Origin of the sequence: Bartonella sp. LB28NMGDW, assembly GCF_042194435.1 — a bacterium.
Taxonomy (GTDB): domain Bacteria; phylum Pseudomonadota; class Alphaproteobacteria; order Rhizobiales; family Rhizobiaceae; genus Bartonella; species Bartonella grahamii.
The window spans coordinates 4,755-120,097 of record NZ_JBHIMX010000003.1 but is presented as its reverse complement, the minus strand read 5'-3'; the positions used below and the strand labels follow the sequence as shown (position 1 = coordinate 120,097).

Sequence of the window (115,343 nt, the reverse complement as noted above, 5' to 3'; positions counted from 1 at the left end):
TGGAGGAACTGAGAGAGTTTCCAAATGCTCTTTGACCAAAAGCATCAAAGCCAAAGAATCACTCCCCCCTGAGACGGCAAGAATCAACTTCTGACATTGAATAAAATCCGATGTTTTAAAGAGATTTCTTGCCAGTCTAACGCACACCGAAAACGACCTCGCTATTTATTCTGCAGGTTTACAAAAAATAGACTCTAGTGTGTTTTGACGTTTTGATTTTTTCACAAAATGAGCACAATCGTCTTTATTTGGCTCAAGAGCGACCATACTTCTTGCTAATTTCAGCAAAATCTCAGAGGTATAGAGCTTCTTTTTATCTGCATACCATGCGGTAAGATAAACTTGCGCTGCTTCATGATAGCGTTTTTGTCCCAACAAAGATTCAGCCAACCAAAATAAAGCATCATCACTCAAAGAATCTTTTTTGTAACGATTTTGAAAAGCGCAAAAGCTTTTTTCAGCATCAACATAGTTGGCAGAACGAATAAAATCATACCCTTCCTTATACAAAGCTTTAGAAGAAGAAAGATTGTCACTCTGATATGCTTCAATTGGAGCACTTACTTCATGCGCTTTTTTAAAATGTTTAGTGTTTTCATGATCATGGCTCTCCACCTTAGCTTCCACAGCAGCAACCTGTGTCTGATCACCTGCACTATGGTCCTGCTCCATCTCTTCTTTTACAGTCTGAGATTTTTCATCCACAGCGGACTTTTCAAAAGAACAAGAATAAACAGAAGAGGCTTTTTGATCAAAAAGTCCATGAAACTGCTTGTTAACATTTTTTAGATTGTTATGCTCAAGCACCATTCGTATTTTATGCAAAAGCTTATCTAAATCATAATCTTTAAATAAAGCCTGTTGATTCTCTAAAATAATCCCTTGGTGCTCCACAACACTAGCGGCTTTTTCCACCGCGCTAGATGCTGCTTTATCAGCTGCTTCAGGCGCTTTCTTCACTGCATCAATAGCCTTATCAACAGCGTCAGTGGCTTTTTCCACCGCGCTAGATGCTGCTTTATCAGCTGCTTCAGGCGCTTTCTTCACAGCATCAATAGCCTTATCAACAGCGTCAGTGGCTTTTTCCACTACACTAGACGCCGCTTTATCAGCTGCATCAGGTGCTTTCTTCACAGCATCGATAGCCTTATCAACAGCGTCAGTAGCTTTTTCCTCCACGCTAGATGCTGCTTTATCAGCTGCTTCAGGTGCTTTCTTCACTGCATCGACAGCCTTATCAACAGCGTCAGTAGCTTTTTCCACCGCACTAGACGCTGCTTTATCAGCTGCTTCAGGTGCTTTCTTCACTGCATCAATAGCCTTATTAACAGTGTCAGTGGCTTTTTCCACCACGCTAGATGCTGCTTTATCAGCTGCTTCAGGTGCTTTCTTCACTGCATCGACAGCCTTATCAACAGCGTCAGTAGCTTTTTCCTCCACGCTAGATGCTGCTTTATCAGCTGCTTCAGGTGCTTTCTTCACTGCATCGATAGCCTTATTAACAGTGTCAGTGGCTTTTTCCACCGCACTAGACGCTGCTTTATCAGCTGCTTCAGGTGCTTTCTTCACAGCATCAACAGCCTTATCAACAGCGTCAGTAGCTTTTTCCTCCGCACTAGATGCTGCTTTATCTGCTGCTTCAGGTGCTGTCTTCACAGCATCAATAGCCTTATCAACAGCGTCAGTAGCTTTTTCCTCCACGCTAGATGCCGCTTTATCTGCTGCTTCAGGTGCTTTCTTCACAGCATCAATAGCCTTATCAACAGCGTCAGTGGCTTTTTCCTCCACGCTAGATGCCGCTTTATCTGCTGCTTCAGGTGCTTTCTTCACAGCATCAATAGCCTTATCAACAGCGTCAGTGGCTTTTTCCTCCGCGCTAGATGCTGCTTTATCAGCTGCTTCAGGTGCTGTCTTCACAGCATCAATAGCCTTATCAACAGTGTCAGTGGCTTTTTCCTCCGCATCAGATGCCTTATCAACTGCATCAACTTTATCTGTATCATGTGCAGGATATTCGGAAGCCTTTCGTGCCGCACTTTGAACAAGTGAAGTAGAACAAGCTATGAAAACCGCCATATAAAAGAGTGTTTTCCAATTGATTTTACGATACATTCCTTTTTCCCCTTAAGAGCTCATTGAATAGTTGAAACAAACAATCTTCTTTTTAATGACTATTCATGTCACTCAACGTTGTTACTGCACGTCGATTTTGATTCCAACAGGAAATATCATCACATACTGCTACAGGTCTTTCTTTTCCGTAAGAAATTGTTTGAATCCGTTGTTCAGACACACCTAGAGATACCAAATAGTTTCGCACAGCAACAGCGCGGCGCTGTCCAAGTGCCAAGTTATATTCACGTGTTCCCCTCTCATCAGCATGACCTTCGATCATAATAGAATAATAAGGATAATGAAGCAACCATTCTGCTTGGCGCGTTAAAATACGTTCAGCATCAGCATCAAGTGAAGAAGAATCGAGACCAAAAAACACGCGATCACCCACATTAACCGTAAATTCTTGTCCTGAGCCTGGTGACACCTGGTTCAAACCAGCATCATTCATATAAGCGCCATTCATACCGTTAAGTGCACCGACATTTTTTTTGCCACACCCACCCAGGCATAGTGAGAAAAGAAAGAGGATAGCTAAAGAATGAGAGAGTTTTTTTTTGGTAGAGCGCATAGTCCGTTTCTCCTTGAGTGTCATAAAGAAAGGTAAATTCTTAAAAAGATTTCCAAGAATAACCGTTAATTCCTAATGAAGACGAAATTTTTCTATTTTTTTGGTCATCATTTTTATTTTTGAGTCTCTGCCAAATTTTCTCTCTCCAGCCATTCCTCTAACATTTCCATAAGAAATGTTTTCCTTATACGTCATGGCTTTTTATGCATCATCTTGATCTTGACGATTTTTTTGCAGCGCGTTCAGCTTTGCAAAAACTTTATCAGCATCAAAAGTCTTATGCAGATTGTCTTCACTCTCATTTTCCTCTAGGTCAGCGTTTTCCGTCACAGAAGCGGGAAGCAACGACCTATCTTCTTCTGCAGCAACAGGACGATTTTTCGCTGCACGCTGGAGCTCAAAATCTAAATCGATTTGCGAACACAAACCAAGTCCTACAGGATCAAGAGGAACCAAATTTGCACTATTCCAGTGGGTTCTAAGGCGGATTTGTTCAATTGTCGCTTTTGTTGTCCCAATCAACCGTGCAATTTGTGCATCTTTCAACTCCGGATGGTTCGTGACCAACCATAGGATACCATTGGGACGATCTTGGCGTCGAGAAAGAGGGATATAGCGCGCCCCTTTTCGTTTTTTTTCAGGAATATGCACCCTAGATTGAGAAATTTTCAAGCGTGCGTTTTGATCAGCCTCCACCCGTGCAATTTCACTGCGCGTCAATTGTCCAGAACTAATCGGATCTAAACCTTTAATACCATAAGCCGCATCACCATCAGCAATAGCTTTTACTTCCAAGACATGCAATTTACAAAATTCTGCAATCTGATCAAAAGAAAGAGCTGTATTATCAACCAACCAAACAGCTGTTGCTTTGGGCATCAAAAGTTGCGTTGCCATTTTTATAAATCCTCTTCTGCGCCTCTTCCTATGAGGCCGGTTACCGCCCACTCAAGAGCACTAGAACTTTTTATACGTTAGGTCTCTCCAACCACTCCTAAAACAAAGCGAGGCATGGAATAAACCATTTTGCCATGAGATTACATTCTGTTATAGCGTTATTTTTTCCCAACGACAAGAGATCTCTCTTGTAATGATCCTCAACTAAGGTGTCTTTACCTTTAAGATGAATTTTCTTATAAAGGGTTTATTCGATTATTTCACCTCATGCTGTGGCACATTTATTCTGGTGGGATGCGTATTTTATTGTCTTAAATTCTAAAGAGTATCCAACTAGAAAGAAAGCCCTCAAATAGGAAGGAAAACTATGGCAGGCCATTCACAATTTAAAAATATTATGCACCGTAAAGGGCGTCAAGATGCAATGCGCTCGAAAATATTTTCTAAGCTTGCGCGCGAAATTACCGTAGCAGCAAAACAAGGTGCTCCTGATCCAGCCATGAATCCACGTTTAAGGCTGGCTGTTCAAAATGCCAAAGCACAATCGATGCCGAAAGATAATATTGAACGCGCGATTAAAAAAGCTTCAGGCACCGATGTCGAAAATTATGATGAAGTACGCTATGAAGGCTATGGACCAGGCGGCGTTGCCGTCATTGTTGAAGCTTTAACTGATAACCGCAACCGCACCGCTTCAAATGTGCGCGCCGCCTTCACAAAATCAGGAGGAGCCCTAGGAGAAACAGGATCGGTCAGTTTCATGTTTAATCGGATTGGTGAAATAATCTATAAGCCAGAAGCAGGAACAGCCGATAACATCATGGATGCAGCAATTGAAGCCGGTGCCGAAGATGTGCAATCAGAAGAAACCGGACATCATATTACCTGCGCATTTGAAGATATTGGTGAAGTTTCCAAAACTCTTGAGGCAAAACTTGGTGAAGCAGAATCGATTAAAACGATTTGGAAAGCCACCACCCTTGCACCAATAGATGAAGAAAAAGCTTTGTCCGTTTTACGGCTGATTTCAACATTAGAAGAAGATGATGATGTACAAAATGTTTATGCCAATTTTGATGTCAGCGATGAGATTTTGGCAAAATTATCTGTATAATTCCCACCATTTGCATAAGCCCTCTCTTCATTCATGAGGGCTTCAAAAGCATCTGTCAGCTCTCCTCTTTATCCGCACATATAAAAACCCCGCGTCAATAGCGGGGACTAACCATTGGTGCAACAAGAAAACCGCCATTAATTCCAGAAAACATAACCCAAAAAAGAAAGCATAAAAAACTCTTTAGTCTCACGCCTTTCTTACATACCCCAAAGATTATCCCTATAGCCCCTCTCTATTTGATCTTTTTGTTCTTTAAGATTAACCTCCCCACCCTCAAGTAATGAAGATGATCCGGTCTATAAACAATTCGGATTTTCTTGACGTATTCCTATGACGAATCACCCATGGAATTCACTTGAAACTTACGGCTCAAAAAATACACACTCCCCTAAATATTCGCCACGCACTTAAAAAAATACTTAAATATCTCAAGGAGGTTTATATGCCTTATATCCCCGCACCTCAAATGACAGTGTTTTGACAAAAACACAGAATAAAATAAGCAAATGGAAAGCCAGAGCTGATTGTTTAGCAAAGTATTGTATAAAAAGCTGGTACATCTCTCTAATCCGTTGCGGATAAATTTTTGACTTTATAGTATTAACTTTATGGCGTCGTATGTTTCATAAAATAACGTCATTTATCTTAAAAATCTGTCCTTTTGCTATTACCGATCAGTCAATATTCAGACCTAAAACAACAGCGTACTTAAATAAAACACTTCAGAGAGCAGCAGAAAAACACCCTTGACAAGAGTCCAGACTCTTCGCAAACTAGATCGAAGAGGAAGTCAAAAATATATAGCGACACTTTGAATAAAAAGTTGAAATCTAGAGACCTCAGAATTTTCGACTCTATTTTTTCAAGGTATTGTTTTGAATTTTTTTAAGCATTTTCCCCCAAGGAAATTCCATTGTCGATAAACAACCGTAGATGATAGATGAAATCTACATAACTCCCCATGCCCACTATAATCAATTTCTTCTTTTAAATCATTAAAGACAATTGAGATTGTGTAAACTGATATTGTGTAACCTTGAGACTGTATAGACCATATTCCTTCTATGTTCTGTTTTTAAGCATTTTGTTTTACTGTATATTGAGCAAAGGCGACCATGCTGGATCCGAAGCATCATTGGGTGTAGGGAGTTGTCGTTCATTGCGACCCGTAATATCAATCGTATAAATTTTTGGTCCCATACCGGGATTTTTGCGAAAGAACATCAGCACACGACCATTAGGGGCCCAAGTTGGTCCTTCATTGTGAAACCCTGTGGTTAAAATTCGTTCTCCTTGTCCATCAGGGCGCATAACACCAATAGAAAATTGTCCGCTTAATTGTTTTGTAAAGGCGATATAGTCACCCCGTGGTGACCAAATAGGTGTCGAATAACTCCCATCGTTTGAAGAAATACGCTGAATATCACTCCCATCCGCATTCATTTTATAGATTTGCGGCTTTCCACTACGATCTGAGGAAAAGACGATTTGTTTTCCATCCGGTGAATAAGAAGCAGAAGTATCGATAGCAGAAGTTGTAGTAAGTCGCGTCATTGTACGGGTTCGTAAATCCATGGTGTAAAGATTTGCACTGCCATCATTTTGTAACAAACTCATGATGACCTTTTGTCCATCAGAAGAAAAACGCGGAGCAATTGTCATGTTATTAAACGTTCCGATCAACTCTCTTTGTCCCATTTCAATTTGTTGAAGATAAACATGAGGTACTTGATTGTCCTCATAAGCCATATAGGTCATTTCTTGTCTTTTTGGGGAAAACCGCGGTGTAAGCACCAATTCACTTCCATCAGACATATAAATCAAATTTGCGCCATCTTGATCCATCATTGCTAAGCGTTTAATGCGTGCATTTTGGGGTCCTGTTTCATCGATAAAAACAATTCGTGTATCAAAATAACCACTTTCTCCTGTCATCTCGCTATAGATCTCATCTGCGATCATATGTGCCACACGCCGCCAACGTTCTGTCGCGGTATAAAAACGACGTCCTTTCAATTGTCTTTGTCCAAAAACATCCCATAAACGAAAGTCGACCCTCAAACGTCCATCGATTTCTCTCATGACTTGCCCCGTAACTAAACCTTGCGCTTTTATTTTCTGCCAAGACGCAAAATGCGGTTGTTTATTAGGATTAGAAATATTTTCAAGAAAATTTTCTTTATTAAGCGGTAAAAAAAGCCCCGACCGCTCAAGATCAGCGGTCACCACAGCAGATATTTTCAACCCAATCGAATCATTGGAAATAAAGTCTGTAATTGCAATGGGAATGGGATTAAAATCAGCGCTCGAAATAGTCCCTTTCAATTGCGCATAGCCCGATGAAATACTTGAAAGCCACAACCCACAAGTGACAATAAACCAAGCTAAAACTTTATGTCTCGTTATAGTCATCATGGAATGTGTCCTTTCGTTAAGCCAATTTATTTTTTCTCATTCATCATCTTATTTCTTGGAGGGGATCAACATTAAAGTCAAAACCTTGCCCCCATAGATCATATTGATCACGTGGGAGATCTGCATAAGGTTGGCATGAAAAGACAGCGGCATACACCTGCCTCATCATAATAGCTTGTTGACTCTCAAGACCACTTACGGGATCAATGATAGGATCGCCCATAACCATCCCTTCACGATCTAAATAAAATCGCAACCGCACAACCGGACGGTTTTTTAAATCGCCACCAAGCGCCACAAGTTTAAGCTTCTGTTGAATACATCCCCCCGCAATATTGACCAATGTTTGTGCCATTTTTGTGGTATCATCAATGTTTTTTCTTGCACCCAAAGCTTCTGGTGTATGAGAACGTTTTGCTCCCCCTCCTTGTGACCGCGCACGATTGAGCAAATTATTTTCCTCCAGTGCTAAAATATCTTCAATGGTCTTTTTCTCTTGGTTTTTCTTGTTAAGCTTTGGCGTCTTTTGATTCAATGCAGCCCCTTTCTTCCTTGGAACTTCTTCGTCAAATTTTGGTTTAAACTGTGGAAGAAAAATTTTTTCTGGAAGTGTAATTTTGGGTGCTTGATGAACAATCTGCTCTGCTGGTACCTTCTGTACCATTGGAGCCAATTCTTTTGGCGATATCATCTCTTCATTTTTGTGCGCAGGCTTGAGCGCATCTTCCGGAGCCTTCAAAGGCATCTCAGGTGCAACCTTGGGAGTATCCTCCGGTGGTGTGCTCAAAGGCATCTCAGGTGCAACCTTGGGAGTATCTTCCGGTGTGCTCAAAGGCATCTCAGGTGCAACCTTAGGAGTATCCTCCGGCGTGCTCAAAGGCATCTCAGGTGCAACCTTGGGAGTATCCTCCGGTGGTGTGCTCAAAGGCATCTCAGGTGCAACCTTGGGAGTATCTTCCGGTGTGCTCAAAGGCATCTCAGGCGCAACCTTAGGAGTATCCTCCGGCGTGCTCAAAGGCATCTCAGACGCAACCTTAGGAGTATCCTCCGGCGTGCTCAAAGGCATCTCAGGTGCAACCTTAGGAGTATCCTCCGGCGTGCTCAAAGGCATCTCAGACGCAACCTTAGGAGTATCCTCCGGCGTGCTCAAAGGCATCTCAGGCGCAACCTTAGGGGTATCCTCTGTTTTTGCTTCTAATAATTCTGGTTTTGTAAGTTCGGGTGCAAATGTTTCTGACGTGTTCTTGCTTGGTGGTAGCGATGCTGTTTCAACAGAACGCAGTTTTTCCTTTGGTTGAAAAGGTGCTAGACTATCTATTTGTCCCTCTCCAATATGGCGTGCATCTTCTTTCTCTTGTGGTTGCATAGTTGGTTTAACGGCAGGAATTGCACGGATGGGAGCCTTCACGGAACCTTGTTGAGAGGACAACTCGTCCACTAAAGGAGCAAGAGTGATAGGAATTGCTTCCAATGGTTGTGGTAAAGAGACAGAGCTTGTAAACTGAACGGCTCCCCAACTGAGAAAAATGACATGGACCACAAGGGATAAAGCCAAGCCTCGTTTCATGCTATGATAGGAGTCTTTGTTCATTCTTTATGCCTTATTTATGACTTATATTTTTTCATTTTTAATCACTCTATGCTCTCTTAAAAACATTTTAAAAACAACAGGGTATGCGAAATTTTATCACTTATTATTTATTGTGCTAGACTTGCTAACGCAACTTGAGAAAACCCCGCTTTTTGAATATCTGCCAGCAGTTTTAATACTTGTTGATATTCAACAGTTTTAGCAACCCGCACAAAAACCCGTTGATCTTTTTGTGTAGCATCTTCTTCCAGAAGAGTTTTAAGGTGTGCAATCAGTGCTTGTGACGTTTCATAATAATCTTGATTAATGGCAAAACGCCCTTGCGCGTCAAGTGAAACCGTAAGAGGCGTTTTTTGAGCTCGTACGGGACCTGCTTGACTACGAGGCAAATCTAGAGGAACACCGTTCACTAAAAGGGGAGCAGAGACCATAAAGATAATCAACAAGACCAGCATGACATCCACAAAAGGAGTAACATTGATCTCACTCATCAGTTGGCTTCGTGAATGATGGCGCCTACGTTTATTTTTCCGAGAAGAAGAAGCAACAGAAATTCCCATGGGATAAGCTCCTTTTTATAAAGAGGAAGGTGCTGTGCGTGTTTCATCAATACGCCGCGATACAATTGTTGAAAATTCATCGGCAAAATTTTCTATTTGTGCAATGATGCGCGCACTTTCATGAGTCAACTTGTTATAAGCAATAACGGCTGGAATTGCTGCAAACAAACCAATAGCGGTTGCCAAAAGCGCTTCTGCAATCCCTGGCGCGACAATGGCAAGTGATGTATTTTGAGAAGCTGAAATAGAAAGAAAAGACTCCATAATACCAATAACTGTTCCAAAAAGTCCGATAAAGGGTCCCGCAGATCCCAATGTCGCAAGAAAACTTAATTTTGATTCTATTTTTTCACTTTCACGCCCCAGCGTCAAATCCATAGCCTTATCAATTCTGCTCTGCAAACTTTTCGATGTATGGGTCCCTTTTTCAAGAGATTTTTTCCATTCAACCATTGCCGCCATAAAAACTGCGGATATACTATTGGTGCGTTGACTTTTACATGATGCATAAAGATCTTCTAGCGCTTTGCCTGACCAAAATGTACGTTCAAACTGCTTTATTTCACGCCGTATTCTCCGATACGTAAAAATTTTATCAAAAATAATTGCCCAACTCCAAATGGAAGCGAGCAGCAACCCGATCATAACACCTTTCACGATCCAACTCGCTTGCATAAACAAATGCAACATTCCAATTGTTTCCGGATTCGTTAGTTCACCATGCGGCATAATTTTTGTCCCTCTAAATAAAAGGTGTATTTTTTAAAATTCTATAAAACAGATTATTTTATAGTTTCTAAATTTAAGTAAAAAACTTCAGTCTCACATAAATCCATGCGCTAAAACAAGACTTGTTTTTTAAATTTCCTTAAAAAGTGATGACGAGAGACATCCCTCAACACACACACCCCTCATTTCACAACAGCATTTATGAAAAATATAACGATAAAGCCTTCCCCATAAATGCTATAAAAATAAAAGATATAAAAATGCGTGATATCAAATCTATTATGCACCACCATCTTTACGCTCATGAAAAGAAAGCTAAACCCTCATACACGTTTTAAGCTTAAAATGCAGTGATAAGTCTTAGCACTTGAAAACATTCATAAGAGGCATTTTTATTCCTTATCTTAAGTGTTTTTGTCCCCACTCACCAAGCCCGCTTGTGACATGTAAGAAAATGTTTTTTATTAATTCACAGCAATAGAGCTTGAAAAGAAAAAATCTTACAAGTTTCAGAGTTATCTGAAAATGACAACGCAATAAATTATCATTATAAATAAATATGTTATAATCATGAAAGATTACGCTTTACCTCAGACTATTTTTTCTCTCATTTTGCATCAAATTTAATACGGGGACACCCTCGAACACAAAAAAACGACAATAAACCACCATAAAATGCCTCACAACAATGTGCCTCACCCATGCACCCTAATGTAAGTCCCATAAATCTAGTGTAAGTCTCATATAGTCTCATTGTGTTGTGAATTAATCCCTTTCAATGCCCATCATCTCTCTGACACCATGGCATGGTATAACGTAAAAGCTTCTGTAACATGAAAAAAGCCTTTTCACATCTTTACTTCATGAAAACAGGCTTCTTCGTTCTCTTTTCTCACTTGCGATATTTGATCGTTATTGCATTGAGAATGATCTATAAAAAATATTTTTACAATTTTTCAATGATTTATATTGCTCATCTTATGATATGTAAGCAAATGATTTCAATTGTTTCAACATGTACAGATTTGAAATGAAAGTATTTTACTCTCATTACTCTATTGGAATTTGTGCCCGTGAGAAGTGATAATTTACCTTTCTGAGTCGATCTATCATATAAAATAATATGCTTTTAAAACTTTAAATCAAAAATGCATTTCTGCTTTGTATACATTGACCTCTCACTCATTCACTGCGTTTAGAAGCACAGATAAAGCCATGTATTATGGATGAAAATGGATAGGACATGCGCTCTTGTGATGCCAAATGACAATCCAGTAAAAAACAAATCAAATTGCTTAAAATACTCTTTGGGTGTTTTGAGAGAATTTTTGACCTAATAGCTTATTATCACTTTATTGCAATATTTTGCTGGGTATGTGCATTTTTATAAAAATAAATCTTAATCCATTTTTTATTTCTTTTTTTGTTTTGTCCTTTTCTGCTGTTTTCCTATGCCAACGAACCTTTCTTCAAAAGAAAGAAAATATCTTGAGTTTATAGCAGAAAATGGATAATAAGACATTGATTTTGAATCATAACATAGATGAGGCGTGTTTAATTTTGTGGGATATCATCTTCAATTTATTGTAGCTACTGTAGTAGAGGCGCTTTCTTTTGATGTATCGCGTGACCTTGTTGGAAAACATTTAGGCTATGATAAATGTATGATCTTAGATTGTAGATTACTTTATATCCCCTGATCTCTCCTAAAGCTGCTCGTTCAATGAATAACACTTTTAACCAAGCATTTTTGCAAAAAGTTCTTTGGGTAAACGTCGCGGTTTTGCCTCCTCATTAATCAGAGCAATTTCAACTTTGGCTGTTACCAACGTGGTCGCCTCATGCAAAATAGATTGCTCCATAAAAAAGCGTGCCCCTTGGATATGAGTAACACGTGTTTTAACAACTAAAAGATTATCAATTTTAGCTGGTCTTGAAAAATTAATTTCCATATGACGCACAACAAAAAACAGTTTTTCCCCCTCAACCCCTGCTGCTAACATCTTATTATTAAAACCGGTATCCCGTAAAAACTCTGAACGTCCTCGTTCAAAAAACTCAAGATAACGCGCATGATAAACCACACCGGAAAAATCTGTATCCGCAACATAAACGCGGACCTGAAAATTATGAAAAGCATTTGTATGATTGCTCTTAAAAGGAGTTATTTCTGTCATTGGCTTCATGTCCCATAAAATCATCTAATATAGCAAATTGTTTATCAATCAAAAGATTGAACACATTTTTGTGTTGAAGTTGTGAAAAGCAAAAGCCCCCTTAATCGTGCAAGACCTTTTTGGTCAGAATATGCTAAAAGAAGCACGTCTCTTGTATTTTATGACCTTACTATAAAATATTCACATAGTTTCTTTTAATTAAAGAGAATGTCTTAGTCATCTTCCCCATCCCATAAAGACGTCTGAAGTGATGAATTGTCTTGAGCATCAGAAAGTTGAGAACGCCTTTGTATAGACGTTGTAGAGGCAGGAGCAGAAAGCCCTAAATGGCTCCAAGCCTTTTCAGTTAGAATGCGTCCACGAGCGGTTCTTTGAATAAAACCTTGTTGGAGCAAATACGGTTCAACAATATCTTCAATGGCATCGCGTGGTTCTGATAAAGCAGCAGCAATTGTTTCAATCCCCACCGGTCCCCCTAAAAAAGTTTCCGCAATCAGGAGCAAGTAGCGGCGATCAAGCGGATCAAGCCCAAGATGATCGACCTCAAGGCGGGAAAGCGCTTCATCAGCGATTTTTTGGTCAATTTGTTTTGCCTGTTTAACCAAAGCAAAATCACAAACACGCCGTAAAAGCCGCCCAGCAATACGAGGAGTCCCCCGTGCTCGGCGTGCAATTTCATGAGCACCATCATCACTGATCTTGACGGCAAAAAGCCGTGCATTACGCTGCACAATATATTCCAATTCTTCTATCGTATAAAAATTGAGACGAATTGGGATGCCAAAACGGTCTCTCAGCGGTGTGGTCAAAAGCCCCAAACGTGTAGTTGCCGCTACCAAAGTAAATTTAGCCAGATCAATTTTCACCGAGCGTGCGGCCGGCCCCTCCCCAATGATCAAATCAAGTTGATAATCTTCCATGGCTGGATAAAGAATTTCCTCAATCGCCGGATTTAAGCGATGAATTTCATCAATAAACAAGACATCACGTTCTTCGAGATTGGTCAAGAGAGCGGCTAAATCTCCTGCTTTAGCGATGACCGGTCCTGAAGTAGAGCGAAAATTAACGCCTAATTCTTTTGCCATAATCTGTGAAAGCGTTGTTTTTCCCAGTCCCGGTGGTCCTACAAACAAAACATGATCCAGCGCTTCTTGCCGCGTTTTTGCTGCTTCAATAAATATTTTTAAATTAGCCCGTGCCGCTTCTTGACCAATAAAATCATCGAGAACTTGTGGTCTTAAGGAACGATCTGGATCGTTAGGAAGGGGTGCGGAACCCAGAAGGCGTTTATCTTCATCTTTATGCATTGTTACCTTGATTTTAAGTAGGAGAAGAAAGCAATTTGAGACTATGGCGGATCAGCAGAGCAGAAGAAACAGTTTCCCCCTCAAGAGCGTTCATCGCAAGAGCAAGAGCACGGGATGCATGCTCCCGCTCAAACCCTAGCTTCATCAACGCAGAAAGCGCATCATGCGCAGGTTGATTGGTCATCTCACGCTGAGGAACCGAAACAGTCTTGAGCGCTTGTTCAAAGGGGAGTGTTTTACTTTTCAACTCACCCACAATTCTTTCACTGACTTTTTTACCAACGCCCGGCGCTCGACTAATCATCGCAACATCGTTTAAGGCAATAGCCTGTGCGAGTTCATCTGGTGATAAAGTACCCAAGATTGCCAAAGCAACCTTCGCCCCTACTCCAGGAACATTTTGTAGAAGACAAAACCACTCCTGTTCAGCTCTTGTAGCAAAGCCAAAAAGGCGGATTGCGTCTTCCCGAACATGCGTTTCAATAAAAAGGCTTAACGCCTCCCCAACAGAGGGTAAAGAAGGACGGAGCCGATTTGAAACAAAAACAACATAACCCACACCGTGAACATCAAGAAGGATATGATCATCAAAGATATGTTCAAGAGTGCCCTTTAATTTGCCAATCATGCTTCCACCCCAATCATACCGCCATCCTTGCCTGATAAGATCGGTCAATACTCTTACGGTGCATACTATGACAAAGAGCAAGAGCAAGAGCATCAGCCGCATCACTGCTATCAAATTCAGCCCGTGGGAGGAGAACTTTGACCATCATATGAATTTGTTCTTTAGCACCGTGTCCAACACCAATAACCGATTTTTTCACTTTGTTGGGCGCATATTCAAAAACAGGAAGATTGGCTTGCGCAGGAACCAGCAATGCAATTGCACGCGCTTGCCCAAGTTTTAAAGTTGCTGTAGCATCTTTGTTGACAAACACATGTTCTACAGCGGCTTCATGGGGCATAAATTGATGCACAACCTCTGAAAGACCTTTGTGGATCTGACATAGTCTGGAAGCCAGCTCACACTTTACATCAGAAGAAACGGTCCCTGCTGCAATAAACTGAAGACGATTACCCGCAACATCGATAACGCCCCACCCTGTACGCCGCAATCCGGGATCAATGCCTATAATACGAATCGTCTCTGCCATAAACTACAGTCTATACACTTTTCCCCCCTGTGAATAAAGATGTGAATAAAGACAAGACCACAAAGAAAACAACAGCACAAGACAAAACCACTAAAAAGATGATCATGCCCCCCAATTATAACACGCAACGAACAGCATCTTTATGAAGCATAACTGAAATCAATCAAAACCATTCACACATCACAAGCAAGCACCCTATCAAACACCTTATAAAACATAAAAATTCTCTTTCTTTATCATGTCCAATGCCATAACAGTTAAACATCGCAAGCGAGCAAATAGAGAGTGCTGGATTGTACATTCATTAAGTGTAAAGAGACTATGCAATAGATAGTATACACTTTACGGAAACTTTTTACATTATAACATGTTGCTACCACAGTAATTCAACAAATTGATTTATAAAGATAATTCATTATTTTGTATGTTGAATAAGAATCCCGAATATCCTAAGATTTTCTCATTACAAACCTCTTTATATTGAAGCAATCAAAACCATTCGCTCACATATGAAACGTGGGATTTCCCTATGGAGTAAACCTGTACAAGAAAGGACTAAAAATGCCTCTCATGAACCATCTCTAATGCCAAGGGCTTATCACAACATTGGGAACTGGCAAATATGATGATCGTGCCGGCTTGCTCCGTTGCAAGCGTAAAGATGAGGAGGCTCAATGGATGTAAGCAAGAACTGAGAGGTGTTTTTGAATATGCCCATTACACCACAATGACATTGCATGGAGAGGGACATTATGCATGGGACACAGAGAACCCCCGAGGCATTCATTATAGAGCACTTTATTTTGGATGTTTTATTTTACGCGAGGAAAAATAACTTCCATTCAAAACAAAAGAAGCCCAAAAACTGACACAATGTGTATCATCCTCATTAACACACGCTTTACAGCAACTTTATAGGCATAAATTATAGAGCATAAATAAATTGATGTACAAGCCCCAGCTCTATCTAGCGCCTGATTATTATCATAGCCAAAACAAAATCACACGATATATCAACAGAAAGTGTTCCAGCTGCAATCAACCGAAGCCGATTTTACAAGACCAACCATACCCCACATTCCATGCCATATTCGAAATCAATACCTATACACCCCCTCCCTCTACCCCCCTCTCAGCTATAAGCTCAAGACATTTCCTACGCTCAAATAGAAATTAGGCAGAAAAAAGCACTCTAGATTAGTTTTAGTTGTGCAATTTTGGTTGTAAAAAATGGGTAGATTGCTCTAAATATCGCAAGAAAGAAGCAAGGAGCTATTCTTCTCATAACACCCAAAAGCTGTTTTCAGTCATTCGATTTGTTTTCCCACTAAATTATCATTTCTTAAACTACAACCGCCCTTATTGACCAGAACGCTTAAACTACAGCCGCATATCTACGAAAAAATGCACGCTCCTAAACGCAATGAAATGAGAAACAAATTGGCGAAAAATTTCTGGCAATTCATGCCAATGCGGGGTCTCAAGTTCCAATGTCGGTGTATGAAGTGACACTTTTACAATTTCTTTTTTTATTTGTTCTGATGACATTTCCCCTTCACGCAGAGCAAGGAAATACCTCTAAGAACGCCCAAAGGCTGTTTTGAGCAATTCGATTTGTTTTCCTACTGGATTATCATCTTCTAAGGCACAGGAGGCTGCAGTTTCCCAACCAGCACGCATATACTGTATGCGCGCTTCTAAACGCAATGAATGAGAAACAAATTGGCGAAAAATTTCTGGCAATTCATGCCAATGAGGGGTTTCAAGTTCCAATGTCGGTGTATGAAGTGATACTTTTACAATTTCTTTTTTTATTTGTTCTGATGACATTTCCCCTTCACGCTCTGCGCGAAGAAGAAGGAGTTGAGAAGCGATTTGCATCAGTCGTGTACTTAAATACATAGCTTCTTTCGCATAGATTGCAGAAACTTCTGCCGAAAGGGAACGTGCTACTAATTTCCCTTCTGAATCAATATACGCTGCGGTTTTTTCAATCAGCGCCATTGTTTCTTCATAGAGACGATTAAAAGCATTTTCAAAAGCATTATGCTCAATCATGATAATAGGTTCATCATATGGACGTTTATGTACACTCACGCTTTTATACTCCAAGTATCAGCACAAAATTATACCACTCAACGAACAGAGTATTAAAAAGTTTCTTTTGTTGCTGTATAGAACGCTTTTTTTAAAACTGCTACCTCTTTTAATTTTTTTGCGCAACGCGCTTTTTATACTAAGGTTAACGCACCCAACAAACACTATAGGAGCGTTTTTCTTATAAACGGATCAGTTTCCTTGAAAAGGACCACTGCCAAGATCGCCGTCTTTCACAATAATAGGCGACTCCAAATTGCAGAGCAATACCCGTTATTATTAAGAGGGTATCGGAAAAAAACGTTCCTGTCATCACTGTTTTTATAATTTGTCCAAACATCGCAAAAATGGTTCCCGTTACAAAGACCGGTAAACTATGTTTTCCTAAGATTGCTAAAGGATGTTTCTGAGAGACATAAAACCATTTATTGATGCTTGGCAAAGAAAGAATGAAAAAGGCTAATGCAAGAACATGGAGTAAACGTGGCAAGCTTAAAAAGGTTTTATTAAAGTTCAACAATGGGGAAGACCAGCCAAGCCACCCCAAAATGCCCCACCAGTTTAAGCGAACCCATAACAGTGCCAACAAGAGATAAGCTGCCGCACAAACAATCCAAAAAGACTGAAAAGCGATTTTTTTTCCTTGTTTAAGCGCTAAAGTACTGGTCAATCCTATGACAAATAAGAATTGCCAAGACAAAGGGTTTAAAAACCACTTTCCTTCTAAAGGATAAGAAGGAGGAGCAATTTTATAAAATCCGCAGATAAGATACAGCGTAAACGAGCCCAAAAGCAGCCATTTTGTCTGTTTACAACTCAAATAAAGGATAAAAGGCGCAAAAAACATCAAAACGATATAAAGTGGAAGAATATTATTATATCCCAATTGATGCCCAAAACTTAAGGTACTCAAAAATGCGATACCAGGCTCTTTAAAAAAGAGTCTCATATTGTTCATTGATAAAAGTTTTTCTGTTTTCCATAATAAAAAGGCAGCAAAAAAAAGACTTAACGTGACAAAGGTAGTAAAAAGATATGCGCCATAGAGCTGCAAAGCTCTGTACCACAGTTTTCGGATGATAAAAGCAAAGGATTTTTGCTGTAACCGTCCATGAAAGCTTAACCCAAGAGCAATCCCTGAAAGCAAAACAAACACTTCTGCACAATCAGAAAAACCGAAATTTCTATGGGTAAAAGACTCATAGATCGTTCTGGGAATATGGTTGATGAAAATCGTCAATAAAGCTAAAGAACGAAAAACATCAATACGTGTATCACGACGAAAAGGTTGAGTATTATGCTCAAGAATACCTTGGTATTTCATCAGTGGACTCCCACACGCCACAAACCCCTTGAAGTCCCATAAAAATGGTGGTTACCCTTATTGCCAACAAGCATAAACAGGATGAAATTTTAATTTTTAAGTGTCAAGTTTCATTTTAAGCGTTTATTTTTTAAAAGGCAAAATTTTTTTAAAGGTAAAAGAACGAAAAGAATCCATACATGTATCACAGCAAAAAGGCGACATAATTATGCTTAAAAACACTCTCATTTCTCATAAGCAGGCACCCACACACCCACAAATCCTTTAAATTACGTGAAAATGGTGGTCACTTTCATCGCAAATAAGCATAATAGAATGAAACTTTAATTTTAAGCATTATTTTTCTCTAAGAAACAGGGATTTGACATGACAGAACAAAAAAATAAACCAATTGATTCACCTCTTTTCCCTCAGTTGATTTTAACACTTGATGTTCGGCGCAACACCCCACACACATTTTTGCAGCAAATTTTTCAAACAAAGTCTTTTGCATGCGTCATCCTCTATGATTCTGAAAAGCAGAAAGATGATAGCTCTTTTTTACAACAACAAGCACAAACTTACGCAGAAGATATCCAAAATCACGACGCAGCCCTTCTCATCGCTGATGACAGCCGCATTGCTGGGCGCATAAAGGCTGATGGATTGCACATAGAAGATGATCTTAACGCTCTTGAAAGCTTCAAAAATCAGCAAAAGGAACAAAAAATCATAGGCTTTGGCAATCTACGCAATCGCCATAGTGCTATGCTTGCAGCGGAAACAGGTGTTGATTACCTGTTCTTTGGAAAACTCGGTGCTGATAAAAAAACCCAAGCGCACCCCCGCAATCTCCAGTTAGCAACATGGTGGGCAGAAATTATGCAAACCCCCGCCATTATCCAAGCAGGAAGCGATTTTTCAACCTTTGATGAAGTCTTAAAGACTGGATGTGAATTCATTGCTGTAGAAGAAGTGATTTTTGGGAACGACAACCCCTTAATACTGCTTAAAACAATACAAGAAAAATGTGAGAAAACCCCCTTGTAATATAGGAGACATACATAAGCCGCTGATAAAACCCCATACACTCACTCATGCAATACCCAGTGAACATAGCGATAAGCAAAAGCTACGAAAATCCCTGCCATAGTTCAAGCAGGAAGCAATTTTGCACTCTTTGATAAAATCTTAAACACCACATATGAATTCATTGCTGTAGAAGAAGTGATTTTGGGGAACGACAACCCCCTGATGATACTTAAAATGATAAAAATAAGGGAAAAACCAAAGCACTTTCAAAAAAACAGTACACTGTCTCAAATTAAATTAGAGATTTTAGTTACTAACAATAACAATAATTAATAATAATAATAGTAGTTATAGATTACTTAATATAAAAATAAATAATTTTTAATTAAGGGATATTGTAAATGTAATTAACAGTAATTACATGAGTTATTGTTTCATAAATTATTATTCAACAAATTTTATCAATAAAAAAATGTATTATACAGTTTTTAAATTAAAAAGGGGAGAAAATGAAAAATACAAAAAATATTGATTTTGACTATATTTATAGTTCATTTGTTTCAAGATTTTATTGGAAATGTAACTATTTTAAAAACGTATTTTCACCTTTCTATATAGAGAAAAGTCTTTTTAAACATGGCATGTTAGGTCTTTTTGAGGATGAAACACAGGGGTTTTTACTGTTACCATGTGAAGCTCACTTACAAGAAGGAGAACCAACAGAATACAAATGCAGCGGGAATGGCTATTCAAAAATAATTAATAAAGAGAATATTGTCATTCTTAGAAATGGTATATCTAGTGATATTCCATCTTTAATAGCTAAAAAATATGCAGAGAGGACATATAATATATTTCAAAATCATGGTATTGTAGCGCGAACATTAGAAAATGCGGTTTCATTCCCCATAAGTCCTGAAAGCCCTATACAAAATTTAGAAAACTTGCGAAAGCACCTAGAAACTTCAATCTCTGTAGCTGATCCTGGAAGCCTTATACAAAATTTAGAAGATTTGTGGCAACAACGAGACGACTTGCTTAATGAAGCTTTCTCAATATTAGGATTAAAAAAAGGAGATAATTTTATACGCTGTGTACATGCAAGAGAGACTTTTGTGAAAAATTGTAAAGATCGTTTTAATTTTGATATTAGTTTTAAAAGCCAATATGAATATCAGGAAGAATTATCCTCTCGCTTACGGTAAAATCAAGCACCATTAATTGTCATTAGGATGTGAAAATCATAGTAGTAAAATAACTAAGCTTTGCTTTAATGAGGGGCTCTCCGCCTCTCATTAAAAAGCTGTAAGTTACAAAAACTTTTTTCATTTTTACTGCAATCTCCTAAAATCACTTTATTCCCCCTATAATCACTTTATCATTGAGCAAATGTTTTTTATCGCATACACAACACCTAGGAAGGGTTTGAAACAACTTCTTGCATATTAAAATGGGAGAGATTTTTCAATTTTAAAAGAAGCTTGTATACTACCATTGTCCGAGCATCTGTACCTATATTGTCAAAGTGAGAGAGTGCTAAGATTGCGGGAAATCATAGCGCATCCAAATTATCTTATATTGTATCGAGTAGCTGCAAAATAAACTGAGATTTTAACCGTAGTACACGCCCGCCGTAAATTTCCTAACTCCATTTGATTTGATGAAAAACGCAATACCTCTCACGAGAAAAACACTATTTTAATTTTTATTGTAAATTTCTTAAAATTACTTTATGAATTAAAAGATGTTTTGGTCGCATACGCAACGACCAATAGGGCTCTAAAACCCGAAAATCTAAACATGAATTTACCCCACTTTGTGGGTATCCCGGAATTCCGGGAGTTTTTGCTATGTCCAGGTGCTCTCAGCACTAAAAGCAAAAAAAGCTGATTAGATTTCAGTACTTTCAAGCTCCCGGAATACTCATGCGAGGGCGCTCGCAACCGGCGGGGAAAAATGCAATCTCAAAATCTTAATATTGATCTTTTTATTGGCAAAAAAATTCGCTTAAAACGAAAAATGTTGAAGATGTCTCAAAAAACATTAGGTCAACATTTAGGCGTCACTTTCCAACAAATCCAGAAATATGAAAAAGGCTTAAATCGTGTCAGCGCAGGGCGTTTAAAGAAAATTTCTGATATCTTGAATGTTCCACTTTCCTTTTTTTACGCGGATATCTTAACAAAACAACAGCCCCCATATCATCATGATGAAATCGCATCGAGCACAGAGGAATATCTGCTGCTCAAAAGATTTAGAACTCTCACAACGGTAAAAAAGAAAGCCTTTTTACAACTGATCTCTGATGAGAATGCAAACTAACATCACACAGATAGCACGCGCTATTCAAAGTCCCACTTTGTGAACACTTTATTGCTTGAATGCAAAACATACCACCCCTCCATTTTAAAAAACGACACGTTAAGAGACACTATTTTAATTTTTATTGTAAATTTCCTGAAATTACTTTATGAATTAAAAGATGTTTTGGTCGCATACGCAACGACCAAAAGGGGCCTTGAAAACCCTAGATCCGAGCGTAAAGATGAACCCACTTTGTGGGTATCCCGGAATTCCGGGAGTTTTTGCTATGTCCAGGTGCTTTAAGCACTAAAAGCAAAAAGGCTGACTCGGATTCAGTGTTTTCAAGCTCCCGGAATACTCATGCGAGGGCGCTCGCAACCGGCGGGGAAAAATGCAATCTCAAAATCTTAATATTGATCTTTTTATTGGCAAAAAAATTCGCTTAAAACGAAAAATGCTAAAAATGTCTCAAACAACTTTAGGACACGCTTTAGGTGTCACTTTCCAACAAATTCAAAAATATGAAAAAGGCTTAAATCGTGTCAGCGCAGGGCGATTAATGGAAATTTCTGATATTTTGAATGTTCCACTTTCCTTTTTTTACGCGGATATCTTAACAAAACAACAGTCCCCATATCATCATGATGAAATCGCATCAAGCACAGAGGAATACCTGCTGCTCAAAAGATTTAGAACTCTCACAACGGTAAAAAAGAAAGCCTTTTTACAGCTGATCTCTGATGAGAGTGCAAACAATATCACACGGATAGCGCGCTATTCATAAGCATTCATACGTATTTTAAAAAGCAGCCCCCATTGTAAGCATTTTTTCATTTTAGGAGGAGAAGCCCTTAATATAATAGAAGATAAGCATCTTTACACACAATAACCCTTTATCATTATTATTTTTAACAGGACTATTTTCAACAGTCTGGCTCTCGTCAACATTTATGCTATTTTTTTAAACTTACCCAACCCTACCTTAACTAAGACGAAAAACTGAGAGATAAAAAGTAATATAGAAATGAAATTCTTATACGGCTTGTAATGATGAAAAAAAAATGTGAAAGTTCTGATCGGTAATGAGGAGAAAACACCATGATCAAGAGAAGCGTGAAGCTGCTTATCTTAGGCGTGCTTGGCCTTGCAAGTTCTGCTGTCAATTCAGCTGGAAACACTGAAGAATTCTCAAGTTCTGAAGACTCTTTCAATACGATTCAAGAAGCTTCAAACACTCAAGAACCTTTTCAGCCCTTAAAAGCTGGAGACTATGATCAAGCCTATGACTATTACATCCAAGGTTATTATTTAAAAGCTTTTCGTGAAGCACTCCGACGTGCTGAAAAAAATGATCCTTTTGCACAAACTCTTCTTGCCAGAATTTATATGGAGGGATGTGCTGTCCCTATTGACGGTGCGCGTGCTGCTTTATGGTTTGAACGCGCCGCAAAACAGGGGGAACCCCAAGCACAACTACGCTATGGGCTTATGTTGTTTGATGGTAACTTTATAAAACAAAATCAAGAACTTGGTGAACAGTTCATTCAAAAATCTGTCAATGCAGGCGTCAAGGAAGCCTATTTTTATTACGGACAACTGCTTCTTTATAAAGCCGCACAGGAAAAACAAGCTCTCCCTGGTGTTTCTTCTCAAAGCCGTGAAAATGAAGCAATCGAGCAAGCCTTAAAATTGTACTTAAAAGGTGCTGCTCTTGGAGATGCTGAAGCTGCTTTTTCTGCTGCAAAAATTCTTTCCTTAGGCACGTTAAAACGACCAAAGGATGATCGCAATGCTCGCAAACTCATGGAGGTAGCGGCTCAAAACAACCACTTAAAAGCTCAACTTCATTTAGCACAATGGCTTATACAGGGGCGTGGAGGAGAAACAGATTTTCCCCGTGCTTTTCATTTACTTCAAAGAAATGCTATCAACATGATAGCACCAGCACAGATTTCCCTTGCAAGGCTTTATCGAGATGGCACAGGAACAAAAGGCGATATAATAATGGCAGCGGCATGGTATATGCTCGCAAAAGAGGCAAAAATGCAAGCTCCTGATCTTGAAATGATGCTCCAAGGCATGGACAAAACACAACTAGAAAAAGCGCACAAAGAAGCAATAAAGCTCCTTCCTGTTTTTTAAAATACTCCTCTCTGCTTCAAAGAGATAAAATTTATAGAAATTCTGGGAGTTTTTGCACTGTCCAGGGGCGATAAGCACTAAAAGCAAAAAGGCTGTTTAGAACTCAGTACTTTACTACTCTCAGAATACCAACGTGAGGGCGCTCGCACCCCGTCGGAGGGAAATGCAAACCAAAGATCTTTATAACGACATTTTCATTGGTAAAGAAAACGCACTGGTATCATTTACTTAACAAACAATATCCAATAAGCAAAAGAACTAGGCTATCGCGAAAATTCCGAAAGCTCTATTTTTTCATTCTTTTTTCTTGGACGAAAAACACGCCGACTCTCAGTAAAAAGCTATTTTTTATTGTAAATTTCCTAAAATTACTTTATGAATTAAAAGATGTTTTGGTCGCATACGCAACGACCAATAGGGCTCTAAAAACCCGAAACCTCGTACATAAATTTACCCCGCTTTGCGGGTGTCCCGGAATTCCGGGAGATTTTGCTATGTCCAGGTGCTTTAAGCACTAAAAGCAAAATGCTGATTCGAGGTCAGTGTTTTTAGACTCCCGGAATACCAACGCGAGGGCGCTCGCACCCGGCGGGGGGCTTTAAAATGCAAACCAAAAATCTTGATAACGACATTTTCATTGGCAAAAAAATTCGTTTGAGACGAAAAATGCTAAAAATGTCTCAAAAAACATTAGGTCAACATTTAGGTGTTACTTTCCAACAAATCCAGAAATATGAAAACGGCTTAAATCGTGTCAGCGCAGGGCGTTTAAAAGAAATTGCCGATATCTTAAATGTTCCACTTGTCTTTTTCTATGCGGACACCTCAGCAAAACAACAGCCTCCATACCACCATGATGAAATCGCATCAAGCACAGAGGAATACCTGCTTTTAAAAAGATTTAGAGTTCTAACCTCGATAAAACAAAGAGCCATTTTACAGCTCATCGCTGATCAGAATGAAAGCTTTTAACATTATGATATAGGGCGCTACACTCTTTGTTCTTAACTTGCCTCCCACCCCTCAAAGGACAGAAGCCCCTTCCCTATCCGGTTGGGAAACAATCCGTCTTCTCAGAACAGAACTCTTTTAGCTTCCCATTTCATGTGGTTCATTTCACAAAATTATCCGGACAAGCCCCCCTCATATATTCACCACATATTCTCATAAAAATATCACATGTGCAAAGTTTGATGTCTTATAGCACCACACCTCAAACGATAGTATTTTACAGCAAACAGAATAAGCATTCATACGTATTTAAAAAAGATAGCCTTCAAAAAGCAATGCTTGAAAATTTTTTTGGTCGATCTGGAACAGCACCTAACGCCTCATTTTATAATGGTGATAGAGGATATGATCTTAACATGCAAACGCAAAAAATTGCTTTTTTATCACAATTACCAAAAACAGCAGTTTATTAAAATATACGCCGCAAGAAGCACTTCAAGCAGCCTTTACAGCTGAAACCATTATTCATTGATTAATTAACCGATTGATTAGATGCCGATATGTTGTTAATGTAACGATGAGTAAAGTTGCTCTTATTTCTGGAATAGGAGCTTCGCAAAAAAGAGCAACAATAAGTAAGGGGAATTAACGATGTTAAAATATTTATTGCTGTCACCGGTTGTGTTGGTGGCAGGTTGCGCATCTGTAGGCAATTATTCATCAAATTATGTTGATCAAAGTCTTACAAAGCATCAGGCACAATTAGTCGCTAACAAATTTATTAGCGGTAACAAAGGGTTTTTACCACCCGCTACAACCACACTTCTTATAAAGAAAAATAATACAGCAGACAACTTTACTCCTGTATTTATCAATCTGTTGCGACAGAATGGATATAATGTGATTTATACAGATCAACCCCAAAAACAACAAAACATGGGTGTGAATTTGAGTTATAGAATAAGATTAAATAGTAGCACTATAGTGTCTCTTTTTCAGTATAACGTGAATGGAGAGCCGCGTTCTTATATAAATACTCAGCCCAAATGAACCCGCTATTTAATGTGAATTTTCTCTATATTTTACACATAAAGACTTAAAAGCTCTTGCGAAAGGCAAAGAGATTTGCACCTCAATAAAAAACCTCATTTTTAGCCAGAGTGGATAAATTTTATTATAGATTGTGACAATACAAAATAGTGTAAATTATAGCTTTGAGATTTAAGAAAAGAAGAATACTAAAAATAATGAAAATGCCCCACACCCTAGTGAATTGTTACGCGAAGATGTAAATGCAAAACTTGGACTATCTGTGATTGAAGCAGCTGAAGAGTTTTCTATATCCCGTGTAGCATTTTCTAGGGTATCGGTAAAATCCTTATAACGACATTTTCAGTGACAAATTCATTGGCAAAAAAATTCGTTTTAGACGAAAAATGTTGAAGATGTCTCAAAAAACATTAGGTCAACATTTGGGTGTTACTTTCCAACAAATCCAGAAATATGAAAACGGCTTAAATCGTGTCAGCGCAGGGCGTTTAAAAGAAATTTCCGATATATTGAATGTTCCGGTTTCCTTTTTTTATGCCGCTTAACAAAACAACAGCCTCCATACCACCATGATGAAATCGCATCGAGCACAGAAGAATACCTGCTTTTAAAAAGATTTAGAACTCTTACCACTGTAAAAAAGAGAGCCATTTTACAGCGCATCTCTGATGAGAATGAAAACTTTTAACATTATGATATAGGGCGCTACACTCTCTGTTCTTAACTTGCCTCCCACCCCTCAAAGGACAGAAGTCCCTTCCCTATCCAGTTGGTAAACAATCCGTCTTCTCAGAACAGAACTCTTTTAGCTTCCCATTTCATGTGGTTCATTTCACAAGATTATCCGGACAAGCCCCCTTCATATATTCACCACACATTCTCAATCAAAAACACCTCATGGCTTTACGGAACTTATATCATTGCCATCAATTATATCATTGCCATTAATGATGATATTTTACGACACAAAGGGATAAAATCCCCAAAAATTCTAAAAATTTTTTGTGCAAATTTTTAAAAAGCTTGCGTCTGAGCGCTTTTTATGGTCTTGCAAAGAACTGAAAAGCAAAAATACATCAAGGTCCTTTTTTACTTAAGCTTTTCTCTTTGCAAAAAACAGGAGAAAACCTATGGAGCGCACAGGACCATGAGAGAGCCGCAAGGCTAATCAAAAATTTGAGCCAAAAAATAACAAAAGAGCTCACCGTTAAAGGCAGCAAAGAAAAGCGCCATAACGACAACAAAAGAGTTCTTTTTGCAAGAATAGAATTGGATAGAAACGATGAAAATTAATGGCAATGAAATTCGCCCTGGCAATGTGATCGAACATCAAGGAAGCTTATGGGTTGCTGTTAAATGCAACGCTGTAAAACCAGGAAAAGGTGGTGCATTTAACCAAGTTGAAATGAAAAATTTAATTGATGGTACAAAACTTAATGAACGGTTTCGTGCTGCTGAGACGGTTGAACGCGTGCGCCTTGAACAAAAAGATTTCACATTTCTTTATCAGCAAGGGGATGCTTTGGTCTTTATGGATTCAGAATCTTATGAACAACTTGAACTTCAAAAGGATTTTGTTGGTGAACGTGCTGCTTTTCTCCAAGATGGGATGACTGTCACAGTTGAACTTTATCAAGAAAAACCTATTGGCATCTCACTTCCTGATCAAGTTGCTGTCACGATTGTGGAAGCCGATCCTGCCATCAAAGGACAAACGGTTACCTCCTCTTATAAACCCGCCATTCTTGAAAACGGGATTCGTATTCTTGTTCCCCCCTTTATGAATGCTGGTGAACGTATCATTGTAGACACCAATGAGTTGATTTATTTGCGTCGCGCAAATGAAAAAGATAAATAAAGGAATAAAAAATGGCCCATTCTGCAGTCATGAATGTCATGGTGCAAGCTGCAATGAAAGCAGGACGCTCTTTGGTGCGTGATTACGGTGAAGTGCAAAATTTGCAAGTATCTTTGAAAGGACCAGCGGATTATGTCAGCCAAGCAGATCGCAAAGCGGAAAAAATTATTTTCAATGAATTAAGCAAAGCGCGCCCCAAATTTGGTTTTCTGATGGAAGAGTCTGAAGAAATCATTGGCGAAGATTCTCAACATCGTTTCATTATTGACCCATTAGATGGCACCACAAATTTTCTCCATGGCATTCCTTTTTTTGCTGTTTCCATTGCCTTAGAAAGTCAAGGGAAAATCGTTGCTGGTGTCATTTACAATCCCGTAAGTGATGAACTCTTTACCGCAGAACGCGGGTGTGGTGCTTTTTTCAATGACCGACGCTGTCGCGTTTCTGCAAGGCGCAGACTAGAAGATTGTGTCATTGCCACAGGTATGCCGCATTTTGGTCGCCCAAATCATGGAACCTATCTTATTGAATTACGCAATGTGATGGCGGAAGTTGCCGGACTTCGCCGTTTTGGCGCTGCTGCTCTTGATTTAGCTTATGTTGCTTCTGGCCGAACCGATGGCTTTTGGGAAGATAACCTGCAAATTTGGGATATGGCTGCTGGAATATTGATGGTTCGCGAAGCCGGTGGTTTTGTCACCGATAAAGAAGGCGGCAGCGATATATTTCGCAAAAAAAATATCATTGCTGGCAATGAACACATTCGCATAAAACTAGAAAAAACCCTCAAAAAAGGCATTTAGACCTCAGAAGTAGTGTCTTTTTAAAAGGCAATGCTAAAAGTTTAACTTTGCAACATCCCCATAGAGATATCTCTCATTACGCAACCTTATCTCTTATTGAATTACGCAAGTAATGATGAAAGTTTCTGGACTTCGCCTTCTTAGCGCTGCTGCTCTTGATTTAGCTTATGTCGCCGCAGGAAAAACCGATGGCTTTTGAGAAGACAATCTACAAATTTGGGATATGGCTAGCGGCATACTGATGGTTCGCAAAACCGGTGGTTTTATCACCGATAAAGAAGGCAACAATATATCCCGCAAAAAAATATCATTGCCGACAATGAACACATTCGCACCAAACTAGAAAAAAACTCAAAAAAAGTATTTAACTCTTACAGTTTTTTACAAAAACCTTAGAACCTTAAAAAACCACATGAAGAGAGAGTTTTAAATTTTCTTTACAGAAAACGATAGGAAATAACTGATCAGATAGTGACAAAAACATCATCACAAAATGCCCCAAGAAGCAATTATCGCACCCAAAGCAAAAACACAGTCCATTCCCTCTCTCAATATATGCTCTTTATAGTGCGCTATCCATTGATCGAAAAAACTCTCCTCTCTCATAAAAGCTGCCGCATATGTTTAAGAGTTTTCACGTCTTTTCCACCACTGCATAATAGCAGAGATTTCAGAAAAACCACTGATTCATAGGGCTGTTCTCTACCCCTTTATTCAACCGTTTTACAAATAGTTTATCAAATGCCGACGACATTTATAATAATGAAAATCTTTGTTTTCCAAAATTGCTTTCTGCACTTCACTTGCAAGCTGTTCTTTATCTTTTTCAACAGCCTCTTTCAGCGCCTTTACCTTCTTATCCCCAAAGATAACTTTTAATTTTTCTTTTAACTTTTTTTCCTCAACAAGCTTCTCCCAAAAGATCAATCGGTTATCACATGTCTCATTTGCTGCTTTTATCCATTCTCTGGCTCCTAATTTATAAATTTCTTCAAATGTTGGATTCCCTTCAACAATGGAAAGATTTTTTGCTCTATTTGTGTCATTATCTTTACAAGTATTGATTACATCTCTAACTGTGACAGAATGGCAACCCTTATCAAAAGCAACATAGCCCTTTTTCACTGTTTTAATAAGCTTCTTATAGTAAATGAAAGTTTCTCTTGCCGCCTTATAATCACTGGAAATATCACACAACAACAACAACAACACATTCTTTTTACAATATAATAATAAAGTACACTCACCAGACCAAGATTCCGAAAGCTTTAGCATTTTCTCTATCTCTTTGTGTTCTATACTTATAGATATGTTGTCCCACAAAGTATCTGTAAATTTTTTCTTTTCATCCTCCCCTGTAAAGTTTTCCTTTTGGTGCTGTTTGCATTCAGCTGTAATCATATCATCAAGAACATATAACCACCAATGAAGTAATAACATCGTAGGTTGACTCCGTTTTTTGTTCGTAAGAGGATCTACAAACTTTTGCAGAGTTATTCCATTCATTCTCATTAATCGCACTGCTTTTACAAAAAATTTCCTAAAATACGAGGTATCCAAGAGACTACATATTTTTTTGTAATGTTCATAAGTAAGTTTTTTTTCAAGTGCTTGTCTGTACAATAAACGCACTTCGTGCTCCCCTCGAATACAAATATCCTTTACCAATGGAAGCCGATCTCCACTGAATTTCATATCTTCCCTAGGATTTTTTATCCCCAATACGTCTCTTTCCCACTGTTTCACTCCCTCATCCCATTGTTTCAACCATTCCTGCGATACTTTTTGAGTTTTTGCAAAAAGCCTCTGTTCCCCTTGTGCAATAATATCTTGATATCCAACGCACTCTTGCTCTTTTTGCTCAAGTTGTTTAGTTAAATGCTTGTTCTGATAAATTGCCAATGCAAGCATTAAGCTTCCCCCACAACACACTATCATTGCAAAACCAAACAAAAAATCCACTGAGTATCCCAAATACCACGACTTCCCCATCAATATGATGCAGAAAATCATAACGCCGAATCTTCTGCTCCCACATTCTTTCCCCCATTTCCAAATGACCTTAATTGTAGCTATTATGAAAGCTATTGCCCATTTTATGTCTTCTTCCATTCTTGCTCTCTTTTATTCTCACCAACATTTAACGCAGCTTTCTCATCGATTTCTCGATATTGTATCATTGTGTGTACATCTGATTTGAAAATCACTACATATTATATTTTAATAAAAATAATACACAAAATATAGATGTTTTTGTTGGTAAAATAGAACAATTTGTATTTAAATAATGCTGTTTTAGTGATTTATGTACTTTAAAGAAAAGCCTTATAAGCCCTCAAAATGCATGATCCATGAAATTCAAAATGCATGATCCATGAAATATTGATTTTCAAAGTAATAAAAACCTTAATCCAACCAAACAGCAAAATATGCTGCGTGCTCACACTGTTTATAACATCGATAAAAAGCGCCTCTCTGCCTATTTATCAGTTCTTCTTTAAGTAGCCCAGCACCATCATACTCTTATGCCAGCGCCCCAATGTTGTGACAGTCCCTAAAACTTGAGACGATTCATGAAGAGGACTTATTCTTTCTAAAGTGTTTTATTCACGCGGGCTCTCTCTGCTTGCCACATACAAGAGACATGGTTTTAACTAATACAACATAACTAAATTTGAAACGAGAAAATCCTATGGTATTCATGATCTCTCATGAAAAACAATGAATTACTCTTATAAATAAACGTGACAGTTAAATAAACGTGACAGTGCTGTTATGAAGAGAACTCCTTGCACATCTTAATAGTTCATAGAGATTAACTGGGTGTCATTTTATATTCTGTACACAGATGAAGTATTTTTATAAAAATGCCCGTCTCACGCAGAAAAAAACAGCCCGTTAAGACTTTAAAAAGAAAAACACCACAATGCTTGCCCTCTTTTTCCATGAGAGATTCAAATTGATAAGCCTGTCTGAAAAGAGTGCTGTTTATGTCCTTAAAGATACTGCTCTTGTATCAAGATCACTTACTCCGGTGAAAATTGGAGTTTTGCGAGGTAAGCATAGACGCCATTTTTTGCCACAAGTTCTGCATGGGTTCCTTCTTCAACAAGAGCGCCTTTATCCATCACGAGAATACGATCAGCTTTTAAAATTGTTGCCAAACGATGTGCAATTACCAAGGTTGTACGATTTTGCATCAATCCTTCTAAGGCGTCTTGCACCAACTTTTCACTGTTTGCATCTAAAGCAGATGTTGCTTCATCAAGAAGCAACAGGGGTGCATTTCTTAGAATTGCCCGTGCAATACCAATGCGTTGTTTTTGCCCCCCAGAAAGCATGGTACCACGTTCTCCTACTTGCGTATCCAAGCCATCTGGTAAAGCTTGAATAAATTCAAGTGCATTAGCCGCTTTAGCGGCAGCAAGGATTTCCTCTTCATGGGTATTTTCAGTTCCAAAAATAATATTATCACGCAATGTTCCATCAAAAATGGCGACATCCTGTGGAACATAGGAAATTGCGCTGCGTAAATCTTGTAAAGAAAGGCGATTAATTTCCATGTCATCTAACCGAATTGTTCCACTTATCGGGTCATAAAAACGAAGGATCAAAGAAAAAATAGTGCTTTTTCCTGCTCCGGAAGCCCCAACAAAAGCAACCGTTTCGCCTGCCTTTACAGAAAACGAAAGCGAGCGTAAAATCTTCTCTTGAGGTCTAGAAGGATAAGTAAAATCAACCTGATCAAAAACAAGTTCGCCTCGAACAGGTTGTTCCAATGATAAAGGATTTTTAGGAGCTACAATAGTAGGTTGTTCTTGTAACAATTCGGAAAGCCGCTCAGCAGCGCCTGCGGCTTGGATTAACTCTGCCCCCAGTTCCGATAATTGCGCAAAAGTAGAAGCTCCAAAAACTGCATAAAGGACAAATTGCCCTAATGTCCCGCCTGTCATCGTTCCATTTAAAACATCGCGCGACCCAATCCATAAAACAGCAACCACACTGCTAAAAACCAAAAAAATTGCAAAACCCGTAAAAAAGGAGCGCAGGATCACGGAAGCACGTGCTGTTTGAAAAGCACGTTCTATCAATTGTGAAAAACGTGTTGCAACGAGTTTTTCTGCGGTAAAAGCTTGCACAGTGCGAATAGCACTCACCTGTTCTGTAGCAACAGCATTGGCATCTGCGAGACGATCTTGCGCCGCACGTGTACGAGAGCGAACTTTCCGCCCAAAAACCACTAAGGGAATGGCCACAACAGGAATAGCAACCAAAACCAACAAAGACAATTTAGCATTGGTAATCACCATCATCACGACGGCTCCGATCACTATAATCAACTGACGCAAAGCAGTAGAGGCGGTAGAACCCACAGCTAATTTTATTTGTGTTGTATCTGTTAGAAGCCTTGAAACAATTTCTCCTGAATGCGACCGATCAAAAAAAGCAGGAGAAAGTTTCATAATATGAATAAACACATCACGCCGTAAATCGGCAACAATCCGCTCTCCTAATGTGATAACACAATAATAACGGGCTGCTGAAGCAAATGCGAGAAGCAAGGCTAAGATAAACAAAATTCCGAAGTAAAAATTGATATGTCCATGGCTTGAAGTAGAAAACCCATGATCAAACATTTGGCGGATAGCCACAGGCAAAGCTAATGTGACAAGAGCCGCAACAGATAACGCTAGAAAGGCAAAGATAAACAACCAACGATAGCGCAAAAGATAAGGAAAAAAAATTGCAAGCGAAGAGAATGAAGATTTTCTAGGAGAAGATTTTATAGATTTTTCTGAATGATTAAAGAGATTCATAAGGTTTCGCTCACTATATTGAATTTATAACACTTGATACAATGATGCATCTTGAACACTTGTTTTTTTATGTGTGCTCAGCTATAGGAATAAATACTTTAATCAATGTATCAAAAAGACAAAGGAAGCGCACTTAAAAAAATCGAGCAAGTGCTGTTTCATTCTGTAAACGCAAAAGGTTTTTACGCATGAAAGCGAATATTCATCCCAACTATCACACAATTACCGTTGTTATGACGGATGGAACCCAATATAAAACGCGCTCTACTTGGGGAAAAGAAGGCGATACTCTTAATCTAGATATTGACCCAAGAACGCATCCAGCATGGACAGGTGGCTCCCAAACACTCGTAGACCGTGGCGGTCGTCTTTCTAAATTCAAAAATCGTTTTGGTAATATTGGCATGTAAAAGCCTATTACTAATTATAAAGAGCACAAGTTTTAAAAAATGATTGCTCTATTGTAAGTGATTGGTTTTTTTATGCTGTAAAGAGTGCACTTTAAATATTAATTCAAAAACGCATCCAACATAAATAGATAGGATCTTAGGCACTAATAAATCTTGGTGGCTGCGTTTTTAAATTTAAAAATCAGTTTGAAATACGAGCATAAATCCTTCCTCTTAGAGTATAACGACCTGAAATAAAATAATTACAAACTATCCTTCTTTTTTTGGAACTGAAAAATACCCATGAAGAGAGCATTCTTGTCGCCGCTAAAGCGGCTAATACGCTTGAATTGATTCGAGCTTTACCAGATTGGCTTGGATACGTGAATAGAAGAACGTGGTACCATGCTTTCTGAGGGACAAGACAACGCATCGGTATTGTATGGTCAATTCTAAGAAATACACCCCTGTTGCTGCAAGTCGGCACCATCATTATATTTGCCAGCTCGTCAGTATTGCTACAACCTTGGCACTTGAGACAATTCATTATAGGCATTTTAAGTCCTTTCTTAATATTTTTTTATTCACGCGGGCTCTCCCCGCCTGTAACGTGCAAGAGACATGGTTTTGGTTGATTCAACATGGAACAGATTTGAAATGAGAAAATCCTATGGTATTCGGAATTCCCATTCAACATACAAAACAGTGAATTATTATTATAAATCAAAACATTGCTGCTTTATGAAGCAACATCTGCTTTAGATGCAAACAGTGAAAAGTTGGTGCAAGACGCCTTAGAAGGATTGATGCAAAATCGTACAACCTTGGTAATTGCACATCGTTTGGCAACAATTTTAAAAGCTGATCGTATTCTCGTGATGGATAAAGGCGCTCCTGTGGAAGAGGAAACCCATGCAGAACTTGTGGCAAGAAATGGCGTCTATGCCTATTTGGCAAAACTCCAATTTTCACCTGAGTAAGTGATCATTATAAAGACAATATCTTTAAGGACATAAACAGCACTCCTTTTCAGACAGGCTTATCAATTTGAACTTCTCATTTTTCCATTTAACACACGATAAGGTACCATTTAGGCACCATGAGAAGCTTTCCCCTTATATCATGATTTCAAAAGCCGCATGAGAAAAACAAAATAAGCCGTTTGGGTGTCTTAAGGTCAAGGATGCCGATAGGCGCAACTTGTAAAGGGTTGCCTTGAGCTTAAGGACCAAGGCTTGTTAGCCCCTTCATTAAACGCGGGTCTGATGTTATGATCTTGGAGAGCGATTATTAAGAATTTGAGAGGCAGACAGCCTCTCATTTTGATTTATATGCAAACAAATTGCACTCTATTTATTCAGGGAGAATAAGAACATACCCAGGAGGTGCTAAACGGAATAAGAGAGCATCGTAACCCCAACTAGCAGACAGGCAGCAAATAGAAGAAACGCCTTCAAGAATTGTTAAGAGTAATGCGAACGATATACCGGCTTCATCTGCTGTTGCGTCACGGCGTTCTAAGAGGTATCCGACAAAAAAGAAAAAGCACCCTATTCCACTCACCGACCCAAAGACTTTTAATGCGGTATGAACCGGTCCACGTATGTTGAGCAAGATAATAAAAATTATGAAAGTAAATACTGTAAAGATCCCTTCGAATACCCCACGCACCATATTGCACAATTTTCGCATCATAATTGCAGAAAAGCTCTGTTCTGCGTATCGATTTTTTCTTTTGATGCTTGTATTCTTAGAAGATATACTGTTATTTTTAGAAGATATACCGTCCACAACTCCCCCCGTTTTAAGCCAAGATGCTATGAAGTTATTCATTTTTAATTATATCATCATAAAATACAAGAAAAATTTATCCATTTTAACGAAAAAATAGGTGTTTTATTGAGGTGCAAATCTATTTTGTTAGCAAGAGTTATTCAATCCGTTCGTCAATAGAAAGGCTACTCCCTTACAGAGAAAGCTATCCTGACGCACAAAAACTTCATAAGCCGTATATTAAAATCCACTCAGACATCGCAACTCTCCAATCTACCCGCTTTTCCACCTTTGAAACTGCAATCAAATGGATTCTGCTGATGACAAGCAATGATAACATGAAAAAGAAAAAATATCACAATATCAAACTCTTCAATACAGTATGAGCTTTATGATTTTCACTCAAAAAGCAAGTGCCTACCCATGAACGACACCATACTAAAGTGCTGTGCATTCACAAATTTCCTTTAAAGCACCATCTCCCCTTCCCGAAATTGCACCTCTTGCGCAATCTTATCTCTCGATAGCACCCATTAGAAACTTTTAAAAGGTCCAAGGAGAAAACTCTCTGAGAAAGCTTTCAAGCCTAAAACGCCCCCGCCATTTTTATCATGATGAGGGCACCCAAAAAACACGCAGAAACAAGCAAAATCTCTCCGCATTTAAAAACAGAGTTTGTGCTTCAAGCGCACGCTTTTTCTTGTTCTGTTGTCCATTGTCCCAAAGCCGCAAGATGATTCATCAAAGCTCGATGACTAAATGCCTTCTGTGCAACAGCAATATTCTCATCCTTTCCAGCCCATGCTTTTAAAGCAGCTGCTTGTAATGCTCGTCCATAGGAAAAGGTCAATTTCCAAGGAAATGCGCCCAAAGAATTCATAGCAGATAAATGCGCCGTTGCTTCCTTATCAGACTGTCCTCCAGAAAGAAAAGCAATTCCAGGAACAGCAGCAGGAACAGTCTGTTTAAGCACCTGGACGGTCTTTTCAGCAACTTCTTCGACAGAAGCCTTGCGCGCATCCTTACCATCAATCACCATATTGGGCTTTAAAATCATCCCCTCCAAAAGAACACGAGCTTCAAACAATTCTTTAAAGACGGTCTGTAAAACAGCTTTTGTCACCTCAAAGCAACGTGTAATGGAATGCCCACACGATGGTCCATCCATCAACACTTCCGGCTCAACAATCGGCACAATATTGAACTCCTGACACAAGGCAGCATAGCGTGCAAGAGCTTGTGCGTTTTGTCTTATGGCTCCTCTTGTTGGCAAAGTGTGTTCATCAATAGCAATCACCGCACGCCATTTAGCAAAACGTGCTCCCAAAGCATAATAGTCTTTTAGCCGCTCACGAAGACCATCCAACCCTTCGGTAATTGTCTCTTGAGGAAAAGCGGCCAAAGGTTTTGCACCGGTATCAACTTTAATCCCTGGCAAAGCGCCTGAATCCCGAATAAGATCCGTCAACATTTTCCCAGTTGATGCTTTTTGCCGAATGGTTTCATCAAATAAAATAACCCCAGAGATGGCGTTTTCCATCGCTTCTTTTGTACTAAAAAGCATTTCACGATAAGCACGGCGCTTATCTTCATTGGATTCAACACCAATACTTTCAAAACGCTTTCCAATGGTCGCCGTACTTTCATCTGCCGCCAAAATACCTTTACCCGCATGCACCAAAGCAAGTGCAATATCTTCAAGCCGTTCATTCATAAAAAATTCCTCTTTATTTTGTCTTAATTTCTAAAAATGCGCAACACTATCAAAACACTCTACAAGACCGTATAGTTTTTCTTTAACCTTCCCTTCAAAGAAACCCCTTAAGCCTGCATAAGGGCAAGAATGCCAGGCAGAACCTTACCTTCCATCCATTCCAAAAAAGCCCCTCCAGCAGTCGAGAGATAAGTAAAATCATTGGCAACACCAGCATGATTAAGAGCAAAAACTGTATCGCCCCCTCCCGCAATTGAAACCAACTTTCCCGTCAAACTACGTTCTGCTGCATGGCGTGCAACGGCAATGGTTCCCTTATCAAAGGGAGACATCTCAAAAACACCAAGGGGTCCATTCCACACAAGAGTAGCAGCTTTATCTATCACAGTATTGATATGCGCAATAGAGCGCGTCCCAATATCCAATATCATGCCATCTTGTGGAATATCTTCAATGTCATAAAGACGATGCGGTGCATCTTTTTCAAAGCGAAATCCAACGACAGCATCCACAGGGAGCAGAAGCGTACATTGACACTCTTGTGCTTTTTTAATGATTTTTTTTATCGTGTCCATCAGTGCATGTTCACACAGTGACTTACCAACAGACACACCTTGCGCTGCTAAAAAACTGTTAGCCATGCCCCCACCAATCACGAGATGATCAACCTTTTCCACCAAATGATTGAGCACAAAAAGCTTGCTAGAAACTTTCGCTCCTCCCACAATGGCAACCACAGGACGTGCTGGATTGCCAAGTCCTTTTTCTAATGCCTGCATCTCACCTTGCAAAGAGCGCCCTGCATAAGAAGGCAACAAATGCGTTATTCCCTCCACCGAAGCATGGGCACGATGAGAAACTGAAAAAGCATCATTGACATAGAGATCCCCATTATGAGCCAAAGCTTCCGCAAAAGAACAATCATTCTTTTCTTCACCAGCATAAAAACGAACATTTTCAAGCAGTAAAACACCCCCATTTTGTAATGACTCAACCGCAACCTGCACCACCGAACCGATACAGTCAGGAGCAAAAGAAACAGGCTGATTAATGATCTTTTCCAGCACTTGCACAACAGGACGGAGTGAAAACTCTGGCTCTACCTTTCCTTTAGGGCGACCACAATGAGAAAGCAGAATAAGTTTAGCACCCCGCTTTTGCAGCTCAATGATTGTCTCTTTATGTCGCTCTAAGCGCGTCGTATCACAGACCTTGCCGTGTGCCATTGGCACATTAAAATCCACCCGCACAAGAACACGTTTTCCAGTGACATCAACATCATCAAGTGTACGAAACCCCATCACTGCTTCCTCTTCACTTTCCATTGTTTCAAATAAAAACGCATCCAACAACCCTGCCCACTTTTCTTTCCACTTATCCCCTCTTTGCTTTTACAAGAGATCCACGACAGCTTATCTCTCACCCTCTGCTTGAAAAGCCAAAGCTTCATCGTCAAATGTACAAAAGCCCACCATTGCTCTTAATCTTCATATCCCATTGTAGCAAACAAATTGTGGCAAACAAATGCATTCGCTCAACTTGATCTCTATTAAAGCTTTCCTTTTACTTCTAAGCAAGAGAGTTTACATCTCCTAATTTTCTAACGTTTTCTCAAAGGGTATCTCGTTCAGATCTTACTTTTTCAAAGTTTACTCTTTCATGCAGCTTTTAAAAGCACGTATTGACACGGTATTAAAACAAAACACATCATCAATTTTTCAATATTCTCTTCTCTCTAGCGTATGAGAACAACAGCCTCTATCTGTTTTTCTCAAAATTGTACAAAAATGAGACTTTTCCCTATAAAAAGAGGACCCTGAGGTCCTCTTATATTGTCTTAGCAAAAGCCACAGCCGTATCACTCATACGGTTAGAAAAGCCCCATTCATTATCATACCAAACCAGAACGCGACAGAGCTTACCATCAATCACTTTTGTTTGATCATTGTGGAAAATAGCTGAATGAGGATTATGATTAAAATCACAACTCACGAGTTTTTCTTCTGTAGTGTCCAAAATGCCCTTCAAAGGACCTTGTGCAGCAGCAGCAATAGCTGTATTAATTTCTTCAATTGTTGTGGAACGCTTAGCGATAAATGTCAAATCAACTACAGAAACATTAGGGGTCGGAACACGAATCGATACACCATCAAGCAATCCCTTTAATTCTGGTAAGACCAATCCCACAGCTTTTGCCGCTCCTGTTGAGGTAGGAATCATAGAAAGAGCTGCTGCACGTGCACGATAAAGGTCACGATGCATTGTATCCAACACAGGTTGATCACCCGTATAAGAATGGATTGTTGTCATGAAGCCCTTTTCAATACCCACCGTGTTGTGCAAAACTTGTGCTACAGGCGCCAAGCAATTGGTAGTACAAGAGGCGTTTGAAACAACACGATGCTCCTTGCTTAAAGAGAGATGATTAACCCCATAGACAACCGTAAGATCTGCTCCTTCAGAAGGCGCAGAAACAAGAACACGCTTTGCCCCCGCATCCAAATGAGCACTTGCTTTATCACGCGTAGTAAAAATGCCCGTACATTCTAAAGCAATATCGATATCCAAATCTTTCCAAGGCAATTGAGCAGGATCACGCTCTGCGCATACCTTTATTAAACCACCCCCCACATCAATGGCATCCCCTACCACCTTAACGGTCCCAGGAAAACGCCCATGAACTGAATCATAGCGCAATAAATGGGCATTTGTTTCCACCGATCCCAAATCATTAATTGCGACCACTTCAATATCTTGCCGTTCACTTTCCACAAGTGCACGTAAAATATTGCGACCAATACGACCAAACCCATTAATTGCAACACGAACTGTCATTTCACATGTTTCCTCATCAATTTTTTAAGCACAACATTTAAAACACAATAAATGGGTACCAATCCAAAATCATTAATTCCCACAATGTCAATATCTTGATCAATCACTCACTTATCCACAATAATGCACAAGATCATCCACAACACTGGACAGAATATGATGCCCTAAAACCACCCCATTCATGACAACACAAACTATCACTTTGTCTTTTCCTCTTTGATCTTTCCAAGCTCTTTTTCAACGGTAGCGACCACATTCTCACAAGTAATACCAAAATGCGCATAAAGGGCATCAATTGTTCCACTTGCCCCAAAGCCCTCCATACCAATAAACACACCATCACAGCCAATAAAACGATCCCACCCTTGGGCGACAGCAGCTTCAATGGCAATTTTAATCGGTGCCTCCCCAATGAGAGCACGCTGATAAGAGAGAGACTGTTGAGAAAAGAGTTCAAAACAAGGCACAGAAACCACACGCGTTGGGATGCCTTTTTCTTCTAACACCGCATGTGCCTCCACCGCAATTTGCAATTCTGAACCAGAAGCAAACAGCGTCACTTGTGCATCATCACTAGCTGTTAGGAATTCATAAGCACCGAGCATACAGAGATTTTCTTCTTCATACTCTTGACGCAAAAGCGGTAGATTTTGTCGACTCAAAGCCAAAGTAGAAGGCGTTTTGCGTGCTTTCAAAGCCAATTGCCAACACTCGACTGTCTCCATAGCATCAGCAGGTCGAAACACAAGATGATTAGGCATTGCGCGCAGGCAAGCCAAATGTTCCACGGGTTGATGGGTCGGACCATCCTCACCAAGACCAATAGAATCATGAGTCATGACATAAATCACCCGCAATCCCATAAGAGAAGAGAGCCGCATAGCAGGACGCATATAGTCAGAAAAGCATAAAAAGGTTCCCCCATAAGGAATAAAGCCGCCATAAAGGGCAAGACCATTCATCACGGCTCCCATTACATGTTCGCGAATTCCATAATGCAGATAACGCCCTGAAAAATCTTCAGCAGAGATACTTTTCATCTGGCTGCTTTTTGTATTATTAGATCCGGTTAGATCAGCCGAACCACCAATAGTTTCAGTAACGACTCCATTGATAACTTCAAGAGCCATTTCCGAAGCTTTACGCGTAGCAACAACAGGCCGCTCTTCAACCAGTTTCTGTTTATAAGTATCAATAGCGCCATCAAATCCGCCCACGAGATCGCCCCGCATCAATCTTTCAAACTCCACACGCTCTGAGACAGGAAGATCAGCAAATTTTGCTTCCCACTTTTGGCGTTTTTTAGCAGCATTGAGACTAGCCAAGCGCCAATTATCGAGAATATCGGCTGGAATAATGAAAGGCTCAGCATCCCACCCTAAAGCGATACGGGTTTCAGTAATTTCTCGTGCGCCCAAAGGGGACCCATGAACTTTATTGGTACCCGCTTTATTTGGCGCTCCAAAACCAATTGTTGTTTTACAAGCGATCAAAGTTGGTTTATCGGAATTTTGTGCCGCCTCAATAGCCCGTGCAATTGCTGCTTGATCATGCCCATTGACTTTATGTGTCTCCCAACCAGAAGCTTTAAAACGCGCAATCTGATCAGTACTATCAGCAAGGGAAATCTCTCCATCAATGGAAATATTATTATCGTCCCACAACACAATAAGCTTATTGAGTTTCAAATGACCAGCAAGGGAAATCGCTTCTTGAGATATTCCTTCCATAAGGCATCCATCGCCCACCAACGCGTAAGTGTAATGATTGATGAGATCACCAAAACGGGCATTTTGCAAACGCTCCCCAAGAGCCATTCCCACGGCATTTGCCAACCCTTGTCCAAGTGGTCCAGTGGTTGTTTCGATTCCCGCCACATGCCCATATTCTGGATGCCCAGCAAGCTTTGCCCCTAATTGGCGAAAATTTTTGAGATCTTCAATGCCAATATCTTCATAACCAGAAAGATACAAGAGAGCATAAAGCAACATAGACCCATGCCCCGCCGATAACACAAAACGATCACGATTAGGCCAGCGAGGATTTTTAGGATCATGAGCAAGGAATTGTGTATAAAGGACTGTAGCAATGTCGGCTGCCCCCATTGGTAAGCCCGGATGACCAGAATTTGCTTTTTCAATCGCATCAATAGCAAGAAAACGGATAGCATTGGCCATCTGATTCTGTTGGTGGGTATTTGTCATGAATAATCGACCATTTCGTTAAATACGTTATTCTGTTGCTTTTTCCGTATTCTCTTAAAACTCTCAAGAAATACTATTTTTTAACCATTAGTGTGAGACTTCTTGCCACCACTTCAATAACATTAATAACATTCCCCTCACGCGTCCTGTATATCCATGTCATTTATGCCAATACGCGCAAAAAATCCAGCTTTTAATTTATATCCATCCCCTGCTTTGCTTGCTAAAATATCCTACATACTTAAAAATAAAATGCGCACAATACAAGAGTGAAAGTGATTCGTTTTTGCATAACACATTGATAAAGGATACAATTACCCAAAGGATAAAGGCAATGAACCAAGAGACTACAGTTCTACAAGATGCTTTAGAGCACCTAGAAAAGGCACTTAGAACTTTAGAGATCACCATAATAAACCGCAATGCCGTTATTGATAAAAATAACGAATGGGAAGAAGAAATCCAACGAATGAATGCTGACCGCAGCCATCTTGCCCAAGCGCTTGACAAAGCTGAAGCCCAAATTGAACGCTTAGAGTCCGTAAACAAAGAAGTTTCCAAACGTCTTATTAAAGCAATGGAAACAATTCGTGTTGTCATTGATAGATAAAGGTTTGAATGTATGGAAACTGTTTCCGTTACCATTGATGGTAAAGTTTATCGCATGGCTTGTGACAAAGGACAAGAACGTCGTCTTATTGCGCTTGCTGCTCAATTAGATCAATATATCACACATTTAAAGAACAATTTTGGTGAAATTGGCGACCATCGTTTATCGGTTATGGCTGGCATAATGATTATCGATGAAATGGAAGAAATAAAACGAGAAAATAAAAAATTACAAGAAGACTACAATGCTCTTTTACGACTCCACAACGAAAGAGACCGCACCATGGGAAAAATTATGCGTGACACCACCCAACGCATTGAAAATCTCACCAACCAATTGCTCAAAGATGATCAAAACAGCACAAACATTCAAGAACAGGAAGATTTCTAAAAGTACATCAGCGCGTAACAAACCAGTAATTTGACTTGTCCGCCACACCTCACAGGATAAAAACTCTTAAACCCACACCAATCTCTAAATGGTCCAGTTTTTTATAAAGAGGATTCCAGCTACTCACCACTTATGGGATTAACTTAAAACTCAACAAGAAAGCCTGACCCTGAATCTTTCATCTCCGCACAAACACTTCCTATATCAAAGAGGCAACCTTATATCACCACACTTCAAATGAGATGTCTTTAACAGTGCAACAAGATAACAAAACCAACATCATTGTAAAAAAATCATATAAATGACAACAGCAACAAACAAATAAAGCATCCTTCGAAAAAAAGAACTCTATTCATGTTTCCTCTGAATGCATACCATAAAGTCCTTGTCCTTAGATAAGGTCAAGCAGATTCAAAATATATTTAAAAAATAACCTTATCTATTATCCCGTAAAACACCGCCATTTGATAATATAAGCACCATGGAGTTTTTGCACCTAGAATGTCCATCAGATGAAACCCACCTAGAAGAACCGTATCATTTATAAACCAGCGTGAACTTTAGTATTTTCATCCTTCAGAGCAGGAAAAAAGCCAAACCCGAAGATTATGTTAATCTCATACAACCTCAAACATCATAAACGACAATAATAGCTCTTGAAAACATCCTCTACCACCATCTTTATCCTTATAACAAACAATTCATCCATACCTCTCTCCCCACCCCTCAAAATCTCCACGCTTAATAAAAGAGCAAACCGGCACCATCATTATAAACAGCCCTCAATATTGCGACAGCCCCCTTGGCCCTTAAAAGGATTCATAAGAGGGACACCTTTCTTGTACAGTTTTTACCCACAAGAGCCCCGCTTGTGACGTACAAGCAATAGTTATGATTGACAAAACATAAACAAATTTAAAGTTAAGAGAACTTTGCGGTATTCAGGGTTTTAATTCAATATAAAGAACGCTATGTTATCATTATAAATCAATATGTTGCAAACGCGCCGACAAAGCATATTTTTAAAACACATTCACCCATCAATTTTTCTCATAACATACCAGTACGATTTTTTAGGCACATAATTTTAATTTTATTCAATTCTGTTTGCAAAATTTTAAAATGAGAACAATTTCAAGGCTCTCATTTAAAAAGAAAAAGAATAAATTCTCATTATCAATGAACATCTTTCTCGTATAAACATCAATAAAGCAATCCCCAATATGCCTCAATGAAATAAAAGAGGGGCTTCCATTCAATACCCTACCGTAAAAGCAGCTTCCTCAGAACTAAAAGAAAATCAACAGACAACATCACCGCATCTGCTCCCATCACCAAACCTTATAACCTAACGCAACACCTTGCTATCTTTACAATGGGAGGTAAAAGAATAATAGGTCTATGGAAGCATTCACAAAAAACGCACACCCGTTGTTTTTAAAGCCTGTTTAAAGGCGCATAAAAAAACATCATGCATAAACGGCTCAAATCCCTTTCGTTCCATCTTGAGAGACAGAAGCAATACGCAAGAGATTTGTCGCTCCAGGCGTTCCAAGGGGAACCCCAGCTGTCACAAGAAAGCGATCTCCCCCTTTGCAAAAGCCTTCCTGAAATGCAATGGCTGCTGCACGATCAACCATATCCTCTAAACTCCGTGCATCTTGCGTGACCACACAATGAAGCCCCCAAACTAAAGCCAAACGCCGTGCTGTTTCCACAATGGGCGATAAAGCAATAATCGGTCTATTAGGGCGTTCACGAGAGGCACGCACCCCCGTTGTTCCGGAAGCCGTATAGGCAACGATAGCTGATAGCGCAAGTGTTTCAGCAATCTGACGCGCAGCAAGAGAAATCGCATCCGTTCCTGTTGATTCTGGTGCTGGATGTTGTGCCCCAACCTGAGCGGCATAAGTGTGATCTTGTTCGATTTGCCGCGCGATTCGGTCCATCATAAGCACAGCTTCTTCAGGATAGCGACCAGAAGCAGATTCAGCAGACAACATCACCGCATCTGTTCCTGCATAAACTGCTGTAGCAACATCCGACACTTCTGCGCGTGTCGGAACAGAAGATGTGATCATTGATTCGAGCATTTGTGTTGCCACCACAACAGGCTTCCCTGCTAAACGACAAGCTTTTATGAGCTCCATCTGAAGTGCAGGAACCCTTTCCAAAGGCATTTCCACTCCAAGATCACCCCGTGCAATCATAATACCATCGGATACATCAATAATTTTCTCTATATGCTCTAAGGCTTGAGGCTTTTCGATTTTAGCCATCAAAGACACCTTGCTTTTCGTCAACCGACGCACCGCCATAATATCTTCTGGACGTTGAATAAAAGAAAGAGCAACCCAATCAACAGGCTGCTGTAAAAGAGCCTGAAGATCCTCCTTATCTTTTGCCGTCATCGAATCAAAAGGCAAAATTGTATCAGGAAAACTGACACCCTTTCGATCAGAAATACGTGTTCCAGCAACCACGCGACATTGTACAGAATGACCATCACAAACTTGCGCACGCAGTTCCAGTTTTCCGTCATCAATTAATAACCGATCCCCTGGTTTAACAGCCGAAAATACATCCTCATGAGGGAAAAAAACACGCTGTGCATCACCTAACACATCGCGATTATCTAACGTAAAGCTTTGCCCAACACGCAAATCTTCTTGACCCTTAGTAAAACGACCCACACGCAGTTTTGGCCCCTGAAGATCCACTAAAATACCAATGGGTCGCCGAACTGTTTTTTCAACTTCTCGTATAGACTTGACCAAATCACCCATCATATCACGGTCAGTATGGCTCATATTAAGACGAAAAACATCTGCTCCTGCCCTAAAAAGCTTCTCAATCATTTCACTGGAAAAAGAAGAAGGACCAAGAGTCGCAATAATTTTCACTTTACGTGCACGTTTCACGGTGGAGAATTTCCTGAAAGAGAAGGGACAACTGAATTGTTTAACAAAGACTCATCCGTCAACTGTATCATCCAACTGGTTTGATTTCCGGTATCGATTTCTTTAAATTCAGCCTTTTGATATCCTCGAGGGAAACAATCATGAACCCCTTGAATGGTAAATTGGCTATCTTGCACACACATGGTTACAGAGCCTGCCCAATTCCCTTTTTTTTGTGCCCCTTCCGCATAAAAATAATAAAACCGTGAAGCAAGAGGCCCTTCAATTAAGGTTTTACACTCCGTCACGGGTACCGTCCACCAGCCTTCGCTCACCCACCCTGAAAATGTACGATATCCAAGAGCAATCCCTACAGACTGTTGGGTTGTATTACAAACCCTAAAGTCAGCTTTTGCAAAAACAACAAGGGAAAACAAGAGCAAAATGCTCAAGAGAAAAACCTTCAATCCTTTCTGAAACACCCAATATCGTTTTTTTAAAATCACAAAACTTCCTCTATAATGTCAAATTCTCAAAAGAAATTACACACTTCTTTTTCAAAAGCTTTTCAAGTCTAAAACGTATATTTTTCTTTTTATAGCCCTTTTATCAATGCATATATCTTAAAAATTTTACAAAATATTTAAAGTCAATTTGTAAAAAAACAGTGTAGCTTGATTTGCTTTTTGTTTTTCAAGCTTTTTCAACATAAATTCGTCGTCGAAAAACAACTTAGAATATATAACTTGGAGAAAAATACAATGAACGATACAGTAACCGATCAAACACACGCCATATCCGTAAACCAATTACGCTCTTTTATCGAACGTATTGAACGACTAGAAGAAGAGAAAAAAACCATTTCTGATGATATTAAAGACGTTTACACTGAACTTAAAGGCTCTGGTTTTGATAGTAAAGCCGTTCGCAGCATTATACGGTTGCGTAAAAAAGAAGAGCATGAACGAATGGAAGAAGAAGCAATCATTGAGCTTTATAAAAATGCGCTTGGTATGAGTTAAAGCTATTGATAAAATTGGAAAATTTCTTAAGAAAAGAAAATGCAAAAAAACAAATGAATGTATAAAAATTTCACCCAATAATAAGCTGTTTGTGTAACTTGTAACGAGACTATCGGTCACAAAATACACAATATTGCAACAGCCCTCACATTAAAAGGATTTATACAGAGCATTTTTATTCTTGTTCTCCAATCATTTTTATCCACACAACCCCTCACTTGTACGCCAATCCAATTTGTGATGTGCAAGAGAGGTAATTTTTATGATTAAACATCAATAGATTTGAAATGAGAAAGTCTTACGATATTAAGGACTCTCTTCCTTCAAATTGAAAAAATGAATTATGATGATAAATCAATTCATTATCTACAAAAAGAAACATATAAAGTGGTCAGCAGTTGAAATCCGCTAAATGAGAGTCTGAACTGTTTACAAAAGAAGAGCTGGTTAAGGATCTTTATCTTTTAGGATAGGCAGAAATTCGGCATATTTACACATTTGATAAAAAGCCCCTTGATAGAACTTTTAATAAAACTTTATTCGAATCTATTAACGGACTCATACAGATCATTGATTCGAGAGGTTAGAATATGGTCTCTCCATTTTCCAGAAATCATCAAATAGTCTTTGGCATAGCCTTCTTTTTCAAAATGAAGGCGCTTTAATAAACGTTCGCTTTTTATGTTCTCAGGTCTATAATTTGCCATCACTCTATGCAGATGATAAACATAAAAGATATGGCGTATTAGAGCCGATAAACTCTCAAACATGAGACCTTTGCCTTGTTGTTTTTCATCAAGAGAAAAACCAAGATGACAGGCTTGAAAAACACCCCGAACCACATTTGTAAAGTTGACAACACCGATAATTGTGTTTTCATTTTTTAATCGTAGGGCATATCGGTATGCTTGTCCTTGTGCATTTTCATAAGCAAATGCATTGGCTCGTGTTTCCCAAGCTGTTAGGCTGTGGTAACCATCAGATCTTAACGGTTCAAAAGGACGCAGATGATTCGCATTACGGAGGTAATAAGAAGACAGTTCAGCTGCATCTTCTAAACCGATCAATGTGGAAATTGTTCGCTTTGTTTTAATTGCTATCATTTTCTCCTCCTAGACAATGTTACAATAACACGTTGATTTATCCTAACAAATCATCACTTTTGAACTTAAATCATAATGTCAAATAAAATAAGCTTTCCTCATCACAACACTTCTTACGTTAGAATCAATGAGGATCATTTACTTTTCCGTCATAAGCGGAGGTGTGGTATGTTTAAAGCATAAGGTAAAGACAAGGGAATGTTTTTTACGAATGCTCTCAAGTTCCAAGGAGCGCTGTAGCAACATTGGGGACTGGCAAAGTGTGTAATGGAACTGGTATACTTCCATATACAAAATTTTGAAAAAACTCACGGCAAAGATAGTTTTGTTTCTTTGCCTTGTAAACTCAGAGCACGCTTGTTTTGCGCTATCATATCACTGCCCACATACAAAACCCAATGACCATCACCTTGAAAAGCTATATATTACAGTGGGATTTAAAAAGTTTCTGCTATGACTCATCAACAACACTGTTCCCGCTAAATCAGCCACAAACTCTTGTAACAAATCCAAGAAAAGTGATAATGCAATACAAATCTTTTAAAATGTTTTAGACATTACCGTGAACACGCTTCCATTTCTTCGCGTAAAATTTCAAGTTCTAACCATTCTTCTTCTTTTTGTGTGCAAGTATTTTTCTTTTTTTCCAACGCTGTTGATAAACGCTCAAAACGCTCTTTATCACTGCGATAAAGGGCTGGATCAGAGAGCTCTTGTTCAATTTTTTTGATTTCGTCCTGCAAAACAGCAATTTCTTCAGGCAATTTTTCCAATGCATAAACCTGCTTATAAGACAATTTACCTCGTGTTTTTTTCTCCCGCCCTATCAAGCTATGATCTGTTGATGTGTCCTGCTTTGAAAGCTTTCCCGCATGAAATTTTGAAGATGCATTACGCTGCGATAATTCTGTTTTTTTGCGTTGTAAACTCAGAGCATACTGGTTTTGCGCCATCATATCACTATAACCGCCCGCATACAAAACCCACTGACCATCACCTTGAGGTGCCAACATATGCGTTACAGTACGATCTAAAAAGTCTCTGTCATGGCTAACCAACAATACTGTTCCCGCAAAATCAGCAATAAATTCTTGCAACAAATCCAAAGTTTCCATATCCAAATCATTGGTCGGTTCATCAAGAATCAAAAAGTTTGCAGGACGTGAAAGAAGTCGTGCAAGCATGAGGCGTGCTCTTTCTCCCCCCGAAAATTCTTTAAGGGGAGTGCGTGCTTGTTCCGGTGAAAATAAAAAGTCTTTCATATAAGAAACGACATGCCGCTCTTGTCCATTGATCACAAGAGTGTCACCTCTTCCTCCCGTTAAATAATGCGCTAAAGTTTCTTCTTCATTTAAAATACGTTGCTGATCAAGCAATGCCATAGAGAGGTTATAGCCATGCCTCACCGTTCCACTATCCACGGCTTCTTGCCCAATTAATGCAGAAATGAGAGTTGTCTTTCCGATTCCATTGGGTCCTACCAAACCGATCCGATCACCACGCTGAATGCGCAAAGAGAAATCTTTCACGATAATGCGATCACCATAGGATTTTGAAATTTTCTTTGCTTCAAGCACCAATTGCCCAGAATCATGACTTTTCGCTGCTGTCAAAAGTGCATTTCCCGGCTGCCCTTTATAGGTTTGATGACGCTGTCTTAAGTCTTTTAATTCGCCTAAGCGCCGTACATTACGCTTACGCCGTGCGCTCACACCATAACGCAACCATTGCTCTTCACGAGCAATTTGGCGCCCCAATTTATGCTGTTCGATGGCTTCTTCTTCCAGTGCTTTATCACGCCAATTTTCAAACTCAGAAAAACGCTTTTCCAGTCTTTTGGTTGTGCCACGATCAAGCCATACCGTTGACCGCGTAACATTTTCTAAAAATCGCCGATCATGGGAAATCACCACCATCGCTGAACGCAAAGAACACAAAACAGCTTCCAGCCATTCAATGGTTGGTAAATCAAGATGGTTGGTTGGTTCATCTAAGAACAAAATATCGGGTTTTGCAGCAATGGCCCGTAACAACGAAACACGTCGCTTTTCGCCTCCCGAAAGCGTTTCCAATTTTTCCGCCCCCGAAAACCCTAAATTTGTGCGAAGCGTATTGATCCACTGGACATCAGATGTACTGTCCAGCCCCGCTTCCATATAAGCGTTAATATCTTCAAATCCTGAACAATCCGGATTTTGTGAGACATAACGGAGCGTTACTCGCGGGTGGCGAAAAATTTCGCCACCATGAGGTTCTAATATTCCTGCGGCAATTTTTAATAAGGTCGATTTTCCACAACCATTACGGCCGACCAGCGCAATACGCGCCCCCTGCTCAACCGATAAAGAAGCTTGATTGAGCAAAGGCGTTTTTCCAAAATTTAAGAAAATGCGGTCAAGCCGCAGAAGCGGCACCGCCATTAACGAACGCGGCGCGGACAAGGTGCTTTATACATCACCCCTCTTGCATCACGGTAAGCACACAGTTGTCGTACAGGAACTCTTTGTGCACAAGGTGCTTGGTAAACATGCCCTCTACGACCACGATACGTGCACAATTGTGATGCCTGTCTTTGTTGTTTTCTTTGATTTGCAGCCGCGCCTGTTACTGTTCCAGCCAAAGCACCAAATGCTGCACCGGTCAGTGCTGCTCCAGGTGTGCTTCCACCAATAGCAGTTCCAGCCAAAGCACCAATTGCTGCTCCTCCTACGCCGTAACGTGCAACGCGTTCATCGTTTGTAGTACAAGCAACTGAACTGAAACCAATGGCTGAAACAACTGCCACTTTAAAAATTGATTTTAACATATCAAAACCTTTCCTTCTCAAGATCAATACATAATATATCGTTTATGTCGGCACTTAATCACTAGGCCCCCCCCTGCCTTATTCAAAATATTATTGGAAGAGCTTTATGGAATAGGCACAGACGCTAACAATATAGCTTTTCCAGAACCTAAATGGCAAGAAAAGGTTCCACAAATACGGTTAGAAAGTGTTAAAGAAGAGCCAAATGACACATTTTTGTCACAAATTGGCCATTTTACCCCTTTAAGAGTTAAGCCTTTTAAATCAGAAAAACCGATAATACTAAACAAACATCCCTTAGGCAAATCATACGAACAGGGTTTTGACAAAACCGGCCAGCCTTCTTCCAAACCGCTTGTCAACAACACTGAAATGCCCCTTTCAGCCATCATTAACGCTTGCGTCATATGAGAAAGGCTATGATCACTTCGCTCACCTCCCAAAGCACCGCACAAAATAAGCTTTTTAGCGCCATTTCGCAGCGCTCTTTCACAAGCCAGAGCACTATCTGTCATATCTTTATCAGAGGGAAAAACTTCACGCGGAACATGACTATATTTGCGTATTAAATTCTCATCTGACGAATCAAAATCGCCTAACCACAACTCAGGCGACACATTAAGCGCTGCCGCATGACGCATACCACCATCAGCAGCAATCACCCGACTGTTTTGAATTTGATTAAGCAAACGATCAGTGATATGAACATCTCCATTTAATAATATCGTAAATGTTGTCATGCCATACTTTGCCTTTCACAAAATTTCCTTTACAGCGCATCCTTTTATAAGTGAGAGTCATTTTTTATAAACAAAAAGCGTGATATAGCCCAACGAATCCTTATCCCTAATGTCTTTCTTAAAGAAACATACGATACAAAGATACAAAAGATACAAATGCAATTTGCCAAATTACTCCGCAGAAATAATGTGCACCATGGTCCAACGCACCCCATTTTTCAACGCAATTTTCTTTTTCACTCGTGCCTGTATAAAGCCACTCTCATAAGTTTAACGTTTCTCCTTTCGGCTTGTCATACGCCCCTCTCTCAAAATGATAAGCTTTCTTCCACTTCTTCTAAAACAATCAAACGTACCAACAATCACAATATCTATGTCACATTAAGCGCTTTGCAACACCCGCGTATTTTGCAAATGTATGGCGGCGCTTATTATAATGCAAAACTTGAACACCTTTTAGCAAAGATTGTCCGTAAACTGACAGTTGCATCCCATAGTTCTCATCAAAACTATTCTGTAACAATTTTAAACTCAGAAAGTATTAACGCATTTGCGCTCCCCAATGGCGCAATCTACATCACTCGTGGTATGCTGGCATTAGCCAATGATTCTTCAGAAGTTGCAGCCATTTTAGCCCATGAGATAGCACATATTAGAGCCAATCATGGCATTTTACGCCTGCAAAAAGAAGCCCAATTAAAGATGGCAAATCACATATCTTCACATCTTCTTTCTTCTATTGGCAAAAAACTTCATAACCCTGTGCAAAACAAGCAACAACTCGCGCAATTTTCCCGCAATCAAGAGCTGGAAGCTGATTCCCTTGCACTTGAAATGCTCCAACAAGCAGGATATGATCCATTTGCTTCACCGCGCTTTCTTCAAACAATGGAAGCCTATAGTGCTTTGCGTAATATCTCCGGCACTCAAAATGCTTCTCTAGATTTTCTAGCTTCTCACCCAACCACCCCTCAACGCATTCGGCTTGCGATAGAAAAGGCGCGTAAAATCAGTAAAGGGAATAGTAAAACAACCGATCGCGATTCTTTTCTCAAAAGCATTGATGGCATGATTTTTGGAGGAGGGTTTTATACAGGTTTTGTACGAGGTAAGCAATTTATTCACCCACAGTTGCGCATAGCTTTTTCTGTTCCAAATAATTTTACAATAGAACATTCAGCACACACTGTTTGGGCCAGTGGACCAGATAAAATTGCGATTCGTTTTGATGCTATTCCGCATCCTACTGGAATATCTGCGAGTGATTATTTGAAAAGCGGCTGGATTATCGGGCTAGACCAATCATCTATCCGCCCCATCACAATTCAAAGTCTCCCCAGTCAAGAGTTTACGCGTCAAGGATTCCAAAGCCAAAGTTTACTTGGAGCACGAGCCCATGCTACCAATGAGCAATGGCAATTTGATGTAGTTGTCATTCCATTCAACAACCATATCTTTCGTTTTCTGACAGCCGCCCCACATAATTCTCAAAATTTTGTAGAGGTTGCCCAAAAAACGCTACAAAGCTTTCATTCTCTTTCATCTTCACAATTAAAAAAACTGAAGCCCTTAAAAATCCGTGTTGTCCGCGTTAAACAAGGAGAAAACGTTGCAAACCTAGCCAATAAAATGCAACACACACCAGATAAAGAAAAACTCTTTCGCATCCTCAACGCCCTCTCACCAACACAAACTTTACCCGCAGGTACAAAAGTGAAAATTATTACAGAATAAGCCTTTTTCTCATCTTCTACAGCTTTGATTCTTTTCTATCTGTATCATGTCCTCCCCCTTAAAGCATATTCGAAAATAAAGAGAAACACTTTAAAATCCAACTTCATCATGCTTTTATAAGGTCTCCGTTTGATACATATTTCCTACCAACCAACATCACCCCCAATCTTCCTCTGTTCATCAATAGCACCAAAAGCATCCCCAAGGAGGCATATTCCTAGACAAATCTGGTAATCCCCTAAATCCAACTTCATCATACTCTCATATACCCCCTTACTTATACGTTCTCTCTCTTCCTCCCACAAAGCCTTTTACTGCTTATATATCGTAAGCATCTTCTGAATGAACCGTAAGAAGAGCAGAACGCAACTTTTGCAAAGCCCTAGCTTCAATTTGACGCACGCGCTCTTTCGAGATTCCTAACTTTTCACCCAAAACTTCAAGAGTCGCACCCTCTTCATTTAAGCGACGAAAGCGAATAATTTCCAACTCCCGTTCATTGAGAATTTGTAACGCGTCGTAAAGCCATTGTGTACGCCTTTGACCATCAATGACTTGCTCAATTAAAGCATCAGGAAGAGGACTATCATCCACCAAAACATCCATCTTAGCAATGGGATTATCACTGTTCTCAGAAACAGAAACACTCAAGGAATTATCAGAACTGGAAAAACGAAAATCCATCGTTTCAACATCGCGCACGGAAACGCCAAGCTTTTCAGCGATTGTGCGAAAGATATCCTGTTTTGACAAAGCACTATCATCTTGTATCAGTTTTGCACGCAACCGCCGAAGATTAAAGAAAAGTGCTTTTTGCGAAGAACTCGTTCCCCCTCGAACAATTGACCAATTTCGCAAAATATAATCTTGAATAGAAGCGCGTATCCACCACGTTGCATACGTTGAAAAACGCACTTCCCGATCAGGTTCAAAACGTGCAGCTGCTTCCAATAGTCCCACATACCCTTCTTGTACCAAATCCCCCAATGGCATTTTGAAACGTTTAAAGCGGTTAGCAATAGCAATCACTAAACGCATATGAGCTGCTGCAATTTGATGCATGGCATCATCATCACGTTTGTCTTTCCACCGTAGAGCCAAATCATGCTCTTTTTGTCGTTCAAGATAAGGTGCTTGCATAGCAGAACGCATCATATTACGTCCTAAGCTTTTGTCTGCATCGCTATAATTTTTGCTGCTTTTATAAACAGCATTTGAAAGATTACCCATAATAACCCCTTGCGATTAAAATTATCAAAATTGATTTGGCAACGACATCATTGTTCTTTGCTTAAAAAGAACGCAAAAGTTGTTAACTTCTGTACCCACTACTTTAACGTGTATTTTTATAATCGCAATTGTTTTTTTTTACTGTCATGGTAAAAATTCTTGTCATAAGACACAATTTCACCTGCAAAATGCCTTTACAATATGCCTTTTAGCCTATGAAATATTTGAAAAAACTTTCTCTTCACTTTTCATGACAAAACAACAAAAAAAATAAAATGATCATGTAAAACAAAAGCTGTTTTTTGATAACCGGTTCTGTTTCCTTTTAAATTGAAGAATTTATTTATGCTTTCATCCTTACAATACAACCAATAAGTGTAATTTGCAAATATAAAGCATCAAAACTGAATGAAAACTGAATAAAAAAAAGAATCATCCAAGTTTTAAAGACGCAAAAAGAAACAGCAAAAAACGACAAGAGTGATTGAAGCAAACGCAACAAACGTGTTAAAGAAAGAGAAGCATTATGAAATTGTCGCAAAAAGCTTTTGACCAATTTCGCACTGAGAAAGAAAATGATCATGGATAGCAAGATTGTTCAACAGGATGAAATTCTTCAAGATGATATTCTCATTGAAAAACACGGAAGGGGTAAATTTGAAGGTTTTCGTTTTTATGCCAACAAAAACAGTAGCGATCAAATAGCTGAGAAGCAAATTTCAACAGAGAATGAAAATTTGATTCTTGCTTTTTCCAAACGCGCAACACGTTTTTGTGCTTGTGCAAATGGAGATTTTACCCTCAGTTCTGATGGAATTGTGCGCTGGATTGGTCAACCCGTAGGACAGCTTGTAGCAACAGAAGATTTTTTCAAACCAAAACTGATTGTTTTAGCAGATGAACAACTCACTGGAGAATCCCGCAATAACGTTGTGAAGCGATTAGAACGCTTTGTCACCTTTCATTTTGAAACGACTTTAAAACCCCTGTTTGATTTGCGTAATGCTGATAGTTTAACGGATTCAACAAACAGTCTTGCTTTACAACTTTTTAACTCTTTAGGGATTTTACCACGCCGCGAAGTCTTAGACATTGTCAAAGAACTTGCGCAAGAATCACGTGCCGTGCTTCGGCGTCTAGGCGTACGTTTTGGCGCTTTTCACATCTATGTTGCCGGAATGCTTAAACCTGCTCCGGTTCAAGCCATTACTCTCCTGTGGAATCTTCAAAATGCGGAACAAGATCAAACTGGTGTGGGTGAAATTTTGTCAGCATTATCTGCTGGTCGAACCTCTTTGATTGTTGACCCTACCTATAACCGCCAATTTTATCAATTAGCCGGCTACCGAATCTTAGGACAACGTGCTGTAAGGATTGATATTTTAGAACGTCTCGCCAATCTCATCCGCCCCGCACTTCATTGGAAACAAGGAAATGATCCCAAACCCGATGGCGCCTATGATGGCAAAAGTTTTTTTGTTACACCAACCATGATGTCCATTCTTGGGGCCAATGGAAACGATATGGAAGAAATCCTCAAAGGACTTGGTTATCAATCGTACAGCATAAGCAATACTGTTTTTGAACAAAATCTCCTTGCACACCAAGCCTCTTCCTCTGTCAATGGAACAATGCAAGATGTTCCTGAAGCAGAATGCGTTGGCAGTCAATGGAAAACAATAAGCGATTCAGAAACAACACGAGAAGAAAAAAATACCTCATACCCAAATACTTTATCCTCTGGTATTGAAAAATATCCCCATAAAACCAATCATTTACCGGCAGCTGAACCTGTTGGGAATTTTGCCCCCCCCCCTCTCCCTACACAAGAAGATAAAGTTATTTTACTATGGCATTATAGACATCAATTTCACCACCACGCACAAAAAAAACGTGATAAATTAGGAAATAAGTGGCAAAATAAATCGAAGAGCGCTGTAAAAAAAGCGGAACACACAAATGAAAATTCCCCTCAAGAAGCTCCATCACAAACAAAACGCTCTCATAAGTTCCACAAATCCCAAGGCAAACATGCAAATCATAAGCCTTTTCAAAAAGAAAAGCGCTTTAATCCTGATTCACCTTTTGCGAAACTAGCTATACTACGCGATCAACTCACCAATCATAAAAACACGCATACACTTTCCTCTAAAGAGAATTAAAGTAACAAATGGAGTTTGATCGTGACCCACGTAGTAACCGACAACTGCATTCACTGCAAATATACGGATTGCGTTGAAGTCTGCCCTGTTGATTGTTTTTACGAAGGGGAAAACATGCTTGTTATTCACCCCGACGAATGCATCGATTGTGGTGTTTGTGTGCCAGAATGCCCAGCAGAAGCAATTTTACCTGATACAGAACCAGGATTAGAAAAGTGGTTAGAACTTAATCTTCATTATGCAAACAAATGGCCTAATATAACCACCCAAAAAGATCCTCTTCCTCAAGCAAAAGAAATGGATGGCGTTCCAAATAAATTAGAAAAGTATTTTTCAGAAAATCCAGGAAGCGGCGAAGACTAATGATACAGTGCGAACCCTCCTCCTTCAACAATTGAAAGACTTCCCTTTTAAAAATAAAAAAATCCTTAAGCGAAATGATTGATTCTTTGGAAGTTTGATGTTAGTGTTATTTTAACATGATCATCTTTCTAAGTATTTTTCTTTGCTTTTTATAGTAAAGCGGTGTATTTTTTTTGGATTTAAAAGTACTCGGCTTTTATGCTCACTTAATTGGTACAATATACTTGGTTAAAGAAAACTCAACCCTCAGGTTTATAACCTGTTTTCCGATACATTTGTTGATCATAAGGGAGTAAACTAAAATATGGCATCCCAACATGGAGCGTCTTCCAAGACCAAAGAATTTGCAACCTCTGAATATATCGTCTACCCTACGCATGGAGTAGGACAAATTATAGCGATTGAAGATCAAGAAGTTGCAGGACATAAATTAAAACTTTTTGTCATTCATTTCGCGAAAGATAAGATGGATGTCAAAGTCCCCATTGCAAAAGCCCTTTCCGTTGGAATGCGTAAATTATCTGCTAGTGACTCTGTCGAACGCGCCTTAAAAGTTTTACGTGGAAAAGCACGCGTTAAACGAACCATGTGGTCACGTCGTGCGCAAGAATATGATGCTAAAATCAACTCAGGAGATCTTATTTGTATCGCCGAAGTGGTCCGTGATCTTTTTCGCTCTAATCTACAGCCTGAACAATCTTACTCTGAGCGCCAACTTTATACAGCTGCTCTTGAAAGAATGGCCCGCGAAATTGCAGTTATTAATAGTCTTTCTGAAACAGAAGCTATCAATCTCATAGAGATGCATCTCTCCAACAAGCCAAAATGCGAATTTAAAACTGAGAGAGAAGAAACAGATGAAAACAGTAAAGCTGTCTACGCTGCATAAAACACTCTTTCATCATAATGAGATATTTTGATAAAACCAGCTTTTCGCTGGTTTTATTTTTTTAATATCCTCTCTGCCCTTAAGGACAAAATTTCTTAACCAGCGCCAATCTATAAACAATCTAACTTTTCGACAAATCCCTCCTCCTCATTTTCTTGCTTCATAGATAAAAAATTGATTAATCATCATAATCTAGCATTATTCATATTAAATTAGAATCTTGAATATCGTAAGATTTCTCATTTCAAATTTCTCTCATGTTGAATCAATCAAAATCACTTGCTTGTCAATCACAAGCGGGGCTGATCTGTGGGTAAAAACTATACAAAAAGAGCGAGAAGTGTCTCAAGTGCCAAAGGATATACCAACATTGGAATCTGGTAAGATGTGTAAGGGTGCGGGCTTGCTTTTTTATTAAGCGTAAAGATCATAGTGCCGTTTATACACTGCACCGAGACTTTACCTTTTGCCCTTCTACAAAACCATTAGAACATTCAAAAACGCCGTCATAAATGGATGCAACAAATATTGAAAATATTCTTTTTCAAAAACGCGTAACGGTACAGCATAAATATATTTTGTCTTGGGCGCTCTATTTTGCATGAGAAGCATTCCCCCATTAAAGAACGCGATAAACAAAAGCATGAAATAAACCATCATCTCCATTCTATAAAAGGCATTCCAAATACTTTTAAAAGCTGTAAAGCTAACTTAAAAAATAACAATAAAAATGAACGTTGGTATTATCCCTTGCAACTTCATATTTTTCCAAAATAGGTTATATTCTCATTTAAGAGATTACGAGATGTACGCAATATTCTTACCCCAATCGGACATACAAAATCTAAAATGATTCATAGAACTCTTAAAAGTCTGAACCTCTGTTTTAAACAGACCGCTAAAGATTAGATATTGATGAACAGATAACAAAAAAATCACAAACTTAGGTAAGTAACACCATAAAACCATTTATAAACCAGCTATGAACTGGAGAATCATATTAGCTTTGATAAAATACTTTGCTCAACCCCATACATAAAACATCTGGTTTTAAGTTTACTTATTTTACAAGCTGTTCGTAACAAATCCCTTATATTCACAAAAATATGAAAAGAAAGCGTGATATTCACAGAAAAGTCTCATATGTCTTTATCATCAAAAGCACTAAAGAGTATTGAATGTGTACACCTTTTGTCTTGTAACGGTTTTCTCTTTTCTGCTTATAAGAAAACACGCTGGCATCATCATACACTTAACCCCCAATGTTACAACAATCCTTACATTTGAAAATATTCATTATAGACATTTTTTCCTTTCTTATAGAGTTTTTACCCACATGCCAGCCCCACTTGTGAGCGAAAAGCAAGTCATTGTCATTGATTCAACATGAGAGAAATTTAAAATGAGAAAATCCTACGATAGACCTTTCATTCAAGACGCAAAACAACGAATGATCTTTATAAATCAATGTGATGTAAATCTCTATTTTTTTCGGAGAATCACATGTCACAATATAAGCCTATAGACAAACCATTGCCTTAAATATTCTCATAAAAAACACCGGTATGCTTAAAACCTTACATGGGTCAACCATCTTAAACGACGATATTTTACGGTCTAATAGGATTCCCTCTACAGTAAGCAAAAATTAAGTGCGATACAAAATGCTTCCATTACTGAGCTAACTTATATCAATATTCCAGCTCTTAACGAAGTCATCATAAAAGACACTGACACAAGCAATCCTTTATATCCTCTCAAGAAAAAGCGAAAAACACATCTTACCAAATGCATTCACCCATGAATCAAAGGAAACTTAATACTGGAAAAGAGATAAAACGCTAAAGTTTTAACCACTAAAACGGAATGCCCGCGATACATTCCCTTTCCCACATCAATGTGATGAGGAGGACGTAAGGGCACCTCAACACCCACATTAAAGCGAAAATGCACGCCCAAAGCGTGCACTCACTCATCAATCAAAGAAAGCTTACTACTGGAAAAGAGATAAAACGCTAAAGTTTTAACCACTAAAACGGAACGACCGCGATACATTCCCGTTTTCAAATCAATGTGATGAGGACGATACAAGGACACCTCAACACCCACATTAAAGCGAAAATGCACGCCCAAAGCGTGCATTCACTCATGAATCAAAAGAAGCTTACTACCGGAAAAGAGATAAAACGCTAAAGTTTTAACCACTAAAACGGAACGCCCGCGATACATTCCCATTTTCAAATCAATGTGATGAGAGCGATGCAAAGACACCTCAACATCCATCTTAAAGCGAAAATGCACGCCACAAACGTGCATTCACTCATGAATCAAAAGAAGCTTACTACTGGAAAAGAGATAAAACGCTCAGTCTTTAACCACTAAAACGGAACGCCCGCGATACATTCCCGTTTTCAAATCAATGTGATGAGGACGACGTAATTCACCAGAATTTTTATCTTCGATATAAGTCGGCGCCTTCAGAGCATCAGCCGAACGGCGCATGCCCCTCTTCGCTGGAGAGGTTTTTCGTTTAGGTACAGCCATAAAAAGACACTCCAAATCCATTAAAACAGAAAAAGCAATGTCAAAAATGACAATGCTTCATTTAAAAACACCATAAAATTTGAGGATATTATACACTGATAAAAAAGAAGAGGCAATGTCAAAATGACCCTCCTCTTACCAAAAATGACCTTCTTTTCATCAAAAATGGTGTCAAAATGATCAAATGAATATCCAAAACACCGCAAAATTTGAGAATTTTATACACCAATGAAATCTTTTTTATAAGACCTTCATTCAATTTTTATTTAGTTTAAAAAGGGATTTGCGCATACAATAGAGATACGGATAAAAAGAGAAATTGATTTTAATAAAAAACGACGCCAATTTATGAAAAAAAGAAAAAGCGACAACCTTTCTTTTTAAACTTCATAATTTCATTTTTGTAAAAACAAAGGAAGCAAGAATGCACGAATTTACCACCCTTCTTGCAAAACATGGATACACCGTTGAAAAGCGGCTTGATACCCTGTTAAGTGATCAAATCCAAAATGGTGAAATTTCACGCCCTAAAAACTTAATCAAAGCCATGCGCTATGGTGTGCTGAACGGTGGAAAACGCCTGCGTCCTTTTCTTGTGATTCAAAGTGCTGCACTTTTTGATGTTCCTGTAGAACATTCTCTTGATGTTGCATGTGCCTTAGAATGTATCCATTGTTATTCGCTCATTCATGATGATCTTCCCGCTATGGATAACGATATACTCCGGCGTGGAAAACCCACCGTCCATATAGCATTTGATGAAGCAACAGCAATTCTAGCAGGCAATGCCCTCTTAACATTTGCCTTTGAAATCATTGCCCATAAAGCCAGTACTCTATCGACAGACATTAGAATAAAGCTGATCACGTCTCTTGCACAATCGGCAGGACTTGGCGGTATGTTAGGTGGACAAATGCTGGACCTTGAAGCTGAAAAAAGACCGCAAGAAAGTACTGACATCACCACTCTACAACACATGAAAACAGCAGCCCTGATAAGCTTTGCTTGCCAAGCAGGCGCCATCATTGGCAATGCGTCCAAAGAATTAACCGAAAAGCTTACTGATTTTGGTACCTATCTTGGTTTAGCCTTTCAATTAACCGATGACCTTCTTGATGTCACCGCCAACACGCAAACCCTAGGAAAAACGGCTGGGAAAGATGAAACGGCACAAAAAGCAACTTTTGTTCATCTTTACGGCATTGAAGAAACCCAAAAAAAGCGAGATACACTCATCAGTAAAGCAGAAGCATTCTTACATCCTTTTGGCGCTAAAGCACTCCCCCTCCAACAAGCAGCACACTTTAGTGCACTACGCAAAAATTAAACTTCATCCACCCTATTGCACATAGTGTAAATCGTCATCTTTGTTAAATGCATAATAGACTTTTCAAAGAAACGTTACCATTAATCTCCATTATAGTCCTTATCATGAAATGGATGCGACAAATCTTGAGAGGAATTTCATTAAAACAAGCCGCGTGAATTTATAACACAAGTGTATTCTGGGTATCCTATTTTGCATGAAAAGTGCCTTCCATTAAAGAATGAAAAAAGAAAATGTGAAATAATGCGCAATCACCATTCTTTAATAAGCATATAATCCGGCACAATCATTTTCTTTATCAGCGTCCAACCTTGTCAGCAACTCTTGGCACAATATTCATGAGAAGCATTTTTATTTCCTTTTTAATGATTGTTATGCCATGCCCACTTATAACGTACAAGCAGATGACTTTGATTGCTTCAACATACATAGATTTTAAATGAGAGTAACTGACACTATTCAGCTTTCTCATTCAACATGCAAAACAATGATGCGCCTTAATAAATAAAAGCCTAGCCCCACTATAGCACTGCATGAAACACACGTGATAATACGTTACTATTTTCACTGAGATTTCTTTAGGGCTCCTTCCAAAAAAAACATTGCCAACAGATAAACCAATAAATAAATACCCAAAATATAAACGAGTGAGAAAAAGCCAAATATATTGACCATATACGCACTCATGTAAAAAAATACCAATAAGCTAAATCTCCCAACGGTTGACAAAAAAGATTCATATGTAGCCCTGAAATGATCACTAATACTATCGTGCAAAATAACTTCTACACGAAGATATGTATACTTAATTAAGTAAAAAATCATACAGACTAAAATAACAGCAATTTCTTTTCTTGGCTCAAAGAAAACCATTGTAAAAATCAGTGAAGCCGAAAGAAACAGTAGTAAAATAAAATTCACTCTTTCACTTAGTTTTGTAAAGAGAAAACTAGCCAAGAGCTGAGAGAGCAATATCAGTGAAAATGTCACACCAAGATCAAAATAAGTGACATTAATATTATGATCTTTAAATATCCACTGCCAATACTGCGAGAATATATTGAAAAAGATCAGTGAAAAATAAAAGCATAAAGAGATATAAGGAACTTTAATAAAAATAGACAACATCTCTTTAGCATCATAAATGAGAGAATTCGCTTTATTTGGTTGTTTTTCTCCTTTCAGGTCATCAAGAAAAAACAAACCAAATAGTGTTGTCATCAACATTAAAAACGCCGCGATATACCATATATATTGGCTAGAATAATCAGCAAAATATGCGCCGATTAAACTGAATATAAACATGCCGATGTAATTATATTGAGAGCTAGAACCAAGCACTTTTTTAGTCGATGTCAATTTTGCTTTTGCATATTGAACAAGTAAAGCATTATAGGCGCCAGCAATCAATGTCAGCGATAAGGCATTAAAAGATTCTGCCAAAAGAAAACCATAAAAGCTTGTAGAAAATCCCATGAGACATAGCCATGTAGCAGCAAAAGCCGCTGCCAAAACGATAGATATTTTATAACTTTTTCTATCGGCAAAATATCCCAGAGGAATATCTGTAACCATCATAATAAAAGCCTGAAACGACTTAATGATCCCGATATCAATAAGAGTTAGCCCTTTTTCAAGCATATAAAATACAATAAAGGCACCTGTTAAAATTCTTATACCGTTAAATAAAAATCCAAACGCTAATATATTTGTCATCTATTCCCCAATAACACCACGAAAGGTGTCAATACATCCTTTTATATAAAGATAAAAGCTTAAATTTTATAACAAATATGGCAATAGCCGCTATATAGAACTCCAATCCTATCAATTTGATATTCTGAAAATTGCTGGAAATTAATGTCACGTTTAGTTTTCTATTGGATCTGTTTGAAGACAGTATTATCAAAGAGAAATACTTGAAAACAATGAAGAAGCGCCTCAATTTATGAACGATCATCTTGTTCTCAACATGCAACCACAATGAGGACTGAATATTGATTTACAAGCAAAAACACAGCCTTTAATGAAGAAAAAATGCACTCCAAGAATTTATTTCAACCCTGTCCAAAGCGTGTATGAATATAATCACTCAAAAGCGCTTCAAATTCTTCAGCAATGTGATCACCCCGCAAAGTTTTTACCTTTTGTCCATCAATAAAAACAGGTGCCGCAGGACTTTCCCCCACTCCAGGCAAAGAGATTCCAATATCTGCATGTTTTGACTCCCCCGGTCCATTGACGATACATCCCATCACGGCAACCTTCAAACTTTCAACGCCAGGGTATTTTTCACGCCAAACAGGCATATTTTTGTATAAATCTGCTTCAATTTTTTGCGCCAATTGTTGAAAGACCGTTGAGGTTGTGCGCCCACAACCAGGACAAGCCGCAACCACAGGCAAAAATTGCCGAAAACCCATTACTTGCAAAAGTTCTTGCCCCACCTTTACTTCTCGTGTCCGATCACCACCAGGTTTTGGTGTTAAGGAAATTCGTATTGTATCGCCAATCCCTTGTTGTAATAAAATGCCCAAAGCCACCGAAGAAGCAACAACGCCCTTTGTTCCCATCCCAGCTTCCGTTAATCCCAAATGAAGAGCATAATCACAACGCGCCGCCAAGGTGGTATAAACAGCAATAAGATCTTGGACATCACTCACTTTAGCAGAGAGAATAATTTTATCACGTCCCAACCCCATCTCTTCAGCGCAAAGAGCCGATTGCAGAGCAGACTGCACAACAGTTTCCCGCATCACTTCAGCAACCGATAAAGGATTTTCTTGCTGTGCATTTTCATTCATAAGCCGTGTTAACAATGCATTATCAAGAGAGCCCCAATTCACGCCAATGCGAATAGGTTTATGATACCGACAAGCAATCTCTATAATTTCTGCAAATTGACGATCTTTTTTTGCGCCAAAACCAACATTTCCAGGATTGATGCGATATTTTGCAAGCGCCTCAGCACACGCAGGATGATCAGATAAAAGCTTATGTCCAATATAATGAAAATCCCCAACCAAGGGTACAAAAAATCCTAACCTCTCCAATCGCTCCCGTATTTTTGGTACAGCTGCCGCCGCTTCATCACGATCAACAGTAATCCGAACCAATTGTGAACCAGCTTGCCAAAGAGCAGCCACTTGAGCAACAGTTGCATCAACATCAGCTGTATCCGTATTGGTCATTGACTGTACAACTATCGGGCTCTGCCCCCCAATGATCACATCACCAACAGCAACACCAACAGATCGACGACGCTCAAGTGGTTTAGATAAAAAATAGGTCGTACTCATCAAGTCCTCAAATTTTTAAAACCTGCGCTATCAATCATCATTTACATTGACTTCCTCCACGCTTCAAAGGACGAAAATTACACCGCCCCCCAATCTTAACAGATTACTCTCAAAAGGTTCCACCTACTAACCACTGATGCAATTCAACTCATAGGTGCGATTCATCCTATAGACGCACCGGATAAGTTCTACTACTTCTGTTCAAGTTTATACTTCTACACTTGGTTGATTCAAAAAGAAACTGAAACCAAACAGAGACAATACTGTATTTTTAAGTTGCATGCCTATACCGCACATCCACGTCATCGCAAAACAGTGCTTTACAACACAACAGATAACACCTATCAAAGCGCAATTTTTAAAAATGCATGAAAGACACCGCCCAATTAATCCAACACATTGATTTATAATAATCAATTTTTTACAAATTTGAATGGCAACCCCAAATATCGTAAGATTTTCTCATTTTAAATCTTCTTAATTGAATCAATACCACTCCCTAAAGCCACAAAAGAACAAGTAGATAAAAATTCCTTATAAACTATTTCAAGTGCCAAAAGCTATCCCAACACTTTAAACAAACAAAAAAATGAAGACACCGACTTACATCTTTATGAAATAAAGATGATAGAATGAATTTTACACCATTTTGTAAAAATTTTTACCTTAAATCCTTAACAAACACCATCACGAAATGAACTCGAGCACATTAAGAAATGCCTCATTAAAACCAAACTCTTAATTCTCATCTCACCCACGCGCGGCATTATCAATGCAACCTTTCAATTTTCAAGCCGTTATAGCAAAACCCCAAACACAATTCCAACTGTCACACAACAATTTAACACATGAAGGAGTCAATAAATGTGTCTATTTTCACCCCATAGAAAAAATGCTAAAATTAAAAAACGTATAGCACAATTAAAAAGAGAGCTGGTCCCCGTAAATCATTGGAGTTCTCAAAATGATAACTTTGAAAACATTTCTGAGCTGTTTAACACATGGAAACAAAAAGGCCGTCACGCGCTTTATCACCTCAACGAACATGCTGCAGAATTAAAGAAAAAAGCGAAAGAAAATCCTAAAAAAACCCTCGCACTAACAGCAGGAGTCGTTTTAGTAAGCTTCTTGCTGATCCGTAAAAATTAACAACACAACCAACAACCTTCCCTTTTAATGCCCGACTCAAAGCGGGCATTTTTTATAGTTTACAAAATATAAACTTTACATCTTTCCCCCTAACTTTACGCTTTCCTCCAAAAGATAAGTTTTCCATCCATTCCACCAATCTATTATCCAATTTTCTATCTGGCAGTCTCCTTACCCCTATCCTCAAAACACGCGGTAGCACCACATCTCAAAGGACAGTGTTGTGAGAAACTATAAGAAAAGTTTTCAACATTGCATCTATCCCCCCTACTGAGTTATTTCAAAAGAAATGGAAGTCAGTAAAGATGCATGCGCTTTAATATTTTAAGGAACATTATTTTACATCATGATATAGAAGATTAAGGAGCCTAAGAGCTTTAAAAGATGTATTATAAAAAACCAAACGAAATCTTCCAATGTGAATACCCATTTGCTATAAGTAAATGACACAAGAATTAAACTGAAAAAACCCAAAATTTATCCTCCAGAATCGACCCGCTGCGAAGTATCCACATACGTAACCACAGACATCCCAGGAATGAGCTTTTCAATCCCCTCCTGCCCAGGATCTAAAGAAATCCGTACTGAAATACGTTGCGCAATTTTGATAAAATTACCAATTGTCGTATCTGTTTTTAACAATGAAAACTCTGAACCTGTCGCCGGAGCAAAACGAACCACACGCCCCGTTAACTTTTTGTTGTTCAATGCATCAACAGAAAAAACAACCGGTTGTCCAACACGCATCTGAGAAAGTTGCGTTTCCTTATAATTAGCAATAATCCAAATATCATCAGAAATAACAGAGACCAATTGCGTACCCGGCATAACATATTGCCCTACCTTAGCGCCAACCAATCCAATATAGCCTGTTCTAGGAGATAAAATCTTCGTATGATCAAGATTAAGTTTTGCCAACTCAACACTCACCTTTGCTCCCGAAACTTCTGACTGTAAACTTTGCCGTTCAAGATTTAATTGTTTTTGCAATTGTCGTTTTGTTTCTAGGGCTGCCAAGAGTTGTGAAAGAGGGCGAGAAACAGAAATTGCAGCATCACCAAAGCCTAACTTTTTACTATCAGGAACAACATTAGAGAATGCTCGTGAACGCGTTAATTCTGCTTCTGCAGCATTAACTTCTCCCTGTAAAATCTGAGCTTGCAATTCAATACTTGCCAGTTTTGCATTTTTTGAATCGAGAACAGCCTGTGCCCGTGCAAGCTGCTGACGAAGAAGAGAATCATCAAGCTCAAAGAGCAGCATTCCTTTTTCAACACGTTGATAATCTTGCACATAAATCCGTGCAATCACCCCAGAGATCTGTGAACTAACCAGAGTAACATTGCCCTTAATGGAAGCATTATCCGTTATTTGAATGTTACTCACAAAAGGAGGAAGTCTCCAAGCCCACAAAATCAGCAAAACACCCGTAACACCTGACAAGAATGCAACAATCGTAGCTTTTGACCGTAATGCTTTTATCATTTTTTGCACCCCTCTTCTATGGGCATCATTCTACTTTTCTAACGCCTGCAAAGAGCATGACTTAACAACCATTGTGACAAGAAAAATAATGAATACAATCATTGAAATATAAAAATAAAGCCGAAAAACGTCATCATAAGCAAAAATATTTGCTATTAACTTAAATTTTTCTATCAACATAGAAGTACCCTGTTCACTGCTCAAGCCATGGGGAACAGAAGCACCATAAGAAGGCGAAAACAAAGTATTCATCTCACCAGAAATAAGCGGATCAGTCACAACAATATTTTGTGTTAAGGACTCAAAGTTTTTATGGGCAAAATAAAACTGTAGGCTGCCAAAAAAAGCCGATCCCATCAATCCCCCTGTCACTTGTGTTAGCAAAAAAACCGCAATAAAACTCAAAACATAACGCGGTCCTCGCTCACCAGCAATCACAAACCCTTTGAAAAGAGCAGGAGGCAAAAAAAGTGCATAACTAAAACTCACCAACCCTTGGCTCAACATCATATCTTTCGGACGTGTTAAATAGTTTACACGACTGTCTAAATAAGCTCCCAGCGCCAAACAACCTAAAGATAACAAATAAAAATAATCTTCACGCCCCGCCCGTAAAAAAAAGACACAAACAGCCCCCCCTAACAGAGTACCCAATGTCACCGCAAGATACATGGGCGCCATCTCACGATTAAGCAAACCAAAAAGATTAAAAAAACCTACGGGCAAATTTGACCGTTCCAACAAAAAAACATGAAAGATCAATAAAATAAAAACAGATTGAACCATTTCTTTACTGAAAATCCAACGTAAATCAATCAGCGGTTTTTCTCTATTAAGCTCAATAATAATAGCAATAGCCAACGAGAAAATAGCAAGTGCAAGCCCCCAACCAATCCATGGCGCTTCATACCACCAATACAATATGCCAACAGACATAATCACGGCATTTAATCCAAGACCAAGAGCAATCAAACCATAACTTATCCAATCTAACTTTTGAATAACCTTACTGCGGACAACAGGCGTTAAAGGCAAAGTATAGATACAGACCAAGCTGATGAGAACCAACCCCATTTCCAAAGCGGAAAGACTAGAAAAACCACCATTTTCCAGCAAATCAGGAGAAATCAAACGCGATAAAGGTGCCGCTAAAGCCGCATTCATATAATTCAAACTAAGACCAACAGTAAACTTCTTTGCTGGAGCAAAAGCCTCCATCATATAAAGCAGCGCAAGTGAAGCCAAAGGAGCAGCAGCAATCCCAGCAAAAAAGCGAATAATCAATGCAGAACGCAAATCCGTAACAAAGAGTTGCAACACGCAAACCAAAACGAAACCAAGGATTGATAATTCAGCAAAAGCACGCAACCCAAATTGATAGCGGATTTTGATCAACATAATCGCTACACTCACATTTGGCGCCATATAGGCCGCTACCAACCATGTTGTCTCGGTCAAAGTTGCGTGAAAATCACCCGTAAGATGGACAATGTTAGACTGAACAATATTAGCCCCTAAACCATAAGCCCATTGCAAAATAAGAGAAGCAAAAATATAAACAAAACATTTCGGCAAAGGTCCTGCAAAAACACGACCAGGACGAGGAAAAGGTTTTCCGCCCCTTTTAGCAAACACAACCGTACTCTTTTTTCCGCTCATGTCACCTTTTTCCTGTATACGCTGCTACGCTTCTATCAACACAGCACCATCAGCTGACAATTGCTGGAAAAAAGCCTCTATTTTGTGATTATCCTCATCTCTTGTCCCTCCTTCTAATGTCGCTTGAACCTGCAAAATCCGCTGTTCCAATACATCAAAAGAAAGATGCTCTACAGCCACAACGTGCTCTACCAATAAAGAGCAGCCCGAAAAGGTGATATTTGCAACGCCCCCACATACAGCAAACAATTTTTCACCCAAAGAGGTGCGAACACGCACACTACCCAAAACAATGCTTGCTACCAATGGCGCATGATGCGCCATAACTGTCAAATAACCTGAAGCTGAAGGAAGAACAACAGACACTACCTGCTCTGAAAACACAATTTTTTCAGGCGATACAAGCTCAAATAAAAAATGCTCTTCTCTATTGTTTTCCACAAAAGTCTCCACAATACCCGATATAAGGACTCTCTGTTTTCTTCAACGACTTGTCCTTTTTAACGAAAAATATTCATGACAGTTTTCTCTTGAACAAGAAGCTTCTTATTAAGACGCCTCTGCCATGAGACGCTTTCCTTTTTCAAGTGCTTCATCAATCGAACCAACCATATAAAAAGCAGCTTCTGGCAAATCATCATAATCGCCAGCACAAAGACCTTTAAAGCCTTTGATTGTCTCTTCTAAAGGAACGAGTTTCCCTGGCGAACCAGTAAAGGCTTCCGCAACATGGAAAGGTTGCGAAAGGAAACGTTCAATTTTACGCGCCCGTCCCACCAGCAATTTGTCATCTTCAGAAAGTTCATCCATTCCAAGAATAGCAATAATATCCTGAAGCGCTCTATAACGTTGTAAAATGGTTTGCACTTGACAAGCAACAGTGTAATGCTCTTCTCCTACAATCAATGGATCCAACATACGCGAGAAGGAGTCAAGCGGATCAACCGCCGGATAAATTCCCTTTTCCGCAATAGAGCGCGAAAGAACAGTTGTTGCATCCAAATGAGCAAAAGACGTTGCCGGCGCTGGATCCGTCAAGTCATCGGCAGGAACATAAATTGCCTGAACGGAAGTAATAGAGCCTGTTTTTGTACTGGTAATACGTTCTTGCAAAGCCCCCATATCCGTTGCCAAGGTAGGCTGATACCCCACAGCAGAAGGGATACGCCCTAAAAGCGCTGACACTTCAGCACCAGCTTGCGTGAAACGGAAAATATTATCTACAAAGAAGAGAACATCTTGTCCTTCATCACGGAAACTTTCTGCAATTGTCAATCCTGAGAGAGCCACACGCGCACGCGCTCCTGGTGGTTCATTCATTTGCCCGTAAACAAGGGCACACTTCGACCCTTCCGTTGAACCATTATTCTCTTTTGGATTCACATTCACGCGGCTTTCAATCATTTCATAATAAAGATCATTTCCTTCCCGTGTACGTTCTCCCACACCAGCAAATACAGAATAGCCACCATGAGCCTTTGCAATATTGTTTATAAGCTCCATAATAAGAACGGTTTTTCCAACACCAGCGCCACCAAACAAGCCAATTTTACCTCCTTTAGAATAAGGAGCTAACAAATCCACAACTTTAATACCGGTGACGAGAATTTCTGAAATGGTTGATTGCTCAACATATGCAGGTGCATCTTGGTGAATAGAACGCGTTTTGGTTGCAGGAATTGGTCCCACATTATCCACCGGCTCTCCAATCACATTCATAATACGTCCCAATGTTGCTTCTCCTACAGGAACGCTAATTTGCGTACCTGTATCCACAACCTTTTGGCCCCGCATCAAACCATCAGTAGTATCCATAGCAATCGTACGCACGGTATTTTCACCCAAATGCTGCGCAACTTCTAACACCAAGCGATTGCCTAAATTCTCTGTTTCCAAAGCGTTAAGAATATTTGGCAACTCACCTTCAAATTGCACATCAACGACAGCACCAATAACCTGCTTGATCTCACCAACAGTGGCTTGTGCACGCTCTTCTTTTTTTGCGGATGCATCTTTTTTTACAGGTGTATCTTTAGCTGCACTACGCGCAGGCGCAGAGGAAGCCTTTACATCCACTGAAGCCGTTACATCCACTTGAGACTTCGAAGCGGCTTTTTTCACGCCGGAACGAACAGCTGGTTTCTTTTTTTCACCTTTTTCTGTTCCTTTGCTTGAGGTTACTGCTTTTACCATCAATCCTTACCTTTTCCATTTAAAGCGCTTCAGCGCCCGCAATAATTTCGATCAATTCTGTCGTAATCTGTGCCTGACGTTGACGATTATAAGCTACCGTCAATTTATTAATCATTTCACCTGCATTGCGCGATGCATTGTCCATAGCTGTCATCTTGGCACCCATTTCACCAGCAATATTTTCTAGCAAAGCCCGAAAGATTTGCACCGAAAGATTGCGTGGCACAAGCGCCTCTAAAAGAGAAGCCGCATCAGGTTCATACTCATAGACAATTGATTGTGAACCTTTGCTATGATCTGTTTGCTCCTCAACATCTATTGCCTCAACAGCTGCTTTTGGAGCAATCATCGGAATCAAGCCAAAAGCTGTTGGACGCTGATTAATCACAGAAATAAATTCAGAATAAAACAGCGTACAGACATCGAAAGCGCCTTCATTGAATAAATCAACAATCCGTTGACTAATCATCACCGCCTCTGCAAAACCAATGCGCTTTACAGCATGCAAATCGATATGATCAATTATCAAACCTTTGTAATCACGCGATAAAATATCCGCACCTTTTTTGCCCACAGTGATAATTTTCACTATTTTACCAGATGCCAACAATGCCTTAATCTGTTCACGTGCACGACGAGCAATTTGCACATTAAAAGCACCACACAAACCGCGCTCAGCAGTACACACCACCAAGAGATGCACATCATCTCGCCCCGTACCACGCATAAGAGCAGGCGCATCAACACCATCTACATCAGCAGCAAGACTGGTCAAAATATCAGCCATCTTCTTCGCATAAGGACGCGCAGACTGCGCTGCCTCTTGAGCACGATGCAACCTTGCCGCTGCAACCATCTGCATAGCTTTGGTGATCTTTTGTGTTGCTTTAACCGAAGCGATACGGTCTCTAAGATCTTTTAGTGAAGCCATTCAAGCATTCCATCAATTCATCACGAGAAATTTTTCGCATAAGTATTAAGAACAGTTATCAACTTATCTTTCAGCTCGTCTGTTATTTGCTTTTGCTCAGCAATTGCCTTTAAGAGATCTTGATAATCACTACGCAAAAGCACCAAAAGTCCCTGCTCAAACCGCGCAACATCAGAAACCGCCAAAGCATCAAGATAGCCATTCACACCGGCGAAAATAACCACCACTTGTTCTTCCGTTTTAAGTGGAGAAAATTGCGGCTGTTTCAACAACTCTGTCAAGCGTGCACCCCGATTCAATAGACGCTGAGTTGACGCATCCAAATCAGAGCCAAACTGCGCAAAAGCTGCCATTTCACGATATTGTGCCAATTCACCTTTAATCGAGCCAGCAACTTGCTTCATCGCCTTAATTTGTGCGGCAGAACCAACACGCGACACAGAAAGACCAACATTTACAGCAGGACGAATTCCTTGATAAAACAAATTAGTCTCTAGAAAAATTTGCCCATCAGTAATCGAAATCACATTTGTAGGAATATAGGCAGAAACATCATTTGCTTGCGTTTCAATAACCGGCAAAGCTGTCAACGACCCAGATCCATTTTCCGCATTCAACTTCGCAGCCCGTTCTAAAAGACGCGAATGCAGATAGAAAACGTCCCCCGGATAAGCTTCACGACCTGGAGGACGACGCAATAAAAGAGACATTTGACGATACGCCACCGCCTGTTTTGACAAATCATCATAACCGATCAAAGCATGTTGCCCATTATCACGGAAATACTCACCCATAGCACATCCAGAAAGAGGTGCAATAAATTGCAGTGGTGCTGGATCAGAAGCGGTCGCTGCAACAATAATAGAATATTCCAACGCTCCACGTTCTTCTAAAACTTTAACGAATTGTGCCACCGTCGAACGTTTTTGACCGATAGCCACATAAATACAATAAACTTTGTCTTGCTCTCGTCCAGCCCCTTTTTCATGAAAAGGTTTTTGGTTTAAAAATGTATCGAGCAAAATCGCTGTTTTTCCTGTTTGGCGATCACCAATCACCAATTCACGCTGTCCCCGTCCGATAGGGATAAGTGCGTCAATCGCTTTCAATCCGGTCGACATCGGTTCATGGACAGACTGACGCGGAATAATTCCAGGAGCCTTAACATCAACACGACGACGCTCTGTTGCTTTAATGGGCCCCTTACCATCGATAGGGTTTCCCAACGCATCAACCACACGCCCGAGCAAAGCGGGCCCCACAGGAACATCGACGATAGTGCCCAATCGCTTTACACAATCACCTTCACGAATATCACGATCTGAGCCAAAAATGACCACACCAACATTATCAACTTCCAAATTGAGGGCCATACCGCGCACACCGTTTGGAAAGGCGACCATTTCCCCTGCTTGGACATTATCCAAACCATAAACGCGAGCGATACCATCCCCTACAGAGAGAACCCAACCAATTTCTGAAACCTCAGCCTTTTGGTCAAAGTTTTTGATTTGCTCTTTTAGAATTTTTGAAATTTCAGATGGTCTAATATCCATCAGCTGACCTCTTTTTTCAATGCAAGCTTAAGCGAAGACAATTTTGTGAGAAGAGACGTATCAATTTGAGACGATCCCACACGAACGATTAATCCACCAAGAATTGTTGGATTCACAATGCTGTGTAGCAAAACTTTTCCTCCAACGACACCTTCCAAAGCCTCACACAACTCTTGTCTTTGTTGAGAACTTAAGGGGCGCGCAGAAATAATTTGCGCAGTAACCTGCCTACGAGCGCGCGCAACGCAACGCTGAAAAGCATGTAAAATACCAAATACGGCACTAAGCCTACGATTTGTTGCAATAACGCGTAAAAAATTACCAATAACCTGCCCTGCGTTTTTATCAGCAAATTTGATGTTTGCACAAACAGATTGCATCACCTTAATTTGCTCTTTAACTGAAAAGAATGGACTAAGCACAAAGCGTTTTAAATCTTTATTTTGCTCCAAAACAAGCAAAAGATCTTCCACTGCCTTTTCAACCTTTTCAACGTTTCCAGCTTCTTGAACGCAATCAAAAAGCGCTTGCGCATAGCGTTGATCTACCAACGGCAGCGGTATGAGAGAAAATGAATCCGACACGAAATACCGCCTCTTTCCCTTGAGCGACTCTCTGATAGTTATCAGATGAAATGAAACAGACATTCTCAATCTTAAGAATCTTCTTCTTAAAACCTAGAACAAAAACCTCTTGGTTTCTAGCATAGACATAGCCGACTCGCAACACCACAAATCGCTGCTTTTTAAAAATTTTAATAAAATATTCAAAATATTTTTGAAAAGAATTTTTTTTAGATATACAAGATGGCAACACAGTTTTTTTATGCCTCTTTTTGACATTCTCTGAGCGATTTTTTCACTCTCTTTGATTTTTCTTCAAATGCCCTTGCCACCATAATAAAATACTTCTTCTCTAAAAAACACTCCCTTTATCACCACAAGACCTTTAACGAGATGCGAATGCGACTGAAAAAGTCTATTATTGCAAACTGATAAGAAAAAAAGTAATGAATATCCTCCTAAAAATTAAAGAAAAAATTGATCTTTTTTCTTCAAATACCCACTCCTTTTAAAAAAATTCACCAAGTATATTTTCTTGTAAACACACTCTTTAAGTATACAACATATTGATTTATAATGATAATATATCATTTTTCATACCAGATGAGCCCCAAACATCGAAAGATTCTCTTATTTCAAATCTTTTTATCAAAATCACTCCCTTGCTCCATCACAAACAAAAAAGGAAATGATTAAAAAAAACACCTCGTATAAACGCTCTCAAGTACCAAAAGCTTTCGTAATCCTAAAAGCTGAATAATAAATAGCGCCATTTTATACCTTTATAAAATAAAGATGCGGAGGCTTAACGCGGTGTTTTCATTCATAAAAGCTTTTACATTCTACACTCGAGAAACATCGTAAAATGAATTCGAGCATGCTGAAAAACATTTGTTTAAACAAGCATATGAATACAGTAATACAATAGATGTTCTGTAATATTCCGTTTTGGACGTTCTGCTTTACATGAAAAATGTGCCCCCATTAGAGAACGAAAGTAACAAAAGCATGAAACAATGGAGAATCTCTATTTCACGACAGCACCCATAAATGCTATAATGATAACTCCATTGAGCAACCTCATCTTCACACTTATGAAAGAACAAGCTGGCACCATCACATACTTTGCCATCTCCCAATTTTACGACAGCCCTTAACACTTGAGATGATGAGGTATTTTAGTCCTTTCTTATATAGTTTCACTCGACACAGGCTCCCCCCATCTGTAACATGCAAACGAATGGTTTTGATTGATCAATATAAACAGATTTGAAATAAGAGAATCCTAAAATAGTTGAGCTTCTAAAGCGAATAACGGCATATTATCACTATAAATCAATATGTTATTATTTATAAAATTATAATTATGGGCGCTTTTGAAAATTCTAGAGCCATAAATAAGGACGACAACGATAAATGCTCATTTTAACCTTTACGCTCCCAAATGAGTCTGTGTGCTCGTCAAAGATAAATAAAATAGATATATGCAATACTCTCGCCCTAATCTAACATACAAAAGCAAGTACGACTCGTACAGCGCTGATACATCTTATGAACGCTGCTGCATAAGGTTTTAAGGTCAAATAATATCAAAAACACGACCTTCATTAAGCCCACGTAGCTTCACTTTATACGGCACTATATTATATGGCACTATATTGCACTGATTTTAGAAAAAGCATAGATAAATATCAATTTGAACCCGTATAAAATTGGATATTTTGGGTGTACAGCTAAGCATTTTCAGACCCTATAATCCGCCCTTATAAAAAGAATCCGCCTATCAAAAGGGTACTGTCCCTAAAACAAAAAAGGAGTAAAAGCCGAAATGATAGTGTCCTCGAATAATAGAGACGCTTCTGCTGGTTCCATAACAAAGATATTTTTTCCCGTAGCTCTGCTTAATGCAATGCACATGTATCATATTCTGCTGCTAGGATGCTTATTCTGAAATATATAATATTAAAGTAAAGCATCTTAAGCAAAGAGACCTTCACTTTATGCGATACTGGTTTTAGAAAAAACTTTGCGGATCAATATCAATTTGAACCCGAACAGAACTGGGCATTTTGGGTGTACCACTAAGCATTGCACGTATAAACCCTTGTATATCAAAGGAGCGCTGTCCTTGCAGCAAAAGCCGAAAACGATAACGCCCCCGAACCAAAGCCAAAGGCGCTTCTGCTGGTCCCATAACCGAGATATTTTTTTCCCGTGGCGCTGCTTGACGCAATGCGCGCGCATAATGTTCTGCTGCTTGGCGCTGTTGTGCAGACACAATCAAAGAGGCAAGCCGCCCATAGGGAGGCAAATGATAATGCTGACGCGCTGTAATCTCACGTGTGTAAAAATCTTCTGGCTGACATGAAAGTAGGGCTTTGATGACAGGATGATCTGGTTGATAAGTTTGCAATAATCCTAAGCTTTCCAATCCCACACGCCCTGCTCTTCCGGTAACTTGAGAAAGCAGCTGATAGGTACGTTCACTTGCGCGTAAATCGCCATTGGCAAGACCAAGATCAGCATCAATAACGCCAACCAGAGAGAGCTTGGGAAAATGATGTCCTTTAGCGACCAACTGTGTTCCAATAATAATGTCCACATCGCCATTTGCAATGGCTTGTAATTCGCTTCGCAATTGCCCAATCCCTCCTTTGAGATCTGTTGAAAGAATCAATGATCGCGCTTGAGGAAAAAGCATTTGTGTTTCTTCTGCAATTCTTTCCACACCCGGTCCACAAGCCACGAGATGATCTAATGTCCCACATTCAGGACAGGCTTGAGGAAGTGGTTCATGATACCCACAATGATGACATTTCAATTGCCCTTGCGCACGATGTTCTACCAACCAACTTGAACAATCAGTACAATGAAAACGATGTCCGCAAATTCGGCATAAAGTTAAAGGTGCATAACCACGACGATTAAGAAAAAGAAGAGCTTGTTCGCCCTTATCAAGCGTTTGTTTTAAAGCCCTTTCAAGAGCAAAGGAAATAAAGCGCCCCTTTTGCACCCCTCCTTGGCGCATATCAACCACCCGCAACTGTGGAAGTGCTACTTCTTTAAAACGGGAAGGTAAATGCACCTTTTTATAACGCCCTTTTAAAACATTAGCTTGGCTTTCAATCGACGGTGTTGCTGAAGATAAAATAACAGGAAAATGCTCAAAAGAGCCCCGAGCAACAGCCATATCACGCGCATGGTAAAAAATGCGCTCTTCTTGTTTATAAGCGCTATCATGTTCTTCATCAACAACAATCAAGCCAAGCTCATGAAAGGGAAGAAAAAGCGCTGAACGAGCCCCCGCAACAACACGCACCCGCCCTTCTGCAACTTGCCGCCAGACACGTTCTCTACGACGTGGCGTCAAATCAGAATGCCATTCTGCTGCTGCAGCTCCAAAGCGTGCATAAAAACGATCTAAAAACTGCTGTGTTAAAGCAATTTCCGGCAATAAAATTAAAACCTGCTTGCCCCCTTTGAAGGCTTGAGCGACCGCTTCAAAATAAACCTCTGTCTTTCCTGATCCCGTAACACCATCAAGCAAAAAAACTTGAAACTGAGAAGATAAAACACCTTCCCGCAATATTGTTGCTGCTTCATTTTGCGCTCCCTGCAACTGAGGAGGACAAAAGTCAGGATCAGGCATTGCCACAAGATCAGGAGCAGGAACTATAATATCTTCAAAAACCCCTAGCGCTTTTAAACCTTCAACAACAGAAACCGAAGTTCCAGCCGCATGCGCAAGACCAGAACGTGTCCATATCTTCTCATTACGCACCAATTCCAAAACCCGTAATCGCGCTGGTGTGAGACGTTCTACATTTCCACCACAATATCGCAAACCCAGCATCTGCGCTTCCGGCTCTAAAGCAGCCGGTACAGACAAAACCAATCGCGCCACAAGACCAAAAGGCGCCATTGTATAGCGACTAACAAAACGCAAAAATGTGATCATTTCTGCCTTTAAGGGGGGACAATCAAAAACATGAAGCAAAGAGCGTAATTTTTCACGCGCCACCGAACCAGACCTTTGCCCATCGGCTGCCTTCTCTCCAACATCCACAACAAAACCGCAAAGCTCACGCCCCATCACCGGAACCCGAACAAAGGAACCAACATTCACCTCCATAGAAGATGGAACTTTATAACTATAAGCGTGAGCAACAGGAAGAGGAACCAATACGGATACAATCTTTTCCTCTATCATGTTTGAATTCATCTTTTAAACCAATCTACGACCTCTTAAACACCAACAGGTCTAAACCTTATCTTTAAACACTCTTATAAAATTCATTACAGGATTCAATCCCCCCTATCACAACACTTTTCTCAAAAGAATTCTTTTTAACACTCATTCCATCACCAAAGTGTCAATAAAAGAACCAATCTCATCCTCTATAACAAAAAACTTTATAGCAAAAAAACTAGCGCCTTTCTTCTGTGCAAATAAAGCGCATCACTATTAAGCATTCAACATGATATCGTCAGTGCGCTCTTCAACAAAGCGATCCCATAGTGTAACTTCTTCCCAACACACACGTTTATTTTTTTACCGCTTCATATCTCAATTTATCTTCAACAAACTGATTTATAAAAATATAATCATCATTATACCTATTGTAATAAAAACCATCAGTACGATGAATTTTTCTCATTTCAAACTCATCGAGGAACATTTGTAAATCCTTATCAATGAGAGAGTCTCCTATGATTTGAATTACAGGGAGAATAGTATTGCAAATGGAACCGTTACAATATTCACCTTGGCTTTGTGCCAAAAAGTGAAAACACGTGCCTACATCTTTCAGCTTGATTGAGAATCAAGCAACAATACAAGTAGCACAAAAGCGTATTGTTGAAGAATGGGTAACACAGAATAAATCAATGTATTGACCATAAAAAAACACTTCATATGTAAAATTTACATGCCTTCTTCAATGGTGTTTTACGATAAAATAAATCCATTCACTTCTATCAAAAATGAGGTTAAACGTACCCCCCTGAAAAAAGGAGGTATCTTATGATGCTCTCTCAAATATCAAGAGCAATCGCAAATAGGAAATGAGCAAAGTGTGTGATAATGCTAGCTTATTTTCATAAGTATAAAAATACCGCTACGCAAAGATTCCAATACGCAAAAATGTTGGTACGCAATGAGCCCTATGCCTTATCAAGAGCAACGATATAAAATGGGTACATGGTTAACATCATAGCATTCTTGTTCTTTATACAGAGATTAATTCTTTCTCTTGCTTTTGCAGTCAACAATAGCGCATAACAAAAAATAGGATAAAAGCTAAAAAGAAGAGGTTAGATATGAAGTTTTTTGTGGATAGCGCCAATATTGAAGAAATTCAAGAGTTACAGAATTTAAGCCTTGTTGATGGTGTCACCACCAATCCCTCTCTTATCCTAAAATCAGGACGCAATATTCTTGATGTTACAAAAGAAATTTGTGCTCTCGTTAGCGGACCTGTTTCTGCTGAAGTTGCAGCAACGGAATTTGAAAGCATGATGAAAGAAGCGGCTGTTTTAGCAAAGATTGCCGACAATATTTGTATCAAGCTTCCTTTAACATTCGATGGATTAAAAGCCTGTAAAGCCCTCACAAAAGAAGGACTAAAAACAAATCTCACACTTTGTTTTTCTGCCAATCAAGCCTTACTTGCTGCCAAAGCAGGCGCAACATTCGTTTCACCTTTTATTGGTAGACTGGATGATTGTGGAAATGATGGAAGTGAACTGCTTCATGAAATTCGCACAATTTATGATAACTATAACTTTGAAACACAAATCTTGGCCGCTTCAATCCGCACCGTTAATCATGTCAAAGAAGCAGCACTCAGTGGTGCTGACGTTGCAACAGTTCCACCAGCAATCTTAAAAGCACTGGTCAAACACCCTCTCACTGATAAAGGGTTGCAAATATTTCTCAACGACTGGAAAAAAACAGGACAAAATATTGCTTAATATCTAGAGTTTTTATTGGAAAGATCTTTTGAAAGTAACAAAAAAATCTGTTCAGCCAACTCTTCAGCAACCCGTTTTTTTGCATCTTCTTCTGCTTGCATCGTTGCATATTCTTGACGAAGTCGGTCAAAAGATGCATTCATCATTGCTGTTCCTTTTGCAACAAGAGTATTTTTCATATCCTGCAAAGTATAAGAAGCTCTGCTCATAACAGTTCCAACAGAAGGTCGTCCTTTTCGTTTTTTCTCGAAATCAACCTCTATCTGCATAGATTCTCTTGTAGATACAGATATCTGCAATGCCAATCGATAAGCAGGTAGAGAAGGTTTAGCACCATTTCCATACAAAAGAAAAAGCAGATGATTGCGCACCATTTGACCAAAACGATCCGAAGGCTCTTCCACAACAATAGAAGCAAGCTTTTGCGCAAGCCCCAAAGAAGCTTGCCCAGAAACAAGATTCCCATAAGAAGCAGAATCCATTGTCATTGCACTCTGCAATTCTTGACGATAAAGCGGTTCAACTTTGCATCCACACAACAGTGTGAATACACCAGCTAAAACGACAAGAATCAAACTTTTAAAAAACGACATTCACAATCCTTTGTGGAACAATAATGATTTTTTTCACAGGCTTTTCAACCAGCTGTGCCTTTACAAAATCTAAAGCCAAAACCGCTTCTTTAATCATCGTTTCATTTGCTGTTGCTGCAACGCTCACCTCACCGCGTTTCTTACCATTAATTTGTACTGGCAAAGTATAGCATTCCGCAACGATTAACGCGCTGTCATAAACAGGCCAAGCAAGCGCAGACATTAAAGTTTTTCCCCCTAAAGCAGCATGACATTCTTCTGCTAAATGAGGCATCATCGGTGCAATCATGGCAAGAAAAAAATCCATGGCTTGACGTAAAGAAGCTTTCATTTCATCGTCAACACTTGCTATCTTGTTGAGCAACGGTGCCATAATATTCAAGAATTCATAAAGGCGTGCAATAGCCCGATTAAAAGCAAATTTTTCCAAATCATCTTCTACAGCGCAAAGCGTGCGATGTGCAGCTTTTGAGAGTTCCAAAGCTGCCCCCTGATGCCCTGCACAAGGCGCCACATCCTTTAAAACAGAAGCACTCAAAGCCACATGGCGCCAAACACGCTGTACAAAGCGATGGGCTCCTTCAACACCAGATTCTGTCCAGATGACATCCCGATCAGGAGGAGAATCTGACAACACAAACCAACGCACAGTATCCGCGCCATAGGATGCGATAATATCATCAGGATCAACGACATTCTTTTTGGATTTCGACATTTTTTCAATCGAACCAATCATCACTTCACTTTGATCAGTCAATTTATAAGCCTGTCGTTTTCCATCCTTTTCAACAATGGAAATTTCTGCTGGAGAAACCCACCCTTGATCATCTCGATAGGTTTCATGAACCACCATACCTTGGGTAAAAAGCCCCTTAAAAGGCTCATCAACAGTCGCATGGCCGATCAATTTCATGGCACGCATAAAAAAGCGTGCATAAAGAAGATGAAGAATGGCATGCTCAATTCCACCAATATATTGTTGCACAGGCAACCATTCAGAGATTGCTTGTTTGTCGACAGGTTCCTGCGCAAAAGGAGCCGTAAAGCGTGCATAATACCAAGAAGAGTCAACAAATGTATCCATAGTATCGGTTTCACGTTTGGCAGGTTGACCACAGGAAGGACAAGTAACATTCTGCCATCTTTCATGCCGTGCAAGAGGATTTCCAGGTTGATCAAAAGTAACATCATCAGGCAACACAACCGGTAAATCGGTACGTGGCACTGGAATCACTCCGCAAGATGTACAATGGATCATCGGAATGGGGCACCCCCAATAACGTTGCCGCGAAATCCCCCAATCACGCAAACGAAATTGCACTGTTTTTTTCCCTTGCGGTTGCCCATTGAGCATTTGTTCTTCAAGCCTTTTGGCTGCTTCTTCAAAAGCTTGTTGAGGTGTCAAACCATCCAAAAAGCTGGAGTTGATCATCACACCATCACCCGTATAAGCTGTTTCAGCAATGACAAAATCTTCTGCTTGCTCTCCTTTTGGCAAAACCACCGGTTTTATTGGAAGATCATATTTACGCGCAAAATCAAAATCTCTCTGATCATGAGCCGGACAACCAAAAACAACCCCTGTTCCATAATCCATGAGCACAAAATTAGCGATATAAACAGGAATATGTACTGTTGAATCAAAAGGATGAACTGCCAAAAGGGGCGTAAGAAATCCTTGTTTTTCAGCTGTTTCAAGTGCTGCTGTTGTCGTCCCACCACACCGACAATTTTCAATAAAAGCACTCAACGCTTTGTCTTTTTTTGCCAAAGCTTGTGCAATAGGATGATCAACAGACAGAGCCAAAAAGGAAGCGCCAAACAGTGTATCAGGACGCGTTGAATAACAAACAACCTCATCAAATTTCTCACAAACATCATCAACACCACCCGCCGACTTTAAAGCCCAACGAATCAGCAAACCTTGTGATTTTCCAATCCAATTTTTCTGCATAGTGCGAACTTTTTCGGGCCACTGCTCCAGCTCTTCAAGCCCAGCCAAGAGCTCTTCACTAAAGTCGCTAATTTTGAAAAACCACTGCGTCAATTCACGCTGTTCCACCAACGCACCAGAACGCCAACCCCGCCCATCAACAACCTGCTCATTGGCCAAAACGGTGTGGTCAACAGGGTCCCAATTCACCTTAGCCACTTTACGTGCAACCAACCCCTTTTGATAGAAATCAAGGAACAACATTTGTTGACGATGGTAATATTCCACATCACAAGTCGCAAATTCACGCGTCCAATCTAAAGAGAGCCCTAATTGCTTTAATTGCCCGCGCATTACAGCAATATTTTGATAAGTCCAAGTTTTAGGATGCACTTTACTTTGCAGAGCAGCATTCTCAGCCGGCATACCAAAAGCATCCCACCCCATAGGATGAAGCACATTAAAACCCATTGCCCTTTTATAGCGTGCCACCACATCCCCCATGGCATAATTGCGCACATGCCCCATGTGAATGCGGCCTGACGGATAAGGAAACATTTCTAAAACATAATATTTTTCACGAGCATCTTCTTGAACAGTCTGAAAAATTTTCTTTTCATCCCAAATTTCTTGCCATTTTTTTTCTCTCGCACGTGGATTATAGCGTTCGCCTATATTATAATGTTCAATCGTCATTCCCATTATACTCTTTTAATAAAACTGAACCAAAAAACTTGTTTTATTATGCTTGACCATGGATTAAGCTCATCGTCAACATTTTCGTGAAATATTTCCCTAAGTATTTTATAAAACTTTTAAAAAAACGACCAACTCTTGAACAAAAAAGGTAAAGCACAAAAATATGAATACACAAACGCCCCTCAATGCCCCTTCCATTGAAGCATGGCAAAACCTTCAAAAAGACATTGCTGAAACATGTCAAGAGCTACAACGCCCCGTAGAAGAAATTGAACTTATCGCTGTTTCAAAAACTGTTTCTGCCGCTGATATACGTCCCCTTTTACAAGCAGGCCAATCTTTGTTTGCAGAAAACCGCGTACAAGAAGCGGCACAAAAATGGCTCGGGTTACGTCAACAATTTGAAAATATTAAGCTTCATCTCATCGGTCCCCTACAATCAAATAAAACAGCAGAGGCGGTCAAACTTTTTGATGTTATTCAAACGGTTGACCGTGAAAAAATAGCAAAAAGCTTATCTGAAGAAATGGAAAAACAAAAAAGGCATCTTCCTTGCTATGTTCAGGTTAACATTGGCTTAGAACCGCAAAAAAGTGGTATCGCACCACAAGAAGCGACATCTTTTGTCAACCAATGCAAAAACAACTATGGACTTGATATCATCGGTCTTATGGGCATCCCCCCTGTCGATGAAAACCCCGGACCCTATTTCGCGCTCTTAGCAAAATTAGCAAAACAAGCAGGTCTTCCAAAGCTTTCCATGGGTATGTCCAGTGACTTCAAAACCGCTCTACAGTTTGGCTCTAACGTCCTTCGCATTGGCTCCGCTTTATTTGGAAAACGCCCTGTGTAAAGCAATTTCCTCTCATATAAATTCATTCCCCCTTCATATAAATTCCCATTGAAAATTCTACGAACAAGCCAAAAACAACAGAAATGAGAAAAAATATTTCCTTCAATATCAATAAGAGCAATTCTAGCAAAAAAGATTCCAGTCCCTCTTTCATCCTGTTAGCAAAATAAGCAAAAAAGCTGATCTTCTCAAATTTCTCACCAGCACATCCACAACACGTACAATAGATTTAAGATAGCATTGCAATTTGGCTCTCATATTCTCGCATATTGGCTCTACTTCACCTCCCCTCTGACCGCCTCTCCAGCAAAAGCAACGTAAAAAATAAATCCTTATATAAAGGCAAAATGATAAGAGAAGCGTTGCGCATTCATGAAAAAACTATCGCGAAATAAATAATTACAAAAGAATATTTAATACGATTATCGCAATGATTTCCATTAAAAACCACGAATTCTCTTAACTTCTCCAACACGCGTAAACAATTTCCCCACATGCCAATGGCGTAAAGCAGGCAAAAAGAGGCTTATGGCTGCATAATACAGTAACAAAACTCTTTCATGTAAGCCACTTGAGAAAAATAAACATCTCAATTGCCCAATAGAGCACCAAGAGCTGCGCTAAACAACATGAATAGCAATCTATAAGGTCCAACAATAGCATAAAGACTTTCTATGCTCTACAAAGCGTAAAATACGGTCAATATTCGCCTGAAAAATAAAAGAACGAATCCCGTTCATATGCACATAATACATGCAGGCAAAACAATGGCAATGAAACCGATTTCAATAACGATATTTCTTTATCGTTCTCATAAACAAAGAGAAAAACACCAATTTTTTCAGATGCACATTTTTCTAATTTTAAACTTTAATTAATAAAAAATATGGTGTCATTTCTTGTGTTTAAAAATATTATAAATAATATTATTATATTATAAAGAATAATATTTCATATACATAATATAGTTATTATTTATACAGTATTTTATTGCCATTTTTAAAGTTTATATTTTACATTTTTCTAAAAATACGCGATAGCCATTTCAAATGTATCATTATGATACTACTTTTAATGTGGATAATTAAGGAGAATTAATATGTTTGGTTCATTCAACACATTCGGTCATATGGTGACAAAGCCTTCTTTTGGTCATTCGCACAATTCAAGACCTTTTCATGGAATATCAAAACATACTCATGGAAATGCATGTAGCTTTAATGGTTTTGCTAATAACATGATTTCACACGCCTCTACACTAGGAGTTCAGGGAGGGCTAACAGGAGCAGCAGGGGGAGCTCTGTTTGGAGGACTAGGAGGTGCTCTTACAGGTGGAACTGTAGGTTTGGGAGGGGGACTCATTGGAGGCGCTATTTATGGCTTTGGACAGTCAGCTTGGAATTATTGGTTCTAATTTATAAGAATTGTTGGTTCTAATTTATAAAAAGTAGCTACAAAGATATCTCTGAAGATAAATAATTCTGTAAATATATTCGAAAGAATATACCAAAATTAAATATCTACATCTGTGGACAAAATAGTTTTCGGAGATATCTATTGTGGATCACATCTTATAATCAGGATTTTGTTATAATGAATATTCTTTATGAAATCATAAGACTGTTTTGCATTCTCATTGTATTCATCCCTATATATGCTATTGGTTTTAAAAAAATTGGTGGTTACAGTTGGAAAGTATCTATAAAATCAACATTATATACAGTAATTCTGTTCATTATTTCTGATATTTTGTGTAGATACTTCGGTTTATATTAATATTTATTGGATGAGTCCCAAGTACACTGAATAAAGTAGCTATGGTGCTATTAATGAGAAATTATCATTTATAATCACAGATTTTACTCATAAAATTATTGAATCGCTTATAGCAACGTTTTTTTCTGGTTTTATATATATTTTTTATTATAAGTTTATTTATTACAATTGGGAAGATTCTCTAAAAAAGTCATTATTAATAAACTGTACATTCTTTCTTATGAGTCTTTTATTTAACGATATTGGTTTATATCAACTTATAAAAAATATTTTATAATAGACATTTTTAAAATGTCTTTATGCGTTTATAAAAAGCTCTATACCGCAATAGGTTTTGCCACATTTGAGTATCCTAAAAGCATAGAATACCCTCTTTAATATCATCACATCAGATTTTAAAAATTGACTATTCCAATCTTTGTCATTTAGTCTAACCTCACAATGAAAAGCTTTAGGGACGACTCTGCCACAAATATAAAAATACAATGGCTGATTTTTCTAAAAAATAAAAAGAGGGAAACATGACTGAAAAAATCTATCCAGTATCAGAAGAGATCAAAAAAAATACTTTGCTCGACGAGGAAACTTATCAACAATGGTATCGAGAAAGCATCGATGATCCAGAAAGCTTCTGGGCCAAACATGGTCAACGCATTGAATGGTTTAAACCTTTTACAAAAGTAAAAAACACTTCTTTTAACGGAGATGTCTCCATTCAATGGTACGAAGATGGGATAACAAATGTTGCCTATAATTGCATTGATCGCCACCTGAAAACCCATGGAGACAAAATCGCGCTTATTTGGGAAGGAGATAATCCTTATCATGATAAAAAAATAACCTATAACGAGCTTTATGAACATGTTTGTCGTTTTGCCAATCTTTTGAAAAGTCGTGGCATTAAGAAAGGCGATAAAGTAACCATTTATCTTCCCATGATACCCGAAGCAGCCTATGCTATGCTCGCGTGTGCCCGCATTGGTGCTGTTCATTCGGTTATCTTTGCTGGCTTTTCTGCTGAGGCAATAGCAGGACGCCTTGTTGACTGCGAATCAACCTTCATCATTACCGCTGATCACGGCTTGCGTGGCGGCAAACGGATCAACTTAAAAGACAATGTTGATCATGCTATTGAGATAGCAGCACGCCAAAACGTACATGTAGACCAAGTCATGGTTATACGGCGGACTTGTGGACCCATTCAATGGATAGAGGGGCGTGATTTTTGGTACCATGAAGAGATAACTCATGCCAAAACAGATTGCCCAGCAGAACCAATGAACGCTGAAGATCCACTTTTTATTCTTTATACTTCAGGCTCCACCGGCAAACCCAAAGGCGTTTTGCATACCACAGCGGGCTATCTTGTTTATGCCGCGATGACACATCAATACGTTTTTGATTACCATCCCGATGAAGTTTACTGGTGCACGGCTGATATTGGTTGGATAACCGGTCATTCTTACTTGGTTTATGGACCTTTATGCAATAGTGCGACTACTTTAATGTTTGAAGGCACACCAACCTTTCCTGACAAAGGAAGATTTTGGGAAATTGTTGACAAACACCAAGTTAATACACTCTATACCGCACCAACAGCTATCCGCGCCTTGATGGGAGCAGGAAATTCGTTTGTTGAACACTCAAACAGGACATCGTTGCGTCTTTTAGGCACGGTAGGAGAACCGATTAACCCAGAAGCATGGGAATGGTTTTATCATACAGTTGGAAATGACCGTTGTCCGATTCTCGATACATGGTGGCAAACGGAAACAGGAGGGCATATGATCACGCCCTTGCCTGGTGCAACCCCCCTCAAAGCAGGATCGGCCACACGTCCTTTTTTTGGTGTTCAACCCCAAATTGTTGATGCCCAAGGCAATATTTTAGAAGGTGAAGCAGAAGGCAATCTTTGTATCAGTGATTCATGGCCAGGACAAATGCGCACGCTTTATAAAGATCATGAGCGCTTTATTCAAACTTATTTTTCCTCCTATAAAGGAAGATATTTTACAGGCGATGGTTGTAGGCGCGATAGTGACGGCTATTACTGGATTACAGGGCGGGTTGATGACATACTCAATGTCTCGGGGCACAGGTTAGGAACTGCTGAAATTGAATCAGCCCTTGTTTCTCATCCCGCTGTATCAGAAGCTGCCATTGTGGGTTACCCGCATCCCATTAAAGGACAAGGAATTTATAGTTTTATCACCTTAATGGAAGGGACAGCTCCAAGTGAAGAGTTGCAAAAAGAGCTTATTAAACATGTAAGACAAGAAATAGGCTCCATTGCCATATTGGATAAAATTCAATTTGCCCCACAGCTTCCCAAAACGCGATCAGGAAAAATTATGAGACGTATTTTACGAAAAATTGCCGAAAACGATTTTGATACTCTCGGAGATATCTCAACTCTTGCCGAACCACAAGTTGTTGAAGATCTGATTGCTAACCGACAAAACTAAAGAACCCACGAAGAAATATAACATACGGTGGTTTTTGTTTTTTGCTAAAATTATCTCAGCATTGTTACGAAAACCACCGATGAGAATAAAAAACAAAACAATTCATGGGAAGCTCAACAACTCTAACAACAAACGCCTTTCTTCATAACAAATCAGAAACAATTGAAGAAAAAACTTCAAGATTGGAAGATACCAAGATTGGAATATGAATACAGATAAGAATAAGAAAGTAAGATAAAAAGAGCAACATAGCTTTTTAAAATCGCCCAGTACCCACTCAATGCAAAAAAGCCTCTGAGAAAGAAGGAAAAATAGTTCTGATGTTTATGCTAGAATCACTTTGAAATTCCTGCTAAAATCATAAATAAAGCTAAAAAGAGAAAGTATACGTGATAATATTCTTGAGCAAAAATATTTATCTATAACGAGGGTGTATAAAAAATATTGAAAACCATGAAATCTAAAATAAACAAGCTTAAAACAAAAATCTAAAGTAATGAAAGTAAGAGTTCTTAGAATAAATGATGCAATATAAAATCAGGAGTAATAATAAAAAGTGATTCATTTTGAAAATGTCGGTCTACGCTATGGAATGGGACCTGAGGTCCTTCGTGATATTAGCTTTCATATTCCTCCTGGATCATTTCAATTTCTCACTGGCGCCTCTGGAGCAGGGAAAACGTCGTTGATGCGTCTTATGTTTTTGGCACTCAAACCCACCCGCGGTCATATTGATTTATTTGGAACAGACACAGCATTACTCAAACGGCAAGAGCTCCCTGCGCTGCGACAACGTATCGGTGTAGTTTTTCAAGATTTTCGTTTACTCGACCACATGACCACTTATGAAAATGTCTCCTTACCTTTACGCATTAAAGGACAAGAAGAAGCAACCTATCGCAGTGAAGTGGAAGATCTTCTCTGTTGGGTAGGTCTGGGAGATCATATTCATGTTTTACCACCAGTTCTTTCTGGCGGAGAAAAACAAAGGGTAGCCATTGCACGCGCGCTCATTGATCAACCTGAAATTCTACTTGCCGATGAACCAACCGGAAATGTCGATCCGCCCTTAGCAAAACGCCTACTCCGTTTGTTTATTGAATTAAATCGTTTTGGAACAGCTGTGATCATTGCTACCCATGATATTGCCTTAATGGAACAAGTTGCAGCACGACGTATGCTTCTCCATAACGGACGGATGACGATTCATGAATAAGTCTTTCCCCATTTTTACAAGCAATAAAAAAAATACAACAGCGATTATTCCCAGTGGTAATATTTCTGGAAAAGCATTGGTTGCCGTTATTGCTATTATGACATTTCTTTCAAGCCTCACCTTAATCGGTGTTGATTTAGTCCAACGTGCCGCCCAAAATTGGAGTAATCAGATTAGCTATGAAGCAACAATACAAATACGCCCCATTGACAATGTTGATATCAACAAAGCTCTCCGTGATGCCGTACAATTGGTCAAAACATTTTCTGGTGTACAAGATGCAAAAATTGTTGACCAAAAAGCTACAGAAAAATTACTGGAGCCATGGCTTGGAACAGGTTTCAATATCAATGAACTGCCCCTTCCCCGCCTTATCATTGTGACTCTGAAGAGAGATGAAAAAATCAATTTTGCAGCCATTAATCACGCCATTAAAACCCAAATTCCAGGAGGTCAATTTGATGATCACCGTGTTTGGGTCCATCGTTTTGCGACCATGGCATACACCACTGTTTTCATTGGCTTTTCAATTTTAGCATTGGTTCTAGGCTCTCTTATTCTTACCATCATTTTTACCACCCGCAATGCATTGGCAGAAAATGCGCATATTATCAATGTCTTATATTTCCTTGGTACTGAAACTATTTTCATTGCCCGCCAATTTGACTGGCATTTTTTTAAAACTGCACTGCGTGGTGCTTTATATGGTGGTCTCACAAGCATATTTCTGTTTTTAGCCTTTTGTCTCTGGACGAATTATAACTTGGGAAGAGTGGAAGCTAGCCAAGTAACAGCTTTGTTTGGACATATTTCCATAAGTTCCGTTCCTTACGGAAAAATCATTTTTCTTATTATTTTCGTTTCTTTTCTTACCACCCTTACAAACCGCATGACTATTTTAGCGCAACTGAAAAAAATCGATCAATGTGAAAACGGTTTATTTTAATTTTATGACTCACCACTCCTACCATTCCAACTCATTGACGCAAAATGATTTAAAACGTCCTCTTCCAAAACGACCCCATTATCGTTGGTCTATGCGCTTTTTATTTTGCTATTTTCCACCGACAACACTTACTCTTGCAATCATTGTTTTTATTTTCTGGGGTGGTTTTATTGTTTTTTCTGAAAAAACTGAACGACTTTCTCCCCCAAAGCCTCTCCCCAAAGCTGATGCCATCATTGTGCTGACAGGCGGAGAAAACCGAATAGAGACAGGACTTAATCTCTTACAAAGGGGGCTTGGTTCACGACTCCTTATCAGTGGCGTAAACAGCACAACCAATCTGAAAGGTTTCATGCATAACAGGCATATTAGCCCACGACTTGTCTCCTGTTGTATTGACATTGGGCATCAAGCGATTAACACCAGAGGAAACGCCGAAGAAAGTGCTGCTTGGATCAAAAAACACCACTATAAGACCCTTTATATCGTCACCCATGATTACCATATGTGGCGCTCGATGCGAGAACTTAAGTATTTAATGCCTGATATCCATTTCATTGCTTATCCTGTTAAAAAGAGCGATGCTGAAAGCGCAATACAACAAATCAATCAAATCCGCATTCTCATATTCCAATATATTAAAACGCTCCAAGTCTATATCAGAACCGCATTCTAATCTTTATCCTTCTGACTTTTTTAAAAACCTTGCTACCCACGAACTGCTTCATACCGTTCTTTCCATATCCTTCCACACGAGGTTGCCTCTATAAAAGCTCGACAGAGCTACCCTCATATAACACAGAATACCCCAATACACGTATCACTGTATTGCACATTCACCCAAAGACATCTCTTACATCTCAAACATATCTCACAGCACGGAATCTGTACATGCCATCCCAATATATAAGCTCTTGTAAATAAAGCTCCCAGACAACTATAAGATCTCCAGACTTGTTATAAAGATCTATTGATACCACCGTCTTTACGCTTCATAAAAAATACAAACCGCCCCATCCTATATTTTACCGCCCCGCCCAATATTACGATAGCTCTTAAGCCACTTGGGATGATTAGTAAGAGGCATACTTTACGCCTTTCTTAAACACGCACACACCAAACTCATATGACATGAAAAGAAGTAATTTTAATAGGTTTAAAATAAGAAAATTTATGATAATTAGATTTCTCATTCAACAGAGAGAAGGTTAAACTATCATGATAAATCAATATATTAGTAACAATCTCTTCATTCAACAAAGCACCTTCATAAGAGCATTTTAGATCACAGATAGGAATAAGCTCAAAACGCACACCGCCACGAACATCCCACACTTTTTATAGCAATATCTTTTGGCATAAATCATTTCCCTCTAAAAACACTTTTTGTTTGGCAGCCTCCCCAAAAAAGAACAAAAATTTTTAAACTCTAGCGATCTGTAAACAATAACAATCCAGCTTCTTATCTAACGCGTTCTCCCTGCTCACTTCCAATCACCCCTGCTCAAAGGACAGATTTCATGAGAGTTGTGATTTCCTTCCAACATCTCAAAGGACGATGACTCCTATCAGCAAAGGTTTGTAAACAATTCTACGTCTCTGGGCAGGTTCCTCTCAGCTTCCCCATTTATATGGTTTACTCACATAAGACTCAACGAACAAGCTCTGCTTAAAGCTATTCATCACGGTCGCTAAAGCGCATGCGTCATCATTTTATCCGTCTACTACCTATGATGTTTTATCACATGCAACATATTGATTTATAAAGATAAGTATTCTTCATCTTAAATAAGGATTTTGAATAGCGTAAAACTCTCTCATTTTAAATCTATTCTCTGTTGAATCAATCAAAACCATTTTCTTGCACATCACAAGGAAAGAGAGCCTGCGTGGCGTAAAACTGTACAAGAAAGGCATGCCTCTTATGTACCGTCTCAAGTGCCAAGAGCTGTCGCAATACCCACGAGCTGGCAAAGTATATGATAGTGCCAGTTTGTTACGACACAGCGCTGTTTACCGCACAATGGATAACTTCACTTTTTCAGTTTCTCTCACTTCCAATTTTGGAAGACTGCGCACAATTTTCATTGTTTCCAAGCTTACTGTAATAACCCGCTGAAACAATTCCAATGGATAAGCTGGATTACCCACCGTTTCAACAGCATAGCGATTAGCATCATTAACAAGACCGCTCGCTTTGTCCGTTTTGACAATCTGCCGTTCCATAACCCATTCAAGAGCAGACCTGCCATTGACCACATAATCATAAGCTTCAAGAGGAATATTCTGCATCGTGATATGCGCATTATAAACCACTGTACTTTTATCAATAGCACCACGCTTACCAGCAAATTTCATCGCCTCAACACGATAGAAACTCTTCTCATCAGAAATCATCCAAGTTCTTGGATCACCCTGTTTATAGGTAATGGGATAGGGCTCAACCTCCTCATAATTCATATGCAAATCACCAAGCTTTCGCCCCGCTGTTACAAAAGCCCAAAAATCCTCTACCTTTTTAACTGTTGGGATACGTGGCAATTGTTTGAACAAATTATGTGCATAACGCGCACGATAATCTTCTGAATGCAAAATCCCATAAACATAATAAAACAAATCATCCTTTGTTATCATTTCACCAGGATATGCTGCATTAAAATAAGCCAACCCTTCATCCGTGAGAGCATCACGCCGCTCTAAACCAGTTTCTTTGCTTTCCTCTGCAAAATTTGCAAATAAATGAACCTGCTCTTCCTTTTTATTTTTCAAGGACGCAGAATCCTCATAAACATACCGTGGAAAACACTGACCTTTTTCCATTGCATCTAAGCTAGGCAAAACCCTGCTCATAAGGACAGAAAAACCACTGCTTGCTCCTATACCGGTAACTTGTATTACCCTATTCTCAACCGCTTGCTTCATAGGAAATATACGCGGCATTTGATAAACTCTCTCATTAAAGATGCGGTTATAATAAAGCCATTGCTGTGTAAAAGGACGATGAAGACCTTGAATTAAGCAATCACTTTCAAATTCAGAAAACTTTCCTCTTACCAGTTCTTCTTTAAGACTACTGCTCCAACTAATCTTTTTGGCATCCGTGTTAACAAAATCATTCACGGCATTCGCACGCGCCTTGCGATCAGCATGTGTGTAGGCATTATTAAAACGCTCTACTTCACCGTTATAAAAAGTAATCATATTGCTCATATTTTTCGCTAAAACTTCACGGCTTGAGTTGTATGCCCAAGCATCACGACCAGTTTGTATACCACGAGAAAAAATTTTGAATAGCTTTTTATCACTGCCCTTCTTATCACCTAAGGCTAGAAATTTTTCAAAATCATTGTTGCGCTGATCCAGCCAATCACCATGCTCATCTGGTGTAATCATCTGCCAACCGTGTTCACACTTGATACCACCAACACTACTCAACCGCTGAAGTTGAGATAATTTCTCTTTTGTCGTGAGATTATCACCAATATCGTAATAATGAATTTTGCACTGCTCCGTAACATTTGGATTTTTAACAAATAGTGTAACAGCAATTCCTGTCATGCTTCCACTGCCGAAAACATTTTGCCCTTCTTGAGCACGTCCTTTGCTCAACATATTTTTGCGAATATCACCACGCAAATTGAGAACATAAATGCTCGAGAATTCTTCACTCAATTCTTTTCGTAAGCCATTCGTAGAGTATCCATTGATAAAACCTGAATTTGTCACAAAACCAATAACACCACAGTCTTTTATGCGATCACTTGCCCACCGAATGGCACGAATATAACTGTCATAAAGTCCATTAACATTGCTTGCTTTGGATTGAGCGGCATAGGTTTCACGAATGCGACGATCCAATTTAGGATAGGCAATATTTTGTGCATTGTCGTTTTCACTTTTTTGTCCAGAAGAATAAGGGGGGTTGCCAACAATAACACGAATATCCAGTTCCTTCTGGTGTGCCCGACGTGTACTGTTATCCACCAGCAAATCACTGATCAGGTCTTTTTCTTGCTCATAAAGCTGGAATGTATCGGTCAAACAAATTCCCTCAAACGGAACATAACCTCCCCCCATCAGACCATGATAGGTTGTCTCAATATTAATGGCTGCAATATAATAGGCTAAAAGCACAATTTCATTGGCATGAATTTCATGACAAAATTTTTGTTTCATCTCCTCTGGTTTTATCAAACCCGATTGCAAAAGCCGCGTGATAAAAGTTCCCGTTCCTGTAAAGGGATCCATGATATGCACATCAGATGAGCCAAGCGTTTGCCCAAATTCTTGCTCTAAGACATCATTGACAGAGTGCAAAATAAAATCCACAATCTCAACGGGGGTATAAACAATGCCTAGTTTTTCTACAGTGCGTGGAAAAGCATAACGAAAAAACTTATCGTAAAGCTCTACAATCAACCTCTGTTTTGCTTTTGGATCCGTAATGCCACTGGCGCGTAATTTTACACTTGTGTAAAATTTCTCGAGATCTTTGGATTCCTTATCAAGATTCGCCTCATCAAGCACATCAAGCATACGCTGCATAGCACGCGAGACAGGATTCTCACGTGTGAACTGATACTCCTCAAACAACACCTGAAAGACAGGACGCGTGATAATATGTTGTGCCAACATCTCAATCGCATCAGCCTCTGTAATCGCATCATTTAAATCATCACGCAGTTCTGCCACAAACCTATCAAAGGCTTGACGCGCCTCAGTATCTGGCTCTGCCAGAATACCTGTTAAACGCGTAATATGATTCTTAGCAATTTCAGCAATGTTGCTCGCCCAATCTTCCCAATAATCACGTGTCCCACATTTCTTGACGATCTTTGCCAAAATCGCACGAGAAATTTCATCCACCGGGAAAGAAAACTCCTTGTTTAGCTGATCTGTACGAGTTAAATCATATTCCGGTGCTCCAATTCCCACTCGTGCAGGCTGTGAGCGTAGTGGAAGATTGTCTACAACAGCTGTAACAGCCTGTAACTCCGTGCTCTGTGTGACGCCAATAATCTCAATCACATTGCTGATATCTTGGCTCAGCGATGCCTTATTAATCGTCGCATCAAAACGATCATCATGCGCACGCAAAGCATTTAAAATTTGCCAAACAACCCGATATTTATCATTGTTGTTCAAAGCCTGTTCCACTGGAATCCCAGAGGGAATGCCAATTGGCAAAATGACATACCCCATCTTTTTGCCCTCAGACCGACGCATCACCCGCCCAACCGCTTGCACAACATCAATCTGGCTCTTACGTGGATTTAAAAACATGATCGCATCCAGAGCCGGAACATCCACCCCCTCAGACAAACACCGTGCATTGGTCAAAATACGACAAACATCTTCACCACTATCAGCTTTCAGCCAATCAAGTAATGCACCACGATCCTTCGCATTGAAAGTGCCATCAACATGCTCAATTTCACACTTCAGAAAGTGCTCATTTTCCGTATCCTCTTTCGTATAATCAAGATATTCTCTAACAACCGCAGAAAATTCATCACGCACCAGTTTAGAACTTTCAATAGTCTTGCAAAACGCCAAAGCACGACGCATGGGGTGTGGATCAGCACCAACATCAGCCTTCAGATCTTGTTTTGTCAGCGCCTTATAACAACCAATAATCTTCGTTGCATCATCAAGAACAAGCGAAGACTGGTCATCACTAAGACGCTTCTGAACAGCGGAACTGACCAATTTTTCATCCATTGCTAAGACAATAACCTTATAATCTGTTAAAAGATCATTTTGTACTGCCCAAGAAAAGCCCCGATAAAAAAGTGTTTTACCAAAAAGCTTTTCATCATCCATCGAAGCAAGAACGGCATTAACTTCATTCGCACGACTTTTTGCGTTATCACCAAAAATGCGTGGTGTCGCTGTCATATAAAGGCGCTTCTTGGCACGAATAACATCATTAGAATGCACCTTAACAAAATTGGATTCATCCTCTCCAACCAGCGTTGCCCCTGTTGTACGGTGCGCTTCATCACAAATGATAAGATCAAATATTGGCAAACCATACTTTTTCTGAGCATCAGCAACCACCTGAATGGATTGATAGGTTGCAAACACAACGCTCATCTTATCTGCAACACTCTTATCCGCCTGTTTTGCAAGTTTAGCAGCATCGGTTGTCGCCGGAAAAGCAAGATCAAACACATCAATTTCAGCAACATCATCACTATTTTTACGACGCTTTCCCACTTGTGTATCTGAACAGACAGCAAAGGATCTCAATCCGATTTCTGCATCCGTTGTCCATTCACGAACCGTCTGTGACATCAGTGCCAAGGAAGGAACAAGAAACAAAACAAACTTGCCTTCACCCGCCAAATCCTCAGCAATTTTAAGACTGGTAAATGTCTTACCAGTACCACAAGCCATAATAAGCTTACCCCGATCTGCTTCCATAAGTCCAGCACGCACATCACGCAACGCATCCTGCTGATGTGGACGGATTTTCTTTTTATCCTCCAGCACAACTTTGCCCTGGGCTGCAAAAGTTTCCCAACGGATCGGACTTTGTTGTATATCGGAAAGATTAATCCGTATAACGGGAATATCCTGCCCCCGTATCATTGTTTCAGCGTTATCACTCCAAGCACTTTCAGTACTATCTATAATAACACGCCGCTTAAATGGAGCTTTCCCTGATGCCGAAATAAAACTATCAATATCTGCTTTTCTAATCCGATATGCTGCATCATAAAATTTACATTGGATTGCCGCAAAACCCTCTCCATCACGAATCTTTGCCACAAGATCGATACCAGTATCATGACCATTCCAATCATTTTCACGAGCCCAATCTTTAAAGGTTTGAACCTTTTCATAACACCCAAACTGAAGAGGATCATGTGTCAGATAAGCAAGAGCAAAACGCTCAAAATACGTACCTTTGTCCCGTTCGGTACGCGCTTCGTCACGATATGTCTGTAAAAGCGATTGCAGCGTCATGCTTCCCCCCAATGAAAAATACTTTCAACTATCGAGTCTAGCCAAACTGGTTAATGCCTATTGTTTCACCCAAAAGACTTTAGATAACTCGATTTACTGAATGAACCGACTATTTAATAATGGAATATGTACTAAGCAAAACAAATGAATAAAGTTTTACTTATCAGCAAAAGAGTGGAATCTGCTTCCTACTCATCTCTGATAAATATCATGTAATCACTTACAAAAATGTAGAGATTTACTTTATTATTTGGGTGAGCTTCTTTTTGATATTTATCTATTGAAAGAGTATAAGTTCATACTCAGAAAGTGCTAAACGCAATTAAAGTATATCATAAAACCAATAATCAGCTATACCAATACACATAACAATAAATGCAGCAATTAACATTCCCAGCAACATGAGCCCATAAGTGCATTCATCTCATTCTCCCTACAAAACTGGATCTTCGTAAAAGCCTATATCTCCGCCGCATAAAGCCATAAAGAATCTTAAAACCAAACGTTACCAATACCAACGCCCCTCCCTTTGCCATACAATTTGTGACAAAAAACAGGGTAACGAATAAACAAAAGGAAAAGAAAAACTATAGAAGACCAACTCGCCTCGTATACCCGTTCGTTTTTTTGAGATATAAGCTGTTTTTCGTTTAAATTTTCTTCTTTTTTATCTTGTTTGTTAACAGATATACACTCCACTTCCCCTCTTAACTTTTAGGTTAAAATCCTAAAGTTATCGCGCCTTGTATTTTGTATAGTTATAAAAATACAAGGGAAATTTATTCATGATACGTTGGGCCGTAAAACGTCATCCTTTAACGTTATATAGAGCACGCTCCACTTAACGAATAAAGCGTTTTCTAAAATGGAACAGCGAATAATGCTAAACTTTTCCCATCCATGTTTCGCTTCATAAACGCTTCTTCCAAGTGGTAAACATCACAACAAATATGCTCCAATTGATAAAGCTTAATCGCGTGAAAGAGCGACAACAGGGTCAAGCCGTGAAGCTTGCCGCGCTGGAGAAAAGCCAAAACATATTCCAATGAGGGTCGAAAAAGTAAGGGATAGGATGATCGAATCAATCGTATAAACCAAGTGGATAGGCGCCTTAAACAGAAGAAATAAACCACCGATAGAAAGCCCAAACAGAATCCCCAAACCACCACCAATGACACAAACCAAAACCGCTTCAATGAGAAACTGCTGCAAAATATCACTTTGGCGTGCACCAACTGCCATACGCACACCAATTTCATTGATCCGCTCAGAAACGGTGACCAGCATAATATTCATCACCCCAATACCACCCACAATCAGGGAAATCGCTGCAATTGAAGAAATTAAAAGTGTTAAGATATGTGTACTCTCCATGATACGTTCACGAAAGAATTCTGAATTTCTAATGAAAAAATCCTCTCCACCATGCCGCATAATGAGAAAACGTTTCACCATGTTTTCCGCTAAATGTGAATCGACATCATCAGCAATCCTAACGGTAATCGCACGAACTTCTGTTGTGCCAAGAAAACGCGTTTGCACTGTTGTATAGGGCAAATAAAGCTGTAATGTATTTGATGTATTTCCATTTGCGTTATTTTGTGAATCAACAACACCAATAATACGTGCTGGAACATTACCCACAAGCACCACTTTGCCAAGGGGGCTTTCATGGCTATGGGGAAAAAGAACAGACAATGCTTCTTTCTCAATCACGAGATCAACCGCCCTATCCTGCACACTTTTTTGATCAAAAAACTGTCCTTTGAAAACCTTAAGCCCCTGTGTCTGAAAGAATTGTTCTCCCACCCCCACAATGACGGCATTGACTTCAACTGCACCAAAACGCACTTTCGAGCTTGTTGAAATCTGAGGTGTTACACCAGAAACATAAGGTAACCCAGACAATGCTTCTGCATCAGCTTCAACAAGAGTTGTTATTTTCTCTGCTTGTGGATCAGAAAAACTTTTGCCAGGTAAAATTGTTAATGTATTAGCACCCAAGCTTTTAAAATTTTCCAAAATTTTCTCTCGTGTACCATTTCCCAAAGCGACCATAGCAATAATCGCCCCAATACCGATAATCACCCCAAGCATTGTTAAAAAAGTTCGCATTCGATGTGCATTCATTGCCAACAAAGCCATAACAAATGCCTCACGAAAACGTTCAACAAAAGACCGAAAAGAGCCAAGCTGTTGTTTAACTTTTAGTGTCTGTTTTTCGTAAAAAGACTGACTATCCGTTTTTATCTTTGCCCCCGCTGCTCTTTTCTTCGCAACCTTTGTCATACTGTCAGCAATAATTTCTCCATCACTGATTTCGATAATACGCTCCGCTCTTTTGGCCACCTGCATATCGTGAGTTACAATGATAATAGTACGACCTTCTTGATGAAGCTCATCCAAAATACGCAACACTTCCTGTCCACTCTGTTTATCCAGTGCACCTGTTGGCTCATCGGCAAGAATAACCTCCGCATTATTCATCAACGCTCGAGCAATAGACACCCGTTGTTGTTGACCACCTGAGAGTTGATTTGGACGATGATTCACCCGATCGCCCATGCCCAAGCGCGTTAAAAGATCTTGTGCACGCTTTTTCCTTGCTTCCACAGCACATCCTGCATAAATAGCCGGAATTTCAACATTCCCAAGAGCTGTCAATTCATTCAACAAATGATAGCGCTGGAAAATAAAACCAAAATGATTGCGCCGCAAAGCCGACAATTCATCAGCTGAAAGAGAGGCTGTTTCTTTCCCTGCAATCCAATAACGACCAGAAGTTGCCCGATCAAGACAGCCTAAGATATTCATTAATGTAGATTTTCCTGAACCAGAAGCTCCCACAATCGCTACCATTTCACCGCGCTTAATGGTAAGATTGATATCCTTCAAAACAGTAACAAATGTTTCGCCCGCTGGAAATTTACGTACAATATTTTCCAACACAAGGACAGCATCTGCTTGGTTTGTGTTCATGGCTTAAATCTCGTCTTCACTATGCACGTCAGAAGGTTCTGGCATCACCCCATCAGGCGAGCCGGTGATAACAACATCACCCTCATTCAGTCCTGAAACAATCTCTGCCATCACTTTATTATTCAAACCAACGCTCACCTGTTTAGTAACCACCTTGTTCCCCCCCTCCAAAACAGAAACCCATGCCTTATGCTCTTTTGTCTCATCGCGTAAAGCATCGCTTGGAACCAACAAAACATTTTGAGCACGCCCTAAGATAATATGAACTTGAGCAGTCATATAGGTTCGCAAAAAATTGTCCGCATTATCAACATGTAAAATTCCGTTATAATAAATAGCTGATGAGATTAAAGCACTAGACCCCCCTACCATACCAGGATTAATACTCACATCAGCACGAATTGCTTCAGGAGCCGGCTCTATCTTTTCTAAAACGCCCTCATAACGACGCTGCGAATTCCCTAAAACTGTAAAATAAAGTGGTTGTCCAGCTTGAACTTTAAGAACATCAGCTTCTGAGATTTGCGCCTTGATCGTCATCTTTGACAAATCGCCCAAAATAACAATTGTTGGCGCCGACTGAACCGCATTCACATTCTGTCCTTCTTCCACAACTGTTGCCAAAACCGTTCCCGCTGAAGGAGCAATGATGCGTGTATAACCTAAATTGACCTCTGCACTATCCACATCAATTTGTGCTTGCACAATCTGCTGTTGAAGTTGAGCAATTTGTGCCTCACGTATTTTTACTTGTGTCGCAGCATCATCGAGATTAGCCCGTGAAACCGCACGTGACTCGATCATTTTTTTCTGACGTGCTAAATTTTTCTGCGCAAGAGAAAGATGGGCTTCTTGTTCTACCAAACTCGCATAATAGTGAGATAATGCTGCTTTTTTTCTTTTTAAATCATTTTCTTGATCTGTAGGATCAATTTCTGCCAAGAGATCGCCTTCTTTCACAACACTCCCAGGAGAAACGCGCATTGACACCACACGCCCTGTTGCACGCGCACCAACAGCCACCAACCGATAAGGACGTACAAGACCAGAAGCTAAAACACTTTCCTCAATATCCCCACGCTTCACCACCGCGGTTATATAAGTTGGGCTAGATGTTCCAAAAACAACAGAACGCAACCATAAAAACAAGAGAAGAAGAAATATAGCAGCTAAAAAGAAAGAAAGTTTTTTGTGTTTTGTAATGAAATTTTTGAGTAGACTTTTTTTCATTTTCCTACCTTTGCACGCGAACGAGGTGCACCATCAACGACTTCCGGACGTGATACATCAACAACGCCATCCCAGCCCCCCCCCAATGCTTTCATCAACGTGATATATTGCGTAACCAAAGAAACACGGCTATCTTTAAGTGCCATTTGTGCAGAATAATAAGAGCGATCAGCGTTTAACAATTCAAGAAAACTGGTATTTCCATTCTCAAAAAGACTCCGTGAAAGTTTTAAGGAATGAAGAGAAGCTTTATTCGCAATGATCAGCTTTTCTAAGCGTTGATGTTCTTTAGTTAATCTTACCAGCGCATTTTCTACATCTTCTAAAGCTCCCAAAACAGCAGCCCGATAAGTAATAAAAGCTTGATCACGCTGTGCACGCGCTACCGCAATAGAAGCCTCAACCTGACCTCCATTAAAAAAAGGAAAACGCAAACCAGGCCCAAAAGACCAACCAATCGTTGAATTTTTCCATAACTGATCTATCGCCGTTGCGGCTGTCGAAATATTACCTGTTAAAGTAAGTGAGGGATAGCGATCTGCTTCACGTTGACCAATCCGCGCTGTCGCTTGCGCATATTGACGCTCTGCCCGTCGTAAATCCGGACGTGTTAACAAAATATCAGCTGGAATTCCTGCTGGTATCGGCCAGTGCGGTTGTGGAATCTTTGTATGCTTAGCATTTTTTTGTAAAAGAGCCTTCAATGCCGTAGGCACACGACCAGTTAAGACAGAAAGACGATGAACGCTCATTGCTAAATTCGCTTCCATCTGTGATATATCTGCTTCTGTATTTGCCATTTGTGCTTGCGCATTTGAAACATCGAGCTCAGAAACATCACCAGCTGTTAATCTAGCACGCATCAATTCATAGGTTTTACGTTGTGATACTGCAATTTGCCGCACAATTAACAATTTCTGTTGCCAACCACGCATTTGTACATAATTTGTTGCCACATCTCCTAACAATGTCACCATGGTAGCGCGCATATCTTCCACAGCCGCATCAAGACCATAACGCGCTGCTTCAACCGCTCGTTTATGCCCACCAAAAAAATCAAGCTCCCAGCTTGCATCAAAACCACTATGATATTGGTTTAACAATGCATCAGACTGTCCAGAATAACTACGGGTTCCTGAAATTGAATTGGACACATTTGGCAAAAGAGTTCCCACAACCTGTCCTAAACCCGCACGTGCCTCACGTACCCGAGCTTTGGCAACAGCAACATTATTATTTCCAGAAATCGCATAATCCATTAATGCATCTAGAACAGGGTCATTCAAACGCCGCCACCATCCGGCAAGCGCAACTGGCTGTCCTACAGTCTGTGCAGATTTTTCTCCCCAAACTGCTGGAACACGAAAAGATGTTTTCTGGTAATTAGGACCAACCATACATCCTGACAAAAGCAAACACAACAAGACACAAGAAAGTAATCCACGAGAAGCGCCCCTTTTGAGATTTCTGATATACATCTAGTCTCCCGCATTCTTTCAGAATCATTATTTAATATTAATACTTTATTTACCTCTTATTTCAAACTTGACGTGAAAAATCAAATACAGTTTGCACAGGAATATGATCTGAAGGGCGTTCCCATCCGCGCGCATCACGAAAAATCGAAAGATCTACAACAAAAGGTGCTAAATCAGGAGAAGACCAAACATGATCAAGCCGCCGTCCATAATCGGTAAATGCCCAATCGCGTGCACGATAACTCCACCATGTATAAAGCTTGGTAGGAGCAGGAATATGAAACCGCATCAGATCAACCCATCCACCTTGACAACACAAGTCCTGTAAACGCTCGGTTTCAATGGGAGTATGGCTTACAACCTTCAACAATTGCTGATGAGACCAAACATCCTCTGCCAAAGGAGCAATATTTAAATCGCCCACCAAAAGAGAAGAAAGACCATCTCCTTGATCCGCACGTATAGAGGACATTTCTTCTAAAAAATCAAGCTTATGCCGAAATTTTTCATTCACATCAGCATCTGGAATATCTCCCCCAGCAGGAACATAAAAATTATGAATCCGCAAGTTTCTCCCATGGGCATCCACAATAACTGAGATATAGCGACAATCTTGGTTTTGGCAAAAGAAACGCTTTTCTACCTTTTTAAAAGGCAAACGAGAAACAATAGCCACCCCGTTATAAGATTTTTGTCCACTCAATGCGATATGCTTATAACCCGCTGCTTCAAAAGCCCCCACTGGAAATAAAGCATCTGGACATTTTGTTTCCTGTAGACACAAAACATCTGCGGAAAAGAGTTCCAAATACTGAAAAACCTGTGCAAGACGCAAACGAATAGAATTAATATTCCAAGTTGCAATACGAAATAACATCCATTTCAATCCCAATGAAACAACACCGCACTATTTCTTCGAAGGAAGTGCAAACATTCCATTAGCGAAACGGACGTCTGTCCGCACATTCATAATCTGCACAGTAGTTTCCAAATTTTGTTGGTCAACAATTGTCCACTGCCGCAAAGCAGAGCCTTTAGAATCAAAAACCATCCTTATTTGCCCTGCCCCAATCGTTTTATCACGCAGAACAATCGTCACAGCCCCTGGATCTTCGCGAAATGCCAACAAGCGCCCAGAAGATATATCAATTTTATCAGCCAACAGAAACTTCATTGGCGTTTGCGAAAGTTGTGAAAAGTTCCAAGTATTCAAAGCCCGATTGTTAATACCTACAAATTGGCCATCTGCAATAATCTGTAAAGGCATTTTCTTATAAATAAAACGAATTTTCCCTGGGCGCTCTAAATAAAATGTCCCTTGGGACATTTTTCCCTTTGGACTAAACTGAATAAAATCACCTGTCATTGTTTTGATTGCCGCAAAGTGATTTACAACATTTTGCGCCTTTATCACTTTATTAGACGCTTGCGAAAAAACAGGAAAAGTTAAACACCAAAAGATAATAATTCCCACCAACCCAAAGACTCTTCTTTGCGGAAAAAAAGACGTTTTCATAAAAAATGCTCCCAAGCAATGTTTAATTGACTTTATAATTTATAACTTAAGTGATCAACGATGAATAAATACCCTTCTTTATAAAATAAAGATATTGTTTGAAAAAAATATCAAAATATTTTTAACAGTATTCTTCTTCGACAATCTCCAAAACTTTTTGCTTACCCATATCATTTACTAGACTAATAATGCCTTCTCCTTCCATCTTTTCAATCAATGTTGCGGCACGGTTATAACCAATACCTAAACAATGTTGAATATGAGAAGTTGAAGCACAATAGCAACAGCTTGACTATAGGGATCATCTGCTAAAGAAAAAGCCAAAGAAACATCCTTCTTTATTGCCTGCGGTATCGTTTCCAAATAATCAGTCTGCGTTTAAATTTCCGAAGGCATTCAAATTTCCCGCTTTTCTGCTGATTTTCTAAACGCATAATATATTCTTTATATATTCTTTCCCACCCCTAATCTGTGAAGCAATATAAATTATAGTCAATACATAACGGATTAAGTACTAAACATATATTGCTCGCGAACCTGAAAACTCCTTTAAGTGGCAAAAATGCTTTTTTGACTTCCTTCCAATCCAAAAGAATAAAAATTTTCACCCGAACCAGTCTGTAAACAGTTTGGAGTTTAGCAGATTTCACTTGGCTTCCCACCCCATATGATTCATCTATATAAGGCTCCACAGATAAGCCTTGCCCCTAAATATTTAGAGCGCACTTAAAAAGACACTTAAATATCAAGCCTTACATGCTTTTATACCCCTACACTCGCAATAACATTATTTTATACCAAGATATTGATTTATAATAAATTATCTTTTTAACTTAAATCATAACGCCAAATACAGGAAGATTCTCTCATCACATACTCTCTCATATTGAATCAATTCAAATCATTTGCTTGCACGTTACAAGCAAGGTTGGTGTATGGATAAAAGTTATATAAGATAAAGAATCCCCTTATAAAGAGTCTCAAGTGCCAAGGAGCTATCGCAAATCGAGAACTGGTATATGAAAATACAGACTTTCTACGATACAGTAGGATAAACACTTGTTTTATAAGATGTTATAGAAAGCAACTATAAAGATTTTTCAAAAGCGTTCTTCTTCGGCAGGCACTAAAATTTCTCGTTTCCCTGCGTGATTTGCTGGACTAATGATACCTTCTTCTTCCATCCTCTCAATCAATGTAGCAGCACGGTTATAACCAATGCCTAAACGGCGTTGAATATAAGAAGTCGAAGCCTTACGATCACGAAGCACAATAGCAACAGCTTGGCTATAGGGATCATCTTCTGAAGGAGAAGCTAAAGAAACATCAGCACCATCCTCTTCAACTTCTTGCGTAATTGTTTCCAAATAATCAGGTCGTGCTTGCGCTTTGAGATGCGCAACAACCTGCTCCACTTCATCATCTGCAACAAAAGGACCATGCACACGTTGAACACGTCCTCCTCCCATCATAAAGAGCATATCTCCTTGTCCCAATAATTGCTCAGCCCCCTGTTCGCCCAAAATTGTTCGGCTATCGATTTTTGAACTTACAGAAAAAGAAATACGTGTAGGAAAATTGGCTTTGATCGTCCCAGTAATAACATCGACAGAAGGACGCTGCGTCGCCATAATCACGTGGATACCGGCAGCACGTGCCATTTGTGCCAAGCGTTGAACCGCGCCTTCAATGTCTTTACCAGCAACCATCATCAAATCAGCCATTTCATCAATAATGACAACAATATAGGGCATAGGACTAAAATCAAGTGTTTCCGTTTCATAAAGAGGCTCACCGGTCTCGCGATCAAATCCAACTTGAATTGTCCGCGCCATTGTCTCTCCCTGACTTGCTGCTTCCCTAAGACGTGCATTAAACCCATCAATATTACGAACGCCTAATTTTGACATTTTACTATAGCGCTCTTCCATTTCACGAACAGCCCACTTTAAAGCAATCACGGCTTTTTTAGGATCTGTCACCACGGGTGTTAATAAATGAGGAATGCCATCATAAACCGAAAGCTCAAGCATTTTCGGATCCACCATAATGAGACGACATTGTTCAGGTGTCATACGATAAAGCAATGATAAAATCATTGTATTGATAGCAACAGACTTTCCCGATCCTGTTGTACCAGCAACCAAAAGATGGGGCATTTTTGCTAAATCTGCAATAACAGCTTCCCCCCCGATTGTCTTACCTAAAGCAAGTCCTAGCTTTGCTTTGCTGTCAATAAATTCTTGCGCCTGCAACATTTCTCGTAAATAAACCATCTCACGCTTTGCATTAGGCAATTCTATTCCAATCACATTGCGTCCTGGAACCACCGCAACACGCGCTGAAATCGCACGCATCGAGCGTGCAATATCATCTGCCAAACCAATAATACGGGAAGACTTAATGCCAGCAGCCGGTTCAAATTCATACAAAGTCACCACCGGTCCAGGACAAGCATCAATAATTTGCCCTTTAACTCCAAAATCTAACAAAACCCCTTCAAGTTCCTGAGAATTTGCTCTTAAAACAGCAGGAGAAAGTTTTGCATCTCTAACAGACGGCGGTGGAACCGAAAGATAATCTACAAGAGGAAGAACAAAACCACCATTTGAAGAAGCTGTTAAAGACTTTCGATTTTTAACAGAAGAAACATAGGTTTTATTTTGATTTTCCTCACACTTTACTTTTTCACCCAAAAAAGTTGGCTCAATCCGATCAAATGGCTTTCCTTGCACCTTACTCTGAAAACGCCTTTTGAAACAGAAAAAACGAAAGAAACGCGCTTGTAAAAAATAAAAAAGATGTAAAAGAGCGCCAAAAGTTGTCGCAAAAAAACCATGATTTTCACGATCCTCCTCTGCGGCATATTCCGTATCTTCTTCCAATTCAAAAATTGGATTAACGATTTCGTCTTTGGGAATGCTTTTTTCTTTTCTTTTCTTTGTTCGACGCCGCCATATCACATTGCCAGCAAAAGCAGCAGTGAAAAAACCTAAAAGAATAAAAACAACACTGAAAAACACCGTGTAAAGAGGAGAAAGAAAAAGAGGAAAAACTGAAGAAGCAACACTTAAAGCTTTATCTCCTAAAACCCCTCCCAATCCCATTGGCAATGGCCAATAAGTAAAAGAAGCAACAGGTGACATAAGGGCAAAAGCAATTAAAAAACAAATCGTTGATAGCGCCCATAAAAAAAAGCGCAAAGTCAAATTGTAGATATTCTTTTGCGCCAACAAGAGAAAAGACCAAAATAATGGCGGTAACAAAACAGCAAGACTTGCCAAGCCAAAAAACTGCATAATAAAATCTGAAAAAATTGCCCCCATCCACCCCATAAGGTTTGTAACCTCATTTGTACTTGCATGGGTTAAAGATGGATCCTCAACATTCCACGTCGCCAAAGCAAATACACAAAAAATAATAAAGCCCAAAAGCCCAAGCCCAATAAATACCCCTATCTGACGTAAAAACATCTCAATAAGACGCGAACCTTGAGAATTTCGCACTTCTAATGAATCATAAGGAGAAGAACTTCGGTGCATCTATCAATTCCAAATACAAAACTTTCATATTTTAAAGAGTTATAACTCTCTCTCGTAAAAAAGGATGAAGCTTAAACTCTGTGCCAATCTGTAAACAAATAACCTGTAAACAATCCGGCTTTTTATCTAGTCTAGCGCATTCTACCTTCTAACCACTTCATATCACTCATACATCACCACCCTAAGAGACTATCCTTCATAAGGCGCACAAAAAGCTCTCGCTGAATATTTTATCACACGATCAACCAAAAAACACCTCATGTGTAAAGTTTTACATGGGTCCTATAGGCACCTCCTAAACAGACGATGTTTTTTACGCTACATCATGATAACGGCAAAATATGAATACTGTTTTAACCATCACGAATGAACACAGTTTTTTATTTATCATACTAACTAAATGTCCCCTTCAGGACAGGCATACTAAAGTAATTCATACAACTTAAAAAATACACGACCATCTTTGGTTATTTTTAGTTTTCTTTTTTATCAACCAAGTGTAAAAAGAATTGAAGAGGACATTCAAAAAAGCTTATCCGATAAATCTGTAAAATGAATCACATAAATGATTAAGCAGAAGAACTCTGAAAAACCAATCTGTCATCAGATTGGTGCCAAAAAGAAACCTCGTTTTGTAAAGTAGAAAGAAAAGTAAACGTTAAGATATTTTAGGCAATTTAAAAAGATATTCTTTTTTAAAAAAAGCAAACTGTAAACAATGGAAGAAGTATTGTGTGTTCTAATCGCAATAAAGACGTACAACCCAATAAAAAAATTAAATCTCATAAAACTAAACAATGTGATCTGCTCATTGCAGGAGGGGCAGCTGTCGGTTTAACCCTAGCGATAGCACTCAAACAAACAGCCCCTAATCTGAAAATAAAAATCGTTGATGCTGCTCCACAAGGAGATACTCCTGCTTCTAACATACGAGCCATTGCCCTTGCTGCTGCTTCTATTCGTATGTTAAAACAATTACAATGTTGGGAACCTATAAAACCCTATGCGCAACCCATTCATTCAATGATCATCACAGACACAAGCACAAGTGATCCTGTCAAACCCACCCTTTTAACCTTTGAAGGCGATATTAACCCTGGTGAGCCCTTTGCTGCTATGGTAGAACATAGAGAACTCATCAACACTTTAAAAAAACGTGTCAAAGATCTCAATATTCCTGTTATTGCAAACAAGCGTGTCATTGATTTTCATCAAGAAGACCAACATAAAACCGTCACTTTAAATAATGAAGAGGTTTGGCAAACAAAATTGCTTATTGCAGCCGACGGAGCCCATTCGAAATTACGCCAAAAAGCAGGTCTTAAAAACTTTTCTCATCCCTATAAACAAACAGCAATCATCTGCACAGTTGAACATGAAAAACCCCATAATGGTCAAGCAATTCAACATTTTTTACCTGCCGGTCCTTTTGCTCTTCTCCCTCTCAAAGGCAACCGATCTGCCATTGTGTGGAATGAAGATCATAAAACTGCGCAATATTATCTCAAAGCTAATGCCCTTATTTTTGAAACAGAACTCGAAAGACGCATTGGCCATCGATTAGGCAAACTCTCTTGGAATGGCGAACGTCAAGCTTTTCCTTTAAGTCTTTCTTTAACACGTCAATGCGTTAAACCACGTTTTGCTCTCGTTGGCGACGCCGCCCATACCATCCACCCCATTGCAGGACAAGGACTCAATTTAGGATTACGCGATAGCGCTGCCCTCGCTGAAGTGATTATTGAAGCAGCACGACTAGGTCTTGACATTGGCTCCCTCACTGCTTTAGAGCGCTATCAAAGCTGGAGACGTTTTGAAGTTGTCCGTATGGCTTTAAGCAATGATTGGCTTAATAAACTCTTTTCTAATGATAGCCTTCTTTTACGGATGCTCCGCGATACCGGCCTTGGTATCGTTAATCAAGCGCCAAAAATAAAAAAATACTTCATTCAAGAAGCTGCCGGTCTCACTCCCAATGCCCCACGTCTTCTACACGGCTTCCCACTTTAAGCAAAAATTCATCCTATTTCACTTTTTTACAACCTTTGCCTTCCTCCTTCAAAGAACAAAAAATTCCTATCTCATCCAATCTGTTTACAAACCAGATTCCTGTCGAGTAATTTTCTCTTGACTTCCTCCTCCCATATTTCACTTAACATAAGACTCGACAAGCGAGTACATTCTAAGAATATTCACCACGCACTGAAAAATAATGTCTCAAAGAGGTTGCCTTATATCACCACACCTTAAAAGAAGGCATTTCACGTCATAACGAAATAAACAAGACTTTTTAGCACACAACATTTTATTTATAATAATAAATTCATTGTTCTCATATTGAGTAAGAAATCTAACGATCATAAAATACCCTTATTTCAAATCTCTCTCATGTTGAAGCAATCAAAATCATTCACTTGCACATCACGAACGAGAGTGTCGTATAAATAAAAAAAATTAAACAAAGCAATAAAAAAAACCTCCCTCTCTCAAGAACTAAGGACTTTAGCAATATTGGAGGCGAGTAAAGTGTATAAGGACGCCGGCTTATATTTTTTATTGAAATAAAAGCTGGTGTACAAAAATGGATTTTATGTAATCATAGGGACTTTCACGTTATACTATTCACGAAAAGCATCATAAAATAAGCTTCGTTGCATTGAAAAATTTTTCTTTTAAAACAAGCGCGTAAATTGGTAACACAACTGTATCCCGTTTGAGGTATTCTATTCCTCAGACAAACCCTTTAACTTATTGTGGAATACCACACAATTTTAGAAAAAATATTCCGATATATAACAAAGTGTTCCGTAATCTATACCATCACACAAAATTGTAAACGTGCATATCACCCCCCTATTTCACACCATAAAAGAAGATAAACCGCAATAGAATGGCTTAATCCTTTTATTTTCAAATACGCTCTTTATTCATAATTCATTATTCATAAATGCTCATAAATGAATTTTAATCACAAACGCTCAGAAATATGTCATAAATTCTATAAAACTCATAACAGCCATAGAGATTTTTCATTTCCTACACACTCACTCATCTCAACTAAACGAACGATAAATCGATAAATAAAGTAAATGCCTCATATATAATCTTACAGAAAAAAGACCAAACAAAATCTATAACATCAGGCTTGTTTTACAGAACAATATTTCAAAAATATAAGTATGCTAATTTATTAACATATTAATTGATAAAATTATCATTTTACATATTGAGTGAAAATCCCTATGCAATAAATCATTCTCATTTCGACCATTTTTGTAAAGAGTCAATAAAACTATAAAAAGAAGTAAAATATCCCCCTCTCTCAAATGCCAAAAGCAATTACAATATTTTAATCCGGCATCATCATTATGCTTGCCAGATTATAACAACAAGACTTTTTCACTTAAATACATTTGTTCATGCCCCCTATCATTTTATTTGATCACTCAATACTTTAATATATTTGTTCAGTATGTTTATACAATCAAATTACCCAAAAGAGCATACTTCTTGCATTTACATTCCCTAGTATTCCCTTATCTTGTAAATATCGCACACGTATTATGTTACTTCAAGTTCATCAAGTGTATACCCATTCTCCAACCACTCTTTAATCCACTTAGGTCTACGTCCACGCCCATTCCATAATTCCCATTGGTTATTAGGATTTCTATAATGGCGCTCTTTGCTCACAAGATCAGCGATATCAATTCCATGGGCATTAGCAATTTCAAGAATTTTTCGTCGCGCATTTTGCTTTTCCTTTGCTTGCCGTTTTTTTAATTCCACATCGATTTGTGTACGCATCTCTTGTAGTTCATCAAAATTCATATTTTTGAGATCATTCACCTTAATTACTCCCCTTGCAAAAAAGAATTTTTTTCTTGCCATATTTTAAACACAATTATAGACAATTTCTGTCCATTTATTATCGAAATTAAAATTACGATGCATATATCACTTTGACGGAGATGTGCTTTGGACCACAAAGAACTGTTTATTGGTACATCAATTACCATCACTGCATCTTTTTTCAGCTCAATCGCTGAAACTACTAAATGCAGTGCTCAAACGCCATCACACCTCTCTGACTCTCATGAATCAGTAGTCAAAAGTAAATATAAATCGTCACTCTATAAGTTATGGCAATACGCAACAAAGAACAAGCCCTCTCTGTATAATGATAGTGTAGTTCATTATGACAATAAAACCTTCCCTCATACACAACGGCTTTTTACTTCGTATAAATTTTTTTTGAAAAGATTTTTGCAACTAGAGAATTATGTAAAACAAGCAACCTCAATACAGTATCAAAGATTATTATTTTTTAAAAGCAGCGCCTTTTTTCGTGGTTCCAATAATATTGGTTGGCGTAATGTGCTCTATTTTATCCCACACTTTTATCTTGTTGGTTGGATACTCGCATATATTAGAAATATTTTTAGAAGAGAACAAAACAATAATCACAAGGAATATTCTAAGCTAAACAATCTCGTTCTGCAAATTTATAAAATCAAAAAACAACGAGAAAATGCACCACAAAGAATGAGCATTTGTATTAATAAAATTCTTCATAATAAGGTGTATTGCTAATGATTGTTTCAGATTTCACATTTTTTGCTGCTACATACATATCCAATACGCCCCCCATAACATTTTCAGTTATCGCCGAACAAGAAGCGCGGGACAATGTCTACGTAACAGATGATAAAGATAACTTCTTCTATCGATCATCTCAGCTTAAGGAAACAATCGCAACAACTGAACAGAGAGAACATAATTTTAACATAATTTTAGGGCAAATTGGTGTTGGAAATGTGAAATTGTTTTCTCTTTTTGATGCATTTGATTTTTGCGGAAATCTTACAGCTGTACAAAACGCTCTAACTTACTGCTATGAACAAAAAACATCAAAGTGCATCTTTGAGAAAGCGACTTTGCAATCTGTGCTAAATTTCTACAACACAGAAAACTCAAACCACACCTCTATACAAAAAGTTACTTCATATATTGGAGTAAAAGCTGCTGTACGAGAAAATGAAGATTTGCAGGAGCCTGTAAAGCTTAAAAAAGAAGAACTAGAACAGGCAACTAACGTAGATTCTCTTCCTCTCTCTTCAAAAGGAGAAGAAGATGCATTTACACATAAAGAAAGTGGCACCAACGATGCTTTTTCGATTGAAGATTTTTCTTCATCGAGAAAATCGCAGAGTGACAACTGATATTTTCACGAAACTCTAGAATTTTGATAGGATATTATAATGAAAGGTAGATAAGAAAATGTTAAAGCTCTAATTAGTAAGATTGGACAAAATCTCTTCTAATTGAGGGCAAAGATAATGAAAATGATAGAACAAAACAGCGTTGACATAGCATTTAGTCAAAAAGCAGCACGTGAGATTACAGTCGTGATGCTTTCAGAAAGAGAATGGTATTTTACGTTTATTTCCGATGATCCAATCACCGGAAAGCCAAATAAATATACGTTACTTACACAAAGAGGAAAACTAAGAACTTGGGCTGATCCAAAATATCTCTTTAAGTTTCTTCATGAACGAGGGGTCATTTGTGGGAGTTTTAATCTTAATCAGGATAAACAACATGAAACAATTAAATATTCTTCACACAACAGCTCGTAATAAAATTGCTGCATTTTCTGCAGCTTTAACTGTGTTTTTTATGGCCAGTTCTGCTCATGCACAAGCCCAAGCAACAACTTTAACAAAAGCATCAGACGCTCTAACAGCTTTACAGACAGACTTAAAAGTTATTATCCCTATCGCTGCTGCTGTTATACTGTTGTGCTTAGCAATTGGTTATGCAGGGCGTTACATCGGAAAAGATACATTTGTGAGGTGGGCAATCGGTGTTGTCATCGCAGGTTCTGCAACCCAACTTGTTACTATGCTATTTAAACCATAATGGTGTTAATTGCAAATCGTAAACACAATATGTTTATTTGTATAAAAATATTATAGAGTGAAATATGCAAAAATTAATTAATCTCAAATCGAAAAGTAACAACAAAATCATCGCAATTTCTGCAGCTATGACTGCGCTCTTTATGAATAGTTCTGCTTATGCCCAAAAAGCAGCCGTTTTAACAAATGCATCGGACGCTCTAACAGCTTTACAGACAGATTTAAAAGTGATTATCCCTATCGCTGCTGCTGTTATACTGTTGTGCTTAGCAATTGGTTATGCAGGACGCTACATCGGAAAAGATACATTTGTACGGTGGGCAATTGGAGTCGTTATCGCAGGTTCTGCAGCCCAACTTGTTTCAATGCTATTTAAAGCATAATGGCGTTAATTATAAATTATAAAATACAATATGTTTATTTGTATAAAAATATTATCTAGATTTTAATAAGAGTGAAATATGCAAAAATTAATTAATCTCAAATCGAAAAGTAACAACAAAATCATCGCAATTTCTGCAACTATGATTGCGTTATTCATGGATAGTTCTGCTTATGCCGCTAACGCAACGGTTTTAACAAATGCAGAGAAAGCTTTAGGAGATTTACAGGGCGATATTCAAAAAATTATACCTATTGCTGCTGCTATTATACTGTTGTGCTTAGCAATTGGTTATGCAGGACGCTA

88 protein-coding genes and 4 pseudogenes (1 of these 92 only partly in view) are annotated in these 115,343 nt (G+C 39.2%); 38 read left to right on the top strand and 54 right to left on the bottom strand.

The window, feature by feature from the left end:
- From tilS to ACFIKG_RS03185, 4 genes are all read right to left on the bottom strand, one after another.
- Positions 1-147: the 5' portion of a tRNA lysidine(34) synthetase TilS gene (gene tilS, locus ACFIKG_RS03200; protein ID WP_375625269.1), read on the bottom strand. The gene continues 1,341 nt to the left of window position 1, outside the view; the window shows 147 of its 1,488 coding nt (coding positions 1-147); its start codon is at positions 145-147; its stop codon lies beyond the left edge, outside the window.
- Positions 148-165: 18 nt separating this feature from the next.
- Positions 166-2,112, bottom strand: coding sequence for a tol-pal system protein (locus ACFIKG_RS03195; RefSeq protein ID WP_375651744.1), 1,947 nt, complete (start codon positions 2,110-2,112; stop codon positions 166-168).
- A 52-nt stretch (positions 2,113-2,164) separates the two neighbouring features.
- Positions 2,165-2,686: a peptidoglycan-associated lipoprotein Pal gene (gene pal / locus ACFIKG_RS03190; protein ID WP_375626541.1), complete on the bottom strand. Its 522-nt coding sequence runs from the start codon at positions 2,684-2,686 to the stop codon at positions 2,165-2,167.
- A 201-nt stretch (positions 2,687-2,887) separates the two neighbouring features.
- On the bottom strand, positions 2,888-3,583 hold the full coding sequence (locus tag ACFIKG_RS03185) for a DUF1013 domain-containing protein (protein WP_375625266.1): 696 nt from the start codon (positions 3,581-3,583) through the stop codon (positions 2,888-2,890).
- Positions 3,584-3,950: 367 nt separating this feature from the next.
- Between ACFIKG_RS03185 and ACFIKG_RS03180 the strand changes: the two genes are divergently transcribed.
- Positions 3,951-4,697: a YebC/PmpR family DNA-binding transcriptional regulator gene (locus ACFIKG_RS03180; protein ID WP_005774608.1), complete on the top strand. Its 747-nt coding sequence runs from the start codon at positions 3,951-3,953 to the stop codon at positions 4,695-4,697.
- Between the two features lie 1,092 nt (positions 4,698-5,789).
- Here the strand turns inward: ACFIKG_RS03180 and tolB are convergent.
- The 11 genes from tolB to ACFIKG_RS03125 all read right to left on the bottom strand — a co-directional run bounded on the left by tolB (position 5,790) and on the right by ACFIKG_RS03125 (position 18,057).
- Complete coding sequence (tolB, locus tag ACFIKG_RS03175) at positions 5,790-7,115, bottom strand: Tol-Pal system beta propeller repeat protein TolB (RefSeq protein WP_375626543.1); 1,326 nt, start codon at positions 7,113-7,115, stop codon at positions 5,790-5,792.
- 43 nt (positions 7,116-7,158) lie between these two features.
- Complete coding sequence (locus ACFIKG_RS03170; protein ID WP_375651743.1) at positions 7,159-8,706, bottom strand: cell envelope biogenesis protein TolA; 1,548 nt, start codon at positions 8,704-8,706, stop codon at positions 7,159-7,161.
- A gap of 107 nt (positions 8,707-8,813) precedes the next feature.
- Positions 8,814-9,266: a protein TolR gene (tolR, locus tag ACFIKG_RS03165; RefSeq protein WP_375625263.1), complete on the bottom strand. Its 453-nt coding sequence runs from the start codon at positions 9,264-9,266 to the stop codon at positions 8,814-8,816.
- 15 nt (positions 9,267-9,281) lie between these two features.
- Positions 9,282-9,995: a protein TolQ gene (gene tolQ / locus ACFIKG_RS03160; RefSeq protein ID WP_375606538.1), complete on the bottom strand. Its 714-nt coding sequence runs from the start codon at positions 9,993-9,995 to the stop codon at positions 9,282-9,284.
- Positions 9,996-11,731: 1,736 nt separating this feature from the next.
- Entirely contained in the window at positions 11,732-12,172 is a 441-nt protein-coding gene (gene ybgC / locus ACFIKG_RS03155; RefSeq protein WP_375635534.1) for a tol-pal system-associated acyl-CoA thioesterase, read from the bottom strand.
- 212 nt (positions 12,173-12,384) lie between these two features.
- Positions 12,385-13,479, bottom strand: coding sequence for a Holliday junction branch migration DNA helicase RuvB (gene ruvB / locus ACFIKG_RS03150; protein WP_375613207.1), 1,095 nt, complete (start codon positions 13,477-13,479; stop codon positions 12,385-12,387).
- A 13-nt stretch (positions 13,480-13,492) separates the two neighbouring features.
- Positions 13,493-14,107, bottom strand: a complete 615-nt coding sequence (ruvA, locus tag ACFIKG_RS03145; RefSeq protein ID WP_375626548.1) for a Holliday junction branch migration protein RuvA — start codon at positions 14,105-14,107, stop codon at positions 13,493-13,495.
- Positions 14,108-14,120: 13 nt separating this feature from the next.
- Positions 14,121-14,636, bottom strand: coding sequence for a crossover junction endodeoxyribonuclease RuvC (gene ruvC / locus ACFIKG_RS03140; RefSeq protein WP_375626550.1), 516 nt, complete (start codon positions 14,634-14,636; stop codon positions 14,121-14,123).
- 1,380 nt (positions 14,637-16,016) lie between these two features.
- Positions 16,017-16,184, bottom strand: a complete 168-nt coding sequence (locus ACFIKG_RS03135) for a hypothetical protein (protein ID WP_375651742.1) — start codon at positions 16,182-16,184, stop codon at positions 16,017-16,019.
- A gap of 30 nt (positions 16,185-16,214) precedes the next feature.
- Complete coding sequence (locus ACFIKG_RS03130) at positions 16,215-16,733, bottom strand: DUF1465 family protein (RefSeq protein WP_015856950.1); 519 nt, start codon at positions 16,731-16,733, stop codon at positions 16,215-16,217.
- A gap of 181 nt (positions 16,734-16,914) precedes the next feature.
- Positions 16,915-18,057 (bottom strand): OpgC family protein, encoded by a 1,143-nt coding sequence (locus ACFIKG_RS03125; protein ID WP_375651741.1) that lies wholly within the window; start codon positions 18,055-18,057, stop codon positions 16,915-16,917.
- A gap of 366 nt (positions 18,058-18,423) precedes the next feature.
- On the opposite strand from ACFIKG_RS03125, the gene ACFIKG_RS03120 reads away from it, so the two are divergent.
- From ACFIKG_RS03120 to ACFIKG_RS03065, 12 genes and pseudogenes are all read left to right on the top strand, one after another.
- Entirely contained in the window at positions 18,424-19,086 is a 663-nt protein-coding gene (locus ACFIKG_RS03120) for a thiamine phosphate synthase (protein ID WP_375651740.1), read from the top strand.
- 491 nt (positions 19,087-19,577) lie between these two features.
- Complete coding sequence (locus ACFIKG_RS03115) at positions 19,578-20,273, top strand: hypothetical protein (protein WP_375625256.1); 696 nt, start codon at positions 19,578-19,580, stop codon at positions 20,271-20,273.
- 751 nt (positions 20,274-21,024) lie between these two features.
- A complete protein-coding gene (locus ACFIKG_RS03110; protein ID WP_375651739.1) occupies positions 21,025-21,390 on the top strand; it encodes a helix-turn-helix domain-containing protein in 366 nt (121 codons plus the stop codon).
- A 373-nt stretch (positions 21,391-21,763) separates the two neighbouring features.
- The gene (locus ACFIKG_RS03105; RefSeq protein WP_375651738.1) at positions 21,764-22,156 is read left to right on the top strand and encodes a helix-turn-helix domain-containing protein; all 393 of its coding nucleotides are present in this window, start codon (positions 21,764-21,766) and stop codon (positions 22,154-22,156) included.
- 314 nt (positions 22,157-22,470) lie between these two features.
- Positions 22,471-23,514: a tetratricopeptide repeat protein gene (locus ACFIKG_RS03100; protein WP_375651737.1), complete on the top strand. Its 1,044-nt coding sequence runs from the start codon at positions 22,471-22,473 to the stop codon at positions 23,512-23,514.
- A 603-nt stretch (positions 23,515-24,117) separates the two neighbouring features.
- Complete coding sequence (locus tag ACFIKG_RS03095) at positions 24,118-24,486, top strand: helix-turn-helix domain-containing protein (protein WP_375651736.1); 369 nt, start codon at positions 24,118-24,120, stop codon at positions 24,484-24,486.
- Positions 24,487-24,707: 221 nt separating this feature from the next.
- Positions 24,708-24,938 (top strand): hypothetical protein, encoded by a 231-nt coding sequence (locus tag ACFIKG_RS03090; RefSeq protein ID WP_375651735.1) that lies wholly within the window; start codon positions 24,708-24,710, stop codon positions 24,936-24,938.
- A gap of 178 nt (positions 24,939-25,116) precedes the next feature.
- Positions 25,117-25,515, top strand: a complete 399-nt coding sequence (locus ACFIKG_RS03085) for a hypothetical protein (protein WP_375651734.1) — start codon at positions 25,117-25,119, stop codon at positions 25,513-25,515.
- 386 nt (positions 25,516-25,901) lie between these two features.
- Positions 25,902-26,203: pseudogene (locus ACFIKG_RS03080) on the top strand (helix-turn-helix domain-containing protein).
- Positions 26,204-26,797: 594 nt separating this feature from the next.
- Positions 26,798-27,373, top strand: coding sequence for an elongation factor P (efp, locus tag ACFIKG_RS03075; RefSeq protein ID WP_273787683.1), 576 nt, complete (start codon positions 26,798-26,800; stop codon positions 27,371-27,373).
- Positions 27,374-27,384: 11 nt separating this feature from the next.
- On the top strand, positions 27,385-28,176 hold the full coding sequence (locus tag ACFIKG_RS03070) for an inositol monophosphatase family protein (protein ID WP_015856959.1): 792 nt from the start codon (positions 27,385-27,387) through the stop codon (positions 28,174-28,176).
- Positions 28,177-28,276: 100 nt separating this feature from the next.
- A pseudogene (locus ACFIKG_RS03065) lies at positions 28,277-28,572 on the top strand (inositol monophosphatase family protein); the annotation flags it as partial.
- Between the two features lie 327 nt (positions 28,573-28,899).
- Here the strand turns inward: ACFIKG_RS03065 and ACFIKG_RS03060 are convergent.
- Together ACFIKG_RS03060 and ACFIKG_RS03055 are read right to left on the bottom strand one after the other, a co-directional pair.
- Positions 28,900-30,288 (bottom strand): hypothetical protein, encoded by a 1,389-nt coding sequence (locus ACFIKG_RS03060; RefSeq protein ID WP_375651733.1) that lies wholly within the window; start codon positions 30,286-30,288, stop codon positions 28,900-28,902.
- A gap of 914 nt (positions 30,289-31,202) precedes the next feature.
- Positions 31,203-32,993, bottom strand: coding sequence for an ABC transporter transmembrane domain-containing protein (locus ACFIKG_RS03055; RefSeq protein ID WP_375651732.1), 1,791 nt, complete (start codon positions 32,991-32,993; stop codon positions 31,203-31,205).
- A 188-nt stretch (positions 32,994-33,181) separates the two neighbouring features.
- Between ACFIKG_RS03055 and rpmE the strand changes: the two genes are divergently transcribed.
- The gene (gene rpmE, locus ACFIKG_RS03050) at positions 33,182-33,403 is read left to right on the top strand and encodes a 50S ribosomal protein L31 (protein WP_015856961.1); all 222 of its coding nucleotides are present in this window, start codon (positions 33,182-33,184) and stop codon (positions 33,401-33,403) included.
- Positions 33,404-34,113: 710 nt separating this feature from the next.
- Positions 34,114-34,362: pseudogene (locus tag ACFIKG_RS03045) on the top strand (ABC transporter); the annotation flags it as partial.
- A 373-nt stretch (positions 34,363-34,735) separates the two neighbouring features.
- On the opposite strand, the gene ACFIKG_RS03040 reads toward ACFIKG_RS03045, so the two are convergent.
- The 5 genes from ACFIKG_RS03040 to tkt form a co-directional block, all read right to left on the bottom strand.
- Positions 34,736-35,077: a hypothetical protein gene (locus ACFIKG_RS03040; RefSeq protein ID WP_375651731.1), complete on the bottom strand. Its 342-nt coding sequence runs from the start codon at positions 35,075-35,077 to the stop codon at positions 34,736-34,738.
- Between the two features lie 760 nt (positions 35,078-35,837).
- Complete coding sequence (locus ACFIKG_RS03035; protein ID WP_375648187.1) at positions 35,838-36,869, bottom strand: class I fructose-bisphosphate aldolase; 1,032 nt, start codon at positions 36,867-36,869, stop codon at positions 35,838-35,840.
- A gap of 107 nt (positions 36,870-36,976) precedes the next feature.
- Positions 36,977-38,170 (bottom strand): phosphoglycerate kinase, encoded by a 1,194-nt coding sequence (locus ACFIKG_RS03030; protein ID WP_375626658.1) that lies wholly within the window; start codon positions 38,168-38,170, stop codon positions 36,977-36,979.
- A 526-nt stretch (positions 38,171-38,696) separates the two neighbouring features.
- Complete coding sequence (gap, locus tag ACFIKG_RS03025; RefSeq protein WP_375626574.1) at positions 38,697-39,704, bottom strand: type I glyceraldehyde-3-phosphate dehydrogenase; 1,008 nt, start codon at positions 39,702-39,704, stop codon at positions 38,697-38,699.
- Positions 39,705-39,901: 197 nt separating this feature from the next.
- Entirely contained in the window at positions 39,902-41,908 is a 2,007-nt protein-coding gene (gene tkt / locus ACFIKG_RS03020) for a transketolase (protein WP_375651730.1), read from the bottom strand.
- Positions 41,909-42,242: 334 nt separating this feature from the next.
- Between tkt and ACFIKG_RS03015 the strand changes: the two genes are divergently transcribed.
- A complete protein-coding gene (locus tag ACFIKG_RS03015; RefSeq protein ID WP_005774573.1) occupies positions 42,243-42,518 on the top strand; it encodes a DUF4164 domain-containing protein in 276 nt (91 codons plus the stop codon).
- A 12-nt stretch (positions 42,519-42,530) separates the two neighbouring features.
- Positions 42,531-42,908 carry a cell division protein ZapA gene (locus ACFIKG_RS03010; protein ID WP_375651729.1) on the top strand — a complete coding sequence of 126 codons (378 nt, stop codon included), beginning with the start codon at positions 42,531-42,533 and terminating at the stop codon, positions 42,906-42,908.
- 1,484 nt (positions 42,909-44,392) lie between these two features.
- Here ACFIKG_RS03010 and pyk read toward each other — a convergent pair.
- Positions 44,393-45,829 carry a pyruvate kinase gene (pyk, locus tag ACFIKG_RS03005; protein ID WP_375651728.1) on the bottom strand — a complete coding sequence of 479 codons (1,437 nt, stop codon included), beginning with the start codon at positions 45,827-45,829 and terminating at the stop codon, positions 44,393-44,395.
- Positions 45,826-46,314, bottom strand: coding sequence for a DUF1036 domain-containing protein (locus ACFIKG_RS03000; RefSeq protein ID WP_375626582.1), 489 nt, complete (start codon positions 46,312-46,314; stop codon positions 45,826-45,828). Before ACFIKG_RS03000 ends, pyk begins: the two co-directional genes overlap by 4 nt.
- A 255-nt stretch (positions 46,315-46,569) precedes the next feature.
- Between ACFIKG_RS03000 and ACFIKG_RS02995 the strand changes: the two genes are divergently transcribed.
- Positions 46,570-46,830, top strand: a complete 261-nt coding sequence (locus ACFIKG_RS02995) for a DUF2312 domain-containing protein (protein WP_039760779.1) — start codon at positions 46,570-46,572, stop codon at positions 46,828-46,830.
- Positions 46,831-47,366: 536 nt separating this feature from the next.
- On the opposite strand, the gene rimJ is transcribed toward ACFIKG_RS02995, so the two are convergent.
- The 4 genes from rimJ to ACFIKG_RS02975 all read right to left on the bottom strand — a co-directional run bounded on the left by rimJ (position 47,367) and on the right by ACFIKG_RS02975 (position 51,479).
- On the bottom strand, positions 47,367-47,933 hold the full coding sequence (rimJ, locus tag ACFIKG_RS02990) for a ribosomal protein S5-alanine N-acetyltransferase (protein WP_375651727.1): 567 nt from the start codon (positions 47,931-47,933) through the stop codon (positions 47,367-47,369).
- 557 nt (positions 47,934-48,490) lie between these two features.
- Positions 48,491-50,353 (bottom strand): ABC-F family ATP-binding cassette domain-containing protein, encoded by a 1,863-nt coding sequence (locus tag ACFIKG_RS02985; RefSeq protein ID WP_375651782.1) that lies wholly within the window; start codon positions 50,351-50,353, stop codon positions 48,491-48,493.
- The gene (locus tag ACFIKG_RS02980) at positions 50,353-50,739 is read right to left on the bottom strand and encodes a hypothetical protein (RefSeq protein ID WP_375651726.1); all 387 of its coding nucleotides are present in this window, start codon (positions 50,737-50,739) and stop codon (positions 50,353-50,355) included. The genes ACFIKG_RS02985 and ACFIKG_RS02980 overlap by 1 nt, the downstream gene beginning before the upstream one ends.
- 104 nt (positions 50,740-50,843) lie before the next feature.
- The gene (locus tag ACFIKG_RS02975; protein ID WP_375651725.1) at positions 50,844-51,479 is read right to left on the bottom strand and encodes a thiamine diphosphokinase; all 636 of its coding nucleotides are present in this window, start codon (positions 51,477-51,479) and stop codon (positions 50,844-50,846) included.
- A gap of 156 nt (positions 51,480-51,635) precedes the next feature.
- Between ACFIKG_RS02975 and ACFIKG_RS02970 the strand changes: the two genes are divergently transcribed.
- Positions 51,636-53,213 (top strand): M48 family metalloprotease, encoded by a 1,578-nt coding sequence (locus ACFIKG_RS02970; RefSeq protein ID WP_375651724.1) that lies wholly within the window; start codon positions 51,636-51,638, stop codon positions 53,211-53,213.
- 318 nt (positions 53,214-53,531) lie between these two features.
- Here ACFIKG_RS02970 and ACFIKG_RS02965 read toward each other — a convergent pair whose 3' ends face one another.
- Positions 53,532-54,443: an RNA polymerase factor sigma-32 gene (locus tag ACFIKG_RS02965; protein ID WP_015856975.1), complete on the bottom strand. Its 912-nt coding sequence runs from the start codon at positions 54,441-54,443 to the stop codon at positions 53,532-53,534.
- A gap of 581 nt (positions 54,444-55,024) precedes the next feature.
- Between ACFIKG_RS02965 and ACFIKG_RS02960 the strand changes: the two genes are divergently transcribed.
- The 3 genes from ACFIKG_RS02960 (at position 55,025) to ACFIKG_RS02950 (ending at position 57,857) form a co-directional block, all read left to right on the top strand.
- Positions 55,025-56,605: a hypothetical protein gene (locus tag ACFIKG_RS02960; RefSeq protein ID WP_375651723.1), complete on the top strand. Its 1,581-nt coding sequence runs from the start codon at positions 55,025-55,027 to the stop codon at positions 56,603-56,605.
- Positions 56,606-56,626: 21 nt separating this feature from the next.
- Positions 56,627-56,968: a ferredoxin FdxA gene (fdxA, locus tag ACFIKG_RS02955; protein WP_375648180.1), complete on the top strand. Its 342-nt coding sequence runs from the start codon at positions 56,627-56,629 to the stop codon at positions 56,966-56,968.
- Between the two features lie 304 nt (positions 56,969-57,272).
- On the top strand, positions 57,273-57,857 hold the full coding sequence (locus ACFIKG_RS02950; RefSeq protein WP_375626593.1) for a CarD family transcriptional regulator: 585 nt from the start codon (positions 57,273-57,275) through the stop codon (positions 57,855-57,857).
- Between the two features lie 1,968 nt (positions 57,858-59,825).
- Here ACFIKG_RS02950 and ACFIKG_RS02945 read toward each other — a convergent pair.
- The 3 genes from ACFIKG_RS02945 to rpmF form a co-directional block, all read right to left on the bottom strand.
- Positions 59,826-59,954 (bottom strand): hypothetical protein, encoded by a 129-nt coding sequence (locus ACFIKG_RS02945; protein ID WP_375651783.1) that lies wholly within the window; start codon positions 59,952-59,954, stop codon positions 59,826-59,828.
- 45 nt (positions 59,955-59,999) lie between these two features.
- Positions 60,000-60,128, bottom strand: coding sequence for a hypothetical protein (locus ACFIKG_RS02940; RefSeq protein ID WP_375651722.1), 129 nt, complete (start codon positions 60,126-60,128; stop codon positions 60,000-60,002).
- A 93-nt stretch (positions 60,129-60,221) separates the two neighbouring features.
- Positions 60,222-60,401, bottom strand: coding sequence for a 50S ribosomal protein L32 (gene rpmF, locus ACFIKG_RS02935; RefSeq protein WP_005774555.1), 180 nt, complete (start codon positions 60,399-60,401; stop codon positions 60,222-60,224).
- Positions 60,402-60,825: 424 nt separating this feature from the next.
- Between rpmF and ACFIKG_RS02930 the strand changes: the two genes are divergently transcribed.
- Positions 60,826-61,728: a polyprenyl synthetase family protein gene (locus ACFIKG_RS02930; RefSeq protein ID WP_375651721.1), complete on the top strand. Its 903-nt coding sequence runs from the start codon at positions 60,826-60,828 to the stop codon at positions 61,726-61,728.
- Between the two features lie 564 nt (positions 61,729-62,292).
- On the opposite strand, the gene ACFIKG_RS02925 is transcribed toward ACFIKG_RS02930, so the two are convergent.
- Positions 62,293-63,444 (bottom strand): MFS transporter, encoded by a 1,152-nt coding sequence (locus ACFIKG_RS02925; RefSeq protein ID WP_375625234.1) that lies wholly within the window; start codon positions 63,442-63,444, stop codon positions 62,293-62,295.
- A gap of 341 nt (positions 63,445-63,785) precedes the next feature.
- Positions 63,786-65,027 carry a flavodoxin-dependent (E)-4-hydroxy-3-methylbut-2-enyl-diphosphate synthase gene (ispG, locus tag ACFIKG_RS02920; RefSeq protein ID WP_375625233.1) on the bottom strand — a complete coding sequence of 414 codons (1,242 nt, stop codon included), beginning with the start codon at positions 65,025-65,027 and terminating at the stop codon, positions 63,786-63,788.
- 864 nt (positions 65,028-65,891) lie between these two features.
- Here ispG and ACFIKG_RS02915 point away from each other — a divergent pair.
- The gene (locus ACFIKG_RS02915; protein ID WP_375625232.1) at positions 65,892-66,176 is read left to right on the top strand and encodes a hypothetical protein; all 285 of its coding nucleotides are present in this window, start codon (positions 65,892-65,894) and stop codon (positions 66,174-66,176) included.
- Between the two features lie 477 nt (positions 66,177-66,653).
- Here the strand turns inward: ACFIKG_RS02915 and ACFIKG_RS02910 are convergent, their stop codons facing one another.
- From ACFIKG_RS02910 to ACFIKG_RS02870, 9 genes are all read right to left on the bottom strand, one after another.
- A complete protein-coding gene (locus ACFIKG_RS02910; protein WP_375625231.1) occupies positions 66,654-67,661 on the bottom strand; it encodes an HlyD family secretion protein in 1,008 nt (335 codons plus the stop codon).
- 30 nt (positions 67,662-67,691) lie between these two features.
- Positions 67,692-69,320 carry an MFS transporter gene (locus ACFIKG_RS02905; RefSeq protein ID WP_375625230.1) on the bottom strand — a complete coding sequence of 543 codons (1,629 nt, stop codon included), beginning with the start codon at positions 69,318-69,320 and terminating at the stop codon, positions 67,692-67,694.
- Between the two features lie 24 nt (positions 69,321-69,344).
- Positions 69,345-69,761, bottom strand: a complete 417-nt coding sequence (gene atpC / locus ACFIKG_RS02900) for an ATP synthase F1 subunit epsilon (protein WP_375625229.1) — start codon at positions 69,759-69,761, stop codon at positions 69,345-69,347.
- A gap of 108 nt (positions 69,762-69,869) precedes the next feature.
- On the bottom strand, positions 69,870-71,513 hold the full coding sequence (atpD, locus tag ACFIKG_RS02895) for a F0F1 ATP synthase subunit beta (protein ID WP_375651720.1): 1,644 nt from the start codon (positions 71,511-71,513) through the stop codon (positions 69,870-69,872).
- A 19-nt stretch (positions 71,514-71,532) separates the two neighbouring features.
- Positions 71,533-72,444, bottom strand: a complete 912-nt coding sequence (locus ACFIKG_RS02890) for a F0F1 ATP synthase subunit gamma (RefSeq protein WP_375625227.1) — start codon at positions 72,442-72,444, stop codon at positions 71,533-71,535.
- A gap of 20 nt (positions 72,445-72,464) precedes the next feature.
- On the bottom strand, positions 72,465-74,000 hold the full coding sequence (gene atpA, locus ACFIKG_RS02885; RefSeq protein ID WP_375625226.1) for a F0F1 ATP synthase subunit alpha: 1,536 nt from the start codon (positions 73,998-74,000) through the stop codon (positions 72,465-72,467).
- Positions 74,000-74,584 (bottom strand): ATP synthase F1 subunit delta, encoded by a 585-nt coding sequence (atpH, locus tag ACFIKG_RS02880; protein ID WP_375626606.1) that lies wholly within the window; start codon positions 74,582-74,584, stop codon positions 74,000-74,002. Before atpH ends, atpA begins: the two co-directional genes overlap by 1 nt.
- A 1,993-nt stretch (positions 74,585-76,577) precedes the next feature.
- Positions 76,578-78,773: a primosomal protein N' gene (locus tag ACFIKG_RS02875; RefSeq protein ID WP_375651719.1), complete on the bottom strand. Its 2,196-nt coding sequence runs from the start codon at positions 78,771-78,773 to the stop codon at positions 76,578-76,580.
- A gap of 334 nt (positions 78,774-79,107) precedes the next feature.
- Positions 79,108-79,344 carry a hypothetical protein gene (locus ACFIKG_RS02870; protein ID WP_375625223.1) on the bottom strand — a complete coding sequence of 79 codons (237 nt, stop codon included), beginning with the start codon at positions 79,342-79,344 and terminating at the stop codon, positions 79,108-79,110.
- A 538-nt stretch (positions 79,345-79,882) separates the two neighbouring features.
- Between ACFIKG_RS02870 and fsa the strand changes: the two genes are divergently transcribed.
- A complete protein-coding gene (fsa, locus tag ACFIKG_RS02865; protein WP_375651718.1) occupies positions 79,883-80,536 on the top strand; it encodes a fructose-6-phosphate aldolase in 654 nt (217 codons plus the stop codon).
- On the opposite strand, the gene lptE is transcribed toward fsa, so the two are convergent.
- Together lptE and leuS are read right to left on the bottom strand one after the other, a co-directional pair.
- Positions 80,533-81,129 carry an LPS assembly lipoprotein LptE gene (gene lptE, locus ACFIKG_RS02860; RefSeq protein ID WP_375651717.1) on the bottom strand — a complete coding sequence of 199 codons (597 nt, stop codon included), beginning with the start codon at positions 81,127-81,129 and terminating at the stop codon, positions 80,533-80,535. The two genes, fsa and lptE, sit on opposite strands and share 4 nt — an antisense overlap.
- Positions 81,116-83,758, bottom strand: coding sequence for a leucine--tRNA ligase (gene leuS / locus ACFIKG_RS02855; RefSeq protein WP_375651716.1), 2,643 nt, complete (start codon positions 83,756-83,758; stop codon positions 81,116-81,118). Before leuS ends, lptE begins: the two co-directional genes overlap by 14 nt.
- 166 nt (positions 83,759-83,924) lie before the next feature.
- On the opposite strand from leuS, the gene ACFIKG_RS02850 reads away from it, so the two are divergent.
- From ACFIKG_RS02850 to ACFIKG_RS02825, 6 genes are all read left to right on the top strand, one after another.
- Entirely contained in the window at positions 83,925-84,614 is a 690-nt protein-coding gene (locus ACFIKG_RS02850) for a YggS family pyridoxal phosphate-dependent enzyme (RefSeq protein WP_375651715.1), read from the top strand.
- A 1,099-nt stretch (positions 84,615-85,713) separates the two neighbouring features.
- Positions 85,714-86,028: a hypothetical protein gene (locus ACFIKG_RS02845; RefSeq protein WP_375651714.1), complete on the top strand. Its 315-nt coding sequence runs from the start codon at positions 85,714-85,716 to the stop codon at positions 86,026-86,028.
- An 883-nt stretch (positions 86,029-86,911) separates the two neighbouring features.
- Complete coding sequence (gene acs, locus ACFIKG_RS02840) at positions 86,912-88,855, top strand: acetate--CoA ligase (RefSeq protein ID WP_375651713.1); 1,944 nt, start codon at positions 86,912-86,914, stop codon at positions 88,853-88,855.
- 556 nt (positions 88,856-89,411) lie between these two features.
- Positions 89,412-90,071: a cell division ATP-binding protein FtsE gene (gene ftsE / locus ACFIKG_RS02835; RefSeq protein WP_273723097.1), complete on the top strand. Its 660-nt coding sequence runs from the start codon at positions 89,412-89,414 to the stop codon at positions 90,069-90,071.
- Positions 90,064-91,017, top strand: a complete 954-nt coding sequence (locus ACFIKG_RS02830) for a cell division protein FtsX (protein WP_375625217.1) — start codon at positions 90,064-90,066, stop codon at positions 91,015-91,017. The genes ftsE and ACFIKG_RS02830 overlap by 8 nt, the downstream gene beginning before the upstream one ends.
- 4 nt (positions 91,018-91,021) lie before the next feature.
- On the top strand, positions 91,022-91,693 hold the full coding sequence (locus ACFIKG_RS02825; RefSeq protein WP_375651712.1) for a YdcF family protein: 672 nt from the start codon (positions 91,022-91,024) through the stop codon (positions 91,691-91,693).
- A 1,337-nt stretch (positions 91,694-93,030) separates the two neighbouring features.
- On the opposite strand, the gene ACFIKG_RS02820 is transcribed toward ACFIKG_RS02825, so the two are convergent.
- The 8 genes and pseudogenes from ACFIKG_RS02820 to ACFIKG_RS02785 form a co-directional block, all read right to left on the bottom strand.
- Positions 93,031-97,989, bottom strand: coding sequence for a DEAD/DEAH box helicase (locus ACFIKG_RS02820; protein WP_375651711.1), 4,959 nt, complete (start codon positions 97,987-97,989; stop codon positions 93,031-93,033).
- A 969-nt stretch (positions 97,990-98,958) separates the two neighbouring features.
- A complete protein-coding gene (locus ACFIKG_RS02815; protein WP_375625214.1) occupies positions 98,959-100,968 on the bottom strand; it encodes a MacB family efflux pump subunit in 2,010 nt (669 codons plus the stop codon).
- Between the two features lie 3 nt (positions 100,969-100,971).
- The gene (locus tag ACFIKG_RS02810; protein ID WP_375625213.1) at positions 100,972-102,198 is read right to left on the bottom strand and encodes an efflux RND transporter periplasmic adaptor subunit; all 1,227 of its coding nucleotides are present in this window, start codon (positions 102,196-102,198) and stop codon (positions 100,972-100,974) included.
- Positions 102,195-103,676 (bottom strand): efflux transporter outer membrane subunit, encoded by a 1,482-nt coding sequence (locus tag ACFIKG_RS02805; protein ID WP_375626624.1) that lies wholly within the window; start codon positions 103,674-103,676, stop codon positions 102,195-102,197. Before ACFIKG_RS02805 ends, ACFIKG_RS02810 begins: the two co-directional genes overlap by 4 nt.
- A gap of 61 nt (positions 103,677-103,737) precedes the next feature.
- Complete coding sequence (locus tag ACFIKG_RS02800) at positions 103,738-104,553, bottom strand: exodeoxyribonuclease III (RefSeq protein WP_375651710.1); 816 nt, start codon at positions 104,551-104,553, stop codon at positions 103,738-103,740.
- 30 nt (positions 104,554-104,583) lie between these two features.
- The gene (locus ACFIKG_RS02795) at positions 104,584-105,192 is read right to left on the bottom strand and encodes an outer membrane lipoprotein carrier protein LolA (RefSeq protein WP_375651709.1); all 609 of its coding nucleotides are present in this window, start codon (positions 105,190-105,192) and stop codon (positions 104,584-104,586) included.
- A 121-nt stretch (positions 105,193-105,313) separates the two neighbouring features.
- Positions 105,314-105,561: pseudogene (locus tag ACFIKG_RS02790) on the bottom strand (DNA translocase FtsK); the annotation flags it as partial.
- A gap of 731 nt (positions 105,562-106,292) precedes the next feature.
- A complete protein-coding gene (locus tag ACFIKG_RS02785) occupies positions 106,293-108,734 on the bottom strand; it encodes a DNA translocase FtsK 4TM domain-containing protein (RefSeq protein ID WP_375651708.1) in 2,442 nt (813 codons plus the stop codon).
- Between the two features lie 732 nt (positions 108,735-109,466).
- On the opposite strand from ACFIKG_RS02785, the gene ACFIKG_RS02780 reads away from it, so the two are divergent.
- Positions 109,467-110,744 carry a ubiquinone biosynthesis hydroxylase gene (locus ACFIKG_RS02780; RefSeq protein WP_375651707.1) on the top strand — a complete coding sequence of 426 codons (1,278 nt, stop codon included), beginning with the start codon at positions 109,467-109,469 and terminating at the stop codon, positions 110,742-110,744.
- Positions 110,745-112,295: 1,551 nt separating this feature from the next.
- On the opposite strand, the gene ACFIKG_RS02775 is transcribed toward ACFIKG_RS02780, so the two are convergent.
- Positions 112,296-112,583 carry an H-NS family nucleoid-associated regulatory protein gene (locus ACFIKG_RS02775; protein WP_015857007.1) on the bottom strand — a complete coding sequence of 96 codons (288 nt, stop codon included), beginning with the start codon at positions 112,581-112,583 and terminating at the stop codon, positions 112,296-112,298.
- Positions 112,584-112,712: 129 nt separating this feature from the next.
- Between ACFIKG_RS02775 and ACFIKG_RS02770 the strand changes: the two genes are divergently transcribed.
- The 6 genes from ACFIKG_RS02770 to ACFIKG_RS02745 form a co-directional block, all read left to right on the top strand.
- Positions 112,713-113,327 carry a hypothetical protein gene (locus ACFIKG_RS02770; RefSeq protein ID WP_375651706.1) on the top strand — a complete coding sequence of 205 codons (615 nt, stop codon included), beginning with the start codon at positions 112,713-112,715 and terminating at the stop codon, positions 113,325-113,327.
- On the top strand, positions 113,327-113,956 hold the full coding sequence (locus ACFIKG_RS02765; RefSeq protein WP_375651705.1) for a TrwN protein: 630 nt from the start codon (positions 113,327-113,329) through the stop codon (positions 113,954-113,956). The genes ACFIKG_RS02770 and ACFIKG_RS02765 overlap by 1 nt, the downstream gene beginning before the upstream one ends.
- Positions 113,957-114,073: 117 nt before the next feature.
- Positions 114,074-114,373, top strand: a complete 300-nt coding sequence (gene korA, locus ACFIKG_RS02760) for a KorA family transcriptional regulator (RefSeq protein WP_375626638.1) — start codon at positions 114,074-114,076, stop codon at positions 114,371-114,373.
- Entirely contained in the window at positions 114,336-114,656 is a 321-nt protein-coding gene (trwL, locus tag ACFIKG_RS02755) for a VirB2 family type IV secretion system major pilin TrwL (protein ID WP_375651704.1), read from the top strand. The genes korA and trwL (ACFIKG_RS02755) overlap by 38 nt, the downstream gene beginning before the upstream one ends.
- A 64-nt stretch (positions 114,657-114,720) precedes the next feature.
- Positions 114,721-115,038, top strand: coding sequence for a VirB2 family type IV secretion system major pilin TrwL (trwL, locus tag ACFIKG_RS02750; RefSeq protein ID WP_375651703.1), 318 nt, complete (start codon positions 114,721-114,723; stop codon positions 115,036-115,038).
- A 78-nt stretch (positions 115,039-115,116) separates the two neighbouring features.
- On the top strand, positions 115,117-115,343 hold a 227-nt coding region (locus tag ACFIKG_RS02745), incomplete at its 3' end, for a TrbC/VirB2 family protein (RefSeq protein ID WP_375651702.1).

Coding starts and splice junctions, on each gene's coding strand:
- ACFIKG_RS03195 (WP_375651744.1), bottom strand. CDS start 2,112: ATGTATCGTAAAATCAATTGGAAAACACTCTTTTATATGGCGGTTTTC.
- pal (WP_375626541.1), bottom strand. CDS start 2,686: ATGCGCTCTACCAAAAAAAAACTCTCTCATTCTTTAGCTATCCTCTTT.
- ACFIKG_RS03185 (WP_375625266.1), bottom strand. CDS start 3,583: ATGGCAACGCAACTTTTGATGCCCAAAGCAACAGCTGTTTGGTTGGTT.
- ACFIKG_RS03180 (WP_005774608.1), top strand. CDS start 3,951: ATGGCAGGCCATTCACAATTTAAAAATATTATGCACCGTAAAGGGCGT.
- tolB (WP_375626543.1), bottom strand. CDS start 7,115: ATGATGACTATAACGAGACATAAAGTTTTAGCTTGGTTTATTGTCACT.
- ACFIKG_RS03170 (WP_375651743.1), bottom strand. CDS start 8,706: ATGAACAAAGACTCCTATCATAGCATGAAACGAGGCTTGGCTTTATCC.
- tolR (WP_375625263.1), bottom strand. CDS start 9,266: ATGGGAATTTCTGTTGCTTCTTCTTCTCGGAAAAATAAACGTAGGCGC.
- tolQ (WP_375606538.1), bottom strand. CDS start 9,995: ATGCCGCATGGTGAACTAACGAATCCGGAAACAATTGGAATGTTGCAT.
- ybgC (WP_375635534.1), bottom strand. CDS start 12,172: ATGACAGAAATAACTCCTTTTAAGAGCAATCATACAAATGCTTTTCAT.
- ruvB (WP_375613207.1), bottom strand. CDS start 13,479: ATGCATAAAGATGAAGATAAACGCCTTCTGGGTTCCGCACCCCTTCCT.
- ruvA (WP_375626548.1), bottom strand. CDS start 14,107: ATGATTGGCAAATTAAAGGGCACTCTTGAACATATCTTTGATGATCAT.
- ruvC (WP_375626550.1), bottom strand. CDS start 14,636: ATGGCAGAGACGATTCGTATTATAGGCATTGATCCCGGATTGCGGCGT.
- ACFIKG_RS03135 (WP_375651742.1), bottom strand. CDS start 16,184: ATGTCATCAGAACAAATAAAAAAAGAAATTGTAAAAGTGTCACTTCAT.
- ACFIKG_RS03125 (WP_375651741.1), bottom strand. CDS start 18,057: ATGAAATACCAAGGTATTCTTGAGCATAATACTCAACCTTTTCGTCGT.
- ACFIKG_RS03120 (WP_375651740.1), top strand. CDS start 18,424: ATGACAGAACAAAAAAATAAACCAATTGATTCACCTCTTTTCCCTCAG.
- ACFIKG_RS03115 (WP_375625256.1), top strand. CDS start 19,578: ATGAAAAATACAAAAAATATTGATTTTGACTATATTTATAGTTCATTT.
- ACFIKG_RS03110 (WP_375651739.1), top strand. CDS start 21,025: ATGCAATCTCAAAATCTTAATATTGATCTTTTTATTGGCAAAAAAATT.
- ACFIKG_RS03105 (WP_375651738.1), top strand. CDS start 21,764: ATGCAATCTCAAAATCTTAATATTGATCTTTTTATTGGCAAAAAAATT.
- ACFIKG_RS03100 (WP_375651737.1), top strand. CDS start 22,471: ATGATCAAGAGAAGCGTGAAGCTGCTTATCTTAGGCGTGCTTGGCCTT.
- ACFIKG_RS03095 (WP_375651736.1), top strand. CDS start 24,118: ATGCAAACCAAAAATCTTGATAACGACATTTTCATTGGCAAAAAAATT.
- ACFIKG_RS03090 (WP_375651735.1), top strand. CDS start 24,708: ATGTCTTATAGCACCACACCTCAAACGATAGTATTTTACAGCAAACAG.
- ACFIKG_RS03085 (WP_375651734.1), top strand. CDS start 25,117: ATGTTAAAATATTTATTGCTGTCACCGGTTGTGTTGGTGGCAGGTTGC.
- efp (WP_273787683.1), top strand. CDS start 26,798: ATGAAAATTAATGGCAATGAAATTCGCCCTGGCAATGTGATCGAACAT.
- ACFIKG_RS03070 (WP_015856959.1), top strand. CDS start 27,385: ATGGCCCATTCTGCAGTCATGAATGTCATGGTGCAAGCTGCAATGAAA.
- ACFIKG_RS03060 (WP_375651733.1), bottom strand. CDS start 30,288: ATGGAAGAAGACATAAAATGGGCAATAGCTTTCATAATAGCTACAATT.
- ACFIKG_RS03055 (WP_375651732.1), bottom strand. CDS start 32,993: ATGAATCTCTTTAATCATTCAGAAAAATCTATAAAATCTTCTCCTAGA.
- rpmE (WP_015856961.1), top strand. CDS start 33,182: ATGAAAGCGAATATTCATCCCAACTATCACACAATTACCGTTGTTATG.
- ACFIKG_RS03040 (WP_375651731.1), bottom strand. CDS start 35,077: ATGATGCGAAAATTGTGCAATATGGTGCGTGGGGTATTCGAAGGGATC.
- ACFIKG_RS03035 (WP_375648187.1), bottom strand. CDS start 36,869: ATGAATGAACGGCTTGAAGATATTGCACTTGCTTTGGTGCATGCGGGT.
- ACFIKG_RS03030 (WP_375626658.1), bottom strand. CDS start 38,170: ATGGGGTTTCGTACACTTGATGATGTTGATGTCACTGGAAAACGTGTT.
- gap (WP_375626574.1), bottom strand. CDS start 39,704: ATGACAGTTCGTGTTGCAATTAATGGGTTTGGTCGTATTGGTCGCAAT.
- tkt (WP_375651730.1), bottom strand. CDS start 41,908: ATGACAAATACCCACCAACAGAATCAGATGGCCAATGCTATCCGTTTT.
- ACFIKG_RS03015 (WP_005774573.1), top strand. CDS start 42,243: ATGAACCAAGAGACTACAGTTCTACAAGATGCTTTAGAGCACCTAGAA.
- ACFIKG_RS03010 (WP_375651729.1), top strand. CDS start 42,531: ATGGAAACTGTTTCCGTTACCATTGATGGTAAAGTTTATCGCATGGCT.
- ACFIKG_RS02995 (WP_039760779.1), top strand. CDS start 46,570: ATGAACGATACAGTAACCGATCAAACACACGCCATATCCGTAAACCAA.
- rimJ (WP_375651727.1), bottom strand. CDS start 47,933: ATGATAGCAATTAAAACAAAGCGAACAATTTCCACATTGATCGGTTTA.
- ACFIKG_RS02985 (WP_375651782.1), bottom strand. CDS start 50,353: ATGGCGGTGCCGCTTCTGCGGCTTGACCGCATTTTCTTAAATTTTGGA.
- ACFIKG_RS02980 (WP_375651726.1), bottom strand. CDS start 50,739: ATGTTAAAATCAATTTTTAAAGTGGCAGTTGTTTCAGCCATTGGTTTC.
- ACFIKG_RS02975 (WP_375651725.1), bottom strand. CDS start 51,479: ATGACAACATTTACGATATTATTAAATGGAGATGTTCATATCACTGAT.
- ACFIKG_RS02970 (WP_375651724.1), top strand. CDS start 51,636: ATGCAATTTGCCAAATTACTCCGCAGAAATAATGTGCACCATGGTCCA.
- ACFIKG_RS02965 (WP_015856975.1), bottom strand. CDS start 54,443: ATGGGTAATCTTTCAAATGCTGTTTATAAAAGCAGCAAAAATTATAGC.
- ACFIKG_RS02960 (WP_375651723.1), top strand. CDS start 55,025: ATGGATAGCAAGATTGTTCAACAGGATGAAATTCTTCAAGATGATATT.
- ACFIKG_RS02950 (WP_375626593.1), top strand. CDS start 57,273: ATGGCATCCCAACATGGAGCGTCTTCCAAGACCAAAGAATTTGCAACC.
- rpmF (WP_005774555.1), bottom strand. CDS start 60,401: ATGGCTGTACCTAAACGAAAAACCTCTCCAGCGAAGAGGGGCATGCGC.
- ACFIKG_RS02930 (WP_375651721.1), top strand. CDS start 60,826: ATGCACGAATTTACCACCCTTCTTGCAAAACATGGATACACCGTTGAA.
- ACFIKG_RS02925 (WP_375625234.1), bottom strand. CDS start 63,444: ATGACAAATATATTAGCGTTTGGATTTTTATTTAACGGTATAAGAATT.
- ispG (WP_375625233.1), bottom strand. CDS start 65,027: ATGAGTACGACCTATTTTTTATCTAAACCACTTGAGCGTCGTCGATCT.
- ACFIKG_RS02915 (WP_375625232.1), top strand. CDS start 65,892: ATGTGTCTATTTTCACCCCATAGAAAAAATGCTAAAATTAAAAAACGT.
- ACFIKG_RS02910 (WP_375625231.1), bottom strand. CDS start 67,661: ATGATAAAAGCATTACGGTCAAAAGCTACGATTGTTGCATTCTTGTCA.
- ACFIKG_RS02905 (WP_375625230.1), bottom strand. CDS start 69,320: ATGAGCGGAAAAAAGAGTACGGTTGTGTTTGCTAAAAGGGGCGGAAAA.
- atpD (WP_375651720.1), bottom strand. CDS start 71,513: ATGGTAAAAGCAGTAACCTCAAGCAAAGGAACAGAAAAAGGTGAAAAA.
- ACFIKG_RS02890 (WP_375625227.1), bottom strand. CDS start 72,444: ATGGCTTCACTAAAAGATCTTAGAGACCGTATCGCTTCGGTTAAAGCA.
- atpA (WP_375625226.1), bottom strand. CDS start 74,000: ATGGATATTAGACCATCTGAAATTTCAAAAATTCTAAAAGAGCAAATC.
- ACFIKG_RS02875 (WP_375651719.1), bottom strand. CDS start 78,773: ATGATAGAGGAAAAGATTGTATCCGTATTGGTTCCTCTTCCTGTTGCT.
- fsa (WP_375651718.1), top strand. CDS start 79,883: ATGAAGTTTTTTGTGGATAGCGCCAATATTGAAGAAATTCAAGAGTTA.
- lptE (WP_375651717.1), bottom strand. CDS start 81,129: ATGTCGTTTTTTAAAAGTTTGATTCTTGTCGTTTTAGCTGGTGTATTC.
- leuS (WP_375651716.1), bottom strand. CDS start 83,758: ATGACGATTGAACATTATAATATAGGCGAACGCTATAATCCACGTGCG.
- ACFIKG_RS02850 (WP_375651715.1), top strand. CDS start 83,925: ATGAATACACAAACGCCCCTCAATGCCCCTTCCATTGAAGCATGGCAA.
- ACFIKG_RS02845 (WP_375651714.1), top strand. CDS start 85,714: ATGTTTGGTTCATTCAACACATTCGGTCATATGGTGACAAAGCCTTCT.
- acs (WP_375651713.1), top strand. CDS start 86,912: ATGACTGAAAAAATCTATCCAGTATCAGAAGAGATCAAAAAAAATACT.
- ACFIKG_RS02830 (WP_375625217.1), top strand. CDS start 90,064: ATGAATAAGTCTTTCCCCATTTTTACAAGCAATAAAAAAAATACAACA.
- ACFIKG_RS02825 (WP_375651712.1), top strand. CDS start 91,022: ATGACTCACCACTCCTACCATTCCAACTCATTGACGCAAAATGATTTA.
- ACFIKG_RS02820 (WP_375651711.1), bottom strand. CDS start 97,989: ATGACGCTGCAATCGCTTTTACAGACATATCGTGACGAAGCGCGTACC.
- ACFIKG_RS02815 (WP_375625214.1), bottom strand. CDS start 100,968: ATGAACACAAACCAAGCAGATGCTGTCCTTGTGTTGGAAAATATTGTA.
- ACFIKG_RS02810 (WP_375625213.1), bottom strand. CDS start 102,198: ATGAAAAAAAGTCTACTCAAAAATTTCATTACAAAACACAAAAAACTT.
- ACFIKG_RS02805 (WP_375626624.1), bottom strand. CDS start 103,676: ATGTATATCAGAAATCTCAAAAGGGGCGCTTCTCGTGGATTACTTTCT.
- ACFIKG_RS02800 (WP_375651710.1), bottom strand. CDS start 104,553: ATGTTATTTCGTATTGCAACTTGGAATATTAATTCTATTCGTTTGCGT.
- ACFIKG_RS02795 (WP_375651709.1), bottom strand. CDS start 105,192: ATGAAAACGTCTTTTTTTCCGCAAAGAAGAGTCTTTGGGTTGGTGGGA.
- ACFIKG_RS02785 (WP_375651708.1), bottom strand. CDS start 108,734: ATGCACCGAAGTTCTTCTCCTTATGATTCATTAGAAGTGCGAAATTCT.
- ACFIKG_RS02765 (WP_375651705.1), top strand. CDS start 113,327: ATGATTGTTTCAGATTTCACATTTTTTGCTGCTACATACATATCCAAT.
- korA (WP_375626638.1), top strand. CDS start 114,074: ATGAAAATGATAGAACAAAACAGCGTTGACATAGCATTTAGTCAAAAA.
- trwL (WP_375651704.1), top strand. CDS start 114,336: ATGAAACAATTAAATATTCTTCACACAACAGCTCGTAATAAAATTGCT.
- trwL (WP_375651703.1), top strand. CDS start 114,721: ATGCAAAAATTAATTAATCTCAAATCGAAAAGTAACAACAAAATCATC.